This is a genomic window from Bartonella sp. CL266QHHD (genome assembly GCF_042195355.1).
Taxonomy (GTDB): Bacteria; Pseudomonadota; Alphaproteobacteria; order Rhizobiales; family Rhizobiaceae; genus Bartonella.
This window is the reverse complement of the sequence record NZ_JBHIOD010000018.1, coordinates 57672-173014: the sequence shown is the minus strand read 5'-3', so window position 1 is coordinate 173014 and position 115343 is coordinate 57672. Positions and strand designations below refer to the sequence as shown.

Below are 115343 nucleotides of genomic sequence, written 5' to 3'. Positions count from 1 at the left end.
AAGACAACAAGAGAGTTCTTTTTGCAAGAATAGAATTGGATAGAAACGATGAAAATTAATGGCAATGAAATTCGCCCTGGTAATGTGATCGAACATCAAGGAAGTTTATGGGTTGCTGTTAAATGCAACGCTGTAAAACCAGGAAAAGGTGGTGCATTTAACCAAGTTGAAATGAAAAATTTGATTGATGGTACAAAACTTAATGAACGATTTCGCGCTGCTGAGACCGTTGAACGCGTGCGCCTTGAACAAAAGGATTTCACATTTCTTTATCAACAAGGGGATGCTTTGGTCTTTATGGATTCAGAATCTTATGAACAACTTGAACTTCAAAAGGATTTTGTTGGTGAACGTGCTGCGTTTCTCCAAGATGGGATGACTGTCACAGTTGAACTTTATCAAGAAAAGCCTATTGGCATCTCACTTCCTGATCAAGTTGCTGTCACGATTGCGGAAGCCGATCCTGCCATCAAAGGACAAACGGTTACCTCCTCTTATAAACCCGCCATTCTTGAAAACGGGATTCGTATTCTTGTTCCCCCCTTTATGAATGCTGGTGAACGTATCATTGTAGACACCAATGAGTTGATTTATTTGCGTCGTGCAAATGAAAAAGATAAATAAAGGAATAAAAAATGGCCCATTCTGCAGTCATGAATGTCATGGTGCAAGCTGCAATGAAAGCAGGACGCTCGTTGGTACGTGATTACGGTGAAGTGCAAAATTTGCAAGTGTCTTTGAAAGGACCAGCAGATTATGTCAGCCAAGCAGATCGCAAAGCGGAAAAAATTATTTTCAATGAATTAAGCAAAGCGCGCCCCAAATTTGGTTTTCTGATGGAAGAGTCAGAAGAAATCATTGGCGAAGATTCACAACACCGTTTTATTGTTGATCCTTTAGATGGCACCACAAATTTTCTCCATGGCATTCCTTTTTTTGCTGTTTCCATTGCCTTAGAAAGCCAAGGGAAAATCGTTGGTGGTGTCATTTACAATCCCGTGAATGATGAACTCTTCACCGCAGAACGCGGGTGTGGTGCTTTTTTCAATGACCGCCGCTGTCGCGTTTCTGCACGGCGCAGACTAGAAGATTGTGTCATTGCCACAGGCATGCCTCATTTTGGTCGCCCAAATCATGGAGCCTATCTTATTGAATTACGTAATGTGATGGCAGAGGTTGCCGGACTTCGCCGTTTTGGTGCTGCTGCGCTTGATTTAGCTTATGTTGCTGCTGGAAGAACCGATGGCTTTTGGGAAGATAACCTGCAAATTTGGGATATGGCTGCTGGAATACTGATGGTTCGTGAAGCAGGTGGTTTTGTCACCGATAAAGAAGGCGGTAGCGATATATTCCGCAAAAAAAATATCATTGCCGGCAATGAACACATTCGCCTAAAATTAGAAAAAACCCTCAAAAAAGGCATTTAAACCTAAAAAGATCTAGCAGATTACGTCAGCCAAGCAGATCGCAAAGCGGAAAAAATTATTTTTAATGAATTAAGCAAAGCGCGCCTCAAATTTGGTTTTCTGATGGAAGAGTCAGAAGAAATCATTGGCGAAGATTCACAACACCGTTTTATTGTTGACCCTTTGAGATGGCACCACAAATTTTCTCCATGGCATTCCCTTTTTTGCTGTTTCCATTGCCTTAGAAAGCCAAGGAAAAATCGTTGCTGGTGTCATTTACAATCCCGTGAATGATGAACTCTTCACCGCAGAACGCGGATGTGGTGCTTTTTTCAATGACCGACACTGTCGCGTTTCTGCACGGCGTAGACTAGAAGATTGTGTCATTGCCACGGGAAATGCCTCATTTTGGTCGTCCAAATCATGGAACCTATCTTATTGAATTACGCAATATAATGATGGAAGTTGCCAAACTTCGCCGTTTTGGTGCTGCTGCTCTCGAATTTAGCTTATGTCGCCGCAGAAAAAACCGATGGTTTTTGGGGAGATAACCTGCAAATTTGGGATATGGCTGCTGGAATACTGATGGTTCGTGAAGCAGGTGGTTTTGTCACCGATAAAGAAAGCGGTAGCGATATATTTCGCAAAAAAAATATCATTGCCGGCAATGAACACATTCGCCTAAAATTAGAAAAAACCCTCAAAAAAGGCTTAAACTTTATAGTCTTTTAAAAAGCCCCTTAAAATCAGTCCCCCTCCTTAGAATTTTATAAAATCCGAAAAAAGCAATGTAGAGAAAGGATTTTCAACTTTCTTTACAGACACAATAGAAAATGATGAATGAAACACCATCACCAATCATCAAGCCCCCATCCCCCCTAAAGATGCAATTATAGCTTAGCCAATGTTATTAAAGCTGATGTTTTTCTCAATCCCCCTGCAAACAAACTGAAAAAGGCAATAAACACAAATCCCATCATAACAAAACGCCACAAGAAGCAATTATCGTCCCCAAAGCAAGAACACAGTCTATTTACTCCTCAATATATGCTCTTTACAGTGCGCTATCCATTGATCGAAAATCTCCTCTCTCATAAAAGCTGCCGCATATGTTTAAGAGTTTTCACTCTTTTCCACCACTACATAATAGCAGAAATTTCAGAAAAACCACTGATTCAGTGGGCTGTTCTCTACCCCTTTATTCAACCGTTTTACAAATAGTTTATCAAATGCCGACGACATTTATAGTAACAAAAATCTTTGTTTTCCAAAATTGCTTTCTGCATTTCACTTGCAAGCTGCTCTTTATCTTTTTCAATAGCCTCTTTCAGCGCCTTTACCTTCTCATTACCGAAGATAATTTTTAATTTTTCTTTTAATTTTTTTTCCTCAACAAGCTTCTCCCAAAAGATCAATCGGTTATCACATGTCTCATTTGCTGCTTTTATCCATTCTCTGGCTCCTAATTTGTAAACTTTTTCAAATGTTGGATTCCCCTCAGCTATGGAAAGATCTTTTGCTCTATTTGTGTCATTCTCTTTACAAGTATTGATTACATCTCTAACTGTGACAGAATGGCAACCATTATCAAAGGCAACATAGCCTTTTTTCACTGTTTTAATAAGCTTCTTATAGTAAATGAACGTTTCTCTTGCCGCCTTATAATCACTGGAAATATCACACAACAACAACAACACATTCTTTTTACAATATAATAATAAAGTACACTCACCAGACCAAGATTCCGAAAGCTTTAGCATTTTCTCTATCTCTTTGTGTTCTATACTTATAGATATGTGGTCCCACAAAGTATCTGTAAATTTTTTCTTTTCATCCTCCCCTGTAAAGTTTTCCTTTTGGTGCTGTTTGCATTCAGCTGTAATCATATCATCAAGAACATATAACCACCAATGAAGTAATAACATCGTAGGTTGACTCCGTTTTTTTTTCGTAAGAGGATCTACAAACTTTTGCAGAGTTATTCCATTCTTTCTCATTAATCGCACTGCTTTTATAAAAAATTTCCTAAAATACGAGGTATCCAAGAGACTACATATTTTTTTGTAATGTTCATAAGTAAGTTTTTTTCCAAGTGCTTGCTTGTACAATAAACGCACTTCGTGCTCCCCTCGAACACAAATATCCTTTACAAATGGAAGCCGATCTCCACCGACTTTCATATCTTCCCTAGGATTTTTTATCCCCAGTACGTCTCTTTCCCATAGCCTTACTCCCTCATCCCATTGTTTCAACCATTCCTGCGATACTTTTTGAGTTTTTTTAACAAGCCTTTGTTCCCCTTGTGCAATAATATCTTTATGTCCAGCGCATTCTTGCTCTTTTTGCTCAAGTCGTTCAGTCAATTGAAGACACTTCTGTTTCCATTGTGCAATAATATCTTGATATCCAGCGCAATCTTGCTTTTTTTTCTCAAGTTGGTCAGTCAAGTGAAGACACTTCTGTTCCCCTTGTGCAATAATATCTTGATGTCCAGCGCAATCTTGCTCTTTTTGCTCAAGTTGGTCAGTCAATTGAAGACACTTCTGTTTCCATTGTGCAATAATATCTTGATATCCAGCGCAATCTTGCTTTTTTTTCTCAAGTTGGTCAGTCAAGTGAAGACACTTCTGTTCCCCTTGTGCAATAATATCTTGATGTCCAGCGCAATCTTGCTCTTTTTGCTCAAGTTGGTCAGTCAATTGAAGACACTTCTGTTCCCCTTGTGCAATAATATCTTTATGTCCAGCGCATTCTTGCTCTTTTTGCTCAAGTTGGTCAGTCAATTGAAGACACTTCTGTTTCCATTGTGCAATAATATCTTGATATCCAGCGCAATCTTGCTTTTTTTTCTCAAGTTGGTCAGTCAAGTGAAGACACTTCTGTTCCCCTTGTGCAATAATATCTTGATGTCCAGCGCAATCTTGCTCTTTTTGCTCAAGTTGGTCAGTCAATTGAAGACACTTCTGTTCCCATTGTGCAATAATATCTTGATATCCAGCGCACTCTTGCTTTTTTTTCTCAAGTTGGTCAGTCAAGTGAAGACACTTCTGTTCCCCTTGTGCAATAATATCTTGATGTCCAGCGCACTCTTGCTTTTTTTGCTCAAGTTGGTCAGTCAATTGAAGACACTTCTGTTCCCCTTGTGCAATAATATCTTGATATCCAACGCAATCTTGCTCTTTTTGCTCAAGTTGGTCAGTCAATTGAAGACACTTCTGTTCCCCTTGTGCAATAATATCTTTATGTTCAGCGCACTCTTGCTTTTTTTGCTCAAGTTGTTCAGTTAAATGCTTGTTCTGATAAATTGCCAATGCAAGCATTAAGCTTCCCCCACAACACACTATCATTGCCAAACCGAACAAAAAATCCACTGAGTATCCCGAATACCACGACTTCCCCATCCATATGATGCAGAAAATCATAACGCCGCATCTTACACTCCCACATTTTTTCCCCCATTTCCAAATGACCTTAATTATAGCTATTATGAAAGCTATTGCCAATTTTATGTCTTCTTCCATTCTTGCTCTCTTTTATTCCCACCAATATTTAACGCAGCTCTTTTATCGATCCCTCGATATTGTATCATTGTGTGTACATCTGATTTGAAAATCACTACATATTATATTTTAATAAAAACAATACACAAAATATAGATATTTTTTCTGGTAAAATAAAACAATTTGTATTTAATTGTACTGCTCTAATGATTTATGCACTTTTAAGAAGAGCTTTATAATTCTTAAAATGCACTCCCACAATATTGGTTCAAAGTACTCAAAAGCCTAACACAGCAAAACATGGCTGCGTGCTCACCTTGTTTTATAAAATTGATAAAAAGCGTCTTTCTACTCATTTATCGGCTCTTTTTTAGTAAAGCGACATCATCATACACTTTCCTAATCCCCTCAATATTACTACAGCCCCTAAAACTTGAGACGCTTCATGAAGAAGACTTATTCTTTCTTTAAGTATTTTTACTTCACGCGAGCTCTCTCTGCTTGGTATATGCAAGAGACATGGTTTTGACTAATGCAACATAATCAAATTTGAAACGAGAAATTCCATGTAAGATCTTTCATGAAAAACAATGAGTTATCATTATAAATCAACGTGACAGTGCTGTTATGAAGAGAACTCCTCGCTCATCTTAATAGTCCATAGCGATTTAACTGGATATCGTTTTATATTCTATACACAGAAGTGTCTTTATAAAAATACTTCATCTCAGGCAAAAAAAAAGAACAGCCTATTAAAAAAGAAAAACATCTCAATGCTTGCCTTTCTTTTTTCCATGAGAGTTTCAAATTGATAAGCCTGTCTGAAAAGAGTACTGTTTATGCCCTTAAAAATACTGCTCTTGTATCAAGATCACTTACTCAGATGAGAATTGCAGTTTAGCCAAATGCGCATAAACATTATTTTTTATAATGAGTTGTGTGTTCCTTCTTCCACAAAAGCGCCTTTATCCATCACGAGAATACGATCAGCTTTTAAAATTGTTGCCAAACGATGTGCAATGACCAGGATTTAGGATTTTGTATCAATCCTTCTAAGGCATTTTGCACCAACTTTTCACTGTTTGCATCTAAAGCAAATCTTGCTTCATCAAGTAGCAAAATTTTGATTTATAATAATAATTCATTGTCTTGTATGTTGAATGAGAATCCCGAATACCGTAAGATTCTCTCATTTCAAACCTGCTCCATGGTGAACCAATCAAAACCATGTCTTTTGCACGTACCAAGCGGAGAGAGCCCGCGTGAATAAAAAAACTATTAAGAAAGGACTTAAAATGCCTATAGTAAATCGTCTCAAGTGCCAAAGGCTGTAGCAACATCGACGAGTTGGCAAATATAATGATGGTTCCCGATTGCAGCAAGAGGGGTGCATTTCTTAAAATCGCCCGTGCAATACCGATGCGTTGTTTTTGCCCCCAGAAAGCATAGTACCACGTTCTTCTACTTGCGTATCAAAGACGTTTGGTAAAGCTTGAATAAATTCAAATACATTGGCAGCTCTAGAAGCGGAAAATACTTCCTCTCCATGGGTATGTTCAGTTCCAAAAAAGAAGAAAAGTTTGCAATTATTTTATTTCAAGTCTTTATACTCTAGGGAAGAAAGGATTTTTGCGTGTATTTCAAAATGATTTTTGAATTTAAAAAACGCAACCACAATGATTTATAGACCCATCTGTTTATGTCGGATGCGTTTTTGAATTAATATTTAAAGTGCACTCTTTGATAGGATCAAAAACTCATCGTTTGCAATCGTTTTGTTTAAAACCCTTGTACCCCATAAAGAGGAGGCTTTTACATGCCAATATTACCAAAACGATTTTTGAATTTAGAAAGACGACCACCACGATCTACGAGCGTTTGGGAGCCACCTGTCCATGCCGGATGCGTTCTTGGATCAATATCTAGATTAAGAGTATCGCCTTCTTTTCCCCAAGTAGAGCGCGTCGTATATTGGGTTCCATCCGTCATAACAACGGTAATTTTGTGATAGTTGGGGTGAATATTCGCTTTCATGCGTCAAACCTTTTGCGTTTATAGAATGAAATAGCACTTGCTTGTTTTTTTAAGTGCACTTCCTTTGTCTTTTTGATACATTGATTAAAGTATTTATTCCTATAACTGAGCACGCATCAAAAAACAAGTGTTCAAGATACATCATTGTATCAAGTGTTACAAATCCAATACAGTGAGCAAAATTTTATGACATTACGTTCTCGTTCAGAAAAATCGACAAAGTCTTCCCCTAAGAAATCTTCATTCTCTTCGCTTGCAATTTTTGTTCCTTATCTTTTGCGCTATCGTTGGTTGTTTATCTTTGCTTTTCTAGCGTTATCTGTTGCTGCTCTTGTCACATTAGCTTTGCCTGTGGCTATCCGCCAAATGTTTGATCATGGGTTTTCTACTTCAAGCCATGGACATATCAATTTTTACTTTGGAATTTTGTTTATCTTAGCCTTGTTTCTCGCATTTGCTTCAGCAGCCCGTTATTACTGTGTTATCACCTTGGGAGAACGGATTGTTGCCGATTTACGGCGTGATGTGTTTGTCCATATTATGAAACTTTCTCCTGCTTTTTTTGATCGGTCACATTCAGGAGAGATTGTTTCAAGGCTTCTCACAGATACCACACAAATAAAATTAGCTGTGGGCTCTACCGCCTCTACCGCTTTACGTCAGCTGATTATCGTGATCGGAGCCGTCGTGATGATGGTGATCACCAATGCTAAATTGTCTTTGTTGGTTTTAGCGGCTATTCCTGTTGTGGCCATTCCCTTGGTAGTCTTTGGACGTAAAGTTCGCTCTCGTACCCGCGCGGCGCAAGATCGTCTTGCAGATGCCAATGCTGTTGCTACAGAGCAGGTAAGCGCTATTCGCACTGTGCAAGCTTTTACCGCTGAAAAACTCGTTACAATACGTTTTTCACAATTGATAGAACGTGCTTTTCAAACAGCACGTGCTTCTGTAATCTTGCGCTCCTTTTTTACGGGGTTTGCAATTTTTTTGGTTTTTAGCAGTGTGGTTGCTGTTTTATGGATTGGATCGCGCGATGTTTTGAATGGAACGATGACAGGAGGAACATTAGGGCAATTTGTCCTTTATGCGGTTTTTGGAGCTTCTACTTTTGCGCAATTATCGGAACTGGGAGCAGAATTAATCCAAGCAGCAGGCGCTGCTGAACGGCTTGCCGAATTGTTACAAGAACAACCTACTATTGTAGCACCTAAAAATGCTTTATCATTAGAGCAACCTATTCGAGGTGAACTTGTTTTTGATCAGGTTGATTTTACTTATCCTTCTAGACCACAAGAGAAGGTTTTACGCTCGCTTTCATTTTCTGTAAAAGCAGGCGAAACGGTTGCTTTTGTTGGGGCTTCTGGAGCAGGAAAAAGCAGCATTTTTTCTTTGATCCTTCGTTTTTATGATCCGACAAATGGAACAATTCGGTTGGATGGCATGGAAATTAATCGCCTTTCTTTACAAGATTTACGCAGTGCAATTTCCTATGTTCCACAAGATGTCGCCATTTTTGATGGAACATTGCGTGATAATATTATTTTTGGAACTGAAACTACCCATGAAGAGGAAATCCTTGCTGCCGCTAAAGCGGCTAATGCACTTGAATTTATTCAAGCTTTACCAGATGGCTTGGATACGCAAGTAGGAGAACGTGGTACCATGCTTTCTGGGGGGCAAAAACAACGCATTGGTATTGCACGGGCAATTTTAAGAAATGCACCCCTGTTGCTGCTTGATGAAGCAACATCTGCTTTAGATGCAAACAGTGAAAAGTTGGTGCAAGACGCTTTAGAAGGATTGATGCAAAATCGAACAACATTGGTCATTGCGCATCGTTTGGCAACAATTTTAAAAGCTGATCGTATTCTTGTGATGGATAAAGGCGCCCTTGTGGAAGAAGGAACCCATGCCGAACTTGTGGCAAAAAATGGCGTTTATGCTTACCTCGCAAAACTCCAATTTTCGCCTGAGTAAGTGATCTTGATACAAGAGCAGTATCTTTAAGGGCATAAACAGCACTCTTTTCAGACAGGCTTATCAATTTAAATCTCTCATGGAAAAAAGAAAAGCAAGCATTGAGATGTTTTTCTTTTTTAACGGGCTGTTCTTTTTTCTGCGCAAGATGGAGCATTTTATAAAGACACTTCTGTGTACAGAATGTAAAATGATACCAAGTTAATCTCTATGGGCTATTAAGATGTGCAAGGAGTTCTCTTCATAACAGCACTGTCACGTTGATTTATAAGGATAATTCATTGTTTTTCATGAAAGATCATGAATACCATAGGATTTTCTCATGTCAAACCCTCATAGTGAGTCAAACAAAATCTCTTGGCTTGCTCATCACAAGCAGAGTTGGTGTGTGGAGTAAAACGGTACAAGAAAGAGGTAAAATACCTCCCTTGCCCCTTTACGTTCTAAGGGCTGTCAAAACATTGGGGCGCTGACAAAAGAGTATACGCTGGCAAAAAGTATAATAGGTGCTCGCTTTCTTGAAGCCTTTATGCGGCTCATTTGATAGGCTCTAGGGACACAAGCTCTATCCTAAAGACTGACCACACTCTTTAAAAAACTGAATATTAAAATTTTTTCATGCCCTCTCTCACCGCTCTAAACAATAGTGTTTACCGAAAATCATGACAAATTGTAACTCGCAAATACGCTTCTCTCTATTGCAAGAGTATCCTTTTATGCTCTTTCAAAAACACGAACACTTTTTGAATATTGTTTGCAGATCCGTCTTATTGAAAAAGAGCAAAGACTTTTTTAGCACTTTTGGGCTTCTTATAACTTTTGTATGAGCGCGTATAAGCAACAGCTTTTATAATAAACTGGCTTTTGGCAAAATTGTAAAATTTTATCAAATTTATTGTTTTTAAATATCACCACGACTACTGTTCTGCTCTTGCAGACACGCAACCTCAAAACACTTTCTCTTTGCTCACAAATTGTCTCTCCAGCTCTCTCTTCCAGTCATAGCCTACAAAAATCAGAATAGAGTACTTCGATTGGACACCATCTTCTCACACCACCACCAACGCCATCATTTATATTTACAGCTCTCAACTTTATAGCCACCCCCTGTCGTGCTTTAAGAAGGCATTTTAACGATGATAAGAACATGTACAAAGAGGATATATCTTTAAGGTGTTTATGTTTTAAAGCTTGCACCAAATCATAATTTTTTTGCATAGCGAGCCAAGCATATGCAGCACTGACACCCTAACCATTTCAAACCGTTCAGCTGTTTTAGCAACAGATAAGCCAAGTTCTACGATTATATCTTCAACCACGAATTCACCGAAGTACGGAGGATTTTCATCATTTTTTAGCGCTCCCTCTTCAGTGATCCTCTAGATAATTAACTCATTCAGCATCTATACCAGCAAAGCGAAATATTACGTGCTAATTTTCCTTTACATTCATTAGCCAAGCCCCCTCAAAATGACCTTTTAATAAATAGAGCTAAAAGGATAAGTCTTCAAAACCATTTGGTGAGATAGCTATATCAAGAGCACCGAGAATACGACTTAGTTTCTAAGAATAGGCGATTTTCCCCCTTTTATTGTATCAGTCTTGTAGAACTTTAAGTCCTTTATGTTTAAATCAAAAAATCATAATTGGATTATATTGCATAAAGATGCTTTTTCTCATTTTTCCATTTAACACACGATAAGTTACCATTTAGGCACGATGAGAAGCTTGCCCTTTATATCATGATTTCAGAACCGCATGAGAAGAATAAAAGATGATGTGGCTTAATAAGAGAGTTTGTTCATAAGCCGTTTGGGTGTCTTAAGGTCAAGGATGCCGTTAGGCGCAACTTGTAAAGGGTTGCCTTGAGGCTTAAGGACCCAAAGCTTGTTAGCCCCTTCATTGAACGCGGGTCTGATGTCATTATTTTGGAGAGCGATTATTAAGAATTTGAGAGGCAGACAGCCTCTCATTTTGATTTGTATGCAAACGAATTGCACCCTATTTATTCAGGGAGAATAAGAACATACCCAGGAGGTGCTAAACGGAATAAGAGAGCGTCGTAACCCCACGCAGCAGACAGGCAGCAAATAGAAGAAACGCCTTCAGCAATTGCCATGAGTAATGCGAACGATATACCGGCTTCATCTGCTGTTGCGTCACGGCGTTCTAAGTAGTATCCGACAAAAAAGAAAAAGCACCCTATTCCACTCACCGACCCAAAAACTTTTAATGCGGTATGAACCGGTCCACGTATGCTGAGCAAGATAATAAAAATTATGAAAGTAAATACTGTAAAGATCCCTTCGAATACCCCACGCACCATATTGCACAATTTTCGCATCATAATTGCAGAAAAGCTCTGTTCTGCGTATCGATTTTTTCTTTTGATGCTTGTATTCTTAGAAGATATGCTGTTATTTTTAGAAGATATACCGTCCACAACTCCCCCCGTTTTAAGCCAAGATGCTATGAAGTTAGTTATCTTTAATTATATCATCAAAAAATACAAGAAAAATTTATCCATTTTAACGAAAAAATAGGTGTTTTATTGAGGTGCAAATCTATTTTGTTAGCAAGAGTTATTCAATTCGTTCGCCAATAGAAAAACTACCCCCATTGAAGAGGAAGCTATCCTGACGCAGAAAAGCTTCATAAGCTGTATTCCAATCCGCTCAGAAATCGCAACTCTCTAATCTACCCGCTTAATCCACCTTTGAAACTGCAATAAAATAAATTCTGCTGATGACAAGTAATGACAACATGAAAAAGAAAAAATATCACAATATCAAACTCTTCAATACAGTATGAGCTTTCTGATTTTCACTCAAAAAGCAAGTGCCCACCCATGAACGACACCATACTAAAGTGCTGTGCATTCACAAATTTCCTAGCATTATCTCCCCTTCTCGAAATTGCACCTCTCCCGCAATCTTATCTCTCGATAGCACCCATTAAAGACTTTTAAAAGGTCCAAGGAAAAAACTCTCTGAGAAAGCTTTCAAGCCTAAAACGCCCCCGCCATTTTTATCATGATGAGGGCACAAAAAATCACGCAGAAACATGCAAAATCTCTCCGCATTTAAAAACAGGGCTTGTGCTTCAATCGCACGCTTTTTCTTGTTCTCTTGTCCATTGTCCCAAAGCCGCAAGATGGTTCATCCGAGCCCGATGACGAAATGCCTTCTGTGCAACAGCAATATTTTCATCTTTTCCCGCCCATGCTTTTAAGGCAGCTGCTTGCAGTGCTCGTCCATAGGAAAAGGTCAATTTCCAAGGCAATACGCCCAAAGAATTCATAGCAGATAAATGCGCCGTTGCTTCCTGATCAGACTGCCCTCCAGAAAGAAAAGCAATTCCGGGAACAGCGGCAGGAACAGTCTGTTTAAGCACTTGGACAGTCTTTTCAGCAACTTCTTCAACAGAAGCCTTGCGAGCATCCTTTCCATCAATCACCATATTGGGCTTTAAAATCATCCCCTCCAAAAGAACACGAGCTTCAAACAATTCTTTAAAGACAGCTTGCAAAACAGTGCGTGTCACCTCAAAGCAGCGTGTAATTGAATGCCCACACGATGATCCATCCATCAACACTTCCGGCTCAACAATGGGCACAATATTGAACTCCTGACATAAGGCAGCATAGCGTGCAAGAGCTTGTGCATTTTGTCTTATGGCGCCTCTTGTTGGCAAAGTGTGTTCATCAATAGCAATTACCGCACGCCATTTAGCAAAACGTGCTCCCAAAGCATAATAATTTTTTAGCCGCTCACGAAGACCATCCAACCCTTCGGTAATTGTTTCTTGGGGAAAAGCAGCCAAGGGTTTTGCACCGGTATCAACTTTAATCCCTGGCAAAGCGCCTGAATCCCGAATAAGATCCGTCAACATTTTCCCAGTTGATGCTTTTTGCCGAATGGTTTCATCAAATAAAATAACCCCAGAGATGGCGTTTTCCATCGCTTCTTTTGTACTAAAAAGCATTTCACGATAAGCACGGCGCTTATCTTCATTGGATTCAACACCAATGCTTTCAAAACGCTTTCCAATGGTCGCCGTACTTTCATCTGCCGCCAAAATACCTTTACCTGCATGCACCAAAGCAAGTGCAATATCTTCAAGCCGTTCATTCATAAAAAATTCCTCTTTATTTTGTCTTAATTTCTAAAAATGCGCAACACTATCAAAAAACACTCTACACGACTGTATAGTTTTTCTTTAACCTTCCCTTCAAAGAAGCCCTTTAAGCCTGCATGAGGGCAAGAATACCAGGAAGGGTCTTTCCTTCCATCCATTCCAAAAAAGCTCCTCCAGCAGTTGAGAGATAAGTAAAATCATTGGCAACACCGGCATGATTAAGGGCAAAAACCGTATCGCCCCCTCCCGCAATTGAAACCAACTTTCCCGTCAAACTACGTTCTGCTGCATGGCGTGCAACGGCAATGGTTCCCTTATCAAAGGGAGACATCTCAAAAACACCAAGGGGTCCATTCCACACAAGAGTAGCAGCTTCATCTATCGCAGCATTGATATGCGCAATAGAGCGCGTCCCAATATCCAATATCATGCCATCTTGTGGAATATCTTCAATGTCATAAAGACGATGCGGTGCATCTTTTTCAAAACGAAATCCAACGACAGCATCCTGAGGGAGCAGAAGCGTACAGTGACACTCTTGCGCTTTTTTAATGATTTTTTTTATCGTTTCCATCAATGCATGTTCACACAGTGATTTTCCTACATGGATACCTTGTGCAGCTAAAAAACTGTTAGCCATCCCCCCACCAATAATTAAGGAGTCAACTTTTTCCACCAAATGATTGAGCACAAAAAGCTTACTAGAAACCTTTGCTCCTCCCACAAGGGCAACCACAGGACGTGCTGGATTGCCAAGTCCTTTTTCTAATGCCTGCAACTCACCTTGCAAAGAGCGTCCTGCATAAGAAGGCAACAAATGCGTTATTCCCTCCACCGAAGCATGGGCACGATGAGCAACTGAAAAAGCATCATTAACATAGAGATCTCCATTATGAGCCAAAGCTTCTGCAAAAGAACAATCATTCTTTTCTTCACCAGCATAAAAACGAACATTTTCAAGCAGTAAAACACCACCATTTTGTAATGACTCAACTGCAACCTGCACCGCCGAACCGATACAGTCCGGAGCAAAAGCAACCGGCTGATTAATGATCTTTTCCAGCACTTGCACAACAGGACGGAGTGAAAACTCTTGCTCTACCTTTCCTTTGGGGCGACCACAATGAGAAAGCAGAATAAGTTTAGCACCACATTTTTGTAGCTCAATGAGTGTCTCTTTATGCCGTACAAGACGCGTCTCGTCACAAACTTTGCCCTGTGCCATAGGAACATTAAAATCTACGCGCACCAGAACACGTTTGCCCAAAACATCAACATCATCAAGTGTGCGAAACCCCATCACTGCTTCCTCTTCACTTTCCATTGTTTCAAATAAAAACGCATCCAACAACCCTGCCCACTTTTCTTTCCACTTATCCCCCTCTTTGCTTTTACAAGAGATCCACGACAGCCTATCTCTCACCCTTTGCTTAATAAAAATCCAAAGCTTTTATCGTCAAATGTACAAAAGCCCACCATTGCTCTTAATCTTCATATTCCATTGTGGCAAACAAATGCATTGGCTCAACTTGATCTCCATTAAAGCTTCCTTTTACTTCTAGGAAAAAGAGTTTACATCTCCTGTTTTCTAACGTTTTCTCAAAAGGTATCTCGTTCAGATCTTACTTTTTAAAAGTTTACTCTTTCATGCATCTTTTAAAAGCACGTATTGACACAGTATTAAAACAAAACACATCATCAATTTTTCAATAGCCTCTTCTCTCTAGCGCATGAGAACAACAGCCTCTATCTGTTTTTCTCAAAATTGCACAAAAATGAGACTTTTCCCTATAAAAAGAGGACCCTGAGGTCCTCTTATATTGTCTTAGCAAAAGCCACTGCCGTATCACTCATACGGTTAGAAAAGCCCCATTCATTATCATACCAAACCAGAACGCGACAGAGCTTACCATCAATCACTTTGGTTTGATCATTGTGGAAAATAGCTGAATGAGGATTATGATTAAAATCACAACTCACGAGTTTCTCTTCTGTAGTGTCCAAAACGCCCTTCAAAGAACCCTGTGCAGCAGTAGCAATAGCTGTATTAATTTCTTCGATTGTTGTGGAACGCTTAGCGATAAATGTCAAATCAACCACAGAAACATTAGGGGTCGGAACACGAATCGATACACCATCAAGCAATCCCTTTAATTCTGGCAAGACCAATCCCACAGCTTTTGCCGCTCCTGTTGAGGTAGGAATCATAGAAAGAGCTGCCGCACGTGCACGATAAAGGTCCCGATGCATTGTATCCAATACAGGTTGATCACCCGTATAAGAATGGATTGTTGTCATAAAGCCCTTTTCAATGCCGACCGTATTGTGTAAAACTTGTGCAACAGGCGCCAAACAATTGGTTGTACAAGAAGCATTTGAAACAACGCGATGCTCGCTGCTTAAAGATTGATGATTAACCCCATAGACGACCGTAAGATCTGCTCCTTCAGAAGGCGCAGAAATAAGAACACGCTTTGCCCCCGCATCTAAATGAGCACTTGCTTTATCACGCGCAGTAAAAATACCCGTACATTCCAAAGCAATATCGATATCCAAATCTTTCCAAGGCAATTGAGCAGGATCACGCTCTGCGCATACCTTTATTAAACCACCTCCCACATCAATAGCATCCCCTACCACCTTAACGATCCCAGGAAAACGCCCATGAACTGAATCATAGCGTAATAAATGGGCATTTGTTTCCACCGATCCCAAATCATTAATTGCAACCACTTCAACATCTTGTCGTCCACTTTCCACAAGTGCACGTAAAATATTGCGACCAATACGACCAAACCCATTAATTGCAACACGAACTGTCATTTCACATGTTTCCTCATCAATTTTTTAAGCACAACATTTAAAACACAATAAATGGGTATTTCACCAATCCAAAATCATTAATTCCCACAATGTCAATATCTTGATCACTCACTCACTTATCCACAATAATGCACAAGATCATCCACAATACTGCACAAAATATGATGCCCTACAATCACCCCATTCATGACAACATAAGCTGTCACTTTGTCTTTTCCTCTTTGATCTTTTCCAGCTCTTTTTCAACGGTGGCAACAACATTTTCCCAAGTAATACCAAAATGCGCATAAAGGGCATCAATTGTTCCACTTGCCCCAAAGCCCTCCATACCAATAAACACACCACCACAGCCAATAAAACGGTCCCATCCTTGGGCGACAGCAGCTTCAATGGCAATTTTAATCGGTGCATCTCCAATGAGAGCACGCTGATAGGAGAGAGATTGTTGAGAAAAAAGTTCAAAACAAGGCACAGAAACCACACGCGTTGGGATGCCTTTTTCTTCTAACACCGCATGTGCCTCCACTGCAATTTGCAATTCTGAACCAGAAGCAAACAGCGTCACTTGTGCATCATCGCTAGCTGTTAGGAATTCATAAGCACCAAGCATACAGAGATTTTCTTCTTCATACTCTTGACGCAAAAGCGGTAGATTTTGTCGACTTAAAGCCAAGGTAGAAGGCGTCCCGCGTGCTTTCAAAGCCAATTGCCAACACTCGACTGTCTCCATAGCATCGGCAGGACGGAACACAAAATGATTAGGCATTGCACGCAGGCAAGCCAAATGCTCCACGGGTTGATGGGTCGGACCATCCTCACCAAGACCAATAGAATCATGAGTCATGACATAAATCACCCGCAACCCCATGAGAGAAGACAAACGCATAGCAGGACGCATATAGTCAGAAAAGCATAAAAAGGTTCCCCCATAAGGAATAAAGCCGCCATAAAGGGCAAGACCATTCATCACAGCTCCCATTGCATGTTCGCGAATTCCATAATGCAGATAGCGCCCTGAAAAATCTTCAGCAGAGATACTTTTCATCTGGCTACTTTTTGTATTATTAGATCCGGTTAGATCAGCCGAACCACCAATAGTCTCAACAACGACCTCATTGATCACTTCAAGAGCCATTTCCGAAGCTTTACGCGTAGCAACAACGGGGCGCTCTTCAACCAATTTCTGTTTATAAGTATCAATAGCGCCATCAAATCCGCCCACGAGATCGCCCCGCATCAATCTTTCAAACTCCACACGCTCTGAGACAGGAAGATCAGCAAATTTTTCTTCCCATTTTTGGCGTTTTTTAGCAGCATTGAGACTAGCCAAGCGCCAATTATCGAGAATATCGGCTGGAATAACGAAAGGCTCAGCATCCCACCCTAAAGCGATACGGGTTTCAGCGATTTCTCGTGCGCCCAAAGGGGCTCCATGAACTTTATTGGTACCCGCTTTATTGGGTGCTCCAAAACCAATTGTTGTTTTACAAGCGATCAAAGTTGGTTTATCGGAATTTTGTGCCGCCTCAATAGCCCGCGCAATTGCTGCTTGATCATGCCCATTGACTTTATGTGTCTCCCAACCAGAAGCCTTAAAACGCGCAATCTGATCTGTACTGTCAGCAAGGGAAATCTCTCCATCGATAGAAATATTATTATCGTCCCACAACACAATAAGCTTATTGAGTTTCAAATGACCGGCAAGGGAAAGTGCTTCTTGAGATATCCCTTCCATAAGGCATCCATCGCCCACCAACGCATAGGTGTAATGGTTGATAAGATCACCAAAACGGGCATTTTGCAAACGCTCTCCAAGAGCCATCCCCACGGCATTCGCCAACCCTTGTCCGAGAGGACCAGTCGTTGTTTCGATTCCCGCCACATGCCCATATTCTGGATGCCCAGCAAGCTTTGCTCCTAATTGGCGAAAATTTTTGAGATCTTCAATGCCAATATCTTCATAACCAGAAAGATACAAGAGAGCATAAAGCAACATAGACCCATGTCCTGCTGATAACACAAAACGATCACGGTTAGGCCAGCGAGGTTTTTTGGGGTCATGAGCAAGGAATCTTGTATAAAGAACCGTAGCAATATCGGCGGCTCCCATTGGCAAGCCTGGATGACCAGAATTTGCTTTTTCAATCGCATCAATAGCAAGAAAACGGATAGCATTGGCCATCTGATTCTGTTGGTGGGTGTTTGTCATGAATAATCGACCATTTCGTTAAATACGTTATTCTGTTGCTTTTTCCGTATTCTCTTAAAATTCTCAAGAAATACTATTTTCTAACCATTAGCGTGAGACTTTTTGCCACCACTTCAATAACATTAATAACATTCCCCTCACGCGTCCTGTATATCCATGTCATTTATGCCAATACGCGCAAAAAATCCAGCTTTTAATTTATATCTATCCCCTGCTTTGCTTGCTAAAATATCTTACATACTTAAAAATAAAATGCACACAACACAAGAGTGAAAGTGATTCGTTTTTGCATAACACATTGATAAAGGATACAATTACCCAAAGGATAAAAGCAATGAACCAAGAGACTACAGTTCTACAAGATGCTTTAGAGCACCTAGAAAAGGCACTTAGAACTTTAGAGATCACCATAATAAACCGTAATGCCGTTATTGATAAAAATAACGAATGGGAAGAAGAAATCCAACGAATGAATGCTGACCGCAGCCATCTTGCCCAAGCGCTTGACAAAGCTGAAGCCCAAATTGAACGCTTAGAGTCCGTAAACAAAGAAGTTTCCAAACGTCTTATTAAAGCAATGGAAACAATTCGTGTTGTCATTGATAGATAAAGGTTTGAATGTATGGAAACTGTTTCCGTTACCATTGATGGTAAAATTTATCGCATGGCTTGTGACAAAGGACAAGAACGTCGTCTTATTGCGCTTGCTGCTCAATTAGATCAATATATCACACATTTAAAGAACAATTTTGGTGAAATTGGCGACCATCGTTTATCGGTTATGGCTGGCATAATGATTATCGATGAAATGGAAGAAATAAAACGAGAAAATAAAAAATTACAAGAAGACTACAATGCTCTTTTACGACTCCACAACGAAAGAGACCGCACCATGGGGAAAATTATGCGTGACACCACACAACGCATTGAAAATCTCACCAACCAATTGCTCAAAGATGATCAAAACCACACAAACATTCAAGAACAAGAACAGGAAGATTTCTAAAAAGTACATCAGCGCATAATAAACCAGAGACTTGACTTGTCCGCCACATCTCACAGGATAAAAATTCTTAAACCCACACCAGTCTGTAAACAGTCTGGTTTCTTATAGGAAGGATTCCAGCTACTCACGACTTATGGGATTAACTTAAACCTCAACAAGAAAGCCCTACCCTGAATATTTCACCTCCGCACAAACGCTTCCTATATCAAGGAGGCTGCCTTATATCACCACATTTCAAATGAGATGTCTTTTAACAGCGCAATAAGATAACAAAACCAACATCATGTAAAAAAAATCATATAAATGACAACAGCAACAAACAAATAAAGCACCCTTCGAAAAAAAGAGCTATATTCATGTTCCCTATGAATGCATGTCCAAAATCCTTGCCCCTAGATAATATCAAGCAGATTCAATATATTAAAAAAATAACCTTATCTATTATACCGTAAAACACCGCTATTTGATAATATAAGCACCATAGAGTCTTTGCACCTAGAATGTCCATCCGATGAAACCCACCGAAAAGAACCGTATCATTTATAAACCAGCGTGAATTAAGTATTTTCATCCTTTAGAGCAGGAAAAAAGTCAAAACCGAAGAGTATGTTAATCTCATACAACCTCAAACATCATAAACAACAATAATAGCTCTTGAAAACATCCTCTACCGCTATTTTTATCCTTATAACAAATAATCCATATTCCTCTCCCCACCCCTCAAAATCTCCAAGCTTAATAAAAGAAAGAGCAAGTCGGCATCATCATTATAGTCAGCCCTCAATATTGCGATAGCCCCCTTGGCTCGTAAAACGATTCATAAGAGGGACGCCTTTCTTGTACAGCTTTTTCCCATAAAACCCACCCGCTTGTGATGTACAAACAAATAGTCATGATTGACTAAACATGCACAAATTTAAAATAAGACAATCTTGCGGTATTCGGGATTTTGATAGAAGATAAAAGAAAGATAAATTATCATTATAAATCAATATGTTGCAAATGCTTCGACGAAGCATATTTTAAAAACACATTCACCCATCACTTTTTCTCATAACATACCAGTACGATTTTTAAGCACATAATTTTAACTTTATTCAATTCTGTTTGCAAAAGTTTAAAATGGGAAAAATTTCAAGGCTCTTATCCAAAAAGCGAAAGAATGAACTCTCATTATCAATGAACATCTCGCTCGTATAAACATCAATAAAGCAATCCCCAATATGCCTTAATGAAATAAAAGGGGGGCTCCCATTAAATGCCCTACCGTAAAAGCAGCTTCCTCAGAACTAAAACAAAATCAACAGACAACATCACCGCATCTGCTCCCATCCCCAAACTGGACAACCTAACGCAATACCTTTCTATCTTACGATAAGAGATAAAAGAATAATGGGTTCTATGGAGGCATTCACAAGAGGCGCGCACCCGTTGTTTTTAAAGCCTGTTCAAAGGCGCATGAAAAAACACCATGCGTAAACGGCTCAAATCCCTTTCGTTCCATCTTGAGAGACAGAAGCAATACGCAAGAGATTTGTCGCACCGGGCGTTCCAAGGGGAACCCCAGCTGTCACAAGGAAGCGATCTCCCCCTTTGCAAAAACCTTTCTGAAATGCAATAGCTGCTGCACGATCAACCATATCCTCTAAACTCCGTGCATCTTGCGTGACCACACAATGAAGCCCCCAAACTAAAGCCAAACGCCGTGCTGTTTCCACAATGGGCGATAAAGCAATAATCGGTCTATTAGGGCGTTCACGAGAGGCGCGCACCCGTTGTTTTTAAAGCCTGTTCAAAGGCGCATGAAAAAACACCATGCGTAAACGGCTCAAATCCCTTTCGTTCCATCTTGAGAGACAGAAGCAATACGCAAGAGATTTGTCGCACCGGGCGTTCCAAGGGGAACCCCAGCTGTCACAAGGAAGCGATCTCCTCCTTTGCAAAAGCCTTCCTGAAATGCAATAGCTGCTGCACGATCAACCATATCCTCTAAACTCCGTGCATCTTGCGTGACCACACAATGAAGCCCCCAAACTAAAGCCAAACGCCGTGCTGTTTCCACAATGGGCGATAAAGCAATAATCGGTCTATTAGGGCGTTCACGAGAGGCACGCACCCCGGTGGTTCCTGAAGCCGTATAAGCAACGATAGCGGATAGCGCAAGTGTTTCAGCAATCTGACGTGCAGCAAGAGAAATCGCATCCGTTCCTGTTGATTCTGGTGCTGGATGTTGTGCTCCAACCTGAGCGGCATAAGTGTGATCCTGTTCGATTTGCCGCGCGATTCGGTCCATCATAAGCACAGCTTCTTCAGGATAGCGACCAGAAGCAGATTCAGCAGACAACATCACCGCATCTGTTCCTGCATAAACTGCTGTAGCAACATCCGACACTTCTGCGCGTGTGGGAACAGAAGATGTGATCATTGATTCGAGCATTTGTGTTGCCACCACAACAGGCTTTCCTGCTAAACGACAAGCTTTTATGAGCTCCATCTGAAGTGCAGGGACCTTTTCCAAGGGTATTTCCACTCCAAGATCACCCCGTGCAATCATAATACCATCGGATACCTCAATAATTTTCTCTATATGCTCTAAGGCTTGAGGCTTTTCGATTTTAGCCATCAAAGACACCTTGCTTTTCGTCAACCGACGCACCGCCATAATATCTTCTGGACGTTGAATAAAAGAAAGAGCAACCCAATCAACAGGCTGCTGTAAAAGAGCCTGAAGATCCTCCTTATCTTTTGACGTCATCGAATCAAAAGGCAAAATTGTATCGGGAAAACTGACACCCTTTCGATCAGAAATACGGGTTCCAGAAACCACGCGACACTGTACAGAATGACCATCACAAACTTGCGCACGCAGTTCCACCCTTCCATCATCAATCAACAACCGATCCCCTGGTTTAACAGCCGAAAATACATCCTCATGAGGGAAAAAAACACGCTGTGCATCACCAAGAACATCGCGATTATCTAATGTAAAGCTTTGCCCAACACGCAAATCTTCTTGCCCCTTAGCAAAACGCCCCACACGCAGTTTTGGCCCCTGAAGATCCACTAAAATACCAATGGGGCGTCGAACTGTTTTTTCAACTTCTCGTATAGACTTGACCAAATCACCCAGCATATCACGATCAGTATGGCTCATATTAAGACGAAAAACGTCTGCCCCTGCCCTAAAAAGCTTCTCAATCATCAAACGAGAAAAAGAAGAAGGACCAAGAGTCGCAATAATTTTTACTTTACGTGCACGTTTCACGGTGGAGAATTTCCTGAAAGAGAAGGTATAACTGAATTGTTTAACAAAGACTCATCCGTCAACTGTACCATCCAACTGGTTTGATTTCCGGTATCGATCTCTTTAAATTCAGCCTTTTGATATCCTCGAGGGAAACAATCATGAACCCCTTGAATGGTAAATTGGCTATCTTGTACACACATGGTCACAGAGCCTGCCCAGTTCCCTTTTTTTTGTGCTCCTTCCGCATAAAAATAATAAAACCGTGAAGCAAGAGGCCCCTCAATTAAAGTTTTACATTCCGTCACTGGTACCGTCCACCAGCCTTCGCTCACCCACCCTGAAAATGTACGATATCCAAGAGCAACCCCTACAGACTGTTGGGTTGTATTACAAACTCTAAAGTCAGCTTTTGCAAAAACAACGAGGGGAAACAAGAGCAAAATACTCAAGAGAAAAACTTTTAATTCTTTCTGAAACACCCAATATCGTTTTTTTAAAATCACAAAACTTCCTCTATAATGTCAAATTCTCAAAACAAATTACACATTTCTTTTTTAAAAGCTTTTCAAGTCTAAAACGTATATTTTCATATTTTTCTTTTTATAGCCCTTTTATCAATGCATATATCTTAAAAATTTTACAAAATATTTAAAGTCAATTTGTAAAAAAGCTGTGTAGCTTGATTTACTTTTTATTTTCAAGCTTTTTTAACATAAATTCGTCGTCGAAAAACAACTTAAAATATATAACTTGGAGAAAAATACAATGAACGATACAGTAACCGATCAAACACACGCTATATCCGTAAACCAATTACGCTCTTTTATCGAACGTATTGAACGACTAGAAGAAGAGAAAAAAACCATTTCTGATGATATTAAAGACGTTTACACTGAACTTAAAGGCTCTGGCTTTGATAGTAAAGCTGTTCGAAGCATTATACGGCTGCGTAAAAAAGAAGAGCATGAAAGAATGGAAGAAGAAGCAATCATTGAACTTTATAAAAATGCGCTTGGTATGAATTAAACCATTGATAACATTGAAAATTTTCTTAAGAAAAGAAAATACAAAAAACAAATGGCAAAAAATAAATGAATGTATAAAAATTTCACCCAAACAATAAGCCGTTTGTGTAACTTGTAACGAGACTATCGGTCACAGAATACACAATATTGCAACAGCCCTCACATTTAAAAGGATTTATACAGAGAATTTTTATTCTTATTCTTCAATCATTGTTTATCCACATAAACCCTCACTTGTATGCCAACCCAGTTTGTGATGTGCAAGAGAGGTGTTTTTTATGATTAAACATCAATAAATTTGAAGTGAGAAAGTCTTCCGATATTGAGGACTCTCTTCAAATTGAAAAAAAATGAATTATGATGATAAATCAATTTATTATCTACGAAAAGAAACATATGAAAATGGTCAGCAGTTGAAATCCGCTAAACGAGATTCTAAACTATTTATAAAAGAAGAGGTGGTTAAAGATCTTAATCTTTGAGGATAGGGAGAAATTCAGCATATTTACACATTTGATAAAAAGACCCTTAACAAAACTTTATTGGAATCTATTAACGGACTCATAAAGATCATTGATTCGAGAGGTTAGAATGTGATCTCTCCATTTTCCAGAAATCATCAAATAGTCTTTGGCATAGCCCTCTTTTTCAAAATGAAGGCGTTTTAATAAACGTTCGCTTTTTATGTTCTCAGGTCTATAATTTGCCATCACTCTATGTAGATGATAAACATGAAAGATATGGCGTATTAGAGCCGATAAACTCTCAAACATGAGACCTTTGCCTTGTTGTTTTTCATCAAGAGAAAAACCAAGATGACAGGCTTGAAAAACACCCCGAACCACATTTGTAAAATTCACAACACCGATGACTGTGTTTTCATTTTTTAATCGTACAGCATATCGATATGCTTGTCCCTGTGCACTTTCACAAGCAAATGCATTGGCTCGTGTTTCCCAAGCTGTTAGGGTATGGTAATCATCAGATCTAACAGGTTCAAAAGGATGCAGATGATTCGCATTACGGAGGTAATAAGAAGACAGTTCAGCTGCATCTTCTAAACCGATCAATGTAGAAATTGTTCGCTTTGTTTTAATTGCCATCATTTTCTCCTCCTAGACAATGTCACAATAACACGTTGATTTATCTTAACAAATCATCATTTTTAAACTCAAATCATAATGTCGAATACAGTAAGCTTTCCTCATCACAACACTTCTTACGTTAGAATCAATGAGGATCATTTGCTTTTCCATCATAAGCGGAGGTGGTATGTTTAAAGCATAAGGTAAAGACAAGGGAATATTTCTTATGAATGCTCTCAAGTTCCAAGGGGCGCTGTAGCAACATTGGGGACTGGCAAAGTATGCAAGGGAACTGGCATATTTCCATATACGAAATTTTGAAAAAACTCACGGCAAAGATAGTTTTGTTTCTTTGCCTTGTAAGCTCAGAGCATGCTTGTTTTGCGCTACCATATCACTGCCCCCGTATACAAATCCCAATGACCATCGCCTTGAGGTGCTATATGTTACAGTGCGATCTAAAAAGTCTCTGCCATAACTCGTCAACAACACTGTTCCCGCAAAATCAGCCACAAACTCTTGTAACAAATCAAAGAAAAGCGATGATGCAATACGAATTAAAATGCTTAGATATTAATATCTAAAACATTACCGTGAACACGCTTCCATTTCTTCGCGTAAAATTTCAAGTTCTAACCATTCTTCTTCTTTTTGTGTGCAAGTATTTTTCTTTTTTTCCAACGCTGTTGATAAACGCTCAAAACGCTCTTTATCACTGCGATAAAGGGCTGGATCAGAGAGTTCTTGCTCAATTTTTTTGATTTCGTCCTGCAAAACAGCAATTTCTTCAGGCAATTTTTCCAATGCATAAACCTGCTTATAAGACAATTTACTTCGTGTTTTTTTCTCCCGCCCTATCAAGCCATGATCTGTTGATGTGTCCTGCTTTGAAAGCTCTCCCGCATGAGATTTTGAAGGTGCTTTACGCTGCGATAATTCTGTTTTTTTGCGTTGTAAACGAAGAGCATGCTGGTTTTGCGCCATCATATCACTGTAGCCGCCCGCATACAAAACCCAATGACCATCACCTTGAGGTGCCAACATATGCGTTACAGTACGATCTAAAAAGTCTCTGTCATGGCTGACCAACAATACAGTTCCCGCAAAATCAGCAATAAATTCTTGCAACAAATCCAAAGTTTCCATATCCAAATCATTGGTCGGTTCATCAAGAATCAAAAAATTTGCAGGACGAGAAAGAAGTCGTGCAAGCATGAGGCGTGCTCTTTCTCCCCCGGAAAATTCTTTAAGGGGAGTGCGTGCTTGTTCCGGTGAAAATAAAAAGTCTTTCATATAAGAAACCACATGCCGCTCCAGCCCATTGATCACAAGAGTATCACCTCTTCCCCCCGTTAAATAATGCGCTAAAGTTTCTTCTTCATTTAAAATACGTTGCTGATCAAGCAATGCCATAGAGAGGTTATAGCCATGCCTCACCGTTCCACTATCCACGGCTTCTTGCCCAATTAATGCAGAAAGGAGCGTTGTCTTTCCGATTCCATTGGGTCCCACCAACCCGATTCGATCACCCCGCTGAATGCGCAAAGAGAAATCTTTCACAATAATGCGATCACCATAGGATTTTGAAATTTTCTTTGCTTCAAGCACCAATTGCCCAGAATCATGACTTTTTGCTGCTGTCAAAAGTGCATTTCCCGGCTGCCCTTTATAGGTTTGATGACGCTGTCTTAAGTCTTTTAATTCGCCTAAGCGCCGTACATTACGCTTACGCCGTGCGCTCACGCCATAACGCAACCATTGCTCTTCACGAGCAATTTGGCGCCCCAATTTATGCTGTTCGATGGCTTCTTCTTCCAGTGCTTTATCACGCCAATTTTCAAACTCAGAAAAACGCTTTTCCAGTCTTTTGGTTGTGCCACGATCAAGCCATACCGTTGACCGCGTAACATTTTCTAAAAATCGCCGATCATGGGAAATCACCACAATCGCTGAACGCAAAGAAGCCAAAACAGCTTCCAGCCATTCAATGGTTGGTAAATCAAGATGATTGGTTGGTTCATCTAAGAACAAAATATCGGGTTTTGCAGCAATGGCCCGTAACAGTGAAACACGCCGCTTTTCGCCTCCCGAAAGCGTTTCCAATTTTTCCGCCCCAGAAAACCCTAAATTTGTGCGAAGCGTATTGATCCACTGGACATCAGATGTATCGTCCAGCCCCGCTTCCATATAAGCATTAATATCTTCAAATCCTGAACAATCCGGATTTTGTGAGACATAACGGAGCGTTACTCGCGGGTGGCGAAAAATTTCGCCACCATGAGGTTCTAATATTCCTGCGGCAATTTTTAATAGGGTCGATTTTCCACAACCATTACGGCCGACCAGCGCAATACGCGCCCCCTGCTCAACCGATAAACAAGCTTGATTGAGCAAAGGCGTTTTTCCAAAATTTAAGAAAATGCGGTCAAGCCGCAGAAGCGGCACCGCCATTAACGAACGCGGCGCGGACAAGGTGCTTTATACATCACCCCTCTTGCATCACGGAAAGCACATAATTGTCGTACAGGAACTCTCTGTCCACAAGGTGCTTGGTAAACATGCCCTCTACGACCACGATACGTGCACAATTGTGATACCTGTCTTTGTTGTTTTCTTTGATTTGCAGCTGCACCTGTTACTGTTCCAGCCAAAGCACCAAATGCTGCACCGGTCAGTGCTGCTCCAGGCGTACTTCCAGCAATAGCAGTTCCAGCCAAAGCACCGATTGCTGCTCCTCCTACGCCGTAACGTGCAACGCGTTCATCGTTTGTAGTACAAGCGACTGAACTGAAACCAATGGCTGAAACAACGGCCACTTTAAAAATTGATTTTAACATATCAAAACCTTTCCTTCTCAAGATCAATACATATATCGTTTATGTCGGCACTTCATCACTAGGCCCCCCCCTGCCTTATTCAAAATATATTGGAAGAGCTTTATGGAATAGGTACAGACACTAACAATATAGCTTTTCCAGAACCTAAATGGCAAGAAAAGGTTCCACAAATACGGTTAGAAAGTGTTAAAGAAGAGCCAAATGACACATTTTTGTCACAAATTGGCCATTTTACCCCTTTAAGAGTTAAACCTTTTAAATCAGAAAAACCGATAATACTAAACAAACATCCCTTAGGCAAATCATACGAACAAGGTTTTGACAAAACTGGCCAACCTTCTTCCAAACCGCTTGTCAACAACACTGAAATACCCCTTTCAGCCATCATCAACGCTTGCGTTATATGAGAAAGGCTGTGATCACTTCGCTCCCCTCCCAAAGCACCGCACAAAATAAGCTTTTTAGCGCCATTTTGCAGCGCTCTTTCACATGCCAGAGCACTATCTGTCATATCTTTATCAGAGGGAAAAACTTCACGCGGAACATGACTATATTGACGTATTAAATTCTCATCTGATGAATCAAAATCCCCTAACCACAACTCAGGCGTCGCATTAAGCGCTGCCGCATGACGCATACCACCATCAGCAGCAATTACCCGACTGTTTTGAATTTGATTAAGCAAACGATCAGTGATATGAACATCCCCATTTAATAATATCGTAAATGTTGTCATGCCATACTTTGCCTTTCACAAAATTTTCTTTACAGTGCATCTTTTTATAAGTGAGAGTCATTTTTTATAAACAAAAAGCATGATATAGCCAAACGAATCCTTATCTCTAATGCCTTTCTTAAAGAAACATACGATACAAAGATACAAATGCAATTTGCCAAATTACTCCGCAGAAATAATGTGCACCATGGTCCAACGCACCCCATTTTTCACCGCAATTTTCCTTTTCGCTCGTGCCTGTATAAAGCCACTCTCATAAGTTTAACGTTTCTCCTTTCGGCTTGTCATACACCACTTTCTCAAAATGATAGGCTTTCTTCCACTTCTTCTAAAACGATCAAACGTACCAACAACCACAATATCTATGTCACATTAAGCGCTCTGCAACACCCACGTATTCTGCAAATGTATGGTGGCGCTTATCATGATGCAAAACTTGAACACCTTTTAGCAAAGATTGTCCGTAAACTGGCAGTTGCATCACATAGTTCTCATCAAAGCTATTCTGTAACAATTTTAAACTCAGAAACTGTCAATGCCTTTGCGCTCCCCAATGGCTCGATCTACATCACTCGTGGTATGCTGGCATTAGCCAATGATTCTTCAGAAGTTGCAGCCATTTTAGCCCATGAGATAGCACATATCAGAGCCAATCATGGCATTTTACGCCTGCAAAAAGAAGCCCAATTAAAGATGACCAATCACATGTCTTCACGTCTTCTTTCTTCTATTGGCAAAAAACTTCATAACCCTATGCAAAACAAGCAACAACTCGCGCAATTTTCCCGCAATCAAGAGCTGGAAGCTGATTCCCTTGCACTCGAAATGCTCCAACAATCAGGATATGATCCATTTGCTTCACCGCGCTTTCTTCAAACAATGGAAGCCTATAGTGCTTTTCGTAATATCTCCGGCACCCAAAATGCCTCTCTAGATTTTCTAGCTTCTCACCCAACCACCCCTCAACGCATTCGGCTTGCGATAGAAAAAGCGCGTAAAATCAGTAAAGGGAATAGTACAATATCCGATCATGATTCTTTTCTCAAAAGCATTGATGGCATGATTTTTGGAGGAGGCTTTTATACAGGTTTTGTACGAGGCAACCAATTTATTCACCCACAATTGCGCATAGCTTTTTCTGTTCCAAATAATTTTACAATAGAACATTCAGCACACACTGTTTGGGCCAGTGGACCAGATAAAATTGCGATTCGTTTTGACGCTATTCCACATCCTGCTGAAATATCTGCGAGTGATTATTTGAAAAGCGGCTGGATTCTCGGGCTAGACCAATCATCTATCCGCCCCATCACAATTCAAGGGCTCCCCAATCAAGAATTTACGCGTCAAGGATTCCAAAGCCAAAGTTTACTTGGAGCACAGGCCTATGCTACCAATGATCAATGGCAATTTGATGTGGTTGCCATTCCATTCAACAACCACATCTTTCGTTTTTTGACGGCCGCTCCACATAATTCTCGAAATTTTGCAGAGGTTGCCCAAAAAACGCTACAAAGCTTTCATTCTCTTTCATCTTCACAGTTAAAAAAATTGCAGCCCTTAAAAATCCGTGTTGTTCGTGTTAAACAAGGAGAAACCGTTGCAAATCTTGCAGATAAAATGCAATACACACCATATAAAGAAAAACTCTTTCGCATCCTCAACGCCCTCTCACCAACGCAAACTTTACCCGCAGGTACCAAAGTGAAAATTATTACAGAATAAGCCCTTTTTCTCATCTGCTACAGTTTTAATTCTTTTCTATCTGTATCACGCCCTCCCCCTTAAAGCATATTCGAAAATAAAGAGGAACACTTTAAAATCCAATTTCATCATGCCTCTATAGGCCTTCGTGTGATACATATTTCCTCCAACTAACAGCCCCCTATCTTCCCCTGTTTATCAGTAGCGCCCCCAAGGAGGCATATTCCTAAACAAATATGAACACCCCCTAAAACTGACTTCATCATATTCTCATATGCCCCCACTTAATATATTCTCTTTCCTCCTCCCCCCCCAAAGCATTTCACTGCTTATATATCGTAAGCGTCTTCTGAATGAACCGTAAGGAGAGCAGAACGCAATTTTTGCAAAGCCCTAGCTTCAATTTGACGCACGCGCTCTTTCGAGATTCCTAACTTTTCACCCAAAACTTCGAGAGTCGCCCCCTCTTCATTTAAGCGACGAAAGCGAATAATTTCCAACTCCCGTTCGTTGAGAATTTGCAACGCATCGTAAAGCCACTGTGTACGCCGTTGACCATCAATGACTTGCTCAATTAAAGCATCAGGAAGAGGACTATCATCCACCAAAACATCCATCTTAGCAATGGGATTATCACTGTTCTCAGAAACAGAAACACTCAAGGAATTATCAGAACTGGAAAAACGAAAATCCATCGTTTCAACATCGCGCACGGAAACGCCAAGCTTTTCAGCGATTGTGCGAAAAATATCCTGTTTTGACAAAGCACTATCATCTTGTATCAGTTTTGCACGCAAACGCCGAAGATTAAAAAAAAGTGCTTTTTGCGAAGAACTCGTTCCCCCTCGAACGATTGACCAATTTCGCAAAATATAATCTTGAATAGAAGCGCGTATCCACCACGTTGCATACGTTGAAAAACGCACTTCCCGATCAGGTTCAAAACGTGCAGCGGCTTCCAATAGTCCCACATACCCTTCTTGGACCAAATCTCCCAATGGCATTTTGAAACGTTTAAAGCGATTAGCAATAGCAATCACTAAACGCATATGAGCCGCCGCAATTTGATGCATGGCATCATCATCACGTTTGTCTTTCCACCGCAGAGCCAAATCATGCTCTTTTTGTCGTTCAAGATAAGGTGCTTGCATAGCAGAACGCATCATATTACGTCCTAAGCTTTTGTCTGCATCGCTATAATTTTTGCTGCTTTTATAAACAGCATTTGAAAGATTACCCATAATAACCCCTTGCGATTAAAATTATCAAAATTGATTTGGCAACGACATCATTGTTCTTTGCTTAAAAAGAACGCAAAAGTTGTTAACTTCTGTACCCACTACTTTAACGTGTAATTTTATAATCGCAATTGTTTTTTTTACTGTCATGGTAAAACTTCTTGTCATAAGACACAATTTCACCTGCAAAATGCCTTTACAATATGCCTTTTAGCCTATGAAATATTTGAAAAAACTTTCTCTCCACTTTTCATGACAAAACAGCAAAAAAAATAAAGTGATCACGCAAAACAAATGCTGTTTTTTGATAACCAATTCCGTTTCCTTTTAAATTGAAGAATTTATTCATGCTTTCAGCTTTACAATACAACTAATAAGTGTAATTTGCAAATATAAAGCATCTAAACTGAATGAAAACTGAATAAAAAAAGAATCATTCAAGTTTTAAAGGCGCAAAGAAACAGCAAAAAATGACAAGAGTGATTGAAGCAAACGCAACAAACGTGTTAAAGAAAGAGCACCATTATGAAATTGTCGCAAAAAGCTTTTGACCAGTGTCACACTGAGAAAGAAAATGATCATGGATAGCAAGATTGTTCAACAGAATGAGATTCTTCAAGATGATATTCTCATTGAAAAACACGGAAGGGGTAAATTTGAAGGTTTTCGTTTTTATGCCAACAAAAACAGTACCGATCAAATAGCTGAGAAGCAAATTTCAACAGAGAATGAGAATTTGATTCTTGCTTTTTCCAAACGCGCGACACGTTTTTGTGCTTGTGCAAATGGAGATTTTACCCTCAGTTCTGATGGAATTGTGCGCTGGATTGGTCAACCCGTAGGACAACTTATAGCAACAGAAGATTTTTTCAAACCAAAACTGATTGTTTTAGCAGATGAACAACTCACGGGAGAATCCCGCAATAACGTTGTGAAGCGATTAGAACGCTTTGTCACCTTTCATTTTGAAACGACTTTAAAACCCCTGTTTGATTTGCGCAATGCTGATAATTTAACGGATTCAACAAACAGTCTTGCTTTACAACTTTTTAACTCTTTAGGGATTTTACCACGCCGTGAAGTTTTAGACATTGTCAAAAAACTTGCGCAAGAATCACGTGCCGTGCTTCGGCGTCTAGGCGTGCGTTTTGGCGCTTTTCACATCTATGTTGCCGGAATGCTTAAACCTGCTCCGGTTCAAGCAATTACTCTCCTGTGGAATCTTCAAAATGCGGGACAAGATCAAACTGGTTTGGGTGAAATTTTTTCAGCATTATCTGCTGGTCGAACCTCTTTGATTGTTGACCCTACCTATAACCGCCAATTTTATCAATTAGCCGGCTACCGAATCTTAGGACAACGTGCTGTACGGATTGATATTTTAGAACGTCTTGCCAATCTCATCCGCCCCGCACTTCATTGGAAACAAGGAAGTGATCCCAGACCCGATGGAGCCTATGATGGCAAAAGTTTTTTTGTTACACCAGCCATGATGTCCATTCTTGGGGCCAATGGAAATGATATGGAAGAAATCCTCAAAGGACTTGGTTATCAATCGTACAGCATAAGCAATACTGTTTTTGAACAAAATCTCTTTGCACACCAAGCCTCTTCCCCTGTCAATAGGACAATACAAGATGTTCCTGCAGCAGAATGCGTTGGAAGTCAATGGCAAACAATAAGCGATTTAGAAACAACACGAGAAGAAAAAAATACCTCATACCCAAACACTTTATCCTCTGGTATTGAAAAACATCTCCATAAAACCAATCGTTTACCAGCAGCTGAACCTGTTGGGAATTTTGCCAAATCCCCTCGCTCTACAGAAGAAGGTAAAGTTATTTTATTATGGCATTATAAGCATCAATTTCACCACCACGCACAAAAAAAACATGATAAATTAGGAAATAAGTGGCAAAATAAATCGAAGAACGCTGTAAAAAAAGCGGAACACACAAATGAAAATTCCCCTCAAGAAGCACTATCACAAGCAAAACGCTCTCATAAGTTCCACAAATCCCAAGGAAAACATGCAAATCATAAGCCTTTTCAAAAAGAAAAGCGCCTTAATCCTGATTCACCTTTTGCGAAACTAGCTGTACTACGCGATCAACTCACCAATCATAAAAACACGCACCCACTTTCCTCTAAAGAGAATTAAAGTAACAAATGGAGTTTGATCTTGACCCACGTAGTAACCGACAACTGCATTCACTGCAAATATACGGATTGCGTTGAAGTCTGCCCTGTTGATTGTTTTTATGAAGGGGAAAATATGCTTGTTATTCACCCCGATGAATGCATCGATTGTGGTGTTTGTGTGCCAGAATGCCCAGCAGAAGCGATTTTACCTGATACAGAACCAGGATTAGAAAAGTGGTTAGAACTTAATCTTCATTATGCAAACAAATGGCCTAATCTAACCACCCGAAAAGATCCCCTTTCTCAAGCAAAAGAAATGGATGGCGTTCCAAATAAATTAGAAAAGTATTTTTCAGAAAATCCAGGAAGTGGCGAAGAGTAATGATACAGTGTACACCCTCCTCCTTCAACGACTGAAAGACTTCTCTTGTAAAAATAAAAAAATCCTTAAGCGAAATGATTGATTCTTTTAAAGTTTGATGTTAGTGTTATTTTAACATGATCATCTTTCTAAGTATTTTTCTTTGCTTTTTACAGTAAAGCAATGTATTTTTTTTGGATTTAAAAGTACTCGGCTTTTATGCTCACTTAATTGGTACAATATACTTGGTTAAAGAAAACTCAACCCTCAGGTTTATAACCTGTTTTCCGATACATTTGTTGATCATAAGGGAGTAAACTAAAATATGGCATCCCAACATGGAACGTCTTCCAAGACCAAAGAATTTGCAACCTCTGAATATATCGTCTACCCTACACATGGAGTAGGACAAATTATAGCGATTGAAGATCAAGAAGTTGCAGGACATAAATTGAAACTTTTTGTCATTCATTTCGCGAAAGATAAGATGGATGTCAAAGTCCCCATTGCAAAAGCCCTTTCCGTTGGAATGCGTAAATTATCTGCTAGTGACTCTGTCGAACGTGCCTTAAAAGTTTTACGTGGAAAAGCACGTGTTAAACGGACCATGTGGTCACGTCGTGCACAAGAATATGATGCCAAAATCAACTCAGGAGATCTTATTTGTATCGCCGAAGTGGTCCGTGATCTTTTCCGCTCTAATCTACAACCTGAACAATCTTACTCTGAGCGCCAACTTTATACAGCTGCTCTTGAAAGAATGGCCCGCGAAATTGCGGTTATTAATAGTCTTTCTGAAACAGAAGCTATCAATCTCATAGAGATGCATCTCTCCAACAAGCCGGAACGCGAGTTTAAAACTGAGAGAGAAGAAACAGATGAAAACAGTAAAGCTGTCTACGCTGCGTAATACACTCTTTCATCATAATGATGATATCTCGATAAAACCAGCGAAAGCTGGTTTTATTTTTTAACATCCTCTCTGCCCTTAAGGACAAAGTTTCTTAACCAGCGCCAATCTATAAACAATCTAACTTTTCGACAAATTCCTCCTCATTTTCTTTCTTCATAGATAACAAACTGATTAATCATCATAATCTAGCATTATTCATATTAAATTAGAATCTTGAATATGGTAAGATTACTCATTTCAAATTGCTCTCATGTTGAATTAATCAAATCACTTGCTTGTCAATCATAAGCGAGGCTGATCTGTGGGTAAAAACTGTACAAAAAGAGCGAGACACTGTCTCAAGCACCAAAGGATATACCAACATTGGAATCTGGCAAAATGTGTAAGGCAGCAGGCTTGCTTTTTCATGAAGCGTAAAGATCATAGTGCCGTTTATACACTACACCGAGATTTTACCATTTACCCTTCTACAAAACCATTATAACATTCAAAAACGCCGTCATAAAATGGATAGCACAAATATTGAAAAATATTCCTTTTAAAAAACGCGTGACGGTACAACATAAGCATATTTTGTCGTGGGCGCTCTATTTTGTATGAGAAGCATTCCTCCTCATTAAAGAACGCGATAAAAAAAACATGAACTAAAACCATCATCTCCATTCTGTAAAAGGCATTCCAAATACTTTTGAAAGCAGTAACGCTCACTTAAAAAATAACAATAAAAATGAACGTTGGCATTGCCCTTTCAATTTTATATTTTTCCCAAATGAGGTTATATTCTCATTTCAGAGATTACGAGATATACGCAATATTCTTACTCCAATCGGACACATAAAATCTAGAATGATTCATAGAACTCTTAAAAGTCTCAATCTCTGTTTCAAACAAACCGCTAAAGATTGGATATTCTCAGCAGGAATTGTCCATATATCATCTTCAATCTGATCTTCACGAATATGACGCAAAGGATTAGTATGAACGCCTGTCAGGATAAGTAAACGCAAAGCCAATTGTGTTATGTTTTGTGTTTTACAGAGTAACTGATAAAAGGCAGGGACATCTCTCCAATCCATAGCTGGTCTATTTTGCGTTTTATGACGTTGCTTACCTTAAGAGCGCGCATGCTTTTATCGTTGCTTGTAAATCAACATCAAAACCCAAGGCAACCGTATGTTTAAGACAAAGATTAAGACGCTTCAGTGCTGTCTGAGCTGTTCCAGCTTTTGCATGCCAAATGGGAGAAAGCGTATTGCGTATCTCAGTTTGCGTAATCTCTGAAACGGGCAGACAACCTAATTTGGGGAGAATATAAAGGCGTCAGTGTAAAAACCAATCACAAGCCTCACCATCATTTTTTAATTCAGCTTTACGGCTTTCAAAAGCATCTAAAGCAATATTTTTTAAATAATGGAGATTGCGCATTGCCTCACGCTTTTGTTTCTCACGTTCTTTAATGGGATCACGCCCCTCACGTAAAACAGCCCGCCACCCAGTTGCCAATTCACGGGCTTGTTTTAAAGAAACATCTCGCAACGCACCCAAGCCCATTTCGCAGCCCCCGGAAAGGTATAACGGTAAATCCATTGACACCACCCCCATCTCTTACGTTTGTGAAGAAGCAAGCCGGCACCATCGTTATATTTGTCAGCTCGTGGGTGTTGCGCTACAGCCCTTGGCTCTTAAGACAATTCATAAGAGTCCTTTCTTATACAAATTTTATCCACACACTCATCCCGCTTGTGACGTGCAAGCAAGTGGTTTTGATTGATTCTAGATAGAGAGATTTGAAATGAGTGAATCTTACGTTATTCGGGGTTCTAATTCAATATGAAAACAGTGAATTATATATATAAATCAATGTGTTGTCTAGTAATGAACAGATAACAAAAAAATCATAAACTTAGGTAAGCACCACCATAAAATCACTCATAAACCAGCTATGAACTGGAGAGTCGTACCGGCTTTGATAAAATACTTTGCTCATCCCCATACACAACACATTTGGTTTTAAGTTTACTTATTTTTACAAGCTGTTCGCAACAAATCCCTTATATTCACAAAAATAAGAAAAATATATGGACAATTCTTAGTTCAAAAATATGAAAAGACAGCGTGATATTCATAGAAAAGTCTCATGTACCTTTATCAATCAAAAGCACTAAAGATCATTGAATGTGTACACCTTCTGTCTTGTAACGGTTGTCTCTTTTCTGCTCATAAGAAAGCACGCTGGCATCAGCATACACTTAATCCCAATGTTACAACAATTCTTACATTTGAAAGTATTCATTATAGACATTTTTTCCTTTTTTATAGAGTTTTTACTCACATACCATCCCCACTTGTGACCGAAAAGCAAGTGATTGTCATTGATTCAACATGAGAGAAATTTGAAATGAGAAAATCCTACGATAGACCTTCCATTCAAGGCGCAAAACAACAAATGATCTTTATAAATCAATGTGATGTCGATCTCTATTTTTTTAAGGAGAATCACATGTCACAATATAAGCCTATAGACAACCATTGCCTTAAATATTCTCATAAAAAACACCGATATGCTTAAAGCCTTACATAGATCAACTGCCTTAAACGATGATATTTTACGGTCTAATAGGATTCTCTCTATAATCAATAAAGATTAAGTGCGATACAAAATGATTCTATTACTGAGCTAACTTATATCAATACCCAAGCTCTTAACGAAGTCATCATAAAAGACACTGATACAAGTAGCCCTTTATAGCCTCTCAAGAAAACAAGAAAATCATCTCCCACAATAGAATCATTTCTCTACGGCAAAACTTTATCCCACATATGTTCCCAAGAAAAAGCGAAAAACGCATCTTACCCAATGCATTCACTAATGAATCAAGAGAAACTTACCACTGAAAGAGATAAAACGCTAAAGTTTTAACCACTAAAACGGAACGCCCACGATATATTCCCTGTTCCACATCGATAGAAGACGATGCAAGAGAACCTCAACATTCATCTTAAAGCGAAAATGCACGCCCCAAGCGTGCATTGATCGATGAAATAAAAGAAGTTCACCACTGGAAAAGAAAGAAAACGCTAAAGTTTTAACCACTAAAACAGAACGTCCACGATACATCCCCTGTTCCACATCGATAGAAGACGATGCAAGAGAACCTCAACATTCATCTTAAAGCGAAAATGCACGCCCCAAGCATGCATTGATCGATGAAATAAAAGAAGTTCACCACTGGAAAAGAAAGAAAACGCTAAAGTTTTAACCACTAAAACAGAACGCCCACGATACATTCCCTGTTCCACATCGATAGAAGACGATACAAGGGAACCTCAACATTCACCTTAAAGCGAAAATGCACGCCCCAAGCGTGCATTGATCGATGAAATAAAAGAAGTTCACCACTGGAAAAGAAAGAAAACGCTAAAGTTTTAACCACTAAAACAGAACGCCCACGATACATTCCCTGTTCCACATCGATAGAAGACGATACAAGGGAACCTCAACATTCACCTTAAAGCGAAAATGCACGCCCCAAGCGTGCATTGATCGATGAAATAAAAGAAGTTCACCACTGGAAAAGAAAGAAAACGCTAAAGTTTTAACCACTAAAACAGAACGTCCACGATACATCCCCTGTTCCACATCGATAGAAGACGATGCAAGAGAACCTCAACATTCATCTTAAAGCGAAAATGCACGCCCCAAGCATGCATTGATCGATGAAATAAAAGAAGTTCACCACTGGAAAAGAAAGAAAACGCTAAAGTTTTAACCACTAAAACAGAACGCTCACGATACATTCCCTGTTCCACATCGATAGAAGACGATGCAAGAGAACCTCAACATTCATCTTAAAGCGAAAATGCACGCCCCAAGCGTGCATTGATCGATGAAATAAAAGAAGTTCACCACTGGAAAAGAAAGAAAACGCTAAAGTTTTAACCACTAAAACAGAACGCTCACGATACATTCCCTGTTCCACATCGATAGAAGACGATGCAAGAGAACCTCAACATTCATCTTAAAGCGAAAATGCACGCCCCAAGCGTGCATTGATCGATGAAATAAAAGAAGTTCACCACTGGAAAAGAAAGAAAACGCTCAGTCTTTAACCACTAAAACGGAACGCCCACGATACATTCCCGTTTTCAAATCAATGTGATGAGGACGACGTAATTCACCAGAATTTTTATCTTCGATATAAGTCGGCGCCTTCAGAGCATCAGCCGAACGGCGCATGCCCCTCTTCGCTGGAGAGGTTTTTCGTTTAGGTACAGCCATAAAAAGACACTCCAAATCCATTAAAACAGAAAAAGCAATGTCAAAAATGACAATGCTTCATTTAAAAACACCATAAAATTTTAAGATATTATACACTGATAAAAAAGAAGAGGCAATGTCAAAATGATCCTCCTCTTACTAAAAATGACCTTCTTGTTATCAAAAATGGTGTCACAATAATCAAAGGAATATCAAAAACACTGCAAAATTTGAGAATTTTATACACCAATGAAAGCTTTTTTATAAGACCTTCATTCAATTTTTATTTGGTTTAAAAAGGGATTTGCGCATACAGTAGAGATACGGATAAAAAGAGAAGTTGATTTTTAATAAAAAACGACGCCAATTTATGAAAACAAGAAAAAGCGACAACCTTTCTCTTTAAACTTCATAATTTCATTTTTGTAAAAACAAAGGAAGCAAGAATGCACGAATTTACCACCCTTCTTGCAAAACATAGAGACACCGTTGAAAAGCGGCTTGATACCCTGTTAAGTGATCAAATCCAAAATGGTGAAATTTCACGCCCTAAAAACTTAATCAAAGCCATGCGTTATGGTGTGCTGAACGGTGGAAAACGCTTGCGTCCTTTTCTTGTAATTCAAAGTGCTGCACTTTTTGATGTCCCTGTAGAACATTCTCTTGATGTTGCATGTGCCTTAGAATGTATCCATTGTTATTCGCTCATTCATGATGATCTTCCCGCTATGGATAACGATATACTCCGGCGTGGAAAACCCACTGTCCATGTAGCATTTGATGAAGCAACAGCAATTCTAGCAGGCAATGCCCTCTTAACATTTGCCTTTGAAATTATTGCTCATAAAGCTAGTATTTTATCTACAGATATTAGAATCAAGCTGATCACGTCTCTTGCACAATCGGCAGGGCTTGGCGGTATGTTAGGTGGACAAATGCTGGACCTTGAAGCTGAAAAAAGACCGCAAGAAAGTACTGACATTATCACTCTACAACACATGAAAACAGCAGCCCTGATAAGCTTTGCTTGCCAAGCAGGTGCCATCATTGGCAATGCATCTAAAGAATTAACTGAAAAGCTTACTGATTTTGGTACCTATCTTGGTTTAGCCTTTCAATTAACCGATGACCTTCTTGATGTCACCGCCAACACGCAAACCCTAGGAAAAACGGCTGGGAAAGATGAAACGGCACAAAAAGCCACTTTTGTTCATCTTTACGGCATTAAAGAAACCCAAAAAAAGCGAGATACACTCATCAGTAAAGCAGAAGCATTCTTACATCCTTTTGGCGCTAAAGCACTCCCCCTCCAACAAGCAGCACACTTTAGTGCAATACGCCAAAATTAAACTTCATCCGCCATATTGTACATAGTGTACACCATCATATTTATTGAATGCATAATAGACTTTTCAAAGAAACGTTACCATTAATCTCCATTATAGTCCTTATCATGAAATGGGTGCGACAAATCTTGAAAAGAATTTCATTAAAACAAGCCGCGTGAATTTATAACACAAATGCATTCTGGGTATCCTATTTTGCATGAAAAATGCCTTCCATTAAAGACTGAAAGAAACAAAATGTGAAAATGCGTAATCACCATGTTTTAAAAGATATTACAGTGGGTGGTAGATGCTTTAAAGCCAAATAAAAAACGACCGAAAGAGGAAAACTCGTTTTCTCCTTTATGTCTTTAATCTTCTAACGATAAGGCAAAAAATAAACAGAATAAGTATAAAACAAGGCATTTTATAAACCCGTAAAAAACAATAAAAGAAGTACAATGCTCTAAGTAAATGCCCTCAGTAGAGAATCGTAATTTTTATGCCTTTCCACGCTATCTTGTTGTAGAAGATCAAATATGGTTACATTCTGTAAATTCACTCGTGTATTGCTTGCTCTCTAAAAACACTTTTACAAAAGTTCTCATTGTTTAGTTCAAGCATCATTTTTTGAAGCTCGTATTTAAAATATCAGAAAAAAATGAACATAATGGCTATTTTGATTTTTATGCCACCCTCAAAGAACAAAGTCTTTTAACCTAATCTGCTCTGTAAACAGTCTAGTTTCCTACCGAGTAGGTTTCTCTCGCTTTCCACGCATGCGATTCACTTAAACTAAAGACGCGATAAACAAGACTTAAGAATATTCACCATGCACTTCTTAAAATACTTAATGTATCAAACAGGATACCTTCACCACCCTTCAAATGACAGTATGTTACGGCATAACAGGATAAATAAAACCACTAATTTCAATAGAACGAAAAACCAAAGCAGTATTATTACCGATCTCTCTTTTCTTAGCAAGAAAGATATAACACATTGATTTATAATGATAATTCGTGGTTTTTCAACTTGAATAAGAACCCTGAATACCGTAAGATTCTCTCATTTCAAATCTGTGTATGTTAAATCAATCAAAATCACTTGCTTGCACGTCACAAACGGGAAAAGCCGTGTGGGGCAAAACATCAAAGAAAAGACTAAAAAAATGCCTCTTATGAACCGTCTTAAAAGCCAAGGGCTGTCCGCAACATTAGGGGCTAGCAAAGTGAATGATTGTGTCGGCATGCTCCTTCAAAAGCAGAAACATTTTTATTTACAAAAGTGTGTAATAACTTCAATTGAATAATAATCATGATCACTGTACAACTTTAATTCGTCACACTCTTTATCTCGTTTATTCAATTCATCGCATAAAAAGAGAATTGATAAGATTAAACAGAGAATGATCATTGCAACAGAAAGATAAAGAAAATCCTTATTATTATATATAATAGCGCAATCTAATTTGTGATAAGTAGTTTTTTCAATCCAAGTGCAAATTTCCTCCTTCAAGTGAAATTTTCTTATTAAAATGAAGAGCATCATTGTAAGTGAGCCTATACCTGTTGTAAAAGCTGGAAAATATGTCCACCTTTTGAAGCCATAATAAAAAACATGCAACATGGCCAAGAAAATGCCGCGATTATCAAGAGTATTATAGCCATTTAATATCCTTCGAGAGAATTTTACCCATTACCCATTAAATGTCATTTGTAAATTCTTCTTGGTTTCATCATGTCATATATCGTGTTTAGCTCTATGCAAAAACGCGCTATTTGTTTAGTATTGTCATCATGACCAGCTCTCATACTAGACACAAGGTCAATAATTTGTATTGTTGGGCTAATACCATTTCCACTTGAAGAATTAAGAAATTTTTTCGCATAATCAATCATAGGGTCGGTAGAATTCATAGACATATTATAAGCCCAGATAAAATCGCTTTCTCTCCAATTATAGTCATTCCGCAAACTGCTTATGACATTGGGTAGCATTGCCCATGACATCTCCTCATTATAATCACCGCGCAATAAATTAACAAAGCGTCCACATAAAACAATAAGTATGTGACGATGCCATATAATATCAAATTTGGGCGCTATATTCTGATAGCCACGGCTATAGACGAAATTTCTTGCTTGTTCCTGCTTTTGAAAATGTTCAAAAGCCTCGTATTTTTCACTTATATATTCTTCGTAAAGGTTATTGTACTGCTCTAGACTATCTACGCGCGTACATCCCAACAACACGGATACAAAAAAAAGAGTTATAAATGTTACAATATGCGTTATGGATAACGATTTCACCGCTTTATCTTTTAATAACTACAATTTGTACAGCCTAACAGATTCCTATCAAATATATCAATATGTGCTGGTTTCTTGTGGCTTATTTATAGCAAATTGTACTCAACAATATTTCTGTACTTGATTTTATTCCCTCTCAAAGAGGGGAGATATCATTCAAAGTTTCTATAGATAAGTTTATTATCTGGATAAGAGTATTTTCTAACATCAGAAAATACAGAGCTAACGCCACAATCAAAGAGAAAATACTCAAAAATGAGCTATAATGAGAATGAAAGATGTAAGAAAATATCTCAACAAGATGATTGATATTTTAAAGGAAACAGCAATAAAACGCGTTAGATATATCAACAATAAAATAGATCATCAAAATATCAAAATCGATCATAAGGGAATTCTTATGAGGACAGGCTATAAATTGTCCGACTGTTTAAATTAGCTCTAATGAGATAAAGTGTTACCAGCAAGGAACCAATGAAAATGGGAAAACTGCTCCATCACCATTCCTTAATAAGCATATAATCCAGCACAATCATTTTCTTTATCAGCGTCCAATCTTATCAGCAACTCTTGGCGCAATATTCATGAGCAGCATTTTTATTTCCTTTTTAACAATTATTATGCCAAGCCCACTTATAACGACAAGCGGATGACTTTGATTACTTCAACATACATAGATTTTAAATAAGAGTAACTGACACTATTCAGCTTTCTCATTCAACATGCAAAAACAACGATGTGCCTTAATAAATAAAAGCCTTGCCCCACTATTAAACCCTATAAAACACGTATCGTAATAAGTTAATATTTTCACTGAACTTTTTTGAGAGTTCCTTCTAAAAAAAATACCGCCAACAAGTAAATCAATAAATAAATAGCAAAAATATAAACGAGTGAGAAAAAGCCAAATATATTGACCATATACGCACTCATGTAAAAAAATACCAATAAGCTAAATCTCCCAACGGTTGACAAGAAAGATTCATATGTAGCCCTGAAATGATCACTAATACTATCATGCAAAACAACTTCTACACGAAGATATGTATACTTAATGAGATAAAAAATCATACAGACTAAAATGACAGCAATTTCTTTTCTTGGTTCAAAGAAAGCAACGGTAAAAATCAGTGAAGCCGAAAGAAACAACAGTAAAATAAAATTCACTCTTTCACTTAGTTTTGTAAAGAGAAAACTAGCCAAGAGCTGAGAGAGCAATATCAATGAAAATGTCACACCAAGATCAAAATAAGTGACATTAATATCATAATCTTTAAATATCCACTGCCAATATTGCGAGAATATATTGAAAAAAATCAATGAAAAATAAAAGCATAAAGAGATATAAGGAACTTTAATAAAAATAGATAACATCTCCTTAGCTTCACAAATGAGAGAATTCGCTTTATTTGGTTTTTTCTCCCCCTTCAAGTCATCAAGAAAAAACAAACCAAATAGTGTTGTCATCAACATTAAAAACGCCGCGATATACCATATATATTGGCTAGAATAATCAGCAAAATATGCCCCGATTAAACTGAATATAAACATGCCGATGTAATTATATTGAGAGCTGGAACCAAGCACTTTTTTAGTGGATGTCACTTTTGCTTTTGCATATTGAACAAGTAAAGCATTATAAGCCCCAGCAATTAATGTTAGCGATAAGGCATTAAAAGTTTCTGCCAAAAGAAAACCATAAAAGCTTGTAGAAAATCCCATGAGAAAGAGCCATGTAGCAGCAAAAGCAGCTGCCAAAACGATCGATATTTTATAACTTTTTCGATCAGCAAAATATCCCAGAGGAATATCGGTAACCATCATAATAAAAGCCTGAAACGACTTAATGACACCTATATCAATAAGCGTTAAGCCTTTTTCAAGCATATAAAAGACAATAAAGGCGCCAGTTAAAATCCTTATACCATTAAATAAAAAGCCAAACGCTAATATACTTGTCATGCATTCCCCCAATAACGCCCAAAAAGGCACCCGTATACATCATTTTATGTCAATATAAAAGCTTATATTTTACGACAAATAGGACTATAATCGCTATAAGGATTTCCAATCCTATCAATTTGATACCCCAAAAAATGCTGGGAAAATGCCTGAAAAATCAATAAACAATGTTCTTTCTATAATTTGATATTTGAAGAATCCGTTAAATATTTTACTGTCTCAAGAGCAGCCCAAAAACCAGCAACAACATTTACGGATCTATTAAAGTATTCATATCGTTTTGCTTAATAGTCTTAACACACTCAAACTCATTAATATCCTTCATAAGCTTCTGATTCTAAAACAGGCATATCATCTGGTTTTACCTAAAATAATAAGCAACCAACAACAGTATTGACCATAGCTAAAGCAGCATACAACAGCACCCTCTTCACATTGAAGACAGCTTGTTTTAAAAAACGACACACCATTTTTACTTCAGCCTTATGCGATTTTTACCTCAACCTTGCCCAAAGCGTGTATGAATATAATCACTCAAAAGTGCTTCAAATTCTTCAGCAATGTGATCACCCCGCAAAGTTTTTACCTTTTGTCCCTCAATGAAAACAGGTGCCGCAGGACTTTCCCCCACTCCAGGCAAAGAGATTCCAATATCCGCATGCTTTGACTCCCCCGGTCCATTGACGATACATCCCATCACAGCAACCTTCAAGCTTTCAACGCCAGGGTATTTTTCACGCCAAATAGGCATATTTTTGTATAAATCTGCTTCAATTTTTTGCGCCAATTGTTGAAAGACCGTTGAGGTTGTGCGCCCACAACCAGGACAAGCCGCAACAACAGGCAAAAATTGCCGAAAACCCATCACTTGCAAAAGTTCTTGCCCCACCTTTACTTCTCGTGTCCGATCACCACCAGGTTTTGGCGTTAAGGAAATTCGTATCGTATCGCCAATCCCTTGCTGTAATAAAATACCCAAAGCCACCGAAGAAGCAACAACGCCCTTTGTTCCCATCCCAGCTTCCGTTAATCCCAAATGAAGAGCATAATCACAACGCGCCGCTAAGGTGGTATAAACAGCAATAAGATCTTGGACGTCACTCACTTTAGCAGAAAGAATAATTTTATCACGTCCCAACCCCATCTCTTCAGCGCAAAGAGCCGATTGCAGAGCAGACTGCACAACAGTTTCCCGCATCACTTCAGCAACCGATAAAGGATTTTCTTGCTGTGCATTTTCATCCATAAGCCGTGTTAACAATGCATTATCAAGAGAGCCCCAATTCACGCCAATGCGAATAGGTTTATGATACCGACAAGCAATCTCAATAATTTCTGCAAATTGACGATCTTTTTTTGCGCCAAAACCAACATTTCCAGGATTGATGCGATATTTTGCAAGCGCCTCAGCACACGCAGGATGCTCAGATAAAAGCTTATGACCAATATAATGAAAATCCCCAACCAATGGTACAAAAAATCCTAACCTCTCCAATCGCTCCCGTATTTTTGGTACAGCAGCCGCCGCTTCATCGCGATCAACAGTAATTCGAACCAATTGTGAACCAGCTTGCCAAAGAGCAGCCACTTGAGCAACAGTTGCATCAACATCAGCGGTATCTGTATTGGTCATTGACTGTACAACTATCGGGCTCTGCCCCCCAATGATCACATCACCAACAGCAACACCAACAGATCGACGACGCTCAAGTGGTTTAGATAAAAAATAGGTCGTATTCATCAAGTCCTCAAATTTTTAAAACCTGCGCTATCAATCATTACTTACATTGACTTCCTCCGCGCTTCAAAGGACGAAAATTACACCGCCCACCAATCTTAACAGATTGCTCTCAAAAGGTTCTACCTACTAACACTGATGCAATTCAACTCATAGGTGGATTCATTCTATAGACGCACCGGATAAGTTCTACTACTTCTGTTCAAGTTTATACTTCTACACTTGGTTGATTCAAAAAGAAACTGAAACCAAACAGAGACAATACTGTATTTTTAAGTTGCATGCCGATACCTTACATCAACGTCATCACAAAACAGTGTTTTACAACACAACAGATAACGCCTAACAAAACACCATTTTTAAAATGCATGAAAGACATCGCCAAATTAATCCAACATATTGATTTATAATAATCTATTTTTTACAAATTTGAATGCTAAACCCAAATATCGTAAGATTTCCTCATTTTAAATCTTCTTAATTGAATCAATCAATACCACTCCCTACAGCCACAAGAGAATATGTAGATAAAAACTCCTTATAAACTATTTCAAGTGCCAAAAGATATCCCAACACTTTAAACAAACAAAAAAATGAAGACATCGCCCACCATCTTTATGATGAATCTTACACCATCTTGTAAAAATTTTTACCTTACATCCTTAACAAAAACCATCATGAAAAGAACTCGGACACATTAAAAAATGCCTCATTAAACTCAAACTCTTAATTTTCATCTCACCCACGCGCGGCATTATCAATGCAACTTTTCAATTTTCAAGCCGTTATAGCAAAACCCCAAACACAATTCCAACTGTCACGCAACAATTTAACACATGAAGGAGTCAATAAATGTGTCTATTTTCACCCCATAGAAAAAATGCTAAAATTAAAAAACGTATAGCACAATTAAAAAGAGAGCTGGTCCCCGTAAATCATTGGAGTTTTCAAAATGATAGCTTTGAAAACATTTCTGAGCTGTTTAACACATGGAAACAAAAAGGCCGTCACGCACTTTATCACCTCAACGAACATGCTACAGAATTAAAGAAAAAAGCGAAAGAAAATCCTAAAAAAACCCTCGCATTAGCAGCAGGAATTGTTTTAGTAAGCTTCTTGCTAATCCGTAAACATTAATAACACAATCAATAACCTTCCCTTTTAATGCCCGATTCAAAGCGGGCATTTTTATGGTTTACAAAATATAAACTTTACGTCTTTCTCCTAACTTTACGCCCTCTCCCAAAAGGATAAGTTTTCCAGCCATCCAGCCAGTCTATAATCCAGCTTTTGTCTATCGGAAACCTATCAACGCATGCGATTCACATCACCACCCCTCAAAGGAAAACATTTCTAAAGGCAACAAACAAGCCCTACAACGAATGTGCTCCCCACACAAACACTTAACGCATCAAAAAGATGCCTGATACCACACCTAAAATGAGGATATTCACGGGACAATAAGATAACAACTCAAATATTCAATCCAAAACTTCCCCCAATTTCCCAGCCTTCCCAAAACTTCATTGTGTATATAGACTAAAAATAAAGAATTAATACTGGAAAAGCTTACACTTTTACTCTATACGCCCCCGATTGTCATTTTAATTGGGGAAAGGGGAGGATATTTTGATATTGAAAACCCACACTCCTCTCACTACCAGGTATTTTTTATAAAAAATACCTTTAGACAAAAGAAATGTTTCTCAACAACAATCATTGCATTTTCCTTTGAATTTCACACGAGCGTATTTGCAATAATTCTTCTATTTTTTTCCAACTCATTTTGCCAAAATATAGAACAGATTAAACAAGAAAAACAACAGCTTGCACATTTTAAAAATCCACTCGATGAAATAAAAAAACGACATGGTTTCTTAAATAAAACATCCGCAGCTCTTCAAAGAACATTCAAAAAGCAAAAGAGTCATGGCCTCCATCGCTCTAATTTTAGTCACTTTCAAAAATTGACAGGTATCAGCAGCAGCAAAAATACTGAAAAGAGGAAAGAAAAATTCTTATACTAAAGAGCCATTAAAAAACGCAAAATCAAAAGCCGCAGTTGATATTTTTGATGAACAAAAAGCCAAAACACAACATAGAACAAGCTATTTACGAAAAAGCGCGTGAAAAACAAAAAAACCATAAAACAGCTTATTGATCAACTTAAAAGTCCTAAAGATACTGATCAAATTTAGCCCATTCAAACACTCTACGCAGCCCTACAGATTCACGAATACGAGTTCTACAAATGAAAGCCTCGGCAATAACCCAACAAGGAAAAGAAGAATGTGAAGCGAAAGAATTTAGAAAACGACACAAAGATTATACCCAACCACTCTATAGTCATTAAACTAAAAAAATTGTGAAAACGTACGAGTAGCTGATCATGAACTTGCCATAGAACGTCAGAAAAAAGCTGAAGAGGAAGCTAAACGAAAAGCCGAATATGAAAATGGGAAGCTGAAGCTGAAAAACGGAGAGCTGAAAGTGAAGTTAGAGGACGAGCTAAACTTTAAGAATTACAGTGAACATAAAAAGAGAATATTCGTAAAATGTTTGGAACTGAAAAACAAAAAGAAAACGAAGGCATATTGACCTAGATAGATAACGATTTAGTCCCTTACAAAGACAAATAGACAACACCACACATCTTTCATCGGCTATATCTGCTCCGGTAACTACATTTTATACGCTCTATAGTGTGTCCCCATAAAGTACAATATTATGTATAAGCGTTTTTTAGCTAGATTATTGCGACAGTTTTCAAACTTAGCATCATTGTTATACACACAATACAGATTGATAATAACAACACATCTATCAGAGATAGATTTTTCAATGATCTGCCTCACATCATGCAAATATCACATAAAGAGTACACTCAGATAAAAAGAAGAGCCTCCTTTCCACACCTCAAAAGATGATGTTGCTAGAAACGACAGGCAAAGCTTCCAATACTCCATCCCCCCCTACTGAGTTATTTCAAAAGAAATGGAAGTGAGTAAAGATGCATGCGCTTTAATATTCTAAGGCACATTATTTTACATCATGAAATAGAATAATAAGAAGCTTAAGAGCTTTAAAAGATGTAGTATAGCAAACCAAACGAAATCTTCTAACGTGAATATCCATTTGCTATAAGTAAATGACGCAAAAATTAAACTGAAAAAACCCAAAATTTTATCCTCCAGAATCGACTCGCTGCGAAGTATCTACATAGGTAACCACGGACATGCCAGGAATGAGTTTTTCAATCCCTTCCTGTCCAGGATCTAAAGCAATCCGTACTGAAATACGTTGCGCAATTTTGATAAAATTACCAATTGTCGTATCCGTTTTTAACAATGAAAACTCTGAGCCTGTAGCAGGTGCAAAACGAACCACACGCCCTGTTAACTTTTTGTTGTTCAATGCATCAACAGAAAAAACAACCGGTTGTCCCACACGCATCTGAGAAAGTTGCGTTTCCTTATAATTAGCAATAATCCAAATATCATCAGAAATAACAGAGACCAATTGTGTCCCCGGCATAACATATTGCCCTACCCGCGCTCCAACTAATCCAATATAGCCTGTTCGAGGAGATAAAATCTTTGTATGATCGAGATTAAGTTTTGCCAACTCAACACTCACCTTCGCTCCAGAAATTTCTGACTGTAAACTTTGCCGTTCAAGATCCAATTGTTTTTGCAATTGGCGTTTTGTTTCGAGAGCTGTCAAGAGTTGTGAAAGAGGACGAGAAACAGAACTTGCCGCATCACCAAAACCTAACTTTTTACTATCTGGAACAACATTGGAAAATGCTCGTGAACGCGCCAACTCCACCTCTGCTGTATTAATCTCGCCCTGCAAAAGCTGTGCTTGTAATTCAATACTTGCCAGTTTTGCATTTTTTGAATCGAGAACAGCCTGTGCCCGTGCAAGCTGCTGGCGAAAAAGAGAATCATCGAGCTCAAAGAGCAGCATTCCCTTTTCAACGCGTTGATAATCTTGCACATAAATCCGTGCAATCACCCCAGAGATCTGTGAACTAACCAGAGTAACATTGCCCTTAATGGAAGCATTATCGGTTATTTGAATGTTACTCACAAAAGGAGGAAGTCTCCAAGCCCACAAAATCAGCAAAACACCCGTAATACCCGATAGGAATGCAACAATCGTAGCTTTTGACCGTAATGTTTTTATCATTTTTTTGCACCCCTCTTTCTATGACATTACTCTACTTTTCTAATGCGCGCAAAGAGCATGACTTAACAATCATTGTGACAAGAAAAATAACGAATACAACCATTGAAATATAAAAATAAAGCCGAAAAACGTCATCATAAGCAAAAATATTTGCTGTTAACTTAAATTTCTCTATCAACATAGAAGTACCCTGCTCACTTCTCAAGCCATTGGGAACAGAAACACCATAAGAAGGCGAAAATAAAGTATTCATCTCACCAGAAATAAGTGGATCAGTAATAATAATATTTTGTGTTAAGGACTCAAAGTTTTTATGGGCAAAATAAAACTGTAGGCTGCCAAAAAAAGCCGACCCCATCAATCCCCCTGTCACTTGCGTTAACAAAAAAACAGCAATAAAACTTAAAACGTAACGCGGTCCTCGCTCACCAGCGATCACAAACCCTTTGAAAAGAGCAGGAGGCAAAAAAAGTGCATAACTAAAACTCACCAACCCTTGGCTCAACATCATATCTTTCGGACGCGTTAAATAGTTTACATGACTGTCTAAATAAGCTCCCAACGCCAAACAACCTAAAGATAACAAATAAAAATAATCCTCACGCCCCGCCCGTAAAAAAAAGACACAAACAGCCCCCCCTAACAGAATCCCTAATGTCACCGCAAGATACATGGGCGCCATCTCACGATTGAGCAAACCAAAAAGATTAAAAAACCCTACGGGCAAATTTGACCGCTCCAATAAAAAAACATGAAAGATCAATAAAATAAAAACAGATTGGATCATTTCTTTACTGAAAATCCAACGTAAATCAATCAACGGTTTTTCTCTATTAAGCTCAATAATAATAGCAATAGCCAACGAGAAAATAGCAAGTGCGAGCCCCCAACCAATCCATGGTGCTTCATACCACCAATACAATATGCCAACAGACATGATCACAGCATTTAATCCAAGACCAAGAGCAATCAAACCATAGCTTATCCAATCTAATTTTTGAATAACCTTACTACGCACAACAGGAGTAAGAGGCAAAGTATAGATACAGACCAAGCTGATAAGAACCAACCCCATTTCCAGAGCGGAAAGACTGGAAAAACCACCATTTTCCAGCAAATCAGGAGAAATCAAACGTGATAAAGGTGCCGCTAAAGCCGCATTCATATAATTCAAACTAAGACCAATAGTAAACTTCTTTGCTGGAGCAAAAGCCTCCATCATATAAAGCAGCGCAAGCGAAGCCAAAGGAGCAGCAGCAATCCCAGCAAAAAAGCGAATAATCAATGCAGAACGCAAATCCGTAACAAAGAGCTGCAACACGCAAACCAAAACAAAGCCAAGAATTGATAATTCAGCAAAAGCGCGTAGCCCAAATTGATAGCGGATTTTGATCAACATAATCGCTACACTCACATTTGGCGCCATATAGGCCGCTACCAGCCATGTCGTCTCGGCCAAAGTTGCATGAAAATCACCCGTAAGATGGACAATATTAGACTGAACAATATTAGCCCCTAAACCATAAGCCCATTGCAAAATAAGAGAAGCCAAAATATAAACAAAGCACTTTGGCAAAGGTCCCGCAAAGACACGACCAGGACGAGGAAAGGGTTTTGCGCTCCTTTTAGCAGACACAACCGTACTCTTTTTTCCGCTCATGTCACCTTTTCCTGTATACTCTGCTACGCTTCTATCAATACAGCACCATCAGCTGACAACTGCTGGAAAAAAGACTCTATTTTATGATTGTCCTCATCACTTGTCCCTCCTTCTAACGTCGCTTGAATCTGCAAAATCTGCTGTTCTAATGCATCAAAAGAAAGATTCTCTACAGCCACAACGTGCTCTACCAATAAAGAGCAGCCCGAAAAGGTAATATTTGCAACGCCCCCGCATACAGCAAATAATTTTTCACCCAAAGAGGTGCGAACACGAACACTACCCAACACAATACTTGCCACCAATGGCGCATGATGCGCCATAACTGTCAAATAACCTGAGGCTGAAGGAAGAACAACAGACACTACCTGCTCTGAAAACACAATTTTTTCAGGCGATACAAGCTCAAATAAAAAATGCTCTTCTCTATTGTTTTCCACAAGAATCTCCACAATACCCGATATAAGGACTCTCTGTTTTCTTCAACGATGCGTCCTTTTTAACGAAAAATACCCATGACAGTTTTCTCTTGAATAAGAAGCTTCTTATTAAGAAGCCTCTGCCAAGAGACGCTTTCCTTTTTCAAGTGCTTCATCAATCGAACCAACCATATAAAAAGCAGCTTCTGGCAAATCATCATAATCACCAGCACAAAGACCTTTAAAGCCTTTGATTGTCTCTTCTAAAGAAACGAGTTTCCCCGGCGAACCAGTAAAGGCTTCCGCAACATGGAAAGGTTGTGAAAGGAAACGTTCAATTTTACGCGCCCGCCCCACCAGCAACTTGTCATCTTCAGAAAGTTCATCCATTCCAAGAATAGCAATAATATCCTGAAGCGCTCTATAACGTTGTAAAATGGTTTGTACTTGACAAGCAACTGTGTAATGCTCTTCCCCCACAATCAATGGATCCAACATACGTGAAAAAGAGTCAAGCGGATCAACCGCTGGATAAATTCCCTTTTCCGCAATAGAGCGCGAAAGAACAGTTGTTGCATCCAAATGAGCAAAAGACGCTGCAGGCGCCGGATCCGTCAAGTCATCTGCCGGAACATAAATTGCCTGAACGGAAGTAATAGAGCCTGTTTTTGTACTGGTAATACGTTCTTGCAACGCCCCCATATCCGTTGCCAAGGTAGGCTGATACCCAACAGCAGAAGGAATACGCCCTAAAAGAGCAGATACCTCAGCTCCTGCTTGCGTGAAACGGAAAATATTATCCACAAAGAAGAGAACATCTTGTCCTTCATCACGGAAACTTTCTGCAATTGTCAATCCTGAAAGAGCCACACGCGCACGTGCTCCTGGTGGTTCATTCATTTGCCCGTAAACAAGGGCACACTTTGACCCTTCCGTTGAACCATTATTCTCTTTTGGATTCACATTCACGCGGCTTTCGATCATTTCATAATAAAGATCATTTCCTTCACGTGTACGTTCTCCCACACCAGCAAATACAGAATAGCCACCATGTGCCTTTGCAATATTGTTTATAAGCTCCATAATGAGAACGGTTTTTCCAACACCAGCACCACCAAACAAGCCAATTTTACCCCCTTTAGAATAAGGGGCTAACAAATCCACGACTTTAATACCGGTGACGAGAATTTCCGAAACAGTCGATTGCTCAACATATTCAGGTGCCTCTTGGTGAATAGAACGTGTTTTGGTTGAAGCGATTGGTCCCACATTATCCACCGGTTCCCCAATCACATTCATAATACGTCCCAACGTTGCTTCTCCTACAGGAACGCTAATTTGTGTGCCTGTATCCACAACCTTTTGGCCCCGCATCAAACCATCAGTCGTATCCATAGCAATCGTACGCACGGTATTTTCACCCAAATGCTGCGCAACTTCTAATACCAAGCGATTACCTAAATTCTCTGTTTCCAAAGCGTTGAGAATATTTGGCAATTCACCTTCAAATTGCACATCAACGACAGCACCAATAATCTGCTTGATTTCACCAACAGCGCCTTTTGCACGCTCTTCTTTTTTTGCGGATGTATCTTTTTTTACAGGTGTATCTTTAGCTGCATCACGCGCAGGTACAGAGGAAGCCTTTACATCCACTTGAGATTTCGAAGCGGCTTTTTTCACGCTGGAACGAGCAGCTGGTTTCTTTTTTTCACCTTTTTCTGTTCCTTTGCTTGAGGTTACTGCTTTTACCATCAATCCTTACCTTCTCCATTTAAAGCGCTTCAGCGCCCGCAATAATTTCGATCAATTCTGTCGTAATCTGTGCTTGACGTTGACGATTATAAGCCACCGTCAATTTACTAATCATTTCACCCGCATTGCGCGATGCATTATCCATAGCCGTCATCTTGGCGCCCATCTCACCAGCAACATTTTCCAGCAAAGCCCGAAAGATTTGCACCGAAAGATTACGTGGTACAAGGGCCTCTAAAAGAGACGCAGCATCAGGTTCATATTCATAAATAATCGATTGTGAACCTGTGTTATGATCGGTTTGCTCCACAACATCTATTGCCCCAACAGCTGCTTTTGGAGCAACCATTGGAATCAAATCCAAAGCTGTTGGACACTGATTAATTACGGAAACAAATTCAGAATAAAACAGCGTACAGACATCGAAAGCGCCTTCATTGAATAAATCAACAATCCGTTGACTAATCATCACTGCCTCTGCAAAACCAATTCGCTTTACAGCATGCAAATCGATATGGTCAATTATCAAGCCTTTGTAATCACGCGATAAAATATCCGCGCCCTTTTTACCCACAGTGATAATTTTTACTATTTTATCAGCCGCCAACAATGCCTTAATCTGTTCACGTGCACGACGAGCAATTTGCACATTAAAAGCACCACACAAACCGCGCTCAGCAGTACACACCACCAAAAGATGCACATCATCGCGCCCCGTACCACGCATAAGAGCAGGCGCATCAACACCATCTACATCAGCAGCAACACTGGTCAAAATATCAGCCATTTTCTTCGCATAAGGGCGTGCAGACTGCGCTGCCTCTTGAGCACGATGCAACCTTGCCGCTGCAACCATTTGCATAGCTTTGGTAATCTTTTGTGTTGCTTTAACCGAAGCGATACGGTCTCTAAGATCTTTTAGTGAAGCCATTCAAGCATTCCATCAATTCATCACGAGAAATTTTTCGCATAAGTATCAAGAACAGTTATCAACTTATCTTTCAGCTCATCTGTTATTTGCTTTTGCTCAGCAATTGCCTTTAAGAGATCTTGATAATCACTACGCAAAAGCACCAAAAGTCCCTGCTCAAACCGCGCAACATCAGAAACCGCCAAAGCATCAAGATAGCCATTCACACCCGCGAAAATAACCACCACCTGTTCTTCTGTTTTGAGTGGAGAAAATTGTGGCTGCTTCAACAACTCTGTCAAGCGCGCACCCCGATTTAACAAACGCTGGGTTGACGCATCCAAATCAGAGCCAAACTGCGCAAAAGCTGCCATTTCACGATATTGCGCCAATTCACCTTTAATCGAGCCAGCAACTTGCTTCATCGCCTTAATTTGTGCGGCAGAACCAACACGCGATACAGAAAGACCAACATTTACAGCAGGACGAATTCCTTGATAAAACAAATTAGTCTCTAGAAAAATTTGTCCATCAGTAATCGAAATCACATTTGTAGGAATATAGGCAGAAACATCATTTGCTTGCGTTTCAATAACTGGCAAAGCTGTCAACGACCCAGATCCATTTTCCGCATTCAACTTTGCAGCCCGCTCTAAAAGACGCGAATGCAGATAGAAAACATCTCCCGGATAAGCTTCACGACCTGGAGGACGACGCAATAAAAGAGACATTTGACGATACGCTACCGCCTGTTTTGACAAGTCATCATAACCGATCAAAGCATGTTGCCCATTATCACGGAAATACTCACCCATAGCACATCCAGCAAGAGGTGCAATAAATTGCAGTGGTGCTGGATCAGAAGCGGTCGCTGCAACAATAATAGAATATTCCAGCGCTCCACGTTCTTCTAAAACTTTAACGAATTGTGCCACCGTCGAACGTTTTTGACCGATAGCCACATAAATACAATAAACTTTATCTTGCTCTCGTCCAGCCCCTTTTTCATGAAAAGGTTTTTGGTTTAAAAATGTATCGAGCAAAATTGCTGTTTTTCCTGTTTGGCGATCACCAATCACCAATTCACGCTGCCCCCGTCCAATAGGGATGAGTGCGTCAATCGCTTTCAATCCGGTCGACATCGGTTCATGGACAGACTGACGCGGAATAATTCCAGGAGCCTTAACATCGACACGACGACGCTCTGTTGCTTTAATGGGCCCCTTACCATCTATAGGGTTTCCCAACGCATCAACCACACGCCCAAGCAAAGCGGGGCCCACAGGAACATCGACGATAGCGCCTAACCGCTTTACACAATCACCTTCACGAATATCACGATCTGAGCCAAAAATGACCACACCAACATTATCAACTTCCAAATTGAGTGCCATACCGCGCACACCGTTTGGAAAGGCGACCATTTCCCCTGCTTGGACATTATCCAAACCATAAACGCGAGCAATACCATCTCCCACAGAGAGAACCCAACCAATTTCTGAAACCTCAGCCTTTTGGTCAAAGTTTTTGATTTGCTCTTTTAGAATTTTTGAAATTTCAGATGGTCTAATATCCATCAGCTGACCTCTTTTTTCAATGCAAGCTTAAGCGAAGACAATTTTGTGAGAAGAGACGTATCAATTTGAGACGACCCCACACGAACGATTAATCCACCAAGAATTGTTGGATCCACAATGATGTGCAGCAAGACTTTTCCTCCAACAACACCTTCCAAAGCCTCACACAACTCTTGTCTTTGTTGAGAACTTAAGGGGCGCGCAGAAACAATTTGCGCAGTAACCTGCCTACGAGCGCGTGCAACACAACGCTGGAAAGCATGTAAAATACCAAATACGGCACTAAGCCTACGGTTTATTACAATAACGCGTAAAAAATTACCAATGACCTGCCCTGCGTTTTTATCAGCAAATTTGATGTTTGCACAAACAGATTGCATCACCTTAATTTGCTCTTTAACTGAAAAGAATGGACTGAGCACAAAGAATTTTAAATCCTTATTCTCCAAAACAAGCAAAAGATCCTCTACTGCCTTTTCAACCTTTTCGACGTTTCCGGCTTCTTGAACGCAATCAAAAAGCGCTTGCGCATAGCGTTGATCTACCAACGGCAGCGGTATGAGAGAAAATGAATCCGACACGAAATACCGCCTCTTTCCCTTGAGCGACTCTCTGATAGTTATCAGATGAAATGAAACAGACATTCTCAATCTTAAGAATCTTCTTCTTAAAACCTAGAACAAAAATCACTTGGTTTCTAGCATAGACATAGCCGACTCGCAACACCACAAATCGCTGCTTTTTAAAAATTTTAATAAAATATTCAAAATATTTTTGAAAAGCATTTTTTTAGATATACAGGATGGCATCACAGTTTTTTTATGCCTCTTTTTGACATTCTCTGAGCGATTTTTTCACTCTCTTTGATTTTTCTTCAAACGCTCTTGTCACCAAACGCTCTTGTCACCATAACAAAACATTCCCTTTATCACCACAAAACCTTTAACGAAAGACGACGGCGACTGAAAAAGTCTATTATTTCAAACTGATAAGAAAGAAAAAACAATGAATATCCTCCTAAAAATTAAAGAAAAAATTGATCTTTTTTCTTCAAACACCCACTCCTTTTAAAAAATTTTACCAAGTAATATTTTCTTGTAAGCACACTCTTTTAATATACAACACATTGATTTATAATGATAATATATCATTTTTCATACCGGATGAGCTTCAAATATCGAAAGATTCTCTCTTTTCAAATTTTTTTATCAAAATCACTCCCTTGCTTCATCACAAACAAAAAAGGAAATGATTAAAGAAAACAACACCTCTTATAAACGCTCTCAAGTACTAAGAGTTTTCGTAATACTCAAAGCTAAATAATAAATGGCGCCATTTTATACCTTAATGAAATAAAGATGGGGAGCCTTAACGTGGTTTTTTCATTCATGAAAGCTTTGATATTCTACACTCGAAAAACATCATAAAATGAATTCGAGTATGCTGAGAAACATTTGCTTAAACAAGCATATGAATGTAGTAATACAATAGATGTTCTGTAATATTCCGCTTTGGGCGTTCTGCTTTACATGAAAAATGTGCCCCCATTAGAGAACGAAAGTAATAAAAGCATGAAACAATGGATAATCTCCATTTCACGACAACGCCTATGAATGCTATAATGGTAACCCCATTGAGCAGCCCCATCTTTACACTTATGAAAGAACAAGCCGGCACCATCACACACTTTGCCATCTCCCAATTTTACGACAGCCCTTAATTCTTGAGATGATTAGGTATTTTGGTCCTCTCTTGTATAGTTTTACGCGACACAGGCTCCCCCATCTGTAACATGCAAACGAATGGTTTTGATTGATCAATATAAATAGATTTTAAATAAGAGAATCCTACGATAGTTGAGACTATAATATGAATAACGGCATATTATCACTATAAATCAATATTTATTATTTATAAAAATTATTATTATGGATGCTTTTGAAAATTCTAGAGCCGAATGAATAAGGATGACAACGATGAATGCTCATTTTGACCTTCACGCTCCAAAATGAGTCCGTGTTCTCGTCAAAGATAAATAAAATAGATATATGCAATATTCTCGCCCTAATCTAGCATACAAACGCAGGTACGACTCGTACAGCGCTGATACATCTTATGAACGCTGCTTCATAAGGCTTTAAGGTCAAATAATATCAAAAACACGTCCCTCATTAAGCCCACATAGCGTCACTTTATATGGCACTATATTGCACTGATTTAGAAAAAGCATAGATCAATATCAATTTGAACGCGAACGGAACTGGGCATTTTGGGTGTACAGCTAAGCATTTTAAGCCCTTATAAAAAGAATCCGCCTATCAAAAGAATACTGTCCCTCATACAAAAAAGGAGTAAAAGCCGAAATGATAGTGCCCTCGAAGAAGAGAGGCGCTTCTGCTGGTTCTATAACAAAGATATTTTTTCCCGTAGCTCTACTTAATGCAATGTACATGTATCATATTTTGCTGCCTGGATGCTTATTCTGAATAATATAAGAGTTCAAGTAAAGCACCTTAAGCAAAGAGACCTTCACTTTATGCGATACTGGTTTTAGAAAAAACTTTGCGGATCAATATCAATTTGAACCCGAACGGAACTGGGCATTTTGGGTGTACCGCTAAGCATTGCACGTATAAACCCTTGTATATCAAAAGAACGCTGTCCTTGCAGCAAAAGCCGAAAACGATAACGCCCCCGAACCAAAGCCAAAGGCGCTTCTGCTGGTCCCATAACCGAGATATTTTTTTCCCGTGGCGCTGCCTGACGCAATGCGCGCGCATAATGTTCTGCTGCTTGGCGCTGTTGTGCAGAGATAATCAAAGAGGCAAGCCGCCCATAGGGGGGCAAATGATAATGCTGACGCGCTGCAATCTCACGTGTGTAAAAATCTTCTGGCTGGCATGCAAGTAAGGCTTTGATAACCGGATGATCTGGTTGATAAGTTTGCAATAATCCTAAACTTTTCAATCCCACACGCCCTGCTCTTCCGGTAACTTGAGAAAGCAGCTGATAGGTACGTTCACTTGCGCGTAAATCGCCATTGGCAAGACCAAGATCAGCATCAATAACACCAACCAGAGAGAGCTTGGGAAAATGATGTCCTTTAGCGACTAACTGTGTTCCAATAATAATGTCCACATCGCCATTTGCAATGGCTTGTAATTCGCTTCGCAACTTCCCAATCCCTCCTTTGAGATCTGTTGAAAGGATCAATGATCGCGCTTGAGGAAAAAGCATTTGTGTTTCTTCGGCAATTCTTTCCACACCCGGTCCACAAGCCACGAGATGATCTAATGTCCCACATTCAGGACAGGCTTGAGGAAGTGGTTCATGATATCCACAATGATGACATTTCAGTTGCCCTTGCGCACGATGTTCGACCAACCAACTTGAACAATCGGTACAATGAAAACGATGTCCGCAAATTCGGCATAAAGTTAAAGGTGCATAACCACGACGATTAAGAAAAAGAAGAGCTTGTTCGCCCTTATCAAGCGTTTGTTTTAAAGCCCTTTCAAGAGCAAAGGAAATAAAGCGCCCCTTTTGCACCCCTCCTTGGCGCATATCAACCACCCGCAACTGTGGAAGTGCAGCTTCTTTAAAACGGGAAGGTAAATGCACCTTTTGATAACGCCCTTTTAAAACATTGGCTTGGCTTTCAATCGACGGTGTGGCTGAAGATAAAATAACAGGAAAATGCTCAAAAGAGCCCCGTGCAACAGCCATATCACGCGCATGATAAAAAATGCGCTCTTCTTGTTTATAAGCGCTATCGTGCTCTTCATCGACAACAATCAAGCCAAGCTCATGAAAGGGAAGAAAAAGCGCCGAACGAGCCCCCGCAACGACACGCACCCGCCCTTCTGCAACTTGTCGCCAGACGCGTTCTCTACGACGTGGCGTCAAATCAGAATGCCATTCTGCTGCCGCAGCGCCAAAACGTGCATAAAAACGATCTAAAAACTGCTGTGTTAAAGCAATTTCCGGCAATAAAATTAAAACCTGCTTGCCCTCTTTAAAGGCTTGAGAAACCGCTTCAAAATAAACCTCTGTCTTTCCTGAACCCGTAACACCATCAAGCAAAAAAACTTGAAACTGAGAAGATAAAACACCTTCCCGCAATAATGTTGCTGCTTCACTTTGCGCTCCCTGCAACTGAGGGAGACAAAAATCAGGATCAGGCATTGCCACAAGATCAGGAGCAGGAACCTTAACATCTTCAAAAATTCCTAGCGCTTTTAAACCTTCAACAACAGAAACCGAAGTTCCAGCCGCATGTGCCAGACCAGAACGTGTCCATATCTTCTCATTACGCACCAATTCCAAAACCCGTGACCGCGCTGGTGTGAGACGTTCTACATTTCCACCACAATATCGCAAACCCAGCATCTGCGCTTCCGGCTCTAAAGCAGCCGGTACCGACAAAACCAATCGTGCGACAAGACCAAAAGGTGCCATTGTATAGCGACTAACAAAACGCAAAAATGTGATCATTTCTGCTTTTAATGGGGGGCAATCAAAAACATGAAGCAGAAAGCGTAATTTTTCACGCGCCACCGAAGCAGACTTGTGCCCATCGGCTGTCTGCTCTCCAACATCTACAACAAAACCGCAAAGCTCACGCCCCATCAACGGAACCCGAACAAAGGAACCAACGTTCACCTCCATAGAAGATGGAACTTTATAACTATAAGCGTGAGCAACAGGAAGAGGAACCAATACGGATACAATCTTTTCCTCTATCATGCTTGAATTCATCTTGTAAACCAATCTACGACCTATTGAGCATCAACAAGTCTACACCTTATCTTTAAACACTCTTATAAAATTCATTGCAGGATTCAATCCCCCCCGATCACAACACTTTTCTAACAAAAATTCTTTTTAACACGCATTCCCTCACCAAAGTGCCAATATAAAGAACCAATCTCATCGTCTATAACAAAAAACTCTATAGCAAAAAAAACAGCACTATTCTTCTGTGTAAATAAAACGCATCACTATTAAGCATTCAACATGCTATCGGTTAAGTGCATCCTTCAACAAGGCGATCCCATAGTATGACCTCTTCCCAACGCACACGTTTATTTTTTTACCGCCTCATATCTCAATTTATCTTCAACAAACTGATTTATAAAGACATAATCATTATTTTACCTATTGTAATAAAAACCCTCCATACGATGATTTTTTTCATTTCAAACCCATCGAGGAACATTTGTAAATCCTTATTGATGAAAAAGTATCCCATGATTTTAATTATAAGGAGAATAATATTGCAAATGGAGCCGTTACAATATTCACCTTGGCTTTGTGCCAAAAAGTGAAAACACGTGTATACATTTTTCAGCTTGATTGAAAATCAAGCAACAATACAAGCAGCACAAAAGCGTATTTTTGAAGAATGGGGAAAACAGAATAAATCAATGTAATTGACCATAAAAAAACCCTTCATGCGTAAAATTTTACAGGCGTTCTTCAACAGTGTTTTACGACAAAATAAATCCATCCGCTTTCATCAAAAACAAAGTTAAACATACCCCCTAAAAAAGGAAGGTATCTTATGATGCACTCTCAAATATCAAGAGCAATCGCAAATAGGAAATGAGCAAAGTGTTTGATAATGCTAGCTTATTTCCATAAATATAAAAACACCGCTACGCAAAGATGCCAATACGCAAAAATGTTGGTACGCAATGAATTCTATGCCTTATCACGAGCAACACTATGAAATGGGTGTGGAAACGATAAATCATATTTCTTTACCGAAAACGGATACATGATTAACACCATAGCATTCTTGTTCTTTACACAGATATTAATTCTTTCTCTTGCTTTTGCAGTCAACAATAGCGCATAACAAAAAATAGGATAAAGCTAAAAAAAAGAGGTTAGAGATGAAATTTTTTGTGGATAGCGCCAATATTGAAGAAATTCAAGAGTTACAGAATTTAAGCCTTGTTGATGGTGTTACCACCAATCCCTCTCTTATCCTAAAATCAGGACGCAATATTCTTGATGTTACAAAAGAAATTTGTGCTCTCGTTAGCGGACCTGTTTCTGCTGAAGTTGCAGCAACGGAATTTGAAAGCATCATGAAAGAAGCAGCTGTTTTAGCAAAGGTTGCCGACAATATTTGTATCAAGCTTCCTTTAACACTCGATGGATTAAAAGCCTGTAAAGCTCTCACAGCAGCAGGACTAAAAACAAATCTCACACTTTGTTTTTCTGCCAATCAAGCCTTATTAGCCGCCAAAGCAGGCGCAACATTCGTTTCACCTTTTATTGGTAGACTTGATGATTGTGGAAATGATGGAAGTGAACTGCTTCATGAAATTCGCACAATTTATGATAACTATAACTTTGAAACACAAATCTTGGCCGCTTCAATCCGCACCGTTAATCATGTCAAAGAAGCAGCACTAAGCGGTGCTGACGTTGCAACAGTTCCACCAGCAATCTTAAAAGCACTAGTCAAACATCCTCTCACCGACAAAGGGTTGCAAATATTCCTCGACGACTGGAAAAAAACAGGACAAAATATTGCTTAATGTCTAGAAATTTTATTGGAAAGATCTTTTGAAAGTAACAAAAAGATCTGTTCAGCCAACTCTTCCGCAACACGTTTTTTTGCATCTTCTTCTGCTTGCAGCGTTGCATATTCTTGACGAAGTTGCTCAAAAGATGCATTCATCATTGCTGTTCCTTTTGCAACAAGAGTATTTTTCATATCCTGCAAAGTATAAGAAGCTCTGCTCATAACAGTTCCAACAGAAGGTCGTCCCTTTCTCTTTTTCTCGAAATCAACCTCTATCTGCATAGATTCTCTTGTAAAGACGGATATCTGTAATGCCAATTTATAAGCAGGTAGAGAAGGTTTAGCACCATTTCCATACAAAAGAAAAAGCAGATGATTGCGCACCATTTGGCCAAAACGATCCGAAGGTTCTTCTACAACAATAGAAGCAAGCTTTTGCGCTAACCCCAAAGAAGCTTGTCCAGAAGGGTGTCCAGAAGCAGGATTCCCATAAGAAGCAGAATCCATTGTCATTGCACTCTGCAACTCTTGACGGTAAAGCGGTTCAACTTTGCATCCACACAACAGTGTGAATACACCAGCTAAAATGACAAGAATAGAACTTCTAAAAAACGACATTCACAATCCTTTGTGGAACAACAATGATTTTTTTCACAGGCTTTTCAACCAGTTGCGCCTTTACAAAATCTAACGCCAAAACCGCTTCTTTAATCATCACCTCATCAGCAGTTGCTGCAACGCTCACCTCACCGCGTTTTTTACCATTAATTTGTACTGGCAAAGTATAGCATTCCGCAACGGTTAACGCGCTGTCATAAACAGGCCAAGCAAGCGCAGACATTAAAGTTTTTCCTCCTAAAGCAGCATGACATTCTTCTGCTAAATGGGGCATCATGGGTGCAATCATGGCAAGAAAAAAATCCATAGCTTGACGTAAAGAAGCTTTCATTTCATCGTCAACACTTTCTATCCTATTTAACAACGGTGCCATAATATTCAAGAATTCATAAAGGCGTGCAATAGCCCGATTAAAAGCGAATTTTTCCAAATCATCTTCTACAGCGCAAAGCGTGCGATGTGCGACCTTTGAGAGTTCCAAAGCCGCCCCCTGATGCCCTGCACAAGGCGCCACATCCTTTAAAATAGAAGCACTCACAGCCACATGGCGCCAAACACGCTGTACAAAGCGATGTGCACCTTCAACACCAGATTCTGTCCAAATGACATCCCGCTCGGGAGGAGAATCTGACAACACAAACCAACGCACAGTATCAGCGCCATAAGATGCAATAATATCATCAGGATCAACGACATTCTTTTTTGATTTTGACATTTTCTCAATCAAACCAATCGTCACTTCACTTTGATCGGTTAATTTATAAGCACACCGCTTTCCATCTTTTTCAACAATCGAAATTTCTGCTGGAGAAACCCACCCTTGATCATCCCGATAGGTTTCATGCACCACCATCCCTTGGGTAAAAAGCCCCTTAAAAGGCTCATCTACCGTCACATGACCGACCAATTTCATAGCACGCATAAAAAAGCGCGCATAAAGAAGATGCAAAATGGCATGCTCAATTCCACCAATATATTGTTGCACAGGCAACCATTCAGCTGTTGCTTGTTTGTCAACAGGTCCCTGCGCAAAAGGAGCCGTAAAGCGTGCATAATACCAAGAAGAGTCAACAAATGTGTCCATGGTATCGGTTTCGCGTTTGGCAGGTTGACCACAGGAAGGACAAGTAACATTCTGCCACCTTTCATGTCGTGCAAGAGGATTTCCTGGTTGATCAAAAGTAACATCATCAGGCAACACAACCGGTAAATTGGCACGTGGAACAGGAACAACCCCACAAGTTGTACAATGGATCATCGGAATGGGACACCCCCAATAACGTTGACGTGAAATCCCCCAATCACGCAAACGAAATTGCACTGTTTTCTTCCCTTGCGGTTGCCCATTGAGCATTTGTTTTTCAAGCTTTTTAGCAGCTTCTTCAAAAGCTTGTTGGGGTGTTAAACCATCCAAAAAACTGGAATTGATCATCACCCCATCACCCGTATAAGGTGTTTCAGTAATAACAAAATCTTCTGCTTGCTCTCCTTTTGGAAAAACCACGGGTTTTATTGGAAGATCATATTTACGCGCAAAATCGAAATCTCTCTGATCATGAGCTGGACAACCAAAAACAACCCCTGTTCCATAGTCCATAAGCACAAAATTCGCGATATAAACGGGAATATGTACTGTTGAATCGAAAGGATGAACAGCCAAAAGGGGCGTGAGAAACCCTTGTTTTTCAGCTGTTTCAAGTGCTGCTGTTGTCGTTCCACCACACCGACAATTTTCAATAAAAGCACTCAACGCTTTGTCTTTTTTTGCCAAAGCTTGTGCAATAGGATGATCAACAGACAGAGCCAAAAAGGAAGCGCCAAACAGTGTATCAGGACGCGTTGAATAACAAACAACCTCATCAAATTTCTCACAAACATCATCAGCATCACCCGCCGACTTTAAGGCCCAACGAATCAGCAAACCTTGTGATTTTCCAATCCAGTTTTTTTGCATGGTGCGAACTTTTTCCGGCCATTGGTTCAGCTCTTCAAGCCCTGCCAAGAGATCTTCACTAAAGTCGCTAATTTTGAAAAACCACTGCGTCAACTCACGTTGTTCCACCAACGCACCAGAACGCCATCCCCGCCCATCAACAACCTGTTCATTGGCCAAAACAGTATGATCAACAGGGTCCCAATTCACCTTAGCCACTTTACGTGCTACCAACCCCTTTTGATAGAAATCAAGGAACAACATTTGTTGGCGGTGGTAATATTCCACATCACAAGTTGCAAATTCACGCGCCCAATCGAGTGAGAGTCCTAATTGTTTTAATTGCCCGCGCATGACCGCAATATTTTGATAGGTCCAAGTTTTAGGATGCACTTTACTTTGCAGAGCAGCATTTTCAGCTGGCATACCAAAAGCATCCCACCCCATGGGATGAAGCACATTAAAACCCTTTGCCCTTTTATAGCGTGCCACCACATCCCCCATGGCATAATTGCGCACATGCCCCATGTGAATACGGCCAGAAGGATAAGGAAACATTTCTAAAACATAATATTTTTCACGAGCATCTTCTTGAAGAGTCTGAAAAATTTTCTTTTCATCCCAAATTTCTTGCCATTTTTTTTCTCTCGCACGTGGATTATAGCGTTCGCCTATATTATAATGTCCAATTGTCATTCCCATTATACTCTTTTAATAAAACAGAACCAAAAACTTGTTTTATTATGCTTGACCATGGATTAACCTCATCGTCAACATTTTCGTGAAATATTTCCCTAAGTATTTTATAAAACTTTTAAAAAAACGACCAACTCTTGAACAAAAAAGGTAAAGCACAAAAATATGAATACACAAACGCCCCTCGATGCCCCTTCCGTTGAAGCATGGCAAAACCTTCAAAAAGACATTGCAGCAATATGCCAAGAGCTACAACGCCCTGTAGAAGAAATTGAACTTATCGCTGTTTCAAAAACTGTTTCTGCTATTGATATACGACCCCTTTTGCAAGCAGGCCAATCTTTGTTTGCAGAAAACCGCGTACAAGAAGCAGCACAAAAATGGCCTGCTTTACGTCAACAATTTGAAAATATTAAACTTCATCTCATCGGTCCCCTACAATCAAATAAAACAGCAGAGGCGATCAAACTTTTTGATGTTATTCAAACGGTTGACCGTGAAAAAATAGCCAAAAGCTTAGCTGAAGAAATGGAAAAACAAAAAAGGCATCTTCCTTGCTATGTTCAGGTTAACATTGGCTTAGAACCGCAAAAAAGTGGTATCGCACCACAAGAAGCTACATCTTTTGTCAACCAATGCAAAAACAACTATGGACTTGATATCATCGGACTTATGGGCATTCCCCCTGTCGATGAAAACCCCGGACCCTATTTCGCACTGTTAGCAAAATTAGCAAAACAAGCAGGTCTTCCAAAGCTTTCCATGGGCATGTCCAGTGACTTCAAAACCGCTCTACAGTTTGGCTCTAACGTCCTTCGCATTGGCTCTGCTTTATTTGGAAAACGCCCTGTGTAAAGCAATTTCCCCTTCATATAAATTCCCATTGAAAATTCTACGAACAAGCCAAAAACAGCAGAAATGAGAAAAATATTTCCTTCAATATCAATAAAAGAGCAATTCTAGCCAAAAAGATTCCAGTCCCTCTTTCATCCTGTTAGCAAAATAAGCAAAAAAGCTGGTCTTCTCAAATTTCTCACCGGCACATCCACAACACGTACAATAGCTTCAAGATAGCATTGCAATTTGGCTCTCATATTCTCGCATATTGGCTCTACTTTACTCCCCTCTGAACGCCTCTCCAGCAAAAGCAACATAAAAAATAAATCCTTATATAAAGGCAAAATGGTAAAAATGGCGTTGAGCATGAATGAAAAAACTGTCGCGAAATAAATAATTACAAAAGAATATTGAATAAGATCATCGCAATGATTTCCATTGAAAATCATGAATTCTCTTAACTTCTCCAACACGCGTAAACAATTTCCCCACATGCCAATGGCATAAAGCAGACAAAAAGAGGCTTATGGTTACATAATACAGTAACAAAACTCTTTCATGTAAGTCACTTGAGCAAAATAAACATCTTAAATGCTCAATAGAGCACCAAGAACCGCACTAAACAACATGATAGCAATCTATAAGGTCCAACGATAGTATAGAGCCTTTCTATGCTCTACAAAGCGTAAATACAGTCAATATCTGCTTGAAAAATAAAAGAACGAATCCCACGCATGTAGGCATAACACATACACACAAAACAATGGCAATGAGACCGATTTCAATAACGATATTTCTTTATCATTATTCCTTTGTCGATCTCGTAAACAAAGAGAAAAACTTCAACTTTTCATATGCGCAATTTTTCTGATTTTAAACTTTAATTAAGGAAAAACAGGGGATATTTCTTATATTTTAAAATATTTCAAATAATATTATTATCTTCTTAAGAAGAAGTTTCATATATACATAATATATATATTATTCATACAGTGTTTTTATTGTTATTTTTAAAGTTTATCTTTGACATTTTTCTAAAAATACATGATAGCCATTTGAAATGTATCATTATGATACTACTTTTAATGTAGATAATTAAGGAGAATTAATATTTTTGGTTCATGCAGCACATTCGGTCATATAGCGACAAAGCCTTCTTTTGGTCATTCGCACAATTCAAGACCTACTCATGGAAATGCATGCAGTCCTAATGCTTTTCTTTCTCACATGAATGCACAAGGTTTTGACTATGCAGTTGCAGGAGGGATAACCGGAGCAGCATTGGGAGCTGCAACTGGTCCAGGTGCACTTATGGGTGGACTTACTGGTGCCACGACTGGTTTCTTCGGAGGTTTTGGTTTAAGGTTCGTACAGAAAGTTCATGAGTGTTGGTTCTAATTTTTAGAGAGCAACTATAAAGATATCTCTGAAGTTAATAATTTGTAATTATATTATAATTTGGATTGCGTGATGACAGATCTTATCTCTAAAATTATTGAAACGCTTATAGCAACATTTTTTTTTGGTTTAATATATCTTTTTTATTATAAGTTTATTTATTATAGTTGGAAAGATTCTCTAAAAAAATCATTATTAATAAGCTCAATATTCTTTCTTGTTAGTCTTTTATTTAACTATATTGGTTTATATCAAATTTTGAGAAATATTTTATAATAGACATTTTTAAAATGTCTTAGTGTGTTTATAAAAAGCTCTATACCGCAATAGGTTTTGCTATATTTGAGTATCCTAAAAACATAGAATACCCTCTTTAATATCATCACATCAGATTTAAAAATTGACTATTCTAATCTTTGTCATTTAGTCTAACCTCACAATGAAAAGCTTTTGGGAAAACTCTGCCACAAATATAACCATACAAAAATACAGAGGCAGATTTTCAAAACAATAAATTAAAAGAGGGAAACATGACTGAAAAAATCTATCCAGTATCAGAAGAGATCAAAAAAAATACTTTACTCGATGAGGAAACTTATCAACAGTGGTATCGAGAAAGCATCGATGATCCAGAAAGCTTCTGGGCAAAACATGGTCAACGCATTGAATGGTTTAAACCTTTTACAAAAGTAAAAAACACTTCTTTTAACGGAGATGTCTCCATTCAATGGTACGAAGATGGGATAACAAATGTTGCCTATAATTGCATTGATCGCCACCTGAAAACCCATGGAGACAAAATCGCACTCATTTGGGAAGGAGATAATCCTTACCATGATAAAAAAATAACCTATAACGAGCTTTATGAACATGTTTGTCGTTTTGCTAATCTTTTGAAAAGTCGTGGCATTAAGAAAGGCGATAAAGTAACCATTTATCTTCCTATGATTCCCGAAGCAGCCTATGCCATGCTTGCTTGTGCTCGCATTGGTGCTATTCATTCGGTTATTTTTGCTGGCTTTTCTGCTGAGGCAATAGCAGGACGCCTTGTCGATTGTGAATCAACCTTCATTATTACCGCTGATCAAGGCTTGCGTGGCAGCAAACGGATCAACTTAAAAGACAATGTTGATCATGCTATTGAGATAGCAGCGCGCCAAAACGTGCATGTGGACCAAGTCATGGTTATACGGCGAACTTGTGGACCCATTCAATGGGTAGAGGGGCGTGATTTTTGGTACCACGAAGAGATAGCTCATGCCAAAACAGCTTGTCCACCAGAACCAATGAATGCTGAAGATCCACTTTTTATTCTTTATACTTCAGGCTCCACCGGCAAACCCAAAGGTGTTTTGCATACCACAGCGGGCTATCTTGTTTTCGCCTCGATGACTCACCAATATGTTTTTGATTACCACCCCAATGAAGTTTACTGGTGCACAGCTGATATTGGGTGGATTACCGGTCATTCCTACTTGGTTTATGGACCTTTATGCAATGGTGCGACCACTTTAATGTTTGAAGGCACACCAACCTTTCCTGACAAAGGCAGATTCTGGGAAATTGTCGACAAACACCAAGTCAATACGCTCTATACAGCACCAACAGCTATCCGCGCCTTAATGGGAGCAGGAAATTCGTTTGTTGAACACTCAAACAGAACATCGTTGCGTCTCTTAGGCACGGTAGGAGAACCGATTAATCCAGAAGCATGGGAATGGTTTTATCATACAGTTGGAAATGACCGTTGTCCGATTCTCGATACATGGTGGCAAACGGAAACAGGAGGGCATATGATCACGCCCTTGCCCGGTGCAACACCCCTCAAAGCAGGATCGGCCACACGTCCTTTTTTTGGTGTTCAACCCCAAATTGTTGATGCCCAAGGCAATGTTTTAGAAGGTGAAGCAGAAGGCAATCTTTGTATCAGTGATTCATGGCCCGGACAAATGCGCACACTTTATAAGGATCATGAACGCTTTATTCAAACTTATTTTTCCTCCTATAAAGGAAAATATTTTTCAGGCGATAGCTGTAGGCGCGATAGCGACGGTTATTATTGGATCACAGGACGAGTTGATGACATTCTCAATGTCTCGGGGCACAGGTTAGGAACTGCTGAAATTGAATCAGCTCTTGTTTCTCATCCCGCTGTATCAGAAGCAGCTATTGTGGGTTACCCGCATCCCATTAAAGGACAAGGAATTTATAGTTTTGTGACTCTCATGGAAGGAACAGCGCCAAGTGAAGAATTGCAAAAAGACCTTATCAAGCATGTGAGACAAGAAATAGGCTCTATTGCCATATTGGATAAAATTCAGTTTGCTCCGCAGCTTCCCAAAACACGATCAGGGAAAATTATGAGACGTATTTTACGAAAAATCGCTGAAAACGATTTTGATACTCTCGGAGATATTTCAACCCTTGCCGAACCACAAGTTGTTGAAGATCTGATTGCCAACCGACAAAACTAAAAAACACGACGCAATACAACATACGGTGGTTTTTGTTTTTTTTTGCTAAAATTATCTCAGCATTATTACGAAAACCACCAAGGAGAATAAAAAACAAAACAATGCATGAGAAGCTCAATCATTCTAACAACAAACGCTTTTTTTCATAACAGGTAAGAAATAATTTAAGCAAAAACCTCAAGATTGGGATGCGAACAAGAATAAGAAAGTAAGATAAAAAGAGCAACATAGCTTTTTAAAATCACCCAATGTCCACTCAATGCAAAAAAAGCCTCTGAGTAAGAAGGAAAAATAGTTCTGATGTTTATGCTAGAATCCCTTTGAAATTCCTGCTAAAATCATAAATAAAGCTAAAAAAAGAAAGTATAAGTGATAATATTCTTGAGCAAAAATATTTATCTATAACGAGGGTGTATAAAAAATATTGAAAACCATGAAATCTAAAATAAACAAGCTTACAACAAAAATCTAAAGCAATGAAAGTAAGAGTTTTTAGAATAAATGATGCAATATAAAATCAGGAGTAATAATAAAAAGTGATTCATTTTGAAAATGTCGGCCTACGCTATGGAATGGGCCCTGAGGTCCTTCGTGATATTAGCTTTCATATTCCTCCTGGATCATTTCAATTTCTCACAGGTGCCTCTGGAGCAGGGAAAACGTCGCTGATGCGTCTTATGTTTTTGGCACTCAAACCCACCCGCGGTCATATTGATCTCTTTGGAACAGACACAGCATTACTCAAACGACAAGAGCTCCCTGCGCTGCGACAACGTATCGGTGTGGTTTTTCAAGATTTTCGTTTACTCGACCACATGACCACTTATGAAAATGTCTCCTTACCTTTACGCATTAAAGGACAAGAAGAAGCAACCTATCGCAGTGAAGTGGAAGATCTTCTCTGTTGGGTAGGTCTTGGAGATCATATTCATGTTTTACCACCGGTTCTTTCCGGTGGGGAAAAACAAAGGGTAGCCATTGCACGCGCACTCATTGATCAACCTGAAATTCTACTTGCCGATGAACCCACTGGAAATGTCGATCCGCCCTTGGCAAAACGCCTCCTCCGTTTGTTTATTGAATTAAACCGTTTTGGAACGGCTGTTATCATTGCCACCCATGATATTGCCTTAATGGAACAAGTTGCAGCACGGCGTATGCTTCTCCATAACGGACGGATGACGATTCATGAATAAGTCTTTCCCCATTTTTACAAGCAATAAAAAAAATACAACAGCGATTATTCCCAGTGGTAATATTTCTGGAAAAGCATTGGTTGCCGTAATTGCTATTATGACATTTCTTTCAAGCCTCACCTTAATCGGTGTTGATTTAGTCCAACATGCTGCCCAAAATTGGAGTAATCAGATTAGCTATGAAGCAACAATACAAATACGCCCCATTGACAATGTTGATATCAACAAAGCACTCCGTGATGCCGTACAATTGGTTAAAACATTTTCTGGTGTACAAGATGCAAAAATTGTTGACCAAAAAGCTACAGAAAAGTTACTGGAGCCATGGCTTGGAACAGGCTTCAATGTCAATGAACTACCCCTTCCCCGCCTCATCATTGTGACCCTGAATGGGGATGAAAAAATCAATTTTGCAGCCATTAATCACGCCATTAAAACCCAAATTCCAGGAGGTCAATTTGATGATCACCGTGTTTGGGTTCATCGTTTTGCGACCATGGCACACACCACTGTTTTCATTGGTTTTTCAATTTTAGCATTGGTTCTAGGTTCTCTTATCCTCACCATCATTTTTGCCACTCGCAATGCATTGGCAGAAAATACACATATTATCAATGTCTTATATTTCCTTGGTACTGAAACTCTTTTCATTGCTCGCCAATTTGACTGGCATTTTTTTAAAACCGCGCTGCGTGGTGCTTTATATGGTGGTCTTACAAGCATATTTCTGTTTTCAGCCTTTTGTCTCTGGACGAATTATAACTTGGGAAGAGTGGAAGCTAGCCAAATAACAGCTTTGTTTGGACATCTTTCCATAAGTTCCATCCCCTACGGAAAAATCATTTTTCTTATTATTTTCGTTTCTTTTCTTACCACCCTTACAAACCGCATGACTATTTTAACACAACTGAAAAAAATCGATCAATGTGAAAACGGTTTATTTTAATTTTATGACTCACAACACTTACAACTCATTGACGCAAAACAATTTAGAACGTCCTCTTCCAAAACGGCTCCACTATAGTTGGTCTCCCCGCTTTTTATTTCGCTATTTTCCACCGACAACCCTTACTCTTTCAATCATTGTTTTCATTTTCTGGAGCGGTTTTATTATTTTTTCTGAAAAAACTGAACGACTTTCTCCCCCACAGCCTCTCCCCAAAGCTGATGCCATCATTGTGCTGACAGGCGGAGAAAACCGAATAGAGACAGGACTTAATCTCTTACAAAGGGGGCTTGGTTCACGTCTCCTCATCAGTGGTGTAAATACCACAACCAACCTGAAAAGTCTCATGCATAACATGCATATTACCCGACGGCTTATCTCCTGTTGTATTGACATCGGGCATCAAGCGATTAACACCAGAGGAAATGCTAAAGAAAGCGCCGATTGGATCAAAAAACACCACTATAAAACCCTTTATATCGTCACCCATGATTACCATGTGTGGCGCTCGATGCGAGAACTTAAATATTTAATGCCTGATATCCATTTCATTGCCTATCCTGTTAAAAAGCACAATGCTGAAAGCGCAATACAACAGATCAATCAAATCCGCATTCTTATATTCCAATATATTAAAACGCTCCAAGTCTATATCAGAACCGCATTCTAATCTTTATCCTTCTGACTTTTTAAAAACCTTGCCATCTTCTGACCTCTTCATACCTTTCTCTCATACTCTTCCACAAGAGGTTGCTTCTATAAAAGCTCGACAGAGCTACCTTCATACAACACAGAACACCCCACAATACATGTATCACTGTATTGCACATTCTCACCCAAAACATCTCTTACATCCCAAACATATCTCACAGCACGGGATCTGTACATACCATCTCAATATATAAGCTCTTGTAAATAGAGCCCCCATACAACTATAAGATCTTCAGACTTGTTATAGAGATCTATTTATACCACCGTCTTTACGCTTCATAAAAATGCAAACCGCCCCACCCTATATTTTGCCGCCCCCAAGTATTACGATAGCTCAAGCCTCTTGGGATGATTGGTAAGAGGCATGCATTACGCCTTTCTTAAACACGAACATACCAACCTCGTATGACATGCAAAAAAATACTTTTAATAGATTTAAAATAAGAAAATTTATAATAATTAGATTTCTCATTCAACAGAGAGAATGTTAAACTATCATTATAAGTCAATATATTAGTAACAATCTCTTATTCTAAAAAGCATCTTCTTAAGAGCATTTTAGATCACAGATAGGAATAAGCTAAAAACGCACACCGCTACGAATACCTCACGTTTTTTATCGCAATCTTTTTTGAAATCATTTTGCTCTCTAAGATCACTTTTTGTCTGGTTTCCTCCCCAAAAAAGAACGAAAATTTGTAAACTCTATTGATCTGTAAACAATAATAACTCAGCTTCTTGTCTAACGCGTTCCACCTGCTCACTTCAATATCAGAACACCTCAAAAGACAGATTTCATAAGAATTGTGATTTCCTCTCAACATCTCAAAGGACGATGATTCCTATCAGCAACGATTTGTAAACAGTTCACTTTCTCTGGACAGGTTCCTCTCAGCTTCCCCATTTATATGGTTTACTCACATAAAGCTCGACAAGAAAACCCCTGCCTGAGAATATTCATCACTGCCGCTAAAGCTCATGCGTCATAATTTTAGTGACCTCACTGCCTAAGGTGCTTTATTACATACAACATATTGATTTATAATGAAATTTTATTACGCTACAACTTGAATGAGAGCTCTCAATATCATCAGATTCTCTCATTTCAAATCTGTTTATGTTGAATCAACTAAAACCACTTACTTGCACATCACAAGCGGGATGAGTGTGTGGATAAAAACTGTACAAGAAATGACTAAAAATGGCTCTTATGAACCGTCTTAATGCAAGGTCTATCGCAACACCCACGAGCTGGCAAATATAATGATGGTGCCGGCTTGTTACTTCATAAGCGTAAAGATGGAGGTGCTCAATGGATTTACCGTTGTACCATTCACGAGCGCCGTCGTGAAATGGGATTGGGTGCCTTAAGAGATGTCTCTTTAAAACAAGCCCGTGAATGTGCAAACCAATGGCGCCCTGTATCGGACTTGTAGCAGGAGGAAGAATAACCACCATACCAACTAGACATACCATTGCTCATCACTAGCGCCATTATGTTCTTTAGCAGCATAACTGCAGCTTGGTATTACGATGTTCTCTTACTTCACCTCACACCTGCTGAATATGAGCTTATTCTTTTTCAATAAATGAAAGCCCTTTTCATTCATACATCATTCAAAATAAGAAGCTATCCGCCTCTCAAACTTTTTGTCTTCCTCACCAAAACCATTAAATCAAACCTGCATTTCACGGTATTAGTTCTTAAGATCACGCCCCCCTACCGAGTATCTGACGGCATCCTTACCCTAGAAACTCAAATGGCTTGTTTATCCTTCAGCTCCAAAATCATGAGATAAGGCAGAAAAAAGCGATGCCTTAAACAAAATATTCTAAAGAAAGCTAAGTTACTCGCATAAAGGAACAGAAAATGGCTGTGTCTTAGGTCACATTTTAAAACTTGAGCACGATCATAATTTATTTGCATAAACCTAAACACCTATAATTTGCACCACCCTCTGCAAAACCAAAAGTGAGAAATACTCATAACCTCTTTTCCGAAAATCTTAAAAATACTAAACGAAACCTCTTAAACTTCTCAGCTATCTCGATACCAGTTCATTTTTTTGGAAGAATGGAGGTTTAAGCTGTTTTTGGCATCAACCTTCTTTTTTGTTCTTTTGTTTGTTAGCAGATATACTATTCACTTCCCCGCCTCTTTTTAAATTAAATCTTAAGAACCGTCGCGCAATCTATTTCATTTGTTCTCCTCTTCATATCTCAGAAGACGAAGATTTTTAACAAAATTCAGTCTGCAAGCAATCTCATTCTAACGGGTTCCATTTAACTTCTCCTTAATAGGATTTACTTCCATAAGACTCGACAAGAAAGATTTAAAAATATTCATTATGCATTCTCAAAACATTCAATGCCTCAAGAAGGCTTATATGCCTATCATATCTCACATGATGTGGTGCGCTATAAGAAACGTTCACCTCTAGTGGTACGCTCCACTTAATAAACAAAGCGTTTTCTAAAATAGAGCAGCAAATAATGCTAAACTTTTCCCATTCATGTTTCGCTTCATAAACGCCTCATCCAAGTGGAAAGCATCACGAACAAACATGACCCAATTGATAAAGCTTAATCGCGTGAAAGAGCGACAACAGGGTCAAGCCGTGAAGCTTGCCGCGCTGGAGAAAAGCCAAAACATATTCCAATGAGTGTTGAAAAAGTAAGAGACATAATGATCGATTCAATAGTATAAACCAAATGGATAGGCGCCTTAAACAGAAGAAATAAGCCACCGATAGAAAGCCCAAGCAAGATCCCCAAACCACCACCAATCACACAAACCAAAATCGCTTCAATGAGAAATTGCTGTAAAATATCACTTTGCCGTGCACCAACTGCCATACGCACGCCGATTTCATTGATCCGCTCAGAAACAGTGACCAACATAATATTCATCACCCCAATACCCCCCACAATCAGGGAAATAGCTGCAATTGAAGAAATTAAAAGTGTTAAAATATTTGTACTCTCCATAACACGTTCACGGAAGAATTCAGAATTTCTAATGAAAAAGTCCTCCCCGCCATGCCGCATAATGAGAAAACGTTTTATCATGGTCTCCGCTAAATGTGAATCAATATCATCAGCAATTCTAACAGTAATTGCACGAACTTCTGTTGTGCCAAGAAAACGTGTCTGCACTGTTGTATAGGGCAAATAAAGCTGTAACGTATTTGATGTATCTCCACTTGCATTATTTTGCGAATCAACAACACCAATAATACGCGCTGGAACATTCCCCACATGCACCACCTTTCCAAGGGGGCTTTCATAGCTATGGGGAAAAAGAACAGACAATGCTTCTTTCTCGATCACGAGATCAACCGCCCGATCATGGACACTTTTTTGATCAAAAAACTGTCCTTTGAAAACTTTGAGCCCCTGTGTCTGAAAAAATTGTTCTCCCACCCCCGCAATGACGGCATTGACTTCAACTGCACCAAAACGCACTTTCGAGCTTGCTGAAATCTGTGGTGTTACACCAGAAACATAAGGTAATCCAGACAAGGCTTCTGCATCAGCTTCAACCAAACTGGTTATTTTTTCTGCTTGTGGATCAGAAAAACTTTTACCAGGAAAAATGGTTAATGTATTAGTACCCAAACTTTTAAAATTTTCCAGAATTTTCTCTCGTGTACCATTCCCTAAAGCCACCATAGCAATAATCGCCCCAATACCGATAATCACCCCAAGCATTGTTAGAAAAGTCCGCATACGATGTGCATTCATTGCCAACAGAGCCATCACAAACGCCTCACGGAATCGCTCAAAAAAAGAACGAAAAAAGCCCAGTTTTTGTTGGCCTTTTAGATTTTGTTGTTCCTGAAGAGATTTTCTACCAACTTTTGTTTTTGCAACCCTTGACCGCTTATCAGCAATAATTTCCCCATCACTGATTTCGATAATACGCTCTGCTCTTTCAGCCACCTGCATATCATGGGTTACAATGATAATAGTACGCCCTTCTTGATGAAGTTCATCCAAAATATGCAATACTTCTTGCCCACTCTTTTTGTCCAATGCACCAGTTGGTTCATCTGCAAGAATGACCTCCGCATTATTCATGAGCGCCCGAGCAATAGAAACACGTTGTTGCTGACCACCGGAAAGCTGATTTGGACGATGATTTATCCGATCACCCATGCCCAAACGCGTTAAAAGATCCTGTGCACGCTTTTTTCTTGCTTCCACGGCACATCCCGCATAAATAGCCGGAATTTCAACATTACCAAGAGCTGTCAATTCATTCAACAAATGGTAGCGCTGAAAAATAAAACCAAAATGATTACGTCGTAAAGCCGACAATTCATCCGCAGAAAGAGAAGCTGTTTCTTTACCAGAGATCCAATAACGGCCAGAAGTTGGACGATCAAGACAGCCTAAAATATTCATCAAGGTAGATTTACCTGAACCGGAAGCACCTACAATTGCCACCATTTCACCACGTTTAATGGTAAGATTGATGTTTTTCAAAACGGTAACAAACGTTTCGCCCGCAGGAAATTTGCGCACAATATTTTCCAAGACGAAGACAGCATCTGCTTGATTTGTGCTCATGCTTTAACTCTCGTCTTCGCTATGCATGTTAGAAGACTCTGGCATCACTCCATCAGACGAACTGGTGATGACGACATCACCCTCGTTAAGTCCTGAAATAATCTCTGCCATAACCTTATTATTCAACCCAACACTCACCTGTTTAGTAACCACCTTATTTTCCCCCACCAAAACAGAAACCCATGCTTTACGCTCTCTTGTCTCATCGCGTAAAGCATCACTTGGAACCAACAAGACATTCTGCGCACGCCCTAAGATAATATGAACTTGAGCAGTCATATAGGTTCGCAAAAAATTGTCCGCATTATCAACATGTAGAATTCCATTGTAATAGATAGCCGATGATATTAAAGCACTAGAACCACTCACCATACCAGGATTAATACTCACATCAGCACGAATTGCTTCAGGAGCCGGCTCTACTTTTTCTAAAACGCCTTCATAACGACGCTGTGAATTACCTAAAACTGTAAAATAAAGTGGTTGTCCAGCTCGGACTTTAAGAATATCTGCTTCTGAGATTTGCGCCTTGATCGTCATCTTTGATAAATCACCCAAAATAACAATTGTTGGCGCCGACTGAACCGCATTCACATTCTGCCCTTCTTCCACAACTGTTGCCAAAACCGTTCCCGCTGAAGGGGCAGTGATGCGTGTATAACCTAAATTAACCTCTGCACTCTCCACATCAATTTGTGCTTGCACAATCTGCTGACGAAGTTGTTCAATTTGCGCCTCGCGTATTTTCACCTGTGTCGCAGCCTCATCGAGGTTCGCCCGTGAAATCGCACGTGTTTCGATCATTTTTTTCTGACGCTCTAAATTTTTCTGTGCAAGAGAAAGATAGGCTTCTTGTTCTACCAAATTCGCATAATAATGCGATAATGCTGCTTTTTTTCTTTTTAAATCATTTTCCTGATCTGTAGGATCAATTTCTGCCAAGAGATCGCCTTCTTTCACAACACTCCCAGGGGAAACACGCATTGACACCACACGCCCTGTTGCACGCGCACCAACAGCCACCAACCGGTAAGGACGTACAAGACCAGAAGCTAAAACACTTTCCTCAATATCCCCACGCTTCACCACCGTTGTTATATAAGTTGGAGTAGATGTTCCAAAAAAAACAGAACGTAACCATAACAACAAGAGAATGAGAAATATAGCAGTTAAAAAGAAGGAAAGTTTTTTATGTTTTGTAATGAAATTTTTGAGTAAGTTTTTTTTCATTTCCCTACCTTTGCACGCGAACGAGGTGCATTATCAACGACTTCTGGACGCGATACATCAACAACGCCATCCCAGCCTCCCCCCAATGCTTTCATCAACGTGATATATTGCGTAACCAAAGAAACACGACTATCTTTAAGCGCCATTTGTGCAGAATAATAAGAGCGATCAGCATTTAACAATTCAAGAAAACTAGTATTTCCATTCTCAAAAAGGCTCCGTGAAAGTTTTAAGGAATGAAGAGAAGCTTTATTCGCAACGATTAGCTTTTCTAAGCGTTGATGTTCCTTCGTTAATCTTACAAGCGCATTTTCTACATCTTCTAAAGCTTCCAACACAGCAGCTCGATAAGTAATAAAAGCTTGATCACGCTGCGCGCGCGCTACCGCAATAGAAGCCTCGACCTGACCTCCATTAAAAAGAGGAAAACGAAGACCAGGTCCAAAAGACCAGCCAATCGTTGAATTTTTCCATAATTGATCAATTGCCGTTGCTGCTGTTGAAATATTACCTGTTAAAGTAAGTGATGGATAACGATCTGCTTCACGTTGACCAATCCGTGCTGTCGCTTGCGCATATTGACGCTCTGCCCGTCGTAAATCCGGACGTGTTAACAAAATATCAGCTGGAATTCCTGCTGGTATCGGCCAGCGTGGTTGTGGAATCTTTGCATGCTTAGCATTTTTTTGTAAAAGATCCTTCAATGCCGTAGGCACACGACCAGTTAAGACAGAGAGGCGATGAACGCTCATTGCTACATTCGCTTCCATCTGTGATATATCTGCCTCTGTATTTGCCATCTGCGCTTGCGCATTTGAAACATCAAGCTCAGAAACATCACCAGCTGTTAATCTAGCGCGCATCAGTTCATAAGTTTTACGTTGTGAGACAGCAATTTGCCGCACAATAAACAACTTTTGTTGCCAACCACGCATTTGCACATAATTTGTTGCCACATCTCCTAGTAATGTCACCATGGTAGCACGCATATCTTCCACAGCCGCATCAAGGCCATAACGCGCTGCTTCAACCGCACGTTTATGCCCACCAAAAAAATCCAGCTCCCAGCTTGCATCAAAACCACTACTATACTGGTTTAACAATGCATCAGACTGTCCAGAACGACTACGGGTTCCTGAAATTGAATTGGACACATTTGGCAAAAGAGTTCCCACAACCTGCCCTAAACCTGCACGCGCCTCACGTACCCGAGCTTTGGCAACAGCAACATTATTATTTCCAGAAATAGCATAATCCATTAACGCATCTAGAACAGGGTCATTCAAATGCCGCCACCATCCGGCAAGCGCAACGGACTGCCCTGCAGTCTGTGCAGATTTTTCTCCCCAAACTGCTGGAACACGAAAAGATGTTTTCTGGTAATTAGGACCAACCATACATCCTGACAAAAGCAAACACAACAAGACACTAGAAAATAATCCACGAGAAGCGCCCCATTTGAGATTTCTGATATACATCCAGTCTCCCGCATTCTTTCAGAATCATTATTGAATATTAATACTTTATTTACCTCTTATTTCAAACTTGACGTGAAAAATCAAATACAGTTTGCACAGGAATATGATCTGAAGGACGTTCCCATCCGCGCGCATCACGAAAAATAGAAAGATCTACAACAAAAGGTGCTAAATCTTGAGAAGACCAAACATGATCAAGCCGCCGCCCATAATCGGTAAATGCCCAATCGCGAGCACGATAACTCCACCATGTATAAAGCTTGGTAGGAACAGGAATATGCAACCGCATCAGATCAACCCATCCACCTTGACAACACAAATCCTGTAAACGCTCGGTTTCAATGGGAGTATGGCTTACAACCTTCAACAATTGCTGATGAGACCAAACATCCTCTGCCAAAGGAGCAATATTTAAATCTCCCACCAAAAGAGAAGAAAGACCATCGCCGTGATCCGCACGAATGGAAGACATTTCTTCTAAAAAATCAAGCTTATGACGAAATTTTTCATTCACATCAGCATCAGGGATATCTCCCCCAGCAGGAACATAAAAATTATGAATCCGCAAGCTTCTCCCATGGGCTTCCACAATAACTGAGATATACCGGCAATCTTGGTTTTGACAAAAAAAACGTTTTTCTACCTTTTTAAAAGGCAAACGAGAAACAATAGCCACCCCGTTATAAGATTTTTGTCCACTCAATGCGATATGCTTATAACCCGCTGCTTCAAAAGCCTCCACTGGAAATAAAGCATCTGGACATTTTGTTTCCTGTAGACACAAAACATCTGCGGAAAAGAGTTCCAAATACTGAAAAACCTGTGCAAGACGCAAACGAATAGAATTAATATTCCAAGTCGCAATACGAAAGAACATTTGTTTTAATCCAAATAACGTAACACTCTTTCTTCATTTCTTCGAAGGAAGCGTGAACATCCCATTAGCGAACCGGACGTCTGTCCGCACATTCATAACCTGCACAGTAGTTTCCAAATTTTGTTGGTCAACAATTGTCCACTGCCGCAAAGCAGAGCCTTTAGAATCAAAAACCATCCTTATTTGCCCTGCCCCAATCGTTTTATCACGCAGAACAATCGTCACAGCCCCTGGATCTTCGCGAAATGCCAACAAGCGCCCAGAAGATACATCAATTTTATCATCCAACAAAAACTTCATTGGCGTTTGCGAAAGTTGTGAAAAGTTCCAAGTATTCAAAGCCCGATTGTTAATACCCACAAATTGGCCATCTGCAATAATTTGTAAAGGCATTTTTTTGTAAATGAAACGAATTTTCCCTGGACGCTCTAAATAAAATGTCCCCTGAGACATTTTTCCCTTTGGACTAAACTGAATAAAATCACCTGTCATTGTTTTGATTGCCGCAAAGTGATTCACAACATTTTGCGCCTTTATCACTTTATTAGATACTTGCGAAAAAACAGGAAAAGTTAAACACCAAAAGATAATAATTCCCACCAACCCAAAGATTCTTCTTTGCGGTAAAAAAGACGTTTTCATAAAAAAAGCTCCCAAGCAATACTTAATTAACTTTATAATTCATAACTTAAGTGATCAACGACGAATAAATACCTATCTTTATAAGATAAAGATATTGTTTGAAAAAAATATCAAAAGATTTTCAAAAGTATTCTTCTTCGACAGTCTCCAAAACTTTTTGCTTACCCATATCATTTACTGGACTAATGATGCCTTCTTCTTCCATCCTTTCAATCAATGTTGTAGCACAGTTATAACCAATGCCTAAACGACATTGAATATAAGAAGTCGAAGCCTTACGATCACGAAGCACAATAGCAACAGCTTGACAATAGGAATCATCTGCTAAAGAAACATCCTTCCTTTATTTCTTGCGATCTCTTTCGGTATCGTTTCCAAATAACCAGTCTGCGTTTATGTTTCCGAAATCATCAAATTTTCCTGCTTTTCTGCTGATTTTCTAAACGCATAATATATTCTTTCCCACCCCTAATCTATGAAGCAACATAAATTATAGTCAATACATAATGGATTAAGGACTAAACATATTACTCGCGAACCTGAAAGCTCTTTTAAGTGTCAAAAATGCTTTTTTGACTTCCTTCCCACCCAAAAGAATAAAAATCTTCATCCGAACCACTCTGTAAACAGTTTGGAGTTTAGCAAATTTCACTTAGCTTCCCACCCCATATAATTCATTTATATTAAGACTCGACAGATCAGCCTTGCCCTAAATATTTAGAGCGCACTTAAAAAGACACTTAAATACCAAACCTTACATGCTTTTACCCCCTCTACACTCGCAATGACATTATTTTATACCAAGATATTGATTTATAATAATTTATCTTTTTAACTTAAATCATAACGCCAAAGACAATAAGATTCTCTCATCACATACTCTCTCATATTGAATCAATTCAAATCATTTGCTTGCACGTTACAAGCAAGGTTGGTGTATGGATAAAAGTTATATAAGATAAAGAATCCCCTTATAAGGAGTCTCAAGTACCAAGGAGCTATCGCAAATTGAGAGCTGGTATATGAAAATGCAGACTTTCTACGATACAATAGGATAAACACTTGTTTTACAAGGTATTATAAAAAACAACTATAAATATTTTTCAAAAGCGTTCTTCTTCAGCCGGCACTAAAATTTCTCGTTTCCCTGCGTGATTTGCTGGACTAATAATACCTTCTTCTTCCATCCTCTCAATCAATGTCGCAGCGCGGTTATAACCAATGCCTAAACGGCGTTGAATATAAGAGGTTGAAGCCTTACGATCACGAAGCACAATAGCAACAGCTTGACTATAGGGATCATCTTCTGAAGGAGAAGACAAAGAAACATCAGCACCATCCTCTTCAACTTCTTGCGTAATTGTTTCTAAATAATCAGGTCGTGCTTGCTCTTTGAGATGCGCAACAACCTGCTCCACTTCATCATCCGCAACAAAAGGCCCATGCACACGCTGAATACGTCCTCCTCCCATCATAAAGAGCATATCTCCTTGTCCCAATAATTGCTCGGCCCCCTGTTCGCCTAAAATTGTTCGGCTATCAATTTTTGAACTCACAGAAAAAGAAATACGTGTAGGAAAATTGGCTTTGATCGTCCCAGTAATAACATCGACGGAAGGACGCTGTGTCGCCATAATTACATGGATACCGGCAGCACGTGCCATTTGTGCTAAACGTTGAACCGCTCCTTCAATATCTTTCCCAGCAACCATCATCAAATCAGCCATTTCATCAATAATGACAACAATATAGGGCATAGGACTAAAATCAAGTGTTTCCGTTTCATAAAGAGGCTCACCGGTCTCGCGATCAAATCCAACTTGAATTGTCCGCACCATTGTCTCTCCCTGACTTGCAGCTTCCCTAAGACGTGCATTAAACCCATCAATATTACGAACGCCTAGTTTTGACATTTTACTATAGCGCTCTTCCATTTCACGAACAGCCCACTTTAAAGCAATCACGGCTTTTTTAGGATCTGTCACCACGGGTGTTAATAAATGGGGAATGCCATCATAAACCGAAAGCTCAAGCATTTTCGGGTCCACCATAATGAGACGACATTGTTCAGGTGTCATACGATAAAGCAATGATAAAATCATTGTATTGATAGCAACAGACTTTCCTGATCCTGTTGTACCAGCAACCAAAAGATGGGGCATTTTTGCTAAATCTGCAACAACAGCTTCTCCTCCGATTGTCTTACCCAAAGCAAGTCCTAGCTTTGCTTTGCTGTCAATAAATTCTTGCGCCTGCAACATTTCTCGTAAATAAACCATCTCACGCTTTGCATTAGGCAATTCTATTCCAATAACATTACGTCCTGGAACCACCGCAACACGCGCCGAAATCGCACGCATCGAGCGTGCAATATCATCTGCCAAACCAATGATACGGGAAGACTTAATACCTGCAGCCGGTTCAAATTCATACAAAGTTACTACCGGTCCAGGACAAGCATCTATAATTTTTCCTTTGACCCCAAAATCTAACAAAACCCCTTCAAGTTCCTGAGAATTTGCTCTTAAAACAGCAGGAGAAAGTTTTGCATCCCTAACAGACGGTGGTGGAACCGAAAGATAATCTACAAGAGGAAGAACAAAACCACCATTTGAAGAAGCTGTTAAAGACTTTCGATTTTTAACAGGAGAAACATAGGCTTTATTTTGATTTTTCTCACACTTTACTTTTTCACCCAAAAAAGTTGGCTCAATCCGATCAAATGGCTTTCCTTGCCCTTTACTCTGAAAACGCCTTTTGAAACAGAATAAACGAAAAAAACGCGCTTGTAAAAAATAAAAAAGATGCAAAAGAGCGCCACAAGTTGTCGCAAAAAAACCATGATTTTCACGATCCTCCTCTGCGGCATATTCCGTATCTTCTTCCAACTCAAAGACTGGATTAACGATTTCGTCTTTTGGAATGCTTTTTTCTTTTCTTTTCTTTGTTCGACGCCGCCATATCACATTACCAGCAAAAGCAGCGGTGAAAAAACCTAAAAGAATAAAAACAACACTGAAAAACACCGTGTAAGGAGGAGAAAGAAAAAGAGGAAAGACTGAAGAAGCAACACTTAAAACTTTATCTCCTAAAACCCCTCCCAATCCCATTGGCAATGGCCAATAAGTAAAAGAAGCAACAGGTGACATAAGGGCAAAAGCAATTAAAAAACAAATCGTTGATAGCACCCATAAAAAAAAGCGCAAAGTCAAATTGTAGATATTCTTTTGCGCCAACAAGAGAAAAGACCAAAATAACGGTGGCAACAAAACAGAAAGACTTGCCAAGCCAAAAAACTGCATAATAAAATCTGAAAAAATTGCCCCCATCCACCCCATAAGGTTTGTAACCTCATTTGTACTTGCATGGGTTAAAGATGGATCCGCAACATTCCACGTCGCCAAAGCAAACACACAAAAAATAATAAAGCCCAAAAGCCCAAGCCCAATAAATACCCCTATCTGACGTAAAAACATCTCAATAAGACGCGAACCTTGAGAATTTCGCACTTCTAATGAATCATAAGGAGAAGAACTTCGGTGCATCTATCAATTCCAAATACAAAAATTTCATATTTTAAAGAGTTATAACTCCCTCTCTCTCTTAAAAAAGCATGAAGCTTAAACTCTGTGCCGATTTGTAAACAAATAGCCTGTAAACAATCCGACTTCTTATCTAGCGCGTTCTACCTTCTAACCACTTCATATCATTCATATACCACCACCCTAAGAAACAATCCTTCATAAGGCGCATAAAAAGCTCTCCCTGAGATATTTATCACACGATCAACCAAAAAACACCTCATGTGTAAAGTGTTACATGGGTGCTATAGACACCTTCCTAAACAGAAGATGTTTTTTACGCTACATCATGATAACGGCAAAATATGAATACTGTTTTAACCATCACGAATGACCACAATTTTTTATCTATCATACTAACGAAATGTCCCCCTTCAGGACAGGCATACTGAAGTAACTCACACAACTTAAAAAATACATGACCATCTTTGTTTATTTTTAGTTTTCTTTTTTATCAACCAAGTGTAAAAAGAATTGAAGAAGATATTCAAAAAAGCTTATCCGATAAATCTGTAAGATGAATCACATAAATGATTAAGCAGAAAAACTCTGAAAAACCAATCTGTCATCAGATTGGCGCCAAAAAGAAACCTCGTTTTTGTAAAGCAGAGAGAAAAGTAAAAGTTAAGATATTTTAGGCAATGTAAAAAGATATTCTTTTTAAAAGAAAGCAAACTATAAACAATGGAAGAAGTATTGTGTGTTCTAATCGCAATAAAGACGTACAACCCAATAAAAAAATTAAATCTCATAAAACTAAACAATGTGATCTGCTCATTGCAGGGGGGGCAGCTGTCGGTTTAACCCTAGCGATAGCACTCAAGCAAACAGCCCCTACTCTGAAAATAAAAATCGTTGATGCTGCTCCACAAGGAGATACCCCTGCTTCTAACATACGAACCATTGCCCTTGCTGCTGCTTCTATTCGTATGTTAAAACAATTACAATGTTGGGAACCTATAAAACCCTATGCGCAACCCATTCATTCAATGATCATCACAGATGCAAGCACTAGTGATCCTGTCAAACCCACCCTTTTAACCTTTGAAGGCGACATTACCCCCGGTGAGCCCTTTGCTGCTATGGTAGAGCATAGAGAACTCATCAACACTTTAAAAAAACGTGTCAAAGATCTCAATATCCCTGTTATTACAAACACGCGTGTCATTGATTTTCATCAAGAACACCAACATACAACCGTCACTTTAAATAATGAAGAGGTTTGGCAAACAAAATTGCTTATTGCAGCTGACGGAGCCCATTCGAAATTACGCCAAAAAGCTGGTCTGAAAAATTTTTCTCATCCCTATAAACAAACAGCAATCATCTGCACAGTTGAACATGAAAAACCCCATAATGGTCAAGCAATTCAACATTTTTTACCTGCCGGTCCTTTTGCTCTTCTCCCTCTCAAAGGCAACCGATCCGCCATTGTGTGGAATGAAGATCATAAAACTGCGCAATATTATCTCAAAGCTGATGCACTTATTTTTGAAACAGAACTCGAAAGACGCATTGGCCATCGGTTAGGCAAACTCTCTTGGGATGGCGAACGTCAAGCTTTTCCTTTGAGTCTTTCTTTAACACGTCAATGCGTTAAACCACGTTTTGCTCTCGTTGGCGATGCCGCCCATACCATCCACCCCATTGCAGGACAAGGACTCAATTTAGGATTACGCGATAGCGCTGCCCTCGCTGAAGTGATTATTGAAACAGCACGACTAGGTCTTGACATTGGCTCCCTCACGGCTTTAGAGCGCTATCAAAGCTGGAGACGTTTTGAAATTGTCCGTATGGCTTTAAGCAATGATTGGCTTAATAAACTCTTTTCTAATGATAGCCTTCTTTTACGGATGCTCCGCGATACCGGCCTTGGAATCATTAATCAAGCGCCAAAAATAAAAAAATACTTCATTCAAGAAGCTGCCGGACTCACTCCAAATGCCCCACGTCTTCTACACGGCTTCCCACTTTAAGAAAAAATTCATACTATTTTACAACCTTTGCCTTCCTCCTTCAAAGAACAAAAAATTCCTATCTCATCCAATCTGTTTACAAGCCGGATTCCTGTCGAGTAATTTTCTCTTGACTTCCTCCTCCCATATTTCACTCAACATAAGACTCGACAAGCAAGCTACATTATGAGAATATTCACTACGCACTGAAAAAAACGTTTAATGTCTCAAAGAGGTTGTTGCTTTATATCACCACACCTTAAAAGAAGCCATTTCACGGCATAATAAAATAAACAAGACTTTTTAGCACACAACACTTTTATTTATAATAATAAGTTCATTGTTCTCATATTGAGTGAGAAATCTAAAGATCATAAAATACCCTTATTTCAAATCTCTCTCATGTTGAAGCAATCAAAATCATTCGCTTGCACATCACAAGCGAAAGTGTCGTATAAATAAAACAATTAAACAAAGCGACAAAAGCCTCCCTCTCTCAAGAACTAAGGACTTTAGCAATATTGGAGGCGAGTAAAGTGTATAAGGACGCCGGCTTATACTTTTTATTGAAGTAAAAATGGTGTGTACAATGGATTTTATATGATCATAGGAACTTTTACATTAATATTATTCACGAGAAGCGCCATAAAATAAGCTTAGTTGCATTGAAAAATTTTTCTTTTAAAAAAGCGCGTAAATTGGAAACACAAATGCATTCCGTTTGGGGCATTCTGTTTCTCAGACAAACCCTTTAACTTATTGTGGAATACCACACAATTTTAGAAAAAATATTCCGATATATAACAAAGTGTTCCGCACGCTATACCATCACACACAATTGTAAACCTGCATACCCCCCCTATTTCACACCATAAAAGAAGATAAACCGCAATAGAAATGATCCAATCCTTTTATTTTCAAATACACTCTTTATTCATTATTCATAAACGCTCATAAATGAATTTTAATCACAAACGCTCAGAAATATGTCATAAATTCTATAAACCCCATAACAGCCATAGAAATTTTCCATTTTCTACACACTCACTCATCTCAACTAACGATAAATAAAGTAAATTCCTCATATATAATCTTACAGAAAAAAGCCCAAACAAAATCTATAACATCAGGCTTGTTCTACAGAACAGTATTTCAAAAATATAAGTATGCTAATTTATTAACATATTAATTGATAAAATTATCATTTTACATATTGAGTTAAAATCCCTATGCAATAAATTATTCTCATTTCGACCATTTTTGTAAATAATCAATAAAACTCTTTATTTACATAGACTAAAAAGAGCAACGTTAATGAAACGATAAAAAGAAGTAAAATACCCCCCTCTCTCAAATGCCAAAAGCAATTACAATATTTCAACCTGGCATCATCATTATGCTTGCCAGATTATGACAACAAGACCTTTTGCATTTAAATAAATTTGTTCACGCTCCCTATTGTCGTATTTGGTAACTCAATACTTTAATATATTTGTTCAGTATGTTTATACAATCAAATTACCCAAAAGAGCATACTTCTTGCATTTACATTCCTTAGTATTCCCTTATCTTGTAAATATCGCACACGTGTTACGTTACTTCGAGTTCATCAAGTGTATACCCATTCTCCAACCACTCTTTAATCCACTTAGGTCTACGTCCACGCCCATTCCATAATTCCCATTGGTTATTGGGATTTCTATAATGGCGCTCTTTGCTCACAAGATCAGCGATATCAATTCCATGGGCATTAGCAATTTCAAGAATTTTTCGTCGCGCATTTTGCTTTTCCTTTGCTTGCCGTTTTTTTAATTCCACATCGATTTGTGTACGCATCTCTTGTAGTTCATCAAAATTCATATTCTTGAGATCATTCACCTTAATTACTCCCCTTGCAAAAAAGAATTTCTTTTTGCCATATTTTAAACACAATTATAGACAATTTCTGTCCATTTATTATCGAAATTAAAATTACGATACATATATCACTTTGACGGAGATGTGCTTTGAGCCACAAAGAACTGTTTATTGGTATATCAACTACCACCACTGCATCTTTTTTCAGTTCAATTACTGGAACTACTAAATGCAGTGCTCAAACACCATCACACCTCTCTGACTCTCATGAATCAGTAGTCAAAAGTAAATATAAATCGTCACTCTATAAATTATGGCAATACGCAACAAAGAACAAGCCCTCTCTGTATAATGATAGTGTAGTTCATTATAACAGTAAAACCTCCCCTTACACACAACGGCTTTTTACTTCGTATAAATTTTTTTTGAAAAAATTTTTGCAACTAGAGAATTATATAAAACAAGCAGCTTCAATACAGTATCAAAGATTATTATTTTTTAAAAGCAGCGCCTTTTTTCGTGATTCCAATAATATTGGTTGGCGTAATGTGCTCTATTTTATTCCACACTTTTATCTTGTTGGTTGGATATTCGCATATATTAGAAATATTCTTAGAAGAAAACAAAGCAATAATCACAAGGAATATTCTAAGCTAAACAGTCTGGTTCTACAAATTTATAAAATCAAAAGACAACGAGAAAAAGCACCACAAAGAATTAGCATTTGTATTAATAAAATTCTTCGTAATAAGGTGTATTGCTAATGATTGTTCCAGATTTCACATTTTTTGCTGCTGCATACATATCCAATACGCCCCCCATAGCATTTTCAGTTATCGCCAAACAAGAAGCGCGGGACAATGTCTATGTAACAGATGATAAAGATAACTTGTTCTATCAATCATCTCAGCTTAAGGAAACAATCGCAACAGCTGAACAGAGTGAACATAATTTTAACATAATTTTAGGGCAAATTGGTGTTGGAAATGTGAAATTGTTTTCTCTTTTTGATGCATTTGATTTTTGCAGAAATCTTACAGCTGCACAAAGCGCTTTAACTTACTGCTATGAACAAACAACATCAAAGTGCGTCTTTGAAAAAGCGACTTTACAGTCTGTGCTGAATTTTTACAATACAGAAAACTCAAGCCACACCCGTATGCAAAAAGTTACTTCATATATTGGAGTAAAAGCTGCTGTACGAGGAAATGAAGACTTGCAGGATCCTGTAAAACTTAAAAAAGAAGAACCAGAACAGACAACTAAAGTAGATTCTCTTCCTCTCTCTTCAAAAGGAGAAGAAGATGCATTTACACATAAAGAAAGTAGCGCCCGCGATGCTTTTTCAGCTGAAGATTTTTCTTCATCGAGAAGATTGCTAGAGTGAGGACTGATATTTTCACGAAACTCCAGAAATTTGATAGGATATTATAATGAAGGGTAGATAAGAAAATGTTAAAGCTCTAATTAGTAAGATTGAACAAAATCTCTTCTAATTGAGGGCAAAGATAATGAAAATGATAGAACAAAACAGCGTTGATATAGCATTTAGTCAAAAAGCAGCACGTGAGATTACAGTCGTGATGCTTTCAGAAAGAGAATGGTATTTCACGTTTATTTCCGACGATCCAATCACCGGAAAGCCAAATAAATATACGTTACTTACACAAAGAGGAAAACTAAGAACTTGGGCTGATCCAAAATATCTTTTTAAGTTTCTTCATGAACGAGGGGTCATTTGTGGGAGTTTTAATCTTAATCAGGATAAAGAACATGAAACAATTAAATATTCTTCACACAACAGCTCGTAATAAAATTGCTGCATTTTCTGCAGCTTTAACCGTATTTTTTACGAATAGTTCTGCTCATGTACAAGCCGCAACAACTTTACAAAATGCAGAGACAGCTCTAACAGGGTTACAGGCAGACTTAAAAGTGATTATACCTATCGCTGCTGCCGTTATACTTTTATGTTTGGCAATTGGTTATGCAGGACGCTATATCGGAAAAGATACATTTGTACGTTGGGCAGTAGGTGTTGTCATCGCAGGTTCTGCAACCCAACTTGTTACTCTGCTATTTAAAACAACGCCATAATGGCATTAATTACAAATTATAAAACACAATATGTTTATTTATATAAAAATATTATCTAGATTTTAACAAGAGTTAAATATGCAAAAATTAATTGATCTCAAATCAGAAAGTAATAACAAAATCATCGCAATTTCTGCAGCTATGACTGCATTCTTTATGAATAGTTCTGCTCATGCACAAGCCCAAGTGACAACTTTACAAAATGCGAAGACAGCTCTAACAGATTTACAGGCAGACTTAAAAGTGATTATCCCTCTCGCTGCTGCCGTTATACTGTTGTGCTTAGCAATTGGCTATGCAGGACGCTACATCGGAAAAGACACATTTGTACGCTGGGCAGTCGGTGTTGTCATCGCAGGTTCTGCAACCCAACTTGTTACACTGCTATTTAAAACAGCATGATAATGGCATCAATTACAAATACAATATGTTTATTTATATAAAAAATATTATCTAGATTTTAATAAGAGTGAAATATGAAAAAGTTAATTAATCTTCAATCGAAAAGTAACAACAAAATCATCGCAATTTCTGCAGCTATGACTGCATTATTCATGGATAGTTCTGCTTACGCCGCCGCAGGCGTTTTAACAAATGCAGAGACCGCTCTAACAGGTTTACAGAAAGACTTAAAGGTAATTATCCCTCTCGCTGCTGCTGTTATACTGTTGTGCTTAGCAATTGGTTATGCGGGACGTTACATCGGAAAAGACACTTTTGTACGCTGGGCAATAGGTGTTGTTATCGCGGGTTCTGCAACCCAACTTGTTACACTGCTATTTAAAACAGCGTAATAATGGAATCAATTATAAAACACGGTATGTTTATTTATATAAAAAATATTATCTAGATTTTAATAAGAGTGAAATATGAAAAAGTTAATTAATCTTCAATCGAAAAGTAACAACAAAATCATCGCAATTTCTGCAGCTATGACTGCATTATTCATGGATAGTTCTGCTTACGCCGCCAACGCAACGGCTTTAACAAATGCAGAGACCGCTCTAACAGGTTTACAGAAAGACTTAAAGGTAATTATCCCTCTCGCTGCTGCTGTTATACTGTTGTGCTTAGCAATTGGTTATGCGGGACGTTACATCGGAAAAGACACTTTTGTACGCTGGGCAATAGGTGTTGTTATCGCGGGTTCTGCAACCCAACTTGTTACACTGCTATTTAAAACAGCGTAATAATGGAATCAATTATAAAACACGGTATGTTTATTTATATAAAAAATATTATCTAGATTTTAATAAGAGTGAAATATGAAAAAGTTAATTAATCTTCAATCGAAAAGTAACAACAAAATCATCGCAATTTCTGCAGCTATGACTGCATTATTCATGGATAGTTCTGCTTACGCCGCCAACGCAACGGCTTTAACAAATGCAGAGACCGCTCTAACAGGTTTACAGAAAGACTTAAAGGTAATTATCCCTCTCGCTGCTGCTGTTATACTGTTGTGCTTAGCAATTGGTTATGCAGGGCGCTACATTGGAAAAGATACATTTGTACGGTGGGCAATCGGTGTTGTCATCGCAGGTTCTGCAGCCCAACTTGTTTCACTGCTATTTAAATAGCATCAATTACAAATACAATATGTTTATTTATATAAAAATGTTATCTAGATTTTAATAAGAGTGAAATATGAAAAAGTTAATTAATCTTCAATCGAAAAGTAACAACAAAATCATCGCAATTTCTGCAGCTATGACTGCATTATTCATGGATAGTTCTGCTTACGCCGCCAACGCAACGGCTTTAACAAATGCAGAGACCGCTCTAACAGGTTTACAGAAAGACTTAAAGGTAATTATCCCTCTCGCTGCTGCTGTTATACTGTTGTGCTTAGCAATTGGTTATGCAGGGCGCTACATTGGAAAAGATACATTTGTACGGTGGGCAATCGGTGTTGTCATCGCAGGTTCTGCAGCCCAACTTGTTTCACTGCTATTTAAATAGCATCAATTACAAATACAATATGTTTATTTATATAAAAATGTTATCTAGATTTTAATAAGAGTGAAATATGAAAAAGTTAATTAATCTTCAATCGAAAAGTAACAACAAAATCATCGCAATTTCTGCAGCTATGACTGCATTATTCATGGATAGTTCTGCTTACGCCGCCGCAAGCGTTTTAACAAATGCAGAGACCGCTCTAACAGGGTTACAGACAGACTTAAAAGTGATTATCCCTCTCGCTGCTGCTGTTATACTTTTATGCCTAGCAATTGGTTATGCAGGACGCTATATCGGAAAAGACACATTTGTACGGTGGGCAATCGGTGTTGTCATCGCAGGTTCTGCAGCCCAACTTGTTTCACTGCTATTTAAAACACAGTAATAATGGCATTAATTACAAATAATATAACACGATACGTTTATACAATAGACAATCAGTATTATTATCGTTCCCTCTACAGCCAAACTTACTGCAATATTATTGAAAGGTAATTTATGAATCAGTATAATACGTAATGTTTTTAATATCCGTCGATTATAGGTTTGTACCAGTAATAATGTAGCCATACTGAAAAAAGGAATATTATTTATAGTAGCTTTAATTAAAAGGGGATAAAGAATATGAAACAATCAAATATGTTTCAAGCGAAGGCATGCAACAGGATTAATGTTATTATTATCACTTCAATAATGTTATTAATAATGAAATCTGCATATGCTCAGACGGAAACTGAAAGCTTGGATGCCTTCATAGGAATGCAATATGGATTAAGTATACTTATTCCTATCGTTGCTGGTATCATTCTTTTATTACTTTTGCTTATTTATATATTTCGCATCATCGCAAGAGCTACATTTATGCGATGGGCATTCAGTGTCATTATTGCTGGTGCAGCCTTTTATATTAGCCACATATTATTTTACCTCCACTAACAAGAGCACTCCATGAAATCGCAAGAAAAAAAAGAATTCCCCCTATTCAAGGGAGCAACACGTGTTCCAACGATATGGGGTGTCCCCATGATGCCATTTATCGTTATGGTTATGGGGGTCGCTGTTATTGCCATGACAGTAAGTATCTTTTTGTGGATTATGGCACCTCCATTATGGTTCATTATGGTGCAAATTACTAAAAACGATGATAAGGCGTTTCGTATTTGGTGGTTATGGATCGATACTAAGTTTCGCAATCGCAATAAAGGTTTTTGGGGCGCATCAAGTTATAGTCCCTCTGATTATAGTAAAAGGAGATAAACATGACAGCTGTTGAAAGCAGCAAACGCCTTGCATCAGAGACACCTGTAAGCCTGTTTCTGCCTTATTCACATCATATTACAGATACGATTATTTCTACTAAAAGTGCGGAATATTTGTCAATTTGGAAAATTGATGGGCGTTCGCATCAAAGCGCTTCAGAAGAAGATATTTTTCAATGGATAAAAGAGCTTAACAATACTCTACGGGGTCTTGCATCAGCCAATTTATCATTTTGGACGCATATTGTGCGCCGTCGTGTTTATGAATATCCCGATTCAACATTTGATCAAATGTTTTGCTATCAACTTGATGAAAAATATCGGCAAAGCTTTACTGGTTATAATTTGATGGTCAATGATTTATATCTGACTGTTATTTTTCAACCGATAGCAGATAAAATTATGTCGTTCTTTTCTCAACATGAACGAGAAACGCTTGATCAGAAAAAGATGCGACAAGACACATGTATCAAAGAACTCAATGACATCAACCGTACTTTAGGCCAATCTTTAAACCGTTACGGTGCAGAACTTCTTGGTGCTTATGAAAAAAATGGGCATGTTTATTCTTCTGCACTTGAATTCCTTGGAATGCTTGTCAATGGTGAATATCGCCCTATGCCAATTTGCCATGACCGTTTTTCCGACTATATGTCTATCAATCGACCTTTTTTCTCAAAATGGGGTGCTCTTGGTGAACTGCGAACAACCAGTGGAATGCGTCGATTTGGAATGCTGGAAATTAAAGAATATGATGCAACAACCAAACCAGGACAATTAAATGTTTTGTTGGAAAGTGACTTCGAGTTCGTATTGACGCAGAGCTTTTCAGTACTCTCTCGACATGCTGCTAAAGACTATTTACAACGGCATCAGCGTAATCTTATTGATGCACGAGATGTAGCAACGAGCCAAATTGAACAAATTGACGAAGCACTAAACCAGCTTATCAGTGGGCATTTTGTCATGGGAGAACATCACTGCACATTGACTATCTATGGTGATACAATTCAACAAGTACGCGACCATATGGCCAAAGCGAGTGCAGCATTACTAGACGTTGCGGTACTGCCCAAACCTGTAGACTTAGCGATAGAAGCTGGCTATTGGGCACAACTTCCTGGCAATTGGAAATGGAGACCACGTCCTGCTCCGATTACATCATTGAACTTTTTATCATTTTCATCTTTTCATAATTTTATGTCAGGAAAACCCACTGGCAACCCATGGGGACCAGCCGTCACAATTCTTAAAACAACCAGTAAAACACCGCTTTATTTCAATTTTCATGCCTCCAAACTTGAAGAGGACTCGACAGATAAACGTTTACTTGGTAATACCGCACTTATCGGACAATCTGGTTCCGGTAAAACCGTGTTACTCGGCTTTTTGTTAGCACAAGCACAAAAATTTAAGCCGACAACTGTTGTTTTTGATAAAGATCGTGGCATGGAAATTGCCATTCGGGCTATGGGTGGAAAATATTTAACATTCAAGCCAGGCAGGAGAAGTGGTTTCAATCCTTTCCAACTCCCACCCACACAAGAAAATCTTATTTTTCTGAAACAATTTGTTAAAAAATTGGCAGAAGCTGGTGGTGAGATCACGCATCACGACGAGGAAGAAATTAACAAAGCGGTTATGTCTGTTATGAGCAGTAACATTGACCAATCACTCCGTCGTTTGTCCTTTCTGGTACAATTTTTACCAAATCCGCGTTTAAGTGATTATAATGCTCATCCTTCTGTTCATGCTCGCTTACTAAAATGGTGTGAAGGTGGTGATTATGGATGGTTATTTGATAATCCCCATGATGCTCTTGATCTCTCAACACATCAAATTTACGGCTTTGATATCACGGAATTTTTAGATAATTTTGAAACTCGCACTCCAGTGATGATGTATTTGCTTTACCGTACAGAAGGCATGATTAGCGGACAGCGATTTATGTATATCTTTGATGAGTTTTGGAAGCCTTTGCAAGATCCGTACTTTGAAGATTTAGCGAAAAATAAACAAAAGACTATCCGTAAACAAAATGGTATTTTTGTTTATGCAACACAAGAGCCTAGCGATGCCTTGGAAAGTAATATTGCCAAAACACTCATTCAACAGTGTGCAACTTACATTTTTCTAGCCAACCCCAAAGCAAACTATGAAGATTATACAAAAGGCTTTAAACTAACAGATACCGAATTTGAACTCGTTAAAGGACTTGGTGAGTTTAGTCGCCAATTCCTCATTAAGCAGGGTGATCAATCTGCGCTTGCAGAACTGAATCTTGGTAAATTCCATCTGACACGCGATGGAAGAACCATCGAACACGACTTTAGTGACGAGCTCTTGGTGTTATCAGGTACACCTGATAACGCAGAATTAGCCGAAAGCATTATCGCGGAAGTCGGTGATGATCCAGCAATATGGTTGCCAATTTTCTTACAGCACGCAAAAAATGACAGGAGGGAAACATGAAAAAAAAGGTCATTTCAATAGTAGTTGTAATAACTTTAGGGATTTCAAACCCAGCAATGGCCTGGGTTTTTGGCGCTGGAGCAGCGGATTTGTCAGCATCAATTCCAACGACGTGGCCCAATTTTTTTGGGAGTTCAAAAAGATCAAAGAAAACACCTCCACAACAAAAGAAAGCGCCACCTGATGCCCAACTTCTCGATATGCTAAAAAAACAACTTGAGGAAACAAAAAAGATATACGAATCTATAACGGGAAGCCAAAAGTTCGACACTAAAAAACTTAAAAGTGCACAAACAGATCATAGCAGTTTTTTTCTCAAAAATCCAGAAACGCTCTACAATAGAAATGAATCTTCAGCGCTATCTACATCACTTAAAAAGATTTTAAAAGAAGAAGAAATTCCTATTTCTATCCATGAATCTAGCAGTTTTATCAACGATCGTATTCAATATGCAGCCATCACTGATAAAGCCGTAAGTTTAAAGACTTTTGAAGAAGCAAACTATCGTTTTCAGCAAATTGAAGAACTATTAAATGAAATCAAGACAACAAAAGATCTAAAAAGTATTGCTGAGTTACAAGCATATATAATTGGAATGCTCGCTAAGCTACAAAATGAAACAGCAAAACTACAAATGGTCGCACATTTACGCAACGCTGAACATGCACTTATCAAACAGCAGAAGGACAAACATAACATAAAAATTTTAAATAGTAAAAACACGAAAATGCCTACCATAAGATTTATTAGATAAAGCTTTTTGTAACAATATTTCGTTGTATTATTTTTCTTGTATGCTCGAAAAAAGAAAAAGTTAATGTATAATATTCAGTCCTTTCTCATAGACTGAAAAGGTCTACGAAATTTAATTCCATCCTAAAAAAATCAACGAAAAATGCTTAAAAATCATATAAAAAGTTGAAAATTCATTAAAGAGGAATTCCATGGACTTTACAGTGTTCACGCAACTTTTCAATAAAATTGATCAGATAACAAAAACATATCTCACGGATATTTCCTCAAAAACAATCGCTACAATTACACCCTTTGTTTCAATCGGTATCACAATTGCTTTCATCATCTATGGTTGGCTCATCATTCGGGGCCCTATAGATATGCCTCTCTCCGGATTTGTAAATCGTTTCCTACGGATCAGTATTATTACTTCAATAGCTCTTACCACAGGACTTTATCAAAATGAAATTGCGGATTTGATAACACAAATGCCCTATGAGTTATCAAAAGCACTCATAACAAATCCACTCAATGATACACAATTAATGAATTTACTGNTACGGATAAGTATTATTACTTCAATAGCTCTTACCACAGGACTTTATCAAAATGAAATTGCGAGTTTGATAACACAAATGCCCTATGAGTTATCAAAAGCGCTCTTAACAAATCCACTCAATGATACACAATTAATGAATTTACTTNCTTCAATAGCTCTTACCACAGGACTTTATCAAAATGAAATTGCGGATTTGATAACACAAATGCCCTATGAGTTATCAAAAGCGCTCATAACAAATCCACTCGATAATACACAATTAATGAAATTACTGGACACAACAGCAACCAAAGGATTTCAATATGCAGGACGTCTTTTCCAAGAAACCGTCTTCTTCGAAGGCAATGGTCTGCTTTACAGTCTCTTAGGCATCATCATCTTGTTGGCAACAAGCCTCGTAGTCGCAATCGGTGGTGGTCTCGTGCTCCTAACAAAAATCGCTATTACACTTCTCGTAGGATGGGGACCNCAGCAACCAAAGGATTCCAATATGCAGGACGTCTTTTCCAAGAAACCGTCTTCTTCGAAGGCAATGGTCTGCTTTACAGTCTCTTAGGCATCATCATCTTGTTGGCAACAAGCCTCGTAGTCGCAATCGGTGGTGGTCTCGTGCTCCTAACAAAAATCGCTATTACACTTCTCNAACCAAAGGATTCCAATATGCAGGACGTCTTTTCCAAGAAACCGTCTTCTTCGAAGGCAATGGTCTGCTTTACAGTCTCTTAGGCATCATCATCTTGTTGGCAACAAGCCTCGTAGTCGCAATCGGTGGTGGTCTCGTGCTCCTGACAAAAATCGCTATTACACTTCTCGTAGGATGGGGACCTCTCTTCATCGTTGCTTTGCTCTGGCAACCAACTCATCGCCTTTTCGAGCAATGGATAATCCAAGTCGTCAATTATATAATCCTCTTTCTACTCTTAGCANAAATCGCTATTACACTTCTCGTAGGATGGGGACCTCTCTTCATCGTTGCTTTGCTCTGGCAACCAACTCATCGCCTTTTCGAACAATGGATAATCCAAGTCGTCAATTATATAATCCTCTTTTTACTCTTAGCCACTGTATTTAATCTGATGATGAATATCTTTGCAAACTATTTGAGCGATATGAAACTCGATTACGACCAGAATATAAGCTTCATGTTTGGGGGAGCTCTCATCTTGTCCATTATATCCATCATGCTGTTACTCAAACTATCAAGCGTTGCCAATTCTCTCGCAAAAGGCATTACATTTGGACATCTATGGAGACATAGAAACTAGAGGATATAAAAGCAATGGTTCCCGTAACAGACGCCCTTAATACCCATGTGACAAAATAACAAGAATATCCAATCCTACAGTAAAAAATATTCGCACTGAAATTGAGCTCTTTTCATAAATTAAAATGGAATAAAAAAGTAAAGNTTTGAGCGATATGAAACTCGATTACGACCAGAATATAAGCTTCATGTTTGGGGGAGCTCTCATCTTGTCCATTATATCCATCATGCTGTTACTCAAACTATCAAGCGTTGCCAATTCTCTCGCAAAAGGCATTACATTTGGACATCTATGGAGACATAGAAACTAGATGAGATAAAAAGCAATGGTTCCCGTAACAAACGCCCTTAATACCCATATGACAAAATAACAAGAATATCCAATCCTACAGTAAAAAATATTCGCACTGAAATTGAGCTATTTTCATAAATTAAAAAATGAAATTAAGAAAAGATCAATTATCGCAAACTATACACTTTACTTTAATGTCAAAATAATAATAATGACAACAAATATCAGGATATATATATAACAATAAAAAAGAGTTATATTAAAATGAAGTCGATTATTCTTGTAATTTTGATTGCAAACCTTTTATCGGCTTGTGCATTAGCACCAAAGCTAAAACAGCCAAATGATAGGAACCGTGTANACAGACGCCCTTAATACCCATGTGACAAAATAACAAGAATATCCAATCCTACAGTAAAAAATATTCGCACTGAAATTGAGCTGTTTTTATAAATTAAAATGGAATAAAAAAGTAAAATAATTACACACAACGTACTTTACTTTATGTTCAAAATAATAATAATGACAACAAATATCAGGATGTATATAACAATAAAAAAGAGTTATATTAAAATGAAGTCGATNACAACAAATATCAGGATGTATATAACAATAAAAAGAGTCATATTAAAATGAAGTCGATCATTCTTGTAATTTTGATTGCAAACCTTTTATCGGCTTGTGCTTTAGCACCAAAGCTAAAACAGCCAAATGATAGGAACCGTGTGCCTATTAATAAAACAATCCCTGCCGAAATCAAGCGAGGAGACAGATGAAAAAGCGATTTATTATAACAGGAATGATCACCCTTTTGGGAATGCTGAATCTAGCTCCAGCATATGCAAATAGCAAAGATGTGGTGTATGATAGAAATAACGCAGACACCTACCGAACAAAAGACGGTCGAATGTATACTACATATCATGGCTTGTCAGATTCAACACGCACTAGAGATGTTAAAGTTAGACGTAAAACAAAGCCAAAATCACCTAAAAAGTCGCGACCTGCTTCAACGCCACAACCTGCTTCAACGCCACAACCTGCTCTATCAGCAGAATATTCGGAAATCCTTCAGCTTTTAAAAAAAGAGGAAATTATTGAGCTCTTAACAAAACAGCTTGAGTTGAAAAAAAAACAAGTTTCACAAATAGAAAAAGCCTATCAAGCTATAACAAAGAATCAGAAAACTGAACCTAAAAAAATTGAATTTTCTAGTTNTCATTCTTATAATTTTGATTGCAAACCTTTTATCGGCTTGTGCATTAGCACCAAAGCTAAAACAGCCAAATGATAGGAACCGGGTGCCTATTAATAAAACAATCCCTGCCGAAATTAAGCGAGGAGACAGATGAAAAAGCGATTTATTATAACAGGAATGATTACCCTTTTGGGAATGCAGAATCTAGCTCCAGCAAATGCAAATCAAACAGGTGCAAGCGTATCTTTCGAACCCTCATCACCAGCTGCAGTCTCACCACCTGCTCCACCAGCAGAATATCTGGAGCTTATTAAGCTTTTAAAAAAAGGAGAAATTATTGAGCTCTTAACAAAACAGCTTGAATTGAAAAAAAAACAACTTTCGCAAACAGAAACAACCTATCAAGCTATAACAAATAGTCAGAAAACTGAACCTAAAACAGTAGACTTTTCTAGTGNCGTGTGCCTATTAATAAAACAATCCCTGCCGAAATCAAGCGAGGAGACAGATGAAAAAGCGATTTATTATAACAGGAATGATTACCCTTTGGGGAATGATAAATTTGGCACATGCAGTGAATATTGAGGGATCTCATATAGATCGATACAGGAAGACATATATTCCACAAGCACGTACTCCAGCGAAACCATCTGCTCCTGCAGTGAATGTTGGTAACCCTCATCTAGATTCATACAGGCATACATATGTTATACCACCAAGTACTCCAGCGAAACCACCTGCTCCTGCAGTGAATGTTGGTAACCCTCATCTAGATTTATTCAGGCATACATATGTTACACTACCACGTACTCCATCGAAATCACCTGCTTCACCGAAATCACCTGCTACACCAGCAGAATATCTGGAGCTTATTAAGCTATTAAAAAAAGAGGAAATTATTGAGCTCTTAACAAAACAGCTTGAGTTGAAAAAAAAACAACTTTCGCAAACAGAAACAACCTATCAAGCTATAACAAAGAATCAGAAAACTGAACCTAAAACAATTGACGTTTCTAGTTTTTTTCTCAAAGAGCCTGAACTGCTCTATAAGAAAGATAAGCTTTCAAANAAACAATCCCTGCCGAAATCAAGCGAGGAGACAGATGAAAAAGCGATTTATTATAACAGGAATGATCACCCTTTTGGGAATGATAAATTTAACTCTAACGTCTAACTTTAGTTGGGGTTCTGGAACTCAAGGTTCAACTGTCCAAACTCCTCCCCCTTTTCCAGAAGCAGAATATCTGAAAATTATTGATTTGTTAAAACAACAAATTAAAGCAAACGAAGACCAGATCGAAAACACGAAAAAAGTCTATCAGTCTATAACAGGAAATAAACAAATAACAAGAGAAAAGTTATCGAAATTTTTATTAGAATATTCGCCTTTTTACCCACCTACCCACAAAACATACACGCGTTTATATGGGAAAAACTTCGAAGCTTTTGGTTATTTCGAACGGCCTATGACTCAAATTAAAGGAGAGGAGTGGAGAGCCCTCCTCGCGGAGACACAACATAAGATAATATACGATATACTTAATGCGCGTCTTAAATATAGTGGAGTTATCGATAAAGCTGTAAGTTTGCAAGCTTTCCAAGATGCAGAGAACCGCTTTACACAAATTGCCGATTTCTTAAAAGATATAGATAAAACAAAAGATCTGAGAGAAGTTTTCGAGCTGCAAACACGTATCAGAAACATGTCAGCGGTACTCCAAAATGAATATACAAAGCTACAAATGGTCAGAAATTTAAGCAGTAATGAAGAGTTTCTTATCGAAGTACAAAAACGTATATTGTATAAAAAAGTTATGAACAATGCCCTCAAAAATGTGCCTCAAATAAGATTTTAGCCACTAAAGCTCTTTACAAGATTTGCTTTTTTTTCATGAAAACAAAAGCAAATGTAGAAGGTTCAGTACTATCCGAACATNGCTCTATAAGAAAGATAAGCTTTCAAGGGAATCATATCAAAAGGTATTAGAGGAAGAAAACAAAATTTCTGGGACTTTTGATCAAGTAGGTAACTCTATTTTTGCCCGTTTAGAATTTATATCGGTTCTAGATAAAGCTATAACTTTAAAAACTTTTGAAAACGTAGAAAAGCGTTTTAAATACCTTAAAGCGCTATTCGATGAACTTCAAACAAAAGAAAACCTGAAAGAAATTGCAGATCTTCAAGCACATATCGATGGTTCGTTAGCCATGATCCAAAATGAATCTATAAAGATGCAAATGGTAGCGCATTTACGTAATGCCGAGCGNAGGAATCATATCAAAAGGTATTAGAGGAAGAAAACAAAATTTCTGGGACTTTTGATAAAATGGGCAAAGCTATTTCGGAGCGTTTACAATTTGCATCGATACAAGATAAAGCTGTAAGTTTAGAAACTTTTGAAAACGTAGAAAATCGTTTTAAATACCTCCAACATCTATTAGATGAAATTCAAAAAAAAGAAAACCTGAAAGATATTGCAGATCTTCAAGCACATATCGATGGTTCGTTAGCCATGATCCAAAATGAATTTATAAAGATGGAAATGGTAGCGCATTTACGTAATGCTGAGCAATCACTTATCAAAAGGAAAAGACGCGAACTTGATATGAAAATTTTTGACCATGAAAAAAACGGGATGCCTACCATACGATAAAAACAAAAGCCAATGTAGAAGGTTCAGTACTATCCGAACAATTCAAAGAGGCACAGAGATTTTATCAAAGCCAAGATATCGTAATGAAAATACTTAGGTAATGTATAAATGCGAATAACGCGTTTAGCATGTATCTATGTTTCAAGGTGATAAAAAGTTGAAAATTCGTTAAAGAGGAATTCCATGGACTTTACAGTGTTCACGCAACTTTTCAATAAAATTGATCAGATAACAAAAACATATGTCACGGATATTTCCTCAAAAACAATAGCTACAATTACACCCTTTGTTTCAATCGGTATCACAATCGCTTTCATCATCTATGGTTGGCTCATCATTCGTGGCGCTATAGATATGCCTCTCTCCGGATTTGTAAATCGTTTCCTACGGATAAGTATTATTACTTCAATAGCTCTTACCACAGGACTTTATCAAAATGAAATTGCGAGTTTGATAACACAAATGCCTTATGAGTTATCAAAAGCGCTCATAACAAATCCACTCGATAATACACAATTAATGAATTTACTGGATAAAGCAGCAACCAAAGGATTCCAATATGCAGGACGTCTTTTCCAAGAAACCGTCTTCTTCGAAGGCAATGGTCTGCTTTACAGTCTCTTAGGCATCATCATCTTGTTGGCAACAAGCCTCGTAGTCGCAATCGGTGGTGGTCTCGTGCTCCTGACAAAAATCGCTATTACACTTCTCGTAGGATGGGGACCTCTCTTCATCGTTGCTTTGCTCTGGCAACCAACTCATCGCCTTTTCGAGCAATGGATAATCCAAGTCGTCAATTATATAATCCTCTTTCTACTCTTAGCAACTGTATTTAATCTGATGATGAATATCTTTGCAAACTATTTGAGCGATATGAAACTCGATTACGACCAGAATATAAGCTTCATGTTTGGGGGAGCTCTCATCTTGTCCATTATATCCATCATGCTGTTACTCAAACTATCAAGCGTTGCCAATTCTCTCGCAAAAGGCATTACATTTGGACATCTATGGAGACATAGAAACTAGAGGATATAAAAGCAATGGTTCCCGTAACAGACGCCCTTAATACCCATGTGACAAAATAACAAGAATATCCAATCCTACAGTAAAAAATATTCGCACTGAAATTGAGCTGTTTTTATAAATTAAAATGGAATAAAAAAGTAAAATAATTACACACAACGTACTTTACTTTATGTTCAAAATAATAATAATGACAACAAATATCAGGATGTATATAACAATAAAAAAGAGTTATATTAAAATGAAGTCGATCATTCTTATAATTTTGATTGCAAACCTTTTATCGGCTTGTGCATTAGCACCAAAGCTAAAACAGCCAAATGATAGGAACCGTGTGCCTATTAATAAAACAATCCCTGCCGAAATTAAGCGAGGAGACAGATGAAAACAAAACAAGCAAAACCAGTGAAAGCCGAACAACTTAGAAGTTATTATGAAGAAAGCCGTGGCTTAGAACGTGATCTTATCAATGAATTTATAAGGTCGCGCAGAACGGCATGGCGTGTCGCGAGTACTGTGGGTCTTTTTGGCTTATTCGGTATGATATGTGGAGTTGTTGGATTTTCTCAACCAGCTCCAACTCCCTTAGTATTGCGCGTTGATAATACGACGGGTGCAGTTGATGTTATCTCAATCATGCGTGAACACGAAGAAAGCTATGGTGAAGTTGTAGATAGGTATTGGCTAAACCAATATGTGCTTAACCGCGAAACTTACGACTACGATACCATTCAACTGAACTATGACACAACCGCACTTTTAAGTGCGGCATCTGTTCAACAAGAATATTATAAAATCTATGATGGAGAAAATGCACGGGACAAAGTGCTTTCCAACAAAGCACGTATCACAGTTAAAGTACGATCAATCCAGCCTAATGGACTCGGTCAAGCAACTGTACGTTTTACGACTCAGCAACTTGACAGCAACGGTGCTGCTACTGGACCAAAACAGCACCAGATTGCAACAATTGGTTACACCTATATCGGTGCACCCATGAAATCATCTGATCGATTGCTTAACCCCCTTGGTTTTCAAGTAACAAGTTACCGTTCTGACCCAGAAATACTGTTGAATGATTAAGGAATTGATTGTTATGAAAAAACTTGCGTTCGTTGTTCTATTGTCTTCGTTTTCTTCTCTTTATACGGTACCTGTGCAGGCGCTCAAAAGTCCATCAAATTCACAATATGATCACCGCATTCGCTATATAACATATAACGAAGCCGATGTGGTTCAAATTGAAACAGTTCTTGGTGTGGCAACACATATTATTCTTGAAGAAGGTGAACAGTATATAACTCATGCCTTTGGCGATTCTGAAGCCTATGCCTTTGCTCATAAAGGGCGGCATATTTTTATTAAACCAAAAGCAGAGCTTGCCAATACCAATCTCATCGTTGTAACTGACAAACGGAGTTACAAATTCCGACTACAGTTTCGGAATGACCGTGCGGGATCAACTTATGAATTGGCTTTCCATTATCCCGATTCAAACGATGAAAAGTCAGAAGAAAACAATCGACGCCTTGCGATTGAACGTGGTTTTCACCAAAGCGTCAACGGCTATAATCTCAGTTATACCATGAGCGGTCACCAAGATATTGCTCCGATAAATGCTTGGGACAATGGGCGCATTACTTATTTCAAATTTCCCGCTAACATGGATATGCCATCGATTTATGTCGTAGATGCTGAAGGAAATGAAAGCTTAATACCACGCACCGTTATCGGCAGTTCTAATGATATTATCGCCGTTCATAAGGTCAATCCTAAATGGCTCATACGGCTTGGTAAACGCGCTCTAGCTGTTTTTAATGAAGCCTATGACCCCAATGGCGGCGTACCAAACACAACAGGGACAGTATCTTCGGTGGTTTATCGTATCAATAAAGGAGGAAAATGATGTTTGACAATAAGGAAGGAGAGGGAAAAGGTACAAAACTGGACAACGTCGAGCAAAAACATATTGAAGGTGCCTATGGAGGGTCCGAACTAGGTTCTGAACGTCGTCCGACAATTCCAGGTACCCGTGCATTGTTAGTGGTAGGACTTATTGTCATAGTAACGATACCGATTGCATTGACTTGGAAAGCTTTTACAATGCGTAATACCGTGGAAGTTGAGGAAGAAAAACCACAACAAATAGTACAGCAAATTATACCAAACTACGTCCCTCGGATTATAGAAGAGCCAAAGACTGTAGAAGAAGCAGAAAAATCAACACAAATAGAAGATTCAAACCTAGATATTCCACCGGCCTTGAGTAAGCTTCTTCAAACAGCCATTCCTCCACATATGCTCCAAGATTCTGAAGAATTAGCACGCAAACGTATGCTCAGTTCTAGCCTTAACAACGGTGGTAGCGAAGGATCTACAGATACGAATAATAAAGCATCGAATAATGATACAGGTAATGGCGCATTATTTGATAACCTTCAGCCCGTGCGTTTAGGTCAATCACATGCGATGCAACTTCGTAACCGTGACTTTTTGATTACACAAGGAACGCAAATAGATTGTACGTTAGAAACAAAGATCATTACATCACAACCCGGAATGACGACGTGCTATTTAACACGCGATATTTATTCCACAAGTGGACGTGTTGTTTTGCTTGACCGTGGTTCTAAAGTCGTTGGTTTTTACCAAAGTGGCATACAACAAGGACAAACGCGCGTGTTTGTGCAATGGTTACGCATCGAAACGCCTTCTGGTGTTGTTGTCAATCTTGACTCACCAGGCACAGGTCCTCTGGGTGAAGCGGGTATTGGTGGCTGGGTTGACAGACATTTTTGGGAGAGATTTGGTAGTGCAATTATGGTAAGCATTATCGGTGATTTAGGAGAATGGGTAAGAGGAAAAGTTAATAAAAGCAGCAAAGAAAATAAAGAGAATTCACAAAATAAAGATGCTCAGAATGCTGAATCTATAGCAATCGATGTTCTTCAAAATTCCATCAATATCACACCAACACTTTACAAAAACCAAGGCGAACGAGTAAATATTTTTGTTGCTCGTGATCTGGATTTCAGCAATGTCTACAGTCTCGTCACACGTTAACCCGATACAGAAAGATCAAGCAGTTTTTCAGCTTCTGCAACCGCTTGATTGTTTCTTAGAAGATCCCACGATCACTGAATTATCGATTTGCCGCCCCTGTGAAGTATGGACGAAAAGCTTTAAGGGTTGGCAAGTACATAGCGTACCAGAGTTAACAACCACTTTTTTGCAAACGCTTATTACAGCTATTATCGTTTATAACGATATGGCTCCCAGAAGTATTAATTATGTGCTCTTGCCTGGTGGACAACGTGGTACAATTATACAAACACCAGCTGTTGTTGATGGTGCTCTTTCCTTTGTAATTCGTAAACATTCTCTTATAGTTAAGACGTTAGAAGAACTCAAAGAAGAAGGGGCATTTGACGATTTTTCTGATGTAAGTTTTAATAAGCCTTCAGCAAAAGAAGCCAATAACTTGTTATCGAAGCAGGACTTCACACGGTTGGAACCATTTGAAATTCAACTTTTGCAACATAAACGTGATGGAAAAATTCTTGAATTTTTACAAGAATGCGTCCTTCACAAACGCAACATTATTATTGCGGGTAAAACAGGATCTGGTAAAACAACATTTGCCCGCTCTTTAATTGAAAAGGTTCCTGTAGAGGAGCGTATTATCACAATTGAAGATGTTCATGAGCTTTTTCTACCCAATCATCCCAATCATGTACATATGATTTATGGTAACAATGTAGGCCGTGTTTCAGCTGAAGAGTGTCTAGATGCGTGTATGCGTCAGTCGCCCGACCGAATTTTTCTCGCTGAATTGCGAGGCAATGAAGCATGGGAATATCTCAATTCGCTCAACACTGGCCATCCCGGATCGATTACAACGACGCATGCCAACAGCGCTTTGCAGACATTTGAACGATGTGCCACCTTGATTAAGAGATCAGAAGTTGGCCGGCAACTCGAGTTAGAAATGATAAAAATCGTTCTCTATACAACAGTTGACGTAGTGTTGTTCTTTAAAGATAGAAAACTCTCTGAAGTCTTTTACGACCCAATTTTTGCTAAATCAAAAATCGCTTAAGGGAAGCTTCCTCTCTCGGTAATATGATACAAACAAACAATAGCCGTAACTAATTGTTACGGCTATTTATTTAACTTTTCCTATTCTCTTTTCTTTTCCAATGGATCTTCTACACTCTTCATGAATAAAAGAAGAAAAAAGTTAATAGACAACAACTCTACGAGAAAACCAAATTATACATAAGGCTCTCTCTATTCTCTTACCTTTGATCATTCTTCCCATTTATCTTTTGAAAAAGTATGTTTAATGCAAAAAAAATAGCTATAAAATACATATTTCAACAAAAGAAAAGAAGAAATTTTGATTCGCATATCAATGAAAGCTTCGTAAAACAGGTCCTTTCAATCATCATAAATAATTATCGTCATCAAGACCAAAACTTACCGTTTAAAAATTCTAAGTGCTATTTTCAAGTGATTAATAAATATGTTTTTTCACCAAACAATCTCCAGATACGGAAAACCTCATACGAAATAAACTATCATTTCGATTTAGCATCCATAAACCACATTCTATTTGGTAATAAAAAGTATAGTCGCATATCGACGTCTTCTTCGGACGAAGAAAGATTCTTAACCTGCGGCTGTTCGTAAACAACTAAATTTCTCTTAAGCAAGCTTTGCTAACCATATCACGTGGCTTATGTCCCCATCCTAAAGAGGATATCCATAGACTACACAGGTAAGCTCTACTCTCTGAATATTCCTGCTCTCTTCTCTGCACCTCAAAAGCAAAAATTCCTAAAAGCACAGATATACAATCCCTCTTCTTAAGCCACGTCACATTGATTTATAAAGAGTGTTCATTATTTTGCGTGTTGGATAAAAGATCTTAGTACCGTAAGATTCTCTCATTTCAAAGCTGTCTACTAACCAAAACCATGCTCTTGCACATTACAAGCGAATAAAGCCGTATAGAATGAAACTGTACAAAAAAGCACTAAAAATACCTTTTATAAACCATCCACAATGCCAAAAACTGTCGCAACATTGGGAGTTTGCAAAGTGTCTAATGGCACCCAACTTGCTCTTTTATGAAGTGTAAAAATGGAGATGCTCTATAAATTTTATATTATTCATCGGAGCTTTACCATTATACCATCCACGAGCACTGTCGCGAAATGAGCTGGGGCTCCTTAAAGAAAGGTTTCTTTAAAACAAGCGCATAAATTGACAAGCCAGGTGTATTTGGGTTGGGGCGTTCTGTTTTGTATAAGGATTGTGATCTTATTAAAAAACGAGAGAAACAAAAGCGTGAAGCAATGCATAATCTCTATTATTTAAAAGACATTACTCTAGATACTTTTGAAAGTCATAAAACTGAACTAAAAAATGACGGCAAAATAGAAACTGGTTTGCACCTTTACAGCTTCATATTCTCCTCAAATTAGGAGGCTGTATACCGGTTTCAGAGATTATGCCAACAGAGAGATACGTAATACTCTTAACTCCCATCTGGTAAGTAAAAGCGGCAACAGCAAAAGCTCTTTTAGAAAAACAACGCCATAAAGTCATTAATGAACAGGCAATGAATTAGAGAAATGTTCCAGATTTTTATCAAACACTCTGCAAAGCAACAATAATGATACAACTGGCTTTGCGTCTGCTTATTCTTACAGGTGCTCGTACCCATCTCTTACATCAATTCGTGAAGATCAGATTGAAGAGGATATATAGACAATTCTTGGCTCGAGAATATGAAAGGTCTGTGTAATACTACAGGAGATTTCAGCATACCCTTATGATCAGAAGCATTAAAAATTTTAAAACAAGCGTGCTTGTTTTTTCGCAATGATTTCTTTTTTCTGCAACCGGTCGTGGTCCTTATTAATGTGAGTTTCCTATCACAATATATAAGAGAGATTAGTCTGAAAACCTGTCCACGTAGATTTCGCTCTAGTTTACGTAATTGGCTAACAGACTCCACCTATCACACCTCAAAGGGTGAAGCTTTTTACACGCACTGAGCTGCAAATTATCCGCCTCCTCGCCTAGCAGATTTCACCTTCTAACCACTTTAATTACCACATCCTAAATAAGATAGTGTTTTACAGCACAACAGAATAAATATCAAAACAATGACCGATTATACCGTTAATACTTGGACACCTCTCTTTCATGTTAAGAAATATCTTTTATGCTAAAAAATAAAATAAAAAACACTTTTACTGCTTAAATAACTTTCTTCAGCATATATACAAGAAAAAATGAAATCCCCTAACATAATAAATGAGACCTAAACCTAGAAACCTCTATTTTTTATAGATAAAAACATATAAAATCAAAACCTATGAAACTCATAAAAACACAACATGTTTTCTTTGATGATTGAATTCACTCAACTCAAACGAACCTATAAACATCCCTATTCCACATTCGCAACACGTGTTCTTAGAATTCTCACTAGCGTTTTCCAAATTTTTGGAAAAAACTATAAATTTGATATTTTTTAAAAACGTCTTATTTTCTCTTTAATGAATTTAAATCTATGACGTTACAATAGTTTTAAATTACAGCCCCCTTAACTGTATGATTATCTCTACACAAAAGAGAGGGATTTTACGTTCTCCATTTTGAGAACTATAAATTTTGTTTTTTAATGCGATTAACAATAAAATCTTTAAAATAAAAAATATGACCTTTATATATAATGCTTTTATCAAAAATTCCTAATCCATGAATATTAGCAATGTTTTCGATATTATAATAAATGTGTCGTAAAATGACGAACTGTCATAATAATCACTCCTGTGTATTTCATTTAAATAATTTACATGCGTTTAATGTTTGTATCAGGATTTATTTTTTGTTCTATATTTATACAGAGTTATCATTTTTTATAAAAAATGATTAATTGAATCTGCATCAAAATATAAATTATGATAATAATTTAATAAAAATAAAAACACATAGCATATTGATTTTATTGTTTTTACATAGAACGCTATTTAAAGTATAGTCTACCCAAAAGACTATTGCCTTTTTAAAGGCAATAATAACTATGCTAACCGCCTCATAGAAGCCAATAAATTTTTAGAGATTAAGCCTCAAAGAGGCACAAAAAACACGCACAATTTTCTATTTTTCTTTTTACTGTTCGTTAAAAGGTCAGTTTTCAAAGATAATATTCAACTATGAGTTTTCTGCTCAGCCATTGCAAGAATTGCTTAACTTTTTAGGGATTACTTCACTTTTAGAATGATTATAGCTACTGCGCCCCCATAAGCAGCCGATCTTCTTTTAGAGATTTAATTGCTAAAAGGAGATACAATTTTCCACCTTGCGCTTTATTTTCATCAATCAGTAAATTTTCAAAGGCGGCGTTCAACCATGAGTTTTTTAATTTCAGCAATCGCTTTCGCTGGATTTAATCCCTTTGGACAAGTTTGCGCACAATTCATAATCGTATGGCAACGATAAAGGCGGAAAGGATCTTCTAAATTATCAAGACGTTCACCACACATCTCATCACGTGAATCCGCAATCCAGCGATAAGCTTGAAGCAAAACAGCGGGACCCAAATAACGATCACCGTTCCACCAATAACTTGGACATGAAGTCTGACAACACGCACACAAAATACACTCATAAAGACCATCGATTTTTTGGCGATCGGAGTGACTTTGTAACCATTCTTTTGCAGGTTCAGGAGAAACTGTTTGTAACCAAGGCTCAATAACTCGGTGTTGCGCATAAAAGCGATTCAAGTCAGGAACCAAATCTTTAACAACCGGCATGGAAGGCAAAGGGTAGACTTTAATGGGGTGTTTTACATCATCCATACCTTTGGTACAAGCCAATGTATTGGTTCCATCAATATTCATCGCACATGAACCACAGATGCCTTCACGGCAAGATCGACGAAGTGTCAAAGTTGGATCAATATGGTTTTTAATAAACAAAAGCCCATCAAGAATCATAGGACCACAAGCAGAACGATCCACATAATAAGTATCTAAATGAGGATTTTCCTCATCATCAGGCGACCAACGATACACGTGAAATTCCGTCAGCTTTGTAGCACCTTCAGGTTTAGGCCAAACCTTTCCCGGTTTTACTTGAGAGTTTTTGGGAAGCTTAATTTGTACCATATTTCATTCTCCCCTTAATAAACCCGTTTTTTAGGTGCAATGCGCTTTAAATCGATCCCACCATCAGCTTCAGATGTTAATGGGTCCACATGGACAGGTCGATATGATAATGTCACCTTACCCTCTTTTGACAAATGTGAAAGCGTATGTTTCCGCCAGTTTTTATCATCACGCTCTGGATAATCTTCACGAGCATGAGCGCCACGGCTTTCTAAACGTGCTTCGGCAGAATGAACAGTCATGATTGCATTCGCCATGAGATTTTCAAGCTCTAATGTTTCAACCAAATCAGAATTCCATATCAGAGAACGATCTGTGACTTTGAGATCCGACAATTCCCCCCAGATTTTATTCATCCGCTGACATCCTTGTTGCAAAGAATCTTCTGTACGGAATACTGCCGCATCTTCTTGCATCGTGCGCTGCATTTTTTCACGCAATAGAGCTGTTGATATCGCCCCTTGTGCAAAACGTAAACGATCAAAACGCGCTATAATTTCGTCAACAGCTTCTTCATTGAGGGGTGGAATTTCTGCATTCCGATCAATAACTTCCCCCGCGCGAATGGCAGCAGCACGACCAAACACCACAAGATCAATTAATGAATTTGACCCCAAGCGATTAGCCCCATGAACAGAAGCACATCCTGCTTCTCCTACCGCCATCAGCCCTGGTTGAATACGATCAGGCGAATCAGCCGTTGGATTGAGAACTTCCCCGTAGTAATTGGTAGGAATCCCACCCATATTATAATGGACCGTTGGCAAGATGGGGATAGGCTCTTTTGTTACATCCACACCTGCAAAAATCCGAGCTGATTCCGAAATTCCCGGTAAACGCTCGTGCAAGATTGCAGGATCAATATGGTTGAGAACCAAATGAATATGGTCCTTCTTAGGTCCAACACCACGTCCTTCACGAATTTCAAGTGTGATACAACGCGAAACCAAATCACGTGAAGCCAAATCCTTAAAGGAAGGTGCATAGCGCTCCATAAAGCGTTCGCCTTCAGAATTGATTAAATAACCTCCTTCACCACGAGCTCCTTCTGTAATTAAGCAGCCAGAACCGTAAATCCCTGTCGGATGGAATTGCACAAACTCCATATCCTGAAGTGGCAATCCAGCACGTGCGATCATTCCACCACCATCACCCGTACAGGTATGCGCCGATGTCGCGGAAAAATAAGCGCGTCCATAACCACCGGTTGCAAGAACAACCATTTTAGCAGAAAAACGATGTATTGTACCATCATCGAGATTCCATGCCACAACCCCCGTACAAACCCCATCCGTCATGATGAGATCGAGTGCAAAATATTCAATAAAAAATTGCGCATTATGCTTTAAGCTTTGTCCATAAAGCGTATGCAAAATGGCGTGGCCTGTACGATCAGCGGCTGCGCAAGTACGCTGAACAGGTGGACCTTCACCAAATTGTGTCGTATGTCCACCAAAAGGACGCTGATAAATTTTGCCTTCTTGCGTCCGCGAAAAAGGAACGCCATAATGTTCTAATTCATACACAGCAGCAGGAGCATTACGCACCAAATATTCCATTGCATCGGTATCACCCAACCAATCAGAACCTTTCACGGTATCATATAAAT

At 38.7% G+C, this 115343-nt stretch carries 88 protein-coding genes and 10 pseudogenes (1 of these 98 only partly in view); 50 read left to right on the top strand and 48 right to left on the bottom strand.

What is annotated here, in order from left to right; genetic code table 11:
- Positions 1-48: 48 nt before the first annotated feature.
- From efp to ACFIK7_RS01965, 3 genes and pseudogenes are all read left to right on the top strand, one after another.
- Positions 49-624, top strand: a complete 576-nt coding sequence (efp, locus tag ACFIK7_RS01975; protein ID WP_015856958.1) for an elongation factor P — start codon at positions 49-51, stop codon at positions 622-624.
- Positions 625-635: 11 nt separating this feature from the next.
- Complete coding sequence (locus tag ACFIK7_RS01970) at positions 636-1427, top strand: inositol monophosphatase family protein (protein WP_273790481.1); 792 nt, start codon at positions 636-638, stop codon at positions 1425-1427.
- A 6-nt stretch (positions 1428-1433) separates the two neighbouring features.
- A pseudogene (locus ACFIK7_RS01965) lies at positions 1434-2138 on the top strand (inositol monophosphatase family protein); the annotation flags it as partial.
- Between the two features lie 479 nt (positions 2139-2617).
- On the opposite strand, the gene ACFIK7_RS01960 reads toward ACFIK7_RS01965, so the two are convergent.
- From ACFIK7_RS01960 to rpmE, 5 genes and pseudogenes are all read right to left on the bottom strand, one after another.
- Positions 2618-4726, bottom strand: a complete 2109-nt coding sequence (locus ACFIK7_RS01960; protein WP_375662824.1) for a hypothetical protein — start codon at positions 4724-4726, stop codon at positions 2618-2620.
- Complete coding sequence (locus ACFIK7_RS01955) at positions 4686-4853, bottom strand: hypothetical protein (RefSeq protein WP_273790483.1); 168 nt, start codon at positions 4851-4853, stop codon at positions 4686-4688. Before ACFIK7_RS01955 ends, ACFIK7_RS01960 begins: the two co-directional genes overlap by 41 nt.
- A 928-nt stretch (positions 4854-5781) precedes the next feature.
- Positions 5782-6028 (bottom strand): annotated as a pseudogene (locus ACFIK7_RS01950) (ABC transporter); the annotation flags it as partial.
- Positions 6029-6288: 260 nt separating this feature from the next.
- Positions 6289-6473 (bottom strand): annotated as a pseudogene (locus tag ACFIK7_RS01945) (ATP-binding cassette domain-containing protein); the annotation flags it as partial.
- Positions 6474-6718: 245 nt separating this feature from the next.
- Positions 6719-6940: a 50S ribosomal protein L31 gene (rpmE, locus tag ACFIK7_RS01940; protein WP_005774581.1), complete on the bottom strand. Its 222-nt coding sequence runs from the start codon at positions 6938-6940 to the stop codon at positions 6719-6721.
- A gap of 186 nt (positions 6941-7126) precedes the next feature.
- On the opposite strand from rpmE, the gene ACFIK7_RS01935 reads away from it, so the two are divergent.
- Positions 7127-8917 carry an ABC transporter transmembrane domain-containing protein gene (locus ACFIK7_RS01935; protein ID WP_375658035.1) on the top strand — a complete coding sequence of 597 codons (1791 nt, stop codon included), beginning with the start codon at positions 7127-7129 and terminating at the stop codon, positions 8915-8917.
- 2005 nt (positions 8918-10922) lie between these two features.
- On the opposite strand, the gene ACFIK7_RS01930 is transcribed toward ACFIK7_RS01935, so the two are convergent.
- The 5 genes from ACFIK7_RS01930 to tkt form a co-directional block, all read right to left on the bottom strand.
- Positions 10923-11264 (bottom strand): hypothetical protein, encoded by a 342-nt coding sequence (locus ACFIK7_RS01930; RefSeq protein ID WP_375630921.1) that lies wholly within the window; start codon positions 11262-11264, stop codon positions 10923-10925.
- 755 nt (positions 11265-12019) lie between these two features.
- Complete coding sequence (locus ACFIK7_RS01925; RefSeq protein ID WP_375657469.1) at positions 12020-13051, bottom strand: class I fructose-bisphosphate aldolase; 1032 nt, start codon at positions 13049-13051, stop codon at positions 12020-12022.
- 109 nt (positions 13052-13160) lie between these two features.
- Positions 13161-14354, bottom strand: a complete 1194-nt coding sequence (locus ACFIK7_RS01920; protein WP_375662857.1) for a phosphoglycerate kinase — start codon at positions 14352-14354, stop codon at positions 13161-13163.
- Between the two features lie 515 nt (positions 14355-14869).
- Positions 14870-15877 carry a type I glyceraldehyde-3-phosphate dehydrogenase gene (gene gap / locus ACFIK7_RS01915; protein WP_375611739.1) on the bottom strand — a complete coding sequence of 336 codons (1008 nt, stop codon included), beginning with the start codon at positions 15875-15877 and terminating at the stop codon, positions 14870-14872.
- Between the two features lie 202 nt (positions 15878-16079).
- Positions 16080-18086, bottom strand: a complete 2007-nt coding sequence (tkt, locus tag ACFIK7_RS01910) for a transketolase (protein WP_375662823.1) — start codon at positions 18084-18086, stop codon at positions 16080-16082.
- Positions 18087-18420: 334 nt separating this feature from the next.
- On the opposite strand from tkt, the gene ACFIK7_RS01905 reads away from it, so the two are divergent.
- Both ACFIK7_RS01905 and ACFIK7_RS01900 read left to right on the top strand, forming a co-directional pair.
- Positions 18421-18696, top strand: coding sequence for a DUF4164 domain-containing protein (locus ACFIK7_RS01905; protein WP_005774573.1), 276 nt, complete (start codon positions 18421-18423; stop codon positions 18694-18696).
- A 12-nt stretch (positions 18697-18708) separates the two neighbouring features.
- Positions 18709-19092 carry a cell division protein ZapA gene (locus tag ACFIK7_RS01900; RefSeq protein WP_273790489.1) on the top strand — a complete coding sequence of 128 codons (384 nt, stop codon included), beginning with the start codon at positions 18709-18711 and terminating at the stop codon, positions 19090-19092.
- Between the two features lie 1484 nt (positions 19093-20576).
- On the opposite strand, the pseudogene ACFIK7_RS01895 reads toward ACFIK7_RS01900, so the two are convergent.
- The 3 genes and pseudogenes from ACFIK7_RS01895 to ACFIK7_RS01885 all read right to left on the bottom strand — a co-directional run.
- Positions 20577-20864: pseudogene (locus ACFIK7_RS01895) on the bottom strand (pyruvate kinase alpha/beta domain-containing protein); the annotation flags it as partial.
- Positions 20865-20920: 56 nt separating this feature from the next.
- The gene (gene pyk, locus ACFIK7_RS01890) at positions 20921-22357 is read right to left on the bottom strand and encodes a pyruvate kinase (RefSeq protein WP_375662822.1); all 1437 of its coding nucleotides are present in this window, start codon (positions 22355-22357) and stop codon (positions 20921-20923) included.
- Positions 22354-22842, bottom strand: coding sequence for a DUF1036 domain-containing protein (locus ACFIK7_RS01885; protein ID WP_375659903.1), 489 nt, complete (start codon positions 22840-22842; stop codon positions 22354-22356). Before ACFIK7_RS01885 ends, pyk begins: the two co-directional genes overlap by 4 nt.
- Before the next feature lie 262 nt (positions 22843-23104).
- Here ACFIK7_RS01885 and ACFIK7_RS01880 point away from each other — a divergent pair, with 262 nt between their 5' ends.
- Entirely contained in the window at positions 23105-23365 is a 261-nt protein-coding gene (locus ACFIK7_RS01880; protein WP_005774567.1) for a DUF2312 domain-containing protein, read from the top strand.
- Between the two features lie 538 nt (positions 23366-23903).
- Here ACFIK7_RS01880 and rimJ read toward each other — a convergent pair.
- The 5 genes and pseudogenes from rimJ to ACFIK7_RS01855 all read right to left on the bottom strand — a co-directional run bounded on the left by rimJ (position 23904) and on the right by ACFIK7_RS01855 (position 28022).
- Positions 23904-24467: a ribosomal protein S5-alanine N-acetyltransferase gene (gene rimJ, locus ACFIK7_RS01875; RefSeq protein ID WP_375630918.1), complete on the bottom strand. Its 564-nt coding sequence runs from the start codon at positions 24465-24467 to the stop codon at positions 23904-23906.
- 318 nt (positions 24468-24785) lie between these two features.
- Positions 24786-24980, bottom strand: a pseudogene (locus ACFIK7_RS01870) (ABC transporter ATP-binding protein); the annotation flags it as partial.
- A 57-nt stretch (positions 24981-25037) separates the two neighbouring features.
- Positions 25038-26900 (bottom strand): ABC-F family ATP-binding cassette domain-containing protein, encoded by a 1863-nt coding sequence (locus tag ACFIK7_RS01865; RefSeq protein WP_375643316.1) that lies wholly within the window; start codon positions 26898-26900, stop codon positions 25038-25040.
- The gene (locus ACFIK7_RS01860) at positions 26900-27286 is read right to left on the bottom strand and encodes a hypothetical protein (protein ID WP_375658032.1); all 387 of its coding nucleotides are present in this window, start codon (positions 27284-27286) and stop codon (positions 26900-26902) included. Before ACFIK7_RS01860 ends, ACFIK7_RS01865 begins: the two co-directional genes overlap by 1 nt.
- 100 nt (positions 27287-27386) lie before the next feature.
- Entirely contained in the window at positions 27387-28022 is a 636-nt protein-coding gene (locus tag ACFIK7_RS01855) for a thiamine diphosphokinase (RefSeq protein ID WP_273790494.1), read from the bottom strand.
- A gap of 147 nt (positions 28023-28169) precedes the next feature.
- Between ACFIK7_RS01855 and ACFIK7_RS01850 the strand changes: the two genes are divergently transcribed.
- Complete coding sequence (locus ACFIK7_RS01850; RefSeq protein WP_375662821.1) at positions 28170-29747, top strand: M48 family metalloprotease; 1578 nt, start codon at positions 28170-28172, stop codon at positions 29745-29747.
- Between the two features lie 308 nt (positions 29748-30055).
- On the opposite strand, the gene ACFIK7_RS01845 is transcribed toward ACFIK7_RS01850, so the two are convergent.
- Entirely contained in the window at positions 30056-30967 is a 912-nt protein-coding gene (locus tag ACFIK7_RS01845) for an RNA polymerase factor sigma-32 (RefSeq protein ID WP_015856975.1), read from the bottom strand.
- Between the two features lie 577 nt (positions 30968-31544).
- Here ACFIK7_RS01845 and ACFIK7_RS01840 point away from each other — a divergent pair.
- From ACFIK7_RS01840 to ACFIK7_RS01830, 3 genes are all read left to right on the top strand, one after another.
- Complete coding sequence (locus ACFIK7_RS01840; protein WP_375662820.1) at positions 31545-33125, top strand: hypothetical protein; 1581 nt, start codon at positions 31545-31547, stop codon at positions 33123-33125.
- Between the two features lie 21 nt (positions 33126-33146).
- Positions 33147-33488: a ferredoxin FdxA gene (gene fdxA / locus ACFIK7_RS01835; RefSeq protein ID WP_273790498.1), complete on the top strand. Its 342-nt coding sequence runs from the start codon at positions 33147-33149 to the stop codon at positions 33486-33488.
- 304 nt (positions 33489-33792) lie between these two features.
- Positions 33793-34377: a CarD family transcriptional regulator gene (locus ACFIK7_RS01830; protein WP_273790499.1), complete on the top strand. Its 585-nt coding sequence runs from the start codon at positions 33793-33795 to the stop codon at positions 34375-34377.
- Between the two features lie 905 nt (positions 34378-35282).
- Here the strand turns inward: ACFIK7_RS01830 and ACFIK7_RS01825 are convergent.
- The 6 genes and pseudogenes from ACFIK7_RS01825 to rpmF all read right to left on the bottom strand — a co-directional run.
- Positions 35283-36005, bottom strand: a pseudogene (locus ACFIK7_RS01825) (tyrosine-type recombinase/integrase); the annotation flags it as partial.
- Positions 36006-37303: 1298 nt separating this feature from the next.
- Entirely contained in the window at positions 37304-37498 is a 195-nt protein-coding gene (locus tag ACFIK7_RS01820; RefSeq protein ID WP_375662819.1) for a hypothetical protein, read from the bottom strand.
- A 145-nt stretch (positions 37499-37643) separates the two neighbouring features.
- Positions 37644-37838 carry a hypothetical protein gene (locus ACFIK7_RS01815; protein WP_375662818.1) on the bottom strand — a complete coding sequence of 65 codons (195 nt, stop codon included), beginning with the start codon at positions 37836-37838 and terminating at the stop codon, positions 37644-37646.
- Positions 37814-38008: a hypothetical protein gene (locus ACFIK7_RS01810; RefSeq protein ID WP_375662818.1), complete on the bottom strand. Its 195-nt coding sequence runs from the start codon at positions 38006-38008 to the stop codon at positions 37814-37816. Before ACFIK7_RS01810 ends, ACFIK7_RS01815 begins: the two co-directional genes overlap by 25 nt.
- A gap of 145 nt (positions 38009-38153) precedes the next feature.
- Positions 38154-38348 carry a hypothetical protein gene (locus ACFIK7_RS01805; protein WP_375662817.1) on the bottom strand — a complete coding sequence of 65 codons (195 nt, stop codon included), beginning with the start codon at positions 38346-38348 and terminating at the stop codon, positions 38154-38156.
- Positions 38349-38479: 131 nt separating this feature from the next.
- Positions 38480-38659 (bottom strand): 50S ribosomal protein L32, encoded by a 180-nt coding sequence (rpmF, locus tag ACFIK7_RS01800; protein WP_005774555.1) that lies wholly within the window; start codon positions 38657-38659, stop codon positions 38480-38482.
- 425 nt (positions 38660-39084) lie between these two features.
- Here rpmF and ACFIK7_RS01795 point away from each other — a divergent pair, with 425 nt between their 5' ends.
- Positions 39085-39987, top strand: a complete 903-nt coding sequence (locus ACFIK7_RS01795; RefSeq protein WP_273790503.1) for a polyprenyl synthetase family protein — start codon at positions 39085-39087, stop codon at positions 39985-39987.
- Between the two features lie 1688 nt (positions 39988-41675).
- Here the strand turns inward: ACFIK7_RS01795 and ACFIK7_RS01790 are convergent.
- From ACFIK7_RS01790 to ispG, 3 genes are all read right to left on the bottom strand, one after another.
- Positions 41676-42275, bottom strand: coding sequence for a hypothetical protein (locus ACFIK7_RS01790; protein WP_375643249.1), 600 nt, complete (start codon positions 42273-42275; stop codon positions 41676-41678).
- An 810-nt stretch (positions 42276-43085) separates the two neighbouring features.
- Positions 43086-44237, bottom strand: a complete 1152-nt coding sequence (locus ACFIK7_RS01785; RefSeq protein WP_273790505.1) for an MFS transporter — start codon at positions 44235-44237, stop codon at positions 43086-43088.
- 499 nt (positions 44238-44736) lie between these two features.
- Positions 44737-45978: a flavodoxin-dependent (E)-4-hydroxy-3-methylbut-2-enyl-diphosphate synthase gene (gene ispG / locus ACFIK7_RS01780; RefSeq protein ID WP_273790506.1), complete on the bottom strand. Its 1242-nt coding sequence runs from the start codon at positions 45976-45978 to the stop codon at positions 44737-44739.
- Between the two features lie 849 nt (positions 45979-46827).
- Here ispG and ACFIK7_RS01775 point away from each other — a divergent pair.
- The gene (locus tag ACFIK7_RS01775) at positions 46828-47112 is read left to right on the top strand and encodes a hypothetical protein (RefSeq protein WP_273790507.1); all 285 of its coding nucleotides are present in this window, start codon (positions 46828-46830) and stop codon (positions 47110-47112) included.
- Between the two features lie 2046 nt (positions 47113-49158).
- On the opposite strand, the gene ACFIK7_RS01770 is transcribed toward ACFIK7_RS01775, so the two are convergent.
- From ACFIK7_RS01770 to ACFIK7_RS01735, 8 genes are all read right to left on the bottom strand, one after another.
- On the bottom strand, positions 49159-50166 hold the full coding sequence (locus ACFIK7_RS01770) for an HlyD family secretion protein (protein WP_273790508.1): 1008 nt from the start codon (positions 50164-50166) through the stop codon (positions 49159-49161).
- A 31-nt stretch (positions 50167-50197) separates the two neighbouring features.
- On the bottom strand, positions 50198-51826 hold the full coding sequence (locus ACFIK7_RS01765; RefSeq protein WP_375630912.1) for an MFS transporter: 1629 nt from the start codon (positions 51824-51826) through the stop codon (positions 50198-50200).
- Between the two features lie 23 nt (positions 51827-51849).
- Complete coding sequence (atpC, locus tag ACFIK7_RS01760) at positions 51850-52266, bottom strand: ATP synthase F1 subunit epsilon (RefSeq protein ID WP_273790510.1); 417 nt, start codon at positions 52264-52266, stop codon at positions 51850-51852.
- Between the two features lie 108 nt (positions 52267-52374).
- On the bottom strand, positions 52375-54000 hold the full coding sequence (atpD, locus tag ACFIK7_RS01755; RefSeq protein WP_375662816.1) for a F0F1 ATP synthase subunit beta: 1626 nt from the start codon (positions 53998-54000) through the stop codon (positions 52375-52377).
- A 19-nt stretch (positions 54001-54019) separates the two neighbouring features.
- A complete protein-coding gene (locus ACFIK7_RS01750) occupies positions 54020-54931 on the bottom strand; it encodes a F0F1 ATP synthase subunit gamma (protein WP_375662815.1) in 912 nt (303 codons plus the stop codon).
- Positions 54932-54951: 20 nt separating this feature from the next.
- On the bottom strand, positions 54952-56487 hold the full coding sequence (atpA, locus tag ACFIK7_RS01745; protein WP_273790513.1) for a F0F1 ATP synthase subunit alpha: 1536 nt from the start codon (positions 56485-56487) through the stop codon (positions 54952-54954).
- Positions 56487-57068 (bottom strand): ATP synthase F1 subunit delta, encoded by a 582-nt coding sequence (atpH, locus tag ACFIK7_RS01740; RefSeq protein WP_273790514.1) that lies wholly within the window; start codon positions 57066-57068, stop codon positions 56487-56489. The genes atpA and atpH overlap by 1 nt, the downstream gene beginning before the upstream one ends.
- Before the next feature lie 1969 nt (positions 57069-59037).
- Complete coding sequence (locus ACFIK7_RS01735) at positions 59038-61233, bottom strand: primosomal protein N' (protein ID WP_375662814.1); 2196 nt, start codon at positions 61231-61233, stop codon at positions 59038-59040.
- 1151 nt (positions 61234-62384) lie between these two features.
- Here ACFIK7_RS01735 and fsa point away from each other — a divergent pair.
- Positions 62385-63038 carry a fructose-6-phosphate aldolase gene (gene fsa / locus ACFIK7_RS01730; RefSeq protein ID WP_273790517.1) on the top strand — a complete coding sequence of 218 codons (654 nt, stop codon included), beginning with the start codon at positions 62385-62387 and terminating at the stop codon, positions 63036-63038.
- Here the strand turns inward: fsa and lptE are convergent.
- Both lptE and leuS read right to left on the bottom strand, forming a co-directional pair.
- Positions 63035-63643 carry an LPS assembly lipoprotein LptE gene (gene lptE / locus ACFIK7_RS01725; protein ID WP_375659908.1) on the bottom strand — a complete coding sequence of 203 codons (609 nt, stop codon included), beginning with the start codon at positions 63641-63643 and terminating at the stop codon, positions 63035-63037. The genes fsa and lptE overlap by 4 nt on opposite strands.
- Complete coding sequence (gene leuS / locus ACFIK7_RS01720) at positions 63630-66272, bottom strand: leucine--tRNA ligase (RefSeq protein ID WP_375662856.1); 2643 nt, start codon at positions 66270-66272, stop codon at positions 63630-63632. The genes lptE and leuS overlap by 14 nt, the downstream gene beginning before the upstream one ends.
- Before the next feature lie 165 nt (positions 66273-66437).
- Between leuS and ACFIK7_RS01715 the strand changes: the two genes are divergently transcribed.
- The 7 genes and pseudogenes from ACFIK7_RS01715 to ACFIK7_RS01685 all read left to right on the top strand — a co-directional run.
- Positions 66438-67127 carry a YggS family pyridoxal phosphate-dependent enzyme gene (locus ACFIK7_RS01715; RefSeq protein ID WP_273790520.1) on the top strand — a complete coding sequence of 230 codons (690 nt, stop codon included), beginning with the start codon at positions 66438-66440 and terminating at the stop codon, positions 67125-67127.
- Between the two features lie 1209 nt (positions 67128-68336).
- Entirely contained in the window at positions 68337-68507 is a 171-nt protein-coding gene (locus ACFIK7_RS01710) for a hypothetical protein (protein WP_273790522.1), read from the top strand.
- A gap of 530 nt (positions 68508-69037) precedes the next feature.
- Positions 69038-70981, top strand: coding sequence for an acetate--CoA ligase (gene acs / locus ACFIK7_RS01705; RefSeq protein ID WP_375662813.1), 1944 nt, complete (start codon positions 69038-69040; stop codon positions 70979-70981).
- Positions 70982-71517: 536 nt separating this feature from the next.
- Positions 71518-72177 (top strand): cell division ATP-binding protein FtsE, encoded by a 660-nt coding sequence (ftsE, locus tag ACFIK7_RS01700; protein WP_273723097.1) that lies wholly within the window; start codon positions 71518-71520, stop codon positions 72175-72177.
- On the top strand, positions 72170-73123 hold the full coding sequence (locus tag ACFIK7_RS01695; RefSeq protein ID WP_375630906.1) for a cell division protein FtsX: 954 nt from the start codon (positions 72170-72172) through the stop codon (positions 73121-73123). Before ftsE ends, ACFIK7_RS01695 begins: the two co-directional genes overlap by 8 nt.
- A 4-nt stretch (positions 73124-73127) precedes the next feature.
- Positions 73128-73793, top strand: coding sequence for a YdcF family protein (locus ACFIK7_RS01690; protein WP_375637555.1), 666 nt, complete (start codon positions 73128-73130; stop codon positions 73791-73793).
- Between the two features lie 1242 nt (positions 73794-75035).
- A pseudogene (locus ACFIK7_RS01685) lies at positions 75036-75258 on the top strand (Arm DNA-binding domain-containing protein); the annotation flags it as partial.
- 1159 nt (positions 75259-76417) lie between these two features.
- Here ACFIK7_RS01685 and ACFIK7_RS01680 read toward each other — a convergent pair.
- The 7 genes and pseudogenes from ACFIK7_RS01680 to ACFIK7_RS01650 all read right to left on the bottom strand — a co-directional run bounded on the left by ACFIK7_RS01680 (position 76418) and on the right by ACFIK7_RS01650 (position 86178).
- A complete protein-coding gene (locus tag ACFIK7_RS01680) occupies positions 76418-78406 on the bottom strand; it encodes a MacB family efflux pump subunit (RefSeq protein ID WP_273790526.1) in 1989 nt (662 codons plus the stop codon).
- 3 nt (positions 78407-78409) lie between these two features.
- The gene (locus tag ACFIK7_RS01675; protein ID WP_375662812.1) at positions 78410-79636 is read right to left on the bottom strand and encodes an efflux RND transporter periplasmic adaptor subunit; all 1227 of its coding nucleotides are present in this window, start codon (positions 79634-79636) and stop codon (positions 78410-78412) included.
- Complete coding sequence (locus ACFIK7_RS01670) at positions 79633-81114, bottom strand: efflux transporter outer membrane subunit (protein WP_273790528.1); 1482 nt, start codon at positions 81112-81114, stop codon at positions 79633-79635. The genes ACFIK7_RS01675 and ACFIK7_RS01670 overlap by 4 nt, the downstream gene beginning before the upstream one ends.
- A 61-nt stretch (positions 81115-81175) precedes the next feature.
- Positions 81176-81991, bottom strand: coding sequence for an exodeoxyribonuclease III (locus ACFIK7_RS01665; RefSeq protein ID WP_273790529.1), 816 nt, complete (start codon positions 81989-81991; stop codon positions 81176-81178).
- Between the two features lie 33 nt (positions 81992-82024).
- Positions 82025-82633: an outer-membrane lipoprotein carrier protein LolA gene (locus ACFIK7_RS01660; RefSeq protein WP_273790530.1), complete on the bottom strand. Its 609-nt coding sequence runs from the start codon at positions 82631-82633 to the stop codon at positions 82025-82027.
- Positions 82634-82754: 121 nt separating this feature from the next.
- Positions 82755-83014 (bottom strand): annotated as a pseudogene (locus tag ACFIK7_RS01655) (DNA translocase FtsK); the annotation flags it as partial.
- A 722-nt stretch (positions 83015-83736) separates the two neighbouring features.
- Positions 83737-86178 carry a DNA translocase FtsK 4TM domain-containing protein gene (locus ACFIK7_RS01650; RefSeq protein ID WP_375643239.1) on the bottom strand — a complete coding sequence of 814 codons (2442 nt, stop codon included), beginning with the start codon at positions 86176-86178 and terminating at the stop codon, positions 83737-83739.
- A gap of 734 nt (positions 86179-86912) precedes the next feature.
- On the opposite strand from ACFIK7_RS01650, the gene ACFIK7_RS01645 reads away from it, so the two are divergent.
- Positions 86913-88190 (top strand): ubiquinone biosynthesis hydroxylase, encoded by a 1278-nt coding sequence (locus ACFIK7_RS01645; RefSeq protein WP_375658026.1) that lies wholly within the window; start codon positions 86913-86915, stop codon positions 88188-88190.
- Between the two features lie 1569 nt (positions 88191-89759).
- On the opposite strand, the gene ACFIK7_RS01640 is transcribed toward ACFIK7_RS01645, so the two are convergent.
- Positions 89760-90047 carry an H-NS family nucleoid-associated regulatory protein gene (locus ACFIK7_RS01640; RefSeq protein WP_015857007.1) on the bottom strand — a complete coding sequence of 96 codons (288 nt, stop codon included), beginning with the start codon at positions 90045-90047 and terminating at the stop codon, positions 89760-89762.
- 128 nt (positions 90048-90175) lie between these two features.
- On the opposite strand from ACFIK7_RS01640, the gene ACFIK7_RS01635 reads away from it, so the two are divergent.
- The 28 genes and pseudogenes from ACFIK7_RS01635 (at position 90176) to virB11 (ending at position 109644) form a co-directional block, all read left to right on the top strand.
- Positions 90176-90790: a hypothetical protein gene (locus tag ACFIK7_RS01635; RefSeq protein WP_375662811.1), complete on the top strand. Its 615-nt coding sequence runs from the start codon at positions 90176-90178 to the stop codon at positions 90788-90790.
- On the top strand, positions 90790-91413 hold the full coding sequence (locus tag ACFIK7_RS01630; RefSeq protein WP_375662810.1) for a TrwN protein: 624 nt from the start codon (positions 90790-90792) through the stop codon (positions 91411-91413). Before ACFIK7_RS01635 ends, ACFIK7_RS01630 begins: the two co-directional genes overlap by 1 nt.
- 124 nt (positions 91414-91537) lie before the next feature.
- Complete coding sequence (korA, locus tag ACFIK7_RS01625) at positions 91538-91837, top strand: KorA family transcriptional regulator (RefSeq protein ID WP_015857010.1); 300 nt, start codon at positions 91538-91540, stop codon at positions 91835-91837.
- Complete coding sequence (trwL, locus tag ACFIK7_RS01620) at positions 91800-92123, top strand: VirB2 family type IV secretion system major pilin TrwL (protein WP_375662809.1); 324 nt, start codon at positions 91800-91802, stop codon at positions 92121-92123. Before korA ends, trwL (ACFIK7_RS01620) begins: the two co-directional genes overlap by 38 nt.
- Positions 92124-92201: 78 nt before the next feature.
- Positions 92202-92525 carry a VirB2 family type IV secretion system major pilin TrwL gene (trwL, locus tag ACFIK7_RS01615; RefSeq protein ID WP_375662808.1) on the top strand — a complete coding sequence of 108 codons (324 nt, stop codon included), beginning with the start codon at positions 92202-92204 and terminating at the stop codon, positions 92523-92525.
- 74 nt (positions 92526-92599) lie between these two features.
- Positions 92600-92917 carry a VirB2 family type IV secretion system major pilin TrwL gene (gene trwL / locus ACFIK7_RS01610; protein WP_375662807.1) on the top strand — a complete coding sequence of 106 codons (318 nt, stop codon included), beginning with the start codon at positions 92600-92602 and terminating at the stop codon, positions 92915-92917.
- 75 nt (positions 92918-92992) lie between these two features.
- A complete protein-coding gene (trwL, locus tag ACFIK7_RS01605; protein ID WP_375662806.1) occupies positions 92993-93313 on the top strand; it encodes a VirB2 family type IV secretion system major pilin TrwL in 321 nt (106 codons plus the stop codon).
- A gap of 75 nt (positions 93314-93388) precedes the next feature.
- A complete protein-coding gene (trwL, locus tag ACFIK7_RS01600) occupies positions 93389-93703 on the top strand; it encodes a VirB2 family type IV secretion system major pilin TrwL (RefSeq protein WP_375662805.1) in 315 nt (104 codons plus the stop codon).
- Positions 93704-93770: 67 nt separating this feature from the next.
- On the top strand, positions 93771-94085 hold the full coding sequence (gene trwL, locus ACFIK7_RS01595; RefSeq protein ID WP_375662805.1) for a VirB2 family type IV secretion system major pilin TrwL: 315 nt from the start codon (positions 93771-93773) through the stop codon (positions 94083-94085).
- Positions 94086-94152: 67 nt separating this feature from the next.
- A complete protein-coding gene (gene trwL, locus ACFIK7_RS01590; protein ID WP_375662804.1) occupies positions 94153-94470 on the top strand; it encodes a VirB2 family type IV secretion system major pilin TrwL in 318 nt (105 codons plus the stop codon).
- Positions 94471-94709: 239 nt separating this feature from the next.
- A complete protein-coding gene (locus ACFIK7_RS01585) occupies positions 94710-95021 on the top strand; it encodes a conjugal transfer protein (protein ID WP_375662803.1) in 312 nt (103 codons plus the stop codon).
- Positions 95022-95033: 12 nt separating this feature from the next.
- Positions 95034-95342: a type IV secretion system protein VirB3 gene (locus ACFIK7_RS01580; RefSeq protein WP_175869113.1), complete on the top strand. Its 309-nt coding sequence runs from the start codon at positions 95034-95036 to the stop codon at positions 95340-95342.
- Positions 95343-95344: 2 nt separating this feature from the next.
- Positions 95345-97816: a VirB4 family type IV secretion/conjugal transfer ATPase gene (locus ACFIK7_RS01575; protein ID WP_375662802.1), complete on the top strand. Its 2472-nt coding sequence runs from the start codon at positions 95345-95347 to the stop codon at positions 97814-97816.
- Positions 97813-98571 (top strand): type IV secretion system protein, encoded by a 759-nt coding sequence (locus tag ACFIK7_RS01570; protein WP_375662801.1) that lies wholly within the window; start codon positions 97813-97815, stop codon positions 98569-98571. Before ACFIK7_RS01575 ends, ACFIK7_RS01570 begins: the two co-directional genes overlap by 4 nt.
- A gap of 190 nt (positions 98572-98761) precedes the next feature.
- On the top strand, positions 98762-99667 hold the full coding sequence (locus ACFIK7_RS01565) for a type IV secretion system protein (protein WP_375662800.1): 906 nt from the start codon (positions 98762-98764) through the stop codon (positions 99665-99667).
- 142 nt (positions 99668-99809) lie between these two features.
- Positions 99810-100376 (top strand): annotated as a pseudogene (locus tag ACFIK7_RS01560) (type IV secretion system protein); the annotation flags it as partial.
- Positions 100377-100931: 555 nt separating this feature from the next.
- A pseudogene (locus ACFIK7_RS01555) lies at positions 100932-101027 on the top strand (TrwH protein); the annotation flags it as partial.
- A gap of 272 nt (positions 101028-101299) precedes the next feature.
- Positions 101300-101443, top strand: a complete 144-nt coding sequence (locus ACFIK7_RS01550) for a TrwH protein (RefSeq protein ID WP_273791747.1) — start codon at positions 101300-101302, stop codon at positions 101441-101443.
- Between the two features lie 459 nt (positions 101444-101902).
- Positions 101903-102019: a TrwH protein gene (locus ACFIK7_RS01545; RefSeq protein WP_375662855.1), complete on the top strand. Its 117-nt coding sequence runs from the start codon at positions 101903-101905 to the stop codon at positions 102017-102019.
- Between the two features lie 949 nt (positions 102020-102968).
- Positions 102969-103721, top strand: a complete 753-nt coding sequence (locus tag ACFIK7_RS01540; RefSeq protein ID WP_375662799.1) for a type IV secretion system protein — start codon at positions 102969-102971, stop codon at positions 103719-103721.
- Between the two features lie 22 nt (positions 103722-103743).
- Positions 103744-104157, top strand: a complete 414-nt coding sequence (locus ACFIK7_RS01535) for a type IV secretion system protein (RefSeq protein WP_375662798.1) — start codon at positions 103744-103746, stop codon at positions 104155-104157.
- 35 nt (positions 104158-104192) lie between these two features.
- Complete coding sequence (locus ACFIK7_RS01530) at positions 104193-104519, top strand: type IV secretion system protein (RefSeq protein WP_375662797.1); 327 nt, start codon at positions 104193-104195, stop codon at positions 104517-104519.
- A 183-nt stretch (positions 104520-104702) separates the two neighbouring features.
- Complete coding sequence (locus ACFIK7_RS01525) at positions 104703-105548, top strand: type IV secretion system protein (RefSeq protein ID WP_375662796.1); 846 nt, start codon at positions 104703-104705, stop codon at positions 105546-105548.
- Positions 105549-105786: 238 nt separating this feature from the next.
- The gene (locus ACFIK7_RS01520; protein WP_273790050.1) at positions 105787-105930 is read left to right on the top strand and encodes a TrwH protein; all 144 of its coding nucleotides are present in this window, start codon (positions 105787-105789) and stop codon (positions 105928-105930) included.
- The gene (locus ACFIK7_RS01515; RefSeq protein WP_273790051.1) at positions 105927-106628 is read left to right on the top strand and encodes a virB8 family protein; all 702 of its coding nucleotides are present in this window, start codon (positions 105927-105929) and stop codon (positions 106626-106628) included. The genes ACFIK7_RS01520 and ACFIK7_RS01515 overlap by 4 nt, the downstream gene beginning before the upstream one ends.
- Positions 106629-106641: 13 nt before the next feature.
- Entirely contained in the window at positions 106642-107451 is an 810-nt protein-coding gene (virB9, locus tag ACFIK7_RS01510; RefSeq protein WP_273790052.1) for a P-type conjugative transfer protein VirB9, read from the top strand.
- Positions 107451-108608, top strand: coding sequence for a type IV secretion system protein VirB10 (virB10, locus tag ACFIK7_RS01505; protein ID WP_273790053.1), 1158 nt, complete (start codon positions 107451-107453; stop codon positions 108606-108608). Before virB9 ends, virB10 begins: the two co-directional genes overlap by 1 nt.
- Positions 108583-109644, top strand: a complete 1062-nt coding sequence (gene virB11, locus ACFIK7_RS01500) for a P-type DNA transfer ATPase VirB11 (RefSeq protein ID WP_375658008.1) — start codon at positions 108583-108585, stop codon at positions 109642-109644. The genes virB10 and virB11 overlap by 26 nt, the downstream gene beginning before the upstream one ends.
- 3310 nt (positions 109645-112954) lie before the next feature.
- Here virB11 and ACFIK7_RS01495 read toward each other — a convergent pair.
- Entirely contained in the window at positions 112955-113734 is a 780-nt protein-coding gene (locus ACFIK7_RS01495; protein ID WP_273790055.1) for a succinate dehydrogenase iron-sulfur subunit, read from the bottom strand.
- Positions 113735-113748: 14 nt separating this feature from the next.
- On the bottom strand, positions 113749-115343 hold the 3' portion of the coding sequence (gene sdhA / locus ACFIK7_RS01490; RefSeq protein ID WP_375662795.1) for a succinate dehydrogenase flavoprotein subunit. It continues 250 nt past the right edge of the window; the window shows 1595 of its 1845 coding nt (coding positions 251-1845); its start codon lies beyond the right edge, outside the window — the gene reads right to left on this strand; the stop codon is at positions 113749-113751.

What these genes read in the sequence shown, in the direction of transcription:
- rpmE (WP_005774581.1), bottom strand. Translation starts at nt 6,940, where the DNA reads ATGAAAGCGAATATTCACCCCAACTATCACAAAATTACCGTTGTTATG.
- ACFIK7_RS01770 (WP_273790508.1), bottom strand. Translation starts at nt 50,166, where the DNA reads ATGATAAAAACATTACGGTCAAAAGCTACGATTGTTGCATTCCTATCG.
- ACFIK7_RS01935 (WP_375658035.1), top strand. Translation starts at nt 7,127, where the DNA reads ATGACATTACGTTCTCGTTCAGAAAAATCGACAAAGTCTTCCCCTAAG.
- ACFIK7_RS01840 (WP_375662820.1), top strand. Translation starts at nt 31,545, where the DNA reads ATGGATAGCAAGATTGTTCAACAGAATGAGATTCTTCAAGATGATATT.
- gap (WP_375611739.1), bottom strand. Translation starts at nt 15,877, where the DNA reads ATGACAGTTCGTGTTGCAATTAATGGGTTTGGTCGTATTGGTCGCAAT.
- ACFIK7_RS01775 (WP_273790507.1), top strand. Translation starts at nt 46,828, where the DNA reads ATGTGTCTATTTTCACCCCATAGAAAAAATGCTAAAATTAAAAAACGT.
- ACFIK7_RS01785 (WP_273790505.1), bottom strand. Translation starts at nt 44,237, where the DNA reads ATGACAAGTATATTAGCGTTTGGCTTTTTATTTAATGGTATAAGGATT.
- ACFIK7_RS01695 (WP_375630906.1), top strand. Translation starts at nt 72,170, where the DNA reads ATGAATAAGTCTTTCCCCATTTTTACAAGCAATAAAAAAAATACAACA.
- trwL (WP_375662805.1), top strand. Translation starts at nt 93,389, where the DNA reads ATGAAAAAGTTAATTAATCTTCAATCGAAAAGTAACAACAAAATCATC.
- ACFIK7_RS01735 (WP_375662814.1), bottom strand. Translation starts at nt 61,233, where the DNA reads ATGATAGAGGAAAAGATTGTATCCGTATTGGTTCCTCTTCCTGTTGCT.
- trwL (WP_375662805.1), top strand. Translation starts at nt 93,771, where the DNA reads ATGAAAAAGTTAATTAATCTTCAATCGAAAAGTAACAACAAAATCATC.
- ACFIK7_RS01650 (WP_375643239.1), bottom strand. Translation starts at nt 86,178, where the DNA reads ATGCACCGAAGTTCTTCTCCTTATGATTCATTAGAAGTGCGAAATTCT.
- ACFIK7_RS01955 (WP_273790483.1), bottom strand. Translation starts at nt 4,853, where the DNA reads ATGTGGGAGTGTAAGATGCGGCGTTATGATTTTCTGCATCATATGGAT.
- virB10 (WP_273790053.1), top strand. Translation starts at nt 107,451, where the DNA reads ATGTTTGACAATAAGGAAGGAGAGGGAAAAGGTACAAAACTGGACAAC.
- ACFIK7_RS01865 (WP_375643316.1), bottom strand. Translation starts at nt 26,900, where the DNA reads ATGGCGGTGCCGCTTCTGCGGCTTGACCGCATTTTCTTAAATTTTGGA.
- acs (WP_375662813.1), top strand. Translation starts at nt 69,038, where the DNA reads ATGACTGAAAAAATCTATCCAGTATCAGAAGAGATCAAAAAAAATACT.
- tkt (WP_375662823.1), bottom strand. Translation starts at nt 18,086, where the DNA reads ATGACAAACACCCACCAACAGAATCAGATGGCCAATGCTATCCGTTTT.
- ACFIK7_RS01925 (WP_375657469.1), bottom strand. Translation starts at nt 13,051, where the DNA reads ATGAATGAACGGCTTGAAGATATTGCACTTGCTTTGGTGCATGCAGGT.
- ACFIK7_RS01680 (WP_273790526.1), bottom strand. Translation starts at nt 78,406, where the DNA reads ATGAGCACAAATCAAGCAGATGCTGTCTTCGTCTTGGAAAATATTGTG.
- trwL (WP_375662807.1), top strand. Translation starts at nt 92,600, where the DNA reads ATGAAAAAGTTAATTAATCTTCAATCGAAAAGTAACAACAAAATCATC.
- ACFIK7_RS01805 (WP_375662817.1), bottom strand. Translation starts at nt 38,348, where the DNA reads ATGTATCGTGAGCGTTCTGTTTTAGTGGTTAAAACTTTAGCGTTTTCT.
- ACFIK7_RS01570 (WP_375662801.1), top strand. Translation starts at nt 97,813, where the DNA reads ATGAAAAAAAAGGTCATTTCAATAGTAGTTGTAATAACTTTAGGGATT.
- ACFIK7_RS01880 (WP_005774567.1), top strand. Translation starts at nt 23,105, where the DNA reads ATGAACGATACAGTAACCGATCAAACACACGCTATATCCGTAAACCAA.
- lptE (WP_375659908.1), bottom strand. Translation starts at nt 63,643, where the DNA reads ATGTCGTTTTTTAGAAGTTCTATTCTTGTCATTTTAGCTGGTGTATTC.
- ACFIK7_RS01830 (WP_273790499.1), top strand. Translation starts at nt 33,793, where the DNA reads ATGGCATCCCAACATGGAACGTCTTCCAAGACCAAAGAATTTGCAACC.
- ACFIK7_RS01850 (WP_375662821.1), top strand. Translation starts at nt 28,170, where the DNA reads ATGCAATTTGCCAAATTACTCCGCAGAAATAATGTGCACCATGGTCCA.
- ACFIK7_RS01495 (WP_273790055.1), bottom strand. Translation starts at nt 113,734, where the DNA reads ATGGTACAAATTAAGCTTCCCAAAAACTCTCAAGTAAAACCGGGAAAG.
- ACFIK7_RS01710 (WP_273790522.1), top strand. Translation starts at nt 68,337, where the DNA reads ATGAATGCACAAGGTTTTGACTATGCAGTTGCAGGAGGGATAACCGGA.
- virB11 (WP_375658008.1), top strand. Translation starts at nt 108,583, where the DNA reads ATGTCTACAGTCTCGTCACACGTTAACCCGATACAGAAAGATCAAGCA.
- trwL (WP_375662808.1), top strand. Translation starts at nt 92,202, where the DNA reads ATGCAAAAATTAATTGATCTCAAATCAGAAAGTAATAACAAAATCATC.
- korA (WP_015857010.1), top strand. Translation starts at nt 91,538, where the DNA reads ATGAAAATGATAGAACAAAACAGCGTTGATATAGCATTTAGTCAAAAA.
- ACFIK7_RS01670 (WP_273790528.1), bottom strand. Translation starts at nt 81,114, where the DNA reads ATGTATATCAGAAATCTCAAATGGGGCGCTTCTCGTGGATTATTTTCT.
- ACFIK7_RS01795 (WP_273790503.1), top strand. Translation starts at nt 39,085, where the DNA reads ATGCACGAATTTACCACCCTTCTTGCAAAACATAGAGACACCGTTGAA.
- ACFIK7_RS01585 (WP_375662803.1), top strand. Translation starts at nt 94,710, where the DNA reads ATGAAACAATCAAATATGTTTCAAGCGAAGGCATGCAACAGGATTAAT.
- efp (WP_015856958.1), top strand. Translation starts at nt 49, where the DNA reads ATGAAAATTAATGGCAATGAAATTCGCCCTGGTAATGTGATCGAACAT.
- virB9 (WP_273790052.1), top strand. Translation starts at nt 106,642, where the DNA reads ATGAAAAAACTTGCGTTCGTTGTTCTATTGTCTTCGTTTTCTTCTCTT.
- ACFIK7_RS01960 (WP_375662824.1), bottom strand. Translation starts at nt 4,726, where the DNA reads ATGCTTGCATTGGCAATTTATCAGAACAAGCATTTAACTGAACAACTT.
- trwL (WP_375662804.1), top strand. Translation starts at nt 94,153, where the DNA reads ATGAAAAAGTTAATTAATCTTCAATCGAAAAGTAACAACAAAATCATC.
- ACFIK7_RS01665 (WP_273790529.1), bottom strand. Translation starts at nt 81,991, where the DNA reads ATGTTCTTTCGTATTGCGACTTGGAATATTAATTCTATTCGTTTGCGT.
- ACFIK7_RS01575 (WP_375662802.1), top strand. Translation starts at nt 95,345, where the DNA reads ATGACAGCTGTTGAAAGCAGCAAACGCCTTGCATCAGAGACACCTGTA.
- fsa (WP_273790517.1), top strand. Translation starts at nt 62,385, where the DNA reads ATGAAATTTTTTGTGGATAGCGCCAATATTGAAGAAATTCAAGAGTTA.
- rimJ (WP_375630918.1), bottom strand. Translation starts at nt 24,467, where the DNA reads ATGGCAATTAAAACAAAGCGAACAATTTCTACATTGATCGGTTTAGAA.
- ACFIK7_RS01900 (WP_273790489.1), top strand. Translation starts at nt 18,709, where the DNA reads ATGGAAACTGTTTCCGTTACCATTGATGGTAAAATTTATCGCATGGCT.
- ACFIK7_RS01905 (WP_005774573.1), top strand. Translation starts at nt 18,421, where the DNA reads ATGAACCAAGAGACTACAGTTCTACAAGATGCTTTAGAGCACCTAGAA.
- ACFIK7_RS01855 (WP_273790494.1), bottom strand. Translation starts at nt 28,022, where the DNA reads ATGACAACATTTACGATATTATTAAATGGGGATGTTCATATCACTGAT.
- ACFIK7_RS01550 (WP_273791747.1), top strand. Translation starts at nt 101,300, where the DNA reads ATGAAGTCGATCATTCTTGTAATTTTGATTGCAAACCTTTTATCGGCT.
- ACFIK7_RS01715 (WP_273790520.1), top strand. Translation starts at nt 66,438, where the DNA reads ATGAATACACAAACGCCCCTCGATGCCCCTTCCGTTGAAGCATGGCAA.
- atpD (WP_375662816.1), bottom strand. Translation starts at nt 54,000, where the DNA reads ATGGTAAAAGCAGTAACCTCAAGCAAAGGAACAGAAAAAGGTGAAAAA.
- ACFIK7_RS01920 (WP_375662857.1), bottom strand. Translation starts at nt 14,354, where the DNA reads ATGGGGTTTCGCACACTTGATGATGTTGATGTTTTGGGCAAACGTGTT.
- ACFIK7_RS01690 (WP_375637555.1), top strand. Translation starts at nt 73,128, where the DNA reads ATGACTCACAACACTTACAACTCATTGACGCAAAACAATTTAGAACGT.
- ACFIK7_RS01815 (WP_375662818.1), bottom strand. Translation starts at nt 37,838, where the DNA reads ATGTATCGTGGGCGTTCTGTTTTAGTGGTTAAAACTTTAGCGTTTTCT.
- ACFIK7_RS01820 (WP_375662819.1), bottom strand. Translation starts at nt 37,498, where the DNA reads ATGTATCGTGGACGTTCTGTTTTAGTGGTTAAAACTTTAGCGTTTTCT.
- rpmF (WP_005774555.1), bottom strand. Translation starts at nt 38,659, where the DNA reads ATGGCTGTACCTAAACGAAAAACCTCTCCAGCGAAGAGGGGCATGCGC.
- ACFIK7_RS01970 (WP_273790481.1), top strand. Translation starts at nt 636, where the DNA reads ATGGCCCATTCTGCAGTCATGAATGTCATGGTGCAAGCTGCAATGAAA.
- ACFIK7_RS01765 (WP_375630912.1), bottom strand. Translation starts at nt 51,826, where the DNA reads ATGAGCGGAAAAAAGAGTACGGTTGTGTCTGCTAAAAGGAGCGCAAAA.
- ACFIK7_RS01930 (WP_375630921.1), bottom strand. Translation starts at nt 11,264, where the DNA reads ATGATGCGAAAATTGTGCAATATGGTGCGTGGGGTATTCGAAGGGATC.
- trwL (WP_375662806.1), top strand. Translation starts at nt 92,993, where the DNA reads ATGAAAAAGTTAATTAATCTTCAATCGAAAAGTAACAACAAAATCATC.
- ACFIK7_RS01525 (WP_375662796.1), top strand. Translation starts at nt 104,703, where the DNA reads ATGGACTTTACAGTGTTCACGCAACTTTTCAATAAAATTGATCAGATA.
- ACFIK7_RS01520 (WP_273790050.1), top strand. Translation starts at nt 105,787, where the DNA reads ATGAAGTCGATCATTCTTATAATTTTGATTGCAAACCTTTTATCGGCT.
- ACFIK7_RS01515 (WP_273790051.1), top strand. Translation starts at nt 105,927, where the DNA reads ATGAAAACAAAACAAGCAAAACCAGTGAAAGCCGAACAACTTAGAAGT.
- atpA (WP_273790513.1), bottom strand. Translation starts at nt 56,487, where the DNA reads ATGGATATTAGACCATCTGAAATTTCAAAAATTCTAAAAGAGCAAATC.
- ispG (WP_273790506.1), bottom strand. Translation starts at nt 45,978, where the DNA reads ATGAATACGACCTATTTTTTATCTAAACCACTTGAGCGTCGTCGATCT.
- ACFIK7_RS01630 (WP_375662810.1), top strand. Translation starts at nt 90,790, where the DNA reads ATGATTGTTCCAGATTTCACATTTTTTGCTGCTGCATACATATCCAAT.
- ACFIK7_RS01845 (WP_015856975.1), bottom strand. Translation starts at nt 30,967, where the DNA reads ATGGGTAATCTTTCAAATGCTGTTTATAAAAGCAGCAAAAATTATAGC.
- ACFIK7_RS01530 (WP_375662797.1), top strand. Translation starts at nt 104,193, where the DNA reads ATGGGCAAAGCTATTTCGGAGCGTTTACAATTTGCATCGATACAAGAT.
- ACFIK7_RS01860 (WP_375658032.1), bottom strand. Translation starts at nt 27,286, where the DNA reads ATGTTAAAATCAATTTTTAAAGTGGCCGTTGTTTCAGCCATTGGTTTC.
- ACFIK7_RS01675 (WP_375662812.1), bottom strand. Translation starts at nt 79,636, where the DNA reads ATGAAAAAAAACTTACTCAAAAATTTCATTACAAAACATAAAAAACTT.
- ACFIK7_RS01750 (WP_375662815.1), bottom strand. Translation starts at nt 54,931, where the DNA reads ATGGCTTCACTAAAAGATCTTAGAGACCGTATCGCTTCGGTTAAAGCA.
- leuS (WP_375662856.1), bottom strand. Translation starts at nt 66,272, where the DNA reads ATGACAATTGGACATTATAATATAGGCGAACGCTATAATCCACGTGCG.
- trwL (WP_375662809.1), top strand. Translation starts at nt 91,800, where the DNA reads ATGAAACAATTAAATATTCTTCACACAACAGCTCGTAATAAAATTGCT.
- ACFIK7_RS01660 (WP_273790530.1), bottom strand. Translation starts at nt 82,633, where the DNA reads ATGAAAACGTCTTTTTTACCGCAAAGAAGAATCTTTGGGTTGGTGGGA.
- ACFIK7_RS01540 (WP_375662799.1), top strand. Translation starts at nt 102,969, where the DNA reads ATGAAAAAGCGATTTATTATAACAGGAATGATCACCCTTTTGGGAATG.
- ACFIK7_RS01810 (WP_375662818.1), bottom strand. Translation starts at nt 38,008, where the DNA reads ATGTATCGTGGACGTTCTGTTTTAGTGGTTAAAACTTTAGCGTTTTCT.
- ACFIK7_RS01580 (WP_175869113.1), top strand. Translation starts at nt 95,034, where the DNA reads ATGAAATCGCAAGAAAAAAAAGAATTCCCCCTATTCAAGGGAGCAACA.